General features: G+C 72.7%; 104 protein-coding genes and 1 pseudogene (2 of these 105 running past the window's edge). 56 read left to right on the top strand and 49 right to left on the bottom strand.

The annotated features are described in order from the left end of the window. Both ACSSS0_RS07755 and ACSSS0_RS07750 read right to left on the bottom strand, forming a co-directional pair. Positions 1-129, bottom strand: the 5' portion of a protein-coding gene (locus ACSSS0_RS07755) for a DsbA family oxidoreductase (protein ID WP_487230656.1). The gene continues 591 nt to the left of window position 1, outside the view; only the first 129 of its 720 coding nucleotides appear in the window; its start codon is at positions 127-129; its stop codon lies off the left edge, out of view. A gap of 85 nt (positions 130-214) precedes the next feature. Further along, the gene (locus tag ACSSS0_RS07750; protein WP_487230655.1) at positions 215-1,054 is read right to left on the bottom strand and encodes an alpha/beta fold hydrolase; all 840 of its coding nucleotides are present in this window, start codon (positions 1,052-1,054) and stop codon (positions 215-217) included. Positions 1,055-1,191: 137 nt separating this feature from the next. Here ACSSS0_RS07750 and ACSSS0_RS07745 point away from each other — a divergent pair, with 137 nt between their 5' ends. Together ACSSS0_RS07745 and ACSSS0_RS07740 are read left to right on the top strand one after the other, a co-directional pair. Next, positions 1,192-2,892, top strand: coding sequence for an alpha/beta hydrolase (locus ACSSS0_RS07745; protein ID WP_487230654.1), 1,701 nt, complete (start codon positions 1,192-1,194; stop codon positions 2,890-2,892). A gap of 32 nt (positions 2,893-2,924) precedes the next feature. Beyond that, the gene (locus ACSSS0_RS07740; protein WP_487230653.1) at positions 2,925-3,575 is read left to right on the top strand and encodes a hypothetical protein; all 651 of its coding nucleotides are present in this window, start codon (positions 2,925-2,927) and stop codon (positions 3,573-3,575) included. Here ACSSS0_RS07740 and ACSSS0_RS07735 read toward each other — a convergent pair. Genes ACSSS0_RS07735 through ACSSS0_RS07725 form a run of 3 tightly spaced genes read right to left on the bottom strand, consistent with a single transcriptional unit; the run spans position 3,542 to position 5,582 of the window. Further along, on the bottom strand, positions 3,542-4,396 hold the full coding sequence (locus tag ACSSS0_RS07735) for a DUF3626 domain-containing protein (RefSeq protein WP_487230652.1): 855 nt from the start codon (positions 4,394-4,396) through the stop codon (positions 3,542-3,544). The two genes, ACSSS0_RS07740 and ACSSS0_RS07735, sit on opposite strands and share 34 nt — an antisense overlap. A 3-nt stretch (positions 4,397-4,399) precedes the next feature. Further along, positions 4,400-4,708, bottom strand: coding sequence for a TFIIB-type zinc ribbon-containing protein (locus tag ACSSS0_RS07730; RefSeq protein ID WP_435984584.1), 309 nt, complete (start codon positions 4,706-4,708; stop codon positions 4,400-4,402). A 10-nt stretch (positions 4,709-4,718) separates the two neighbouring features. Further along, entirely contained in the window at positions 4,719-5,582 is an 864-nt protein-coding gene (locus ACSSS0_RS07725; RefSeq protein WP_487230651.1) for a phosphotransferase family protein, read from the bottom strand. Positions 5,583-5,617: 35 nt separating this feature from the next. On the opposite strand from ACSSS0_RS07725, the gene ACSSS0_RS07720 reads away from it, so the two are divergent. The 3 genes from ACSSS0_RS07720 (at position 5,618) to ACSSS0_RS07710 (ending at position 8,995) form a co-directional block, all read left to right on the top strand. Next, positions 5,618-6,358, top strand: a complete 741-nt coding sequence (locus ACSSS0_RS07720; protein WP_487230650.1) for a dienelactone hydrolase family protein — start codon at positions 5,618-5,620, stop codon at positions 6,356-6,358. 88 nt (positions 6,359-6,446) lie between these two features. After that, a complete protein-coding gene (locus ACSSS0_RS07715) occupies positions 6,447-8,147 on the top strand; it encodes an alkaline phosphatase D family protein (protein ID WP_487230649.1) in 1,701 nt (566 codons plus the stop codon). 11 nt (positions 8,148-8,158) lie between these two features. Continuing rightward, positions 8,159-8,995 carry a DUF4037 domain-containing protein gene (locus ACSSS0_RS07710; protein WP_487230648.1) on the top strand — a complete coding sequence of 279 codons (837 nt, stop codon included), beginning with the start codon at positions 8,159-8,161 and terminating at the stop codon, positions 8,993-8,995. Here ACSSS0_RS07710 and ACSSS0_RS07705 read toward each other — a convergent pair. Further along, entirely contained in the window at positions 8,992-10,155 is a 1,164-nt protein-coding gene (locus ACSSS0_RS07705; protein WP_487230647.1) for a potassium channel family protein, read from the bottom strand. The two genes, ACSSS0_RS07710 and ACSSS0_RS07705, sit on opposite strands and share 4 nt — an antisense overlap. Before the next feature lie 275 nt (positions 10,156-10,430). On the opposite strand from ACSSS0_RS07705, the gene dnaK reads away from it, so the two are divergent. The 7 genes from dnaK (at position 10,431) to ACSSS0_RS07670 (ending at position 19,108) form a co-directional block, all read left to right on the top strand. Further along, positions 10,431-12,344: a molecular chaperone DnaK gene (gene dnaK, locus ACSSS0_RS07700; protein WP_435984590.1), complete on the top strand. Its 1,914-nt coding sequence runs from the start codon at positions 10,431-10,433 to the stop codon at positions 12,342-12,344. Continuing rightward, positions 12,341-13,063 (top strand): nucleotide exchange factor GrpE, encoded by a 723-nt coding sequence (locus ACSSS0_RS07695; RefSeq protein WP_487230646.1) that lies wholly within the window; start codon positions 12,341-12,343, stop codon positions 13,061-13,063. Before dnaK ends, ACSSS0_RS07695 begins: the two co-directional genes overlap by 4 nt. Before the next feature lie 89 nt (positions 13,064-13,152). Then, the gene (locus ACSSS0_RS07690; RefSeq protein WP_435984592.1) at positions 13,153-14,172 is read left to right on the top strand and encodes a DnaJ C-terminal domain-containing protein; all 1,020 of its coding nucleotides are present in this window, start codon (positions 13,153-13,155) and stop codon (positions 14,170-14,172) included. A gap of 16 nt (positions 14,173-14,188) precedes the next feature. Further along, positions 14,189-14,644 (top strand): heat shock protein transcriptional repressor HspR, encoded by a 456-nt coding sequence (locus ACSSS0_RS07685; RefSeq protein WP_435987807.1) that lies wholly within the window; start codon positions 14,189-14,191, stop codon positions 14,642-14,644. Positions 14,645-14,761: 117 nt separating this feature from the next. Beyond that, positions 14,762-17,923, top strand: a complete 3,162-nt coding sequence (locus ACSSS0_RS07680; RefSeq protein WP_487230645.1) for an ATP-binding protein — start codon at positions 14,762-14,764, stop codon at positions 17,921-17,923. Positions 17,924-18,115: 192 nt separating this feature from the next. Next, entirely contained in the window at positions 18,116-18,841 is a 726-nt protein-coding gene (locus ACSSS0_RS07675; RefSeq protein ID WP_487230644.1) for an ANTAR domain-containing protein, read from the top strand. A 9-nt stretch (positions 18,842-18,850) separates the two neighbouring features. Further along, the gene (locus ACSSS0_RS07670) at positions 18,851-19,108 is read left to right on the top strand and encodes a hypothetical protein (protein WP_435984595.1); all 258 of its coding nucleotides are present in this window, start codon (positions 18,851-18,853) and stop codon (positions 19,106-19,108) included. A gap of 55 nt (positions 19,109-19,163) precedes the next feature. Here ACSSS0_RS07670 and ACSSS0_RS07665 read toward each other — a convergent pair whose 3' ends face one another. Then, on the bottom strand, positions 19,164-19,571 hold the full coding sequence (locus ACSSS0_RS07665; RefSeq protein WP_487230643.1) for a DivIVA domain-containing protein: 408 nt from the start codon (positions 19,569-19,571) through the stop codon (positions 19,164-19,166). 149 nt (positions 19,572-19,720) lie between these two features. Between ACSSS0_RS07665 and clpB the strand changes: the two genes are divergently transcribed. Further along, positions 19,721-22,282, top strand: coding sequence for an ATP-dependent chaperone ClpB (gene clpB, locus ACSSS0_RS07660; protein ID WP_487230642.1), 2,562 nt, complete (start codon positions 19,721-19,723; stop codon positions 22,280-22,282). Between the two features lie 23 nt (positions 22,283-22,305). Here the strand turns inward: clpB and ACSSS0_RS07655 are convergent, their stop codons facing one another. Together ACSSS0_RS07655 and ACSSS0_RS07650 are read right to left on the bottom strand one after the other, a co-directional pair. Further along, positions 22,306-22,902 carry an HAD family hydrolase gene (locus ACSSS0_RS07655; RefSeq protein WP_487230641.1) on the bottom strand — a complete coding sequence of 199 codons (597 nt, stop codon included), beginning with the start codon at positions 22,900-22,902 and terminating at the stop codon, positions 22,306-22,308. Further along, on the bottom strand, positions 22,899-23,540 hold the full coding sequence (locus ACSSS0_RS07650) for a hypothetical protein (protein ID WP_487230640.1): 642 nt from the start codon (positions 23,538-23,540) through the stop codon (positions 22,899-22,901). The genes ACSSS0_RS07655 and ACSSS0_RS07650 overlap by 4 nt, the downstream gene beginning before the upstream one ends. Before the next feature lie 120 nt (positions 23,541-23,660). Here ACSSS0_RS07650 and ACSSS0_RS07645 point away from each other — a divergent pair, with 120 nt between their 5' ends. Beyond that, positions 23,661-24,371 (top strand): LppX_LprAFG lipoprotein, encoded by a 711-nt coding sequence (locus ACSSS0_RS07645; RefSeq protein WP_487230639.1) that lies wholly within the window; start codon positions 23,661-23,663, stop codon positions 24,369-24,371. Positions 24,372-24,378: 7 nt separating this feature from the next. Beyond that, positions 24,379-26,130 carry an MFS transporter gene (locus tag ACSSS0_RS07640; RefSeq protein ID WP_487230638.1) on the top strand — a complete coding sequence of 584 codons (1,752 nt, stop codon included), beginning with the start codon at positions 24,379-24,381 and terminating at the stop codon, positions 26,128-26,130. 4 nt (positions 26,131-26,134) lie between these two features. On the opposite strand, the gene ACSSS0_RS07635 is transcribed toward ACSSS0_RS07640, so the two are convergent. Both ACSSS0_RS07635 and ACSSS0_RS07630 read right to left on the bottom strand, forming a co-directional pair. Beyond that, positions 26,135-27,025 carry an alpha/beta fold hydrolase gene (locus ACSSS0_RS07635; protein ID WP_487230637.1) on the bottom strand — a complete coding sequence of 297 codons (891 nt, stop codon included), beginning with the start codon at positions 27,023-27,025 and terminating at the stop codon, positions 26,135-26,137. Then, positions 27,022-27,831 (bottom strand): exodeoxyribonuclease III, encoded by an 810-nt coding sequence (locus ACSSS0_RS07630; RefSeq protein WP_487230636.1) that lies wholly within the window; start codon positions 27,829-27,831, stop codon positions 27,022-27,024. The genes ACSSS0_RS07635 and ACSSS0_RS07630 overlap by 4 nt, the downstream gene beginning before the upstream one ends. A 52-nt stretch (positions 27,832-27,883) precedes the next feature. On the opposite strand from ACSSS0_RS07630, the gene ACSSS0_RS07625 reads away from it, so the two are divergent. Beyond that, on the top strand, positions 27,884-28,657 hold the full coding sequence (locus ACSSS0_RS07625; protein WP_435984604.1) for an SDR family NAD(P)-dependent oxidoreductase: 774 nt from the start codon (positions 27,884-27,886) through the stop codon (positions 28,655-28,657). 9 nt (positions 28,658-28,666) lie between these two features. On the opposite strand, the gene ACSSS0_RS07620 is transcribed toward ACSSS0_RS07625, so the two are convergent. After that, on the bottom strand, positions 28,667-29,467 hold the full coding sequence (locus tag ACSSS0_RS07620) for a maleylpyruvate isomerase N-terminal domain-containing protein (RefSeq protein ID WP_487230635.1): 801 nt from the start codon (positions 29,465-29,467) through the stop codon (positions 28,667-28,669). Between the two features lie 94 nt (positions 29,468-29,561). Between ACSSS0_RS07620 and ACSSS0_RS07615 the strand changes: the two genes are divergently transcribed. Next, on the top strand, positions 29,562-30,110 hold the full coding sequence (locus ACSSS0_RS07615) for a YciI family protein (RefSeq protein WP_487230634.1): 549 nt from the start codon (positions 29,562-29,564) through the stop codon (positions 30,108-30,110). Positions 30,111-30,134: 24 nt separating this feature from the next. Beyond that, entirely contained in the window at positions 30,135-30,698 is a 564-nt protein-coding gene (gene pyrE / locus ACSSS0_RS07610; RefSeq protein WP_056772055.1) for an orotate phosphoribosyltransferase, read from the top strand. On the opposite strand, the gene ACSSS0_RS07605 is transcribed toward pyrE, so the two are convergent. Both ACSSS0_RS07605 and ACSSS0_RS07600 read right to left on the bottom strand, forming a co-directional pair. Beyond that, on the bottom strand, positions 30,662-31,342 hold the full coding sequence (locus tag ACSSS0_RS07605; protein ID WP_487230633.1) for a hypothetical protein: 681 nt from the start codon (positions 31,340-31,342) through the stop codon (positions 30,662-30,664). The genes pyrE and ACSSS0_RS07605 overlap by 37 nt on opposite strands. Then, a complete protein-coding gene (locus ACSSS0_RS07600; RefSeq protein ID WP_487230632.1) occupies positions 31,339-31,632 on the bottom strand; it encodes a DUF1905 domain-containing protein in 294 nt (97 codons plus the stop codon). The genes ACSSS0_RS07605 and ACSSS0_RS07600 overlap by 4 nt, the downstream gene beginning before the upstream one ends. Positions 31,633-31,774: 142 nt before the next feature. Here ACSSS0_RS07600 and ACSSS0_RS07595 point away from each other — a divergent pair, with 142 nt between their 5' ends. After that, positions 31,775-32,512: a LemA family protein gene (locus ACSSS0_RS07595; RefSeq protein ID WP_435984609.1), complete on the top strand. Its 738-nt coding sequence runs from the start codon at positions 31,775-31,777 to the stop codon at positions 32,510-32,512. Between the two features lie 15 nt (positions 32,513-32,527). Here ACSSS0_RS07595 and ACSSS0_RS07590 read toward each other — a convergent pair whose 3' ends face one another. From ACSSS0_RS07590 to ACSSS0_RS07575, 4 genes are all read right to left on the bottom strand, one after another. Continuing rightward, positions 32,528-33,478 carry a TIGR03086 family metal-binding protein gene (locus ACSSS0_RS07590; RefSeq protein WP_487230631.1) on the bottom strand — a complete coding sequence of 317 codons (951 nt, stop codon included), beginning with the start codon at positions 33,476-33,478 and terminating at the stop codon, positions 32,528-32,530. Between the two features lie 85 nt (positions 33,479-33,563). Beyond that, positions 33,564-34,289 carry a DedA family protein gene (locus ACSSS0_RS07585; RefSeq protein ID WP_435984611.1) on the bottom strand — a complete coding sequence of 242 codons (726 nt, stop codon included), beginning with the start codon at positions 34,287-34,289 and terminating at the stop codon, positions 33,564-33,566. A 258-nt stretch (positions 34,290-34,547) separates the two neighbouring features. After that, positions 34,548-35,174 (bottom strand): hypothetical protein, encoded by a 627-nt coding sequence (locus tag ACSSS0_RS07580; RefSeq protein ID WP_487230630.1) that lies wholly within the window; start codon positions 35,172-35,174, stop codon positions 34,548-34,550. Further along, complete coding sequence (locus tag ACSSS0_RS07575; protein WP_487230629.1) at positions 35,171-36,091, bottom strand: SPFH domain-containing protein; 921 nt, start codon at positions 36,089-36,091, stop codon at positions 35,171-35,173. The genes ACSSS0_RS07580 and ACSSS0_RS07575 overlap by 4 nt, the downstream gene beginning before the upstream one ends. Before the next feature lie 151 nt (positions 36,092-36,242). Here ACSSS0_RS07575 and ACSSS0_RS07570 point away from each other — a divergent pair, with 151 nt between their 5' ends. Beyond that, on the top strand, positions 36,243-36,965 hold the full coding sequence (locus tag ACSSS0_RS07570; RefSeq protein WP_487230628.1) for a TrmH family RNA methyltransferase: 723 nt from the start codon (positions 36,243-36,245) through the stop codon (positions 36,963-36,965). Between the two features lie 17 nt (positions 36,966-36,982). Here the strand turns inward: ACSSS0_RS07570 and ACSSS0_RS07565 are convergent, their stop codons facing one another. Next, positions 36,983-38,203 (bottom strand): citrate/2-methylcitrate synthase, encoded by a 1,221-nt coding sequence (locus tag ACSSS0_RS07565; protein WP_487230627.1) that lies wholly within the window; start codon positions 38,201-38,203, stop codon positions 36,983-36,985. 109 nt (positions 38,204-38,312) lie between these two features. On the opposite strand from ACSSS0_RS07565, the gene ACSSS0_RS07560 reads away from it, so the two are divergent. Both ACSSS0_RS07560 and ACSSS0_RS07555 read left to right on the top strand, forming a co-directional pair. After that, a complete protein-coding gene (locus ACSSS0_RS07560; protein WP_435984616.1) occupies positions 38,313-39,485 on the top strand; it encodes a citrate/2-methylcitrate synthase in 1,173 nt (390 codons plus the stop codon). A gap of 214 nt (positions 39,486-39,699) precedes the next feature. After that, on the top strand, positions 39,700-40,968 hold the full coding sequence (locus ACSSS0_RS07555) for an MFS transporter (protein ID WP_487230626.1): 1,269 nt from the start codon (positions 39,700-39,702) through the stop codon (positions 40,966-40,968). A 2-nt stretch (positions 40,969-40,970) separates the two neighbouring features. On the opposite strand, the gene ACSSS0_RS07550 is transcribed toward ACSSS0_RS07555, so the two are convergent. From ACSSS0_RS07550 to ACSSS0_RS07535, 4 genes are read right to left on the bottom strand one after another with little or no spacing between them, the layout of a single operon-like run. Next, positions 40,971-42,245: an ABC transporter permease gene (locus tag ACSSS0_RS07550; RefSeq protein WP_487230625.1), complete on the bottom strand. Its 1,275-nt coding sequence runs from the start codon at positions 42,243-42,245 to the stop codon at positions 40,971-40,973. Next, complete coding sequence (locus ACSSS0_RS07545) at positions 42,242-43,168, bottom strand: ABC transporter ATP-binding protein (RefSeq protein ID WP_435984619.1); 927 nt, start codon at positions 43,166-43,168, stop codon at positions 42,242-42,244. Before ACSSS0_RS07545 ends, ACSSS0_RS07550 begins: the two co-directional genes overlap by 4 nt. A 36-nt stretch (positions 43,169-43,204) precedes the next feature. Next, a complete protein-coding gene (locus ACSSS0_RS07540; RefSeq protein WP_487230624.1) occupies positions 43,205-43,909 on the bottom strand; it encodes a response regulator in 705 nt (234 codons plus the stop codon). Further along, entirely contained in the window at positions 43,906-45,294 is a 1,389-nt protein-coding gene (locus ACSSS0_RS07535; RefSeq protein WP_487230623.1) for a sensor histidine kinase, read from the bottom strand. The genes ACSSS0_RS07540 and ACSSS0_RS07535 overlap by 4 nt, the downstream gene beginning before the upstream one ends. A 77-nt stretch (positions 45,295-45,371) precedes the next feature. Between ACSSS0_RS07535 and ACSSS0_RS07530 the strand changes: the two genes are divergently transcribed. Next, a complete protein-coding gene (locus ACSSS0_RS07530; protein ID WP_487230622.1) occupies positions 45,372-46,499 on the top strand; it encodes a M24 family metallopeptidase in 1,128 nt (375 codons plus the stop codon). A gap of 118 nt (positions 46,500-46,617) precedes the next feature. Here the strand turns inward: ACSSS0_RS07530 and ACSSS0_RS07525 are convergent, their stop codons facing one another. Beyond that, positions 46,618-48,030, bottom strand: coding sequence for an NAD(P)/FAD-dependent oxidoreductase (locus ACSSS0_RS07525; protein ID WP_487230621.1), 1,413 nt, complete (start codon positions 48,028-48,030; stop codon positions 46,618-46,620). A gap of 29 nt (positions 48,031-48,059) precedes the next feature. Between ACSSS0_RS07525 and ACSSS0_RS07520 the strand changes: the two genes are divergently transcribed. The 8 genes from ACSSS0_RS07520 (at position 48,060) to lysS (ending at position 56,643) form a co-directional block, all read left to right on the top strand. Continuing rightward, positions 48,060-48,905, top strand: coding sequence for a GNAT family N-acetyltransferase (locus tag ACSSS0_RS07520; protein WP_487230620.1), 846 nt, complete (start codon positions 48,060-48,062; stop codon positions 48,903-48,905). Between the two features lie 21 nt (positions 48,906-48,926). Continuing rightward, on the top strand, positions 48,927-49,748 hold the full coding sequence (locus tag ACSSS0_RS07515; protein WP_487230619.1) for a hypothetical protein: 822 nt from the start codon (positions 48,927-48,929) through the stop codon (positions 49,746-49,748). A gap of 157 nt (positions 49,749-49,905) precedes the next feature. Further along, positions 49,906-50,934, top strand: a complete 1,029-nt coding sequence (gene fbaA / locus ACSSS0_RS07510; protein ID WP_487230618.1) for a class II fructose-bisphosphate aldolase — start codon at positions 49,906-49,908, stop codon at positions 50,932-50,934. Further along, complete coding sequence (locus tag ACSSS0_RS07505) at positions 50,931-51,338, top strand: DUF3151 domain-containing protein (RefSeq protein ID WP_487230617.1); 408 nt, start codon at positions 50,931-50,933, stop codon at positions 51,336-51,338. Before fbaA ends, ACSSS0_RS07505 begins: the two co-directional genes overlap by 4 nt. 25 nt (positions 51,339-51,363) lie before the next feature. Further along, a complete protein-coding gene (locus ACSSS0_RS07500; protein ID WP_487230616.1) occupies positions 51,364-52,167 on the top strand; it encodes a Cof-type HAD-IIB family hydrolase in 804 nt (267 codons plus the stop codon). A gap of 213 nt (positions 52,168-52,380) precedes the next feature. Next, the gene (locus ACSSS0_RS07495) at positions 52,381-53,292 is read left to right on the top strand and encodes an endonuclease domain-containing protein (protein WP_487230615.1); all 912 of its coding nucleotides are present in this window, start codon (positions 52,381-52,383) and stop codon (positions 53,290-53,292) included. Positions 53,293-53,485: 193 nt separating this feature from the next. Next, a complete protein-coding gene (locus tag ACSSS0_RS07490) occupies positions 53,486-54,796 on the top strand; it encodes an adenylosuccinate synthase (protein ID WP_435984630.1) in 1,311 nt (436 codons plus the stop codon). 59 nt (positions 54,797-54,855) lie between these two features. After that, positions 54,856-56,643, top strand: a complete 1,788-nt coding sequence (gene lysS / locus ACSSS0_RS07485) for a lysine--tRNA ligase (RefSeq protein ID WP_487230614.1) — start codon at positions 54,856-54,858, stop codon at positions 56,641-56,643. Between the two features lie 102 nt (positions 56,644-56,745). On the opposite strand, the gene ACSSS0_RS07480 is transcribed toward lysS, so the two are convergent. Continuing rightward, positions 56,746-58,320, bottom strand: a complete 1,575-nt coding sequence (locus ACSSS0_RS07480; protein ID WP_487230613.1) for a M4 family metallopeptidase — start codon at positions 58,318-58,320, stop codon at positions 56,746-56,748. Between the two features lie 628 nt (positions 58,321-58,948). Further along, the gene (locus tag ACSSS0_RS07475) at positions 58,949-61,198 is read right to left on the bottom strand and encodes a HelD family protein (RefSeq protein WP_487230612.1); all 2,250 of its coding nucleotides are present in this window, start codon (positions 61,196-61,198) and stop codon (positions 58,949-58,951) included. Positions 61,199-61,326: 128 nt separating this feature from the next. Here ACSSS0_RS07475 and ACSSS0_RS07470 point away from each other — a divergent pair, with 128 nt between their 5' ends. Genes ACSSS0_RS07470 through ACSSS0_RS07450 form a run of 5 tightly spaced genes read left to right on the top strand, consistent with a single transcriptional unit; the run spans position 61,327 to position 65,416 of the window. Next, complete coding sequence (locus tag ACSSS0_RS07470; RefSeq protein WP_487230611.1) at positions 61,327-61,965, top strand: GNAT family N-acetyltransferase; 639 nt, start codon at positions 61,327-61,329, stop codon at positions 61,963-61,965. A gap of 9 nt (positions 61,966-61,974) precedes the next feature. Beyond that, positions 61,975-63,252: a phosphoribosylamine--glycine ligase gene (purD, locus tag ACSSS0_RS07465; RefSeq protein WP_487230610.1), complete on the top strand. Its 1,278-nt coding sequence runs from the start codon at positions 61,975-61,977 to the stop codon at positions 63,250-63,252. A 36-nt stretch (positions 63,253-63,288) separates the two neighbouring features. Then, positions 63,289-63,924 carry an RNA polymerase sigma factor gene (locus tag ACSSS0_RS07460; RefSeq protein ID WP_487230609.1) on the top strand — a complete coding sequence of 212 codons (636 nt, stop codon included), beginning with the start codon at positions 63,289-63,291 and terminating at the stop codon, positions 63,922-63,924. A gap of 56 nt (positions 63,925-63,980) precedes the next feature. After that, entirely contained in the window at positions 63,981-64,886 is a 906-nt protein-coding gene (locus ACSSS0_RS07455) for a phosphoribosylaminoimidazolesuccinocarboxamide synthase (RefSeq protein WP_487231197.1), read from the top strand. A gap of 23 nt (positions 64,887-64,909) precedes the next feature. Next, positions 64,910-65,416 (top strand): GNAT family N-acetyltransferase, encoded by a 507-nt coding sequence (locus ACSSS0_RS07450; RefSeq protein WP_487230608.1) that lies wholly within the window; start codon positions 64,910-64,912, stop codon positions 65,414-65,416. Here ACSSS0_RS07450 and ACSSS0_RS07445 read toward each other — a convergent pair. Beyond that, positions 65,377-66,999 (bottom strand): HNH endonuclease, encoded by a 1,623-nt coding sequence (locus ACSSS0_RS07445; protein ID WP_487230607.1) that lies wholly within the window; start codon positions 66,997-66,999, stop codon positions 65,377-65,379. The genes ACSSS0_RS07450 and ACSSS0_RS07445 overlap by 40 nt on opposite strands. 39 nt (positions 67,000-67,038) lie before the next feature. On the opposite strand from ACSSS0_RS07445, the gene ACSSS0_RS07440 reads away from it, so the two are divergent. Continuing rightward, positions 67,039-67,995: an IS1595 family transposase gene (locus ACSSS0_RS07440; RefSeq protein WP_487230606.1), complete on the top strand. Its 957-nt coding sequence runs from the start codon at positions 67,039-67,041 to the stop codon at positions 67,993-67,995. Positions 67,996-68,090: 95 nt separating this feature from the next. Here the strand turns inward: ACSSS0_RS07440 and ACSSS0_RS07435 are convergent, their stop codons facing one another. Further along, positions 68,091-68,948, bottom strand: a complete 858-nt coding sequence (locus tag ACSSS0_RS07435; protein WP_487230605.1) for an aminoglycoside adenylyltransferase domain-containing protein — start codon at positions 68,946-68,948, stop codon at positions 68,091-68,093. Between the two features lie 128 nt (positions 68,949-69,076). Here ACSSS0_RS07435 and ACSSS0_RS07430 point away from each other — a divergent pair, with 128 nt between their 5' ends. The 4 genes and pseudogenes from ACSSS0_RS07430 (at position 69,077) to purL (ending at position 73,136) form a co-directional block, all read left to right on the top strand. Further along, positions 69,077-69,706 (top strand): LURP-one-related family protein, encoded by a 630-nt coding sequence (locus ACSSS0_RS07430; protein ID WP_487230604.1) that lies wholly within the window; start codon positions 69,077-69,079, stop codon positions 69,704-69,706. 93 nt (positions 69,707-69,799) lie between these two features. Next, a pseudogene (purS, locus tag ACSSS0_RS07425) lies at positions 69,800-70,048 on the top strand (phosphoribosylformylglycinamidine synthase subunit PurS); the annotation flags it as partial. Positions 70,049-70,143: 95 nt separating this feature from the next. Then, positions 70,144-70,839: a phosphoribosylformylglycinamidine synthase subunit PurQ gene (gene purQ / locus ACSSS0_RS07420; protein WP_487230603.1), complete on the top strand. Its 696-nt coding sequence runs from the start codon at positions 70,144-70,146 to the stop codon at positions 70,837-70,839. Next, a complete protein-coding gene (purL, locus tag ACSSS0_RS07415; RefSeq protein WP_435984643.1) occupies positions 70,836-73,136 on the top strand; it encodes a phosphoribosylformylglycinamidine synthase subunit PurL in 2,301 nt (766 codons plus the stop codon). Before purQ ends, purL begins: the two co-directional genes overlap by 4 nt. A gap of 17 nt (positions 73,137-73,153) precedes the next feature. Here the strand turns inward: purL and ACSSS0_RS07410 are convergent, their stop codons facing one another. Together ACSSS0_RS07410 and ACSSS0_RS07405 are read right to left on the bottom strand one after the other, a co-directional pair. After that, positions 73,154-73,972, bottom strand: a complete 819-nt coding sequence (locus tag ACSSS0_RS07410; protein ID WP_487230602.1) for a spermidine synthase — start codon at positions 73,970-73,972, stop codon at positions 73,154-73,156. After that, complete coding sequence (locus ACSSS0_RS07405) at positions 73,969-74,760, bottom strand: hypothetical protein (RefSeq protein ID WP_487230601.1); 792 nt, start codon at positions 74,758-74,760, stop codon at positions 73,969-73,971. The genes ACSSS0_RS07410 and ACSSS0_RS07405 overlap by 4 nt, the downstream gene beginning before the upstream one ends. Before the next feature lie 22 nt (positions 74,761-74,782). Between ACSSS0_RS07405 and ACSSS0_RS07400 the strand changes: the two genes are divergently transcribed. From ACSSS0_RS07400 to purM, 7 genes are all read left to right on the top strand, one after another. Next, positions 74,783-75,664: an LLM class flavin-dependent oxidoreductase gene (locus tag ACSSS0_RS07400; RefSeq protein ID WP_487230600.1), complete on the top strand. Its 882-nt coding sequence runs from the start codon at positions 74,783-74,785 to the stop codon at positions 75,662-75,664. A gap of 43 nt (positions 75,665-75,707) precedes the next feature. Beyond that, entirely contained in the window at positions 75,708-76,088 is a 381-nt protein-coding gene (locus ACSSS0_RS07395) for a sterol carrier family protein (RefSeq protein WP_487230599.1), read from the top strand. Next, positions 76,085-76,333, top strand: coding sequence for a hypothetical protein (locus ACSSS0_RS07390; RefSeq protein WP_487230598.1), 249 nt, complete (start codon positions 76,085-76,087; stop codon positions 76,331-76,333). Before ACSSS0_RS07395 ends, ACSSS0_RS07390 begins: the two co-directional genes overlap by 4 nt. Further along, positions 76,330-77,481 carry a CaiB/BaiF CoA transferase family protein gene (locus tag ACSSS0_RS07385; RefSeq protein ID WP_487230597.1) on the top strand — a complete coding sequence of 384 codons (1,152 nt, stop codon included), beginning with the start codon at positions 76,330-76,332 and terminating at the stop codon, positions 77,479-77,481. Before ACSSS0_RS07390 ends, ACSSS0_RS07385 begins: the two co-directional genes overlap by 4 nt. After that, on the top strand, positions 77,478-78,038 hold the full coding sequence (gene thpR, locus ACSSS0_RS07380) for an RNA 2',3'-cyclic phosphodiesterase (RefSeq protein WP_487230596.1): 561 nt from the start codon (positions 77,478-77,480) through the stop codon (positions 78,036-78,038). Before ACSSS0_RS07385 ends, thpR begins: the two co-directional genes overlap by 4 nt. A gap of 42 nt (positions 78,039-78,080) precedes the next feature. Then, positions 78,081-79,643, top strand: a complete 1,563-nt coding sequence (gene purF / locus ACSSS0_RS07375) for an amidophosphoribosyltransferase (protein ID WP_435984650.1) — start codon at positions 78,081-78,083, stop codon at positions 79,641-79,643. Between the two features lie 172 nt (positions 79,644-79,815). After that, positions 79,816-80,946, top strand: a complete 1,131-nt coding sequence (gene purM / locus ACSSS0_RS07370) for a phosphoribosylformylglycinamidine cyclo-ligase (protein ID WP_487230595.1) — start codon at positions 79,816-79,818, stop codon at positions 80,944-80,946. A 273-nt stretch (positions 80,947-81,219) separates the two neighbouring features. On the opposite strand, the gene ACSSS0_RS07365 is transcribed toward purM, so the two are convergent. Beyond that, on the bottom strand, positions 81,220-81,414 hold the full coding sequence (locus tag ACSSS0_RS07365; protein ID WP_020142456.1) for a DUF3073 domain-containing protein: 195 nt from the start codon (positions 81,412-81,414) through the stop codon (positions 81,220-81,222). A 442-nt stretch (positions 81,415-81,856) separates the two neighbouring features. Here ACSSS0_RS07365 and ACSSS0_RS07360 point away from each other — a divergent pair, with 442 nt between their 5' ends. Continuing rightward, positions 81,857-82,048 carry a BldC family transcriptional regulator gene (locus tag ACSSS0_RS07360; protein ID WP_045191048.1) on the top strand — a complete coding sequence of 64 codons (192 nt, stop codon included), beginning with the start codon at positions 81,857-81,859 and terminating at the stop codon, positions 82,046-82,048. 101 nt (positions 82,049-82,149) lie between these two features. Here the strand turns inward: ACSSS0_RS07360 and ACSSS0_RS07355 are convergent, their stop codons facing one another. Further along, positions 82,150-82,617 (bottom strand): hypothetical protein, encoded by a 468-nt coding sequence (locus tag ACSSS0_RS07355; protein WP_487230594.1) that lies wholly within the window; start codon positions 82,615-82,617, stop codon positions 82,150-82,152. Positions 82,618-82,754: 137 nt separating this feature from the next. Between ACSSS0_RS07355 and ACSSS0_RS07350 the strand changes: the two genes are divergently transcribed. Next, a complete protein-coding gene (locus tag ACSSS0_RS07350) occupies positions 82,755-83,192 on the top strand; it encodes a VOC family protein (RefSeq protein ID WP_435984653.1) in 438 nt (145 codons plus the stop codon). Between the two features lie 13 nt (positions 83,193-83,205). Here ACSSS0_RS07350 and ACSSS0_RS07345 read toward each other — a convergent pair whose 3' ends face one another. From ACSSS0_RS07345 to ACSSS0_RS07335, 3 genes are all read right to left on the bottom strand, one after another. Continuing rightward, complete coding sequence (locus tag ACSSS0_RS07345) at positions 83,206-84,162, bottom strand: IS481 family transposase (RefSeq protein ID WP_487228131.1); 957 nt, start codon at positions 84,160-84,162, stop codon at positions 83,206-83,208. 104 nt (positions 84,163-84,266) lie between these two features. After that, a complete protein-coding gene (locus tag ACSSS0_RS07340) occupies positions 84,267-84,923 on the bottom strand; it encodes a nucleotidyltransferase domain-containing protein (protein ID WP_487230593.1) in 657 nt (218 codons plus the stop codon). 27 nt (positions 84,924-84,950) lie between these two features. Continuing rightward, positions 84,951-86,585 (bottom strand): PucR family transcriptional regulator, encoded by a 1,635-nt coding sequence (locus tag ACSSS0_RS07335; protein WP_487230592.1) that lies wholly within the window; start codon positions 86,583-86,585, stop codon positions 84,951-84,953. A gap of 141 nt (positions 86,586-86,726) precedes the next feature. On the opposite strand from ACSSS0_RS07335, the gene ACSSS0_RS07330 reads away from it, so the two are divergent. Beyond that, on the top strand, positions 86,727-87,995 hold the full coding sequence (locus ACSSS0_RS07330; RefSeq protein ID WP_487230591.1) for an NAD(P)/FAD-dependent oxidoreductase: 1,269 nt from the start codon (positions 86,727-86,729) through the stop codon (positions 87,993-87,995). 180 nt (positions 87,996-88,175) lie between these two features. On the opposite strand, the gene ACSSS0_RS07325 is transcribed toward ACSSS0_RS07330, so the two are convergent. The 14 genes from ACSSS0_RS07325 to ACSSS0_RS07260 form a co-directional block, all read right to left on the bottom strand. Further along, the gene (locus tag ACSSS0_RS07325; protein ID WP_435984657.1) at positions 88,176-88,721 is read right to left on the bottom strand and encodes a DM13 domain-containing protein; all 546 of its coding nucleotides are present in this window, start codon (positions 88,719-88,721) and stop codon (positions 88,176-88,178) included. A gap of 76 nt (positions 88,722-88,797) precedes the next feature. Then, positions 88,798-90,567: an alpha-amylase family glycosyl hydrolase gene (locus tag ACSSS0_RS07320; RefSeq protein ID WP_435984658.1), complete on the bottom strand. Its 1,770-nt coding sequence runs from the start codon at positions 90,565-90,567 to the stop codon at positions 88,798-88,800. A 131-nt stretch (positions 90,568-90,698) separates the two neighbouring features. Beyond that, on the bottom strand, positions 90,699-93,959 hold the full coding sequence (locus tag ACSSS0_RS07315; RefSeq protein ID WP_487230590.1) for a glycoside hydrolase domain-containing protein: 3,261 nt from the start codon (positions 93,957-93,959) through the stop codon (positions 90,699-90,701). Positions 93,960-94,127: 168 nt separating this feature from the next. After that, positions 94,128-95,075: an N-acetylglucosamine kinase gene (locus ACSSS0_RS07310; RefSeq protein ID WP_487230589.1), complete on the bottom strand. Its 948-nt coding sequence runs from the start codon at positions 95,073-95,075 to the stop codon at positions 94,128-94,130. Between the two features lie 13 nt (positions 95,076-95,088). Then, a complete protein-coding gene (locus ACSSS0_RS07305; RefSeq protein WP_435984661.1) occupies positions 95,089-95,997 on the bottom strand; it encodes a carbohydrate ABC transporter permease in 909 nt (302 codons plus the stop codon). Next, on the bottom strand, positions 95,994-96,893 hold the full coding sequence (locus ACSSS0_RS07300) for a carbohydrate ABC transporter permease (RefSeq protein ID WP_435984662.1): 900 nt from the start codon (positions 96,891-96,893) through the stop codon (positions 95,994-95,996). The genes ACSSS0_RS07305 and ACSSS0_RS07300 overlap by 4 nt, the downstream gene beginning before the upstream one ends. 10 nt (positions 96,894-96,903) lie before the next feature. After that, positions 96,904-98,223 (bottom strand): ABC transporter substrate-binding protein, encoded by a 1,320-nt coding sequence (locus ACSSS0_RS07295; protein ID WP_435984663.1) that lies wholly within the window; start codon positions 98,221-98,223, stop codon positions 96,904-96,906. Between the two features lie 68 nt (positions 98,224-98,291). Then, positions 98,292-99,224: an N-acetylmuramic acid 6-phosphate etherase gene (locus ACSSS0_RS07290; protein ID WP_487230588.1), complete on the bottom strand. Its 933-nt coding sequence runs from the start codon at positions 99,222-99,224 to the stop codon at positions 98,292-98,294. Between the two features lie 96 nt (positions 99,225-99,320). Beyond that, positions 99,321-100,220 (bottom strand): MurR/RpiR family transcriptional regulator, encoded by a 900-nt coding sequence (locus tag ACSSS0_RS07285; protein ID WP_435984665.1) that lies wholly within the window; start codon positions 100,218-100,220, stop codon positions 99,321-99,323. 4 nt (positions 100,221-100,224) lie between these two features. After that, positions 100,225-101,967, bottom strand: a complete 1,743-nt coding sequence (locus ACSSS0_RS07280; RefSeq protein ID WP_487230587.1) for a serine hydrolase domain-containing protein — start codon at positions 101,965-101,967, stop codon at positions 100,225-100,227. A 46-nt stretch (positions 101,968-102,013) separates the two neighbouring features. Continuing rightward, positions 102,014-103,336, bottom strand: a complete 1,323-nt coding sequence (locus ACSSS0_RS07275; RefSeq protein WP_487230586.1) for an exo-beta-N-acetylmuramidase NamZ family protein — start codon at positions 103,334-103,336, stop codon at positions 102,014-102,016. Further along, entirely contained in the window at positions 103,333-104,253 is a 921-nt protein-coding gene (locus tag ACSSS0_RS07270; protein WP_487230585.1) for an endonuclease/exonuclease/phosphatase family protein, read from the bottom strand. Before ACSSS0_RS07270 ends, ACSSS0_RS07275 begins: the two co-directional genes overlap by 4 nt. Before the next feature lies 1 nt (position 104,254). Beyond that, positions 104,255-106,066: a glycoside hydrolase family 3 protein gene (locus ACSSS0_RS07265; RefSeq protein ID WP_435984669.1), complete on the bottom strand. Its 1,812-nt coding sequence runs from the start codon at positions 106,064-106,066 to the stop codon at positions 104,255-104,257. A gap of 128 nt (positions 106,067-106,194) precedes the next feature. Then, entirely contained in the window at positions 106,195-107,772 is a 1,578-nt protein-coding gene (locus ACSSS0_RS07260; protein ID WP_487230584.1) for an ATP-dependent DNA ligase, read from the bottom strand. A gap of 119 nt (positions 107,773-107,891) precedes the next feature. On the opposite strand from ACSSS0_RS07260, the gene ACSSS0_RS07255 reads away from it, so the two are divergent. The 5 genes from ACSSS0_RS07255 to ACSSS0_RS07235 all read left to right on the top strand — a co-directional run. After that, on the top strand, positions 107,892-108,902 hold the full coding sequence (locus tag ACSSS0_RS07255) for an alpha/beta hydrolase (RefSeq protein ID WP_487230583.1): 1,011 nt from the start codon (positions 107,892-107,894) through the stop codon (positions 108,900-108,902). Between the two features lie 120 nt (positions 108,903-109,022). After that, the gene (locus ACSSS0_RS07250) at positions 109,023-109,808 is read left to right on the top strand and encodes an SDR family NAD(P)-dependent oxidoreductase (RefSeq protein ID WP_487230582.1); all 786 of its coding nucleotides are present in this window, start codon (positions 109,023-109,025) and stop codon (positions 109,806-109,808) included. Further along, positions 109,805-110,575: a 3-oxoacyl-ACP reductase FabG gene (gene fabG, locus ACSSS0_RS07245; protein ID WP_435984673.1), complete on the top strand. Its 771-nt coding sequence runs from the start codon at positions 109,805-109,807 to the stop codon at positions 110,573-110,575. The genes ACSSS0_RS07250 and fabG overlap by 4 nt, the downstream gene beginning before the upstream one ends. Position 110,576: 1 nt before the next feature. Continuing rightward, a complete protein-coding gene (locus tag ACSSS0_RS07240) occupies positions 110,577-111,626 on the top strand; it encodes a phosphotransferase family protein (protein WP_487230581.1) in 1,050 nt (349 codons plus the stop codon). Between the two features lie 3 nt (positions 111,627-111,629). Beyond that, on the top strand, positions 111,630-112,395 hold the 5' portion of the coding sequence (locus tag ACSSS0_RS07235; protein ID WP_435984675.1) for an acyl-CoA dehydrogenase family protein. It continues 455 nt past the right edge of the window; only the first 766 of its 1,221 coding nucleotides appear in the window; the start codon lies at positions 111,630-111,632; its stop codon lies off the right edge, out of view.

Here is a 112,395-nt window from a genome sequence, read left to right as displayed (position 1 = left end):
GAGCTCGAAGCTGTGCCACGTCACCTCGACCTCGTCGGCGTGCTCGAACTGCGCGAGCGCGCCCTCGAGGCGGCGCTTGCCGAGGTAGCAGAACGGGCACACGATGTCGGACCAGATGTCGATCTTCACGGTCGTGCAACCTACCCGCGCTCGCCGGTGTTCCCCGCATCGGGCGAGGTGTCCGTCACCCTCCGGGTGAGGGGGCGTATGCCGTTCAGCCAGCTCGCGCGACCCGGTGCAGGATCGCCGCGGCGGACTCGGCGTCGCGGGTCTCGGGCAGCCAGTGCCCCGCGTCGAGCTCGACGAGCTCGTAGTCGCCCGTCACGTGCTCGCGGGTCAGCTGGGCCGCGGTCCGGCCGAGGAACGGGTCGCGCGAGCCCCAGACGTAGGTCGTCGGCACCTCGACGCGGTGCGCCCCGACGCCGGAGTGCCGGGCGGCGCGGTACCAGTTGACCGGCCCGGTGAGCGCGTCCGCGTGGGCCAGCCGGACGGCATACCTGCTCCGGTCGGCGGCCGGGAGGCCCGAGCGGGCCATGAGGCGGTCGAAACGGGCGGCGAGGGCCCGCTCGGGCAGGCGCGGGACCTGGAAGGCCGCCATGTACCAGGACTTGCGCTTCTGCTCGGTGCCGGTGCGCCAGGCACGCGACATGGCGGCGGGGTGCGGCGTCGACAGGACGGTCAGCGAGGCGATGCGCGTCGGGTGGTTGCCCGCGACGAGCCACGCGAGGGCGCCACCCCAGTCGTGGCCGACGAGGTGGACCCGCTCGCGCCCGGAGGCCTCGACGAGTCCGAGGACGTCGGCGACGAGCTCGTCGAGACGGTAGGCGTCCCGGTCGGGCGGGCAGGCCGTGGGGGAGTAGCCGCGCTGGTCCGGGGTCAGGGTGCGCAGGCCCGCCTCGTGCAGGCGGGCGGCCACGCGGTCCCAGCTCGTGCGGTCGGTCGGGAAGCCGTGGAGCAGCACGACGACGTCACCGTCCAGGGGCCCGGCGTCGGTCACGTCGAAGCGCAGCCCGTCGCGGCTGAAGGTCGTGATCCGGCTCTCGAGGTCGCGCATGGTCCCCATCGTGCCCCGGCGGGCCGACGAACGCCCGGGAGGGCGCCGCGAGGGTGCCTGGAGGGTGCCGGGTCAGGGTCGTCACCTAGGGGCGAAACCCGAGGCGGCGCGGCACCGGTGCGACCTACTGTGGAGCCATGCCCGACGTGTCCGACCAGCGCATCCACCCCGGCGCGGGCCGCGCCTGGTGGCACGTGTCGCGCACCGGGCTCTTCTTCGGTGCCGCCTACTTCCTCACGTCGATGGCCCCGAGCCTGCTGCCGCGCACGTGGTACTACCAGGGCCTCATCAGCGGGCTGTGCGCCGTCGCCGGCTACGCGCTGGGCGTGTTCGTCGCGTGGGTCGTCCGCCGCGTCGCCCGCCTCATCGACCTGCGCGTCACGGTGAGCGGCGAGGCCCGGCACTGGCTGCTCGTCGCCGCGCCGGTCTTCGGGGCCGTGGCGGTCCTCGGCCTGACCGTCGCCAACGTGCGCTCGCAGGCGCGCACGGCGGCGTTCGTCCAGCTCACGCCCCTCGACCCGCTCGACTGGGCCCTCGCGCTCGCGCTCGCGGCGGTCGTGGCCGTCCTCTTCCTCGCGGTGGCGCGGGGTCTGCGCGGGGCGACCCACCAGCTCGCCGAGGCGGCCGGCCACGTGCTGCCCAAGACGATCGCCACCGTCATCGCCGTCGTCGTCGTGGCCCTCGCGACGGCGTGGGTGACCGACAGCGTCCTCTTCCACCGTGGCATGCAGGCCTTCGCGGGCGTCGCGGCGCAGGTCAACACCGCGCCGACCGGTCGTGCCGCCCCGACGTCGCCGCTGCGGTCCGGCAGCCCGGCCTCGCTCGAGCCGTGGGACAGCCTCGGCTTCCAGGGCCAGATGTTCGTCACGAGCGCGCCGACGGCCGCGCAGATCTCCGCCGCGACCGACCGCGGCGCGATCGACCCGATCCGCGTCTACGCCGGGCGCACGCCGGACCGCTCGGTCGCCGACGTCGCCGACGCCGTCGTCGCGGAGCTGCAGCGCACCAAGGCCTTCAACCGTCGGGTGCTCGCGGTCTTCACGACGACGGGCACCGGCTGGGTCGACGACTGGTCGGCCCAGTCCGTCGAGTACCTCAGCAACGGCGACAGCGCGATCGCCGCGATGCAGTACTCCTACCTGCCCAGCGCGATGTCGATGATGACCGACCGCGACACCCCGCGCGAGGCGGGCAAGGCGCTCTTCGACAAGGTGTATGCCGTGTGGCGCACGCTACCGGCCGACGACCGTCCGCAGCTCGTCGTCGGCGGGGAGTCGCTCGGGTCCTACGGCGGTCAGGCGGCGTTCGCCGACGCCGACGACATGCTCGCGCGCGCCCAGGGCGGGGTCTGGGTGGGCACCCCCAGCTTCACCGACATCGCGGCCTCGCTGACGGCCCGGCGCAACGAGGGGTCGCCCGAGATCGTACCGGTCGTCGATGCGGGCCTGCACATCCGCTTCGCGGCGAGCGGCGACCAGCTGACCCACGACTACTACGGCCGCGACTACGGCACGTGGGACTTCCCGCGCTTCGTCTACGCCCAGCACGCGTCCGACCCCGTCGTCTGGTGGAACCCGGCCCTGCTCGGGGCCGAGCCGGACTGGCTGCGCGAGCCGCGGGGACGCGACGTCAACCCCGACGTCACGTGGATCCCCTTCGTGACGTTCTGGCAGCTGACCACCGACATGGCCGTCGGCCACGACCCGCCCGACGGCTACGGCCACCGCTACGGTCCCGAGCTCGTCCCGGCCTGGGGGTCGGTGCTCGGCGGGTCGCCCACCGACGACTACTCGCGGCTCGTCGCCGGCATCGAGGAGACCGTCAGCCGGGTCGAGTGAGCGGGCGGTTGCGGCTGACCTACGCTCGGGACGTGCCAGCGCAGCGTTTCCACGGGCAGATCGCCGGCGTCGGCTCCGCGTCCGGCGTCCGGGTCGTCGTGGGCTCGTGGCTGCGCACGCCGCTCGGGTCGTTCGGCGACGCCATGGTCGAGACGGCCGGCGGGCACCGGGTGCTCATCGCGCCGAGCCCGGAGGTCGCGGAATTCATCGGGGCGACGTACGTCTTCGACGAGGTGCGCCTCGAGCCGATCGCCGTGCGCGCCGACCGGGAGGGCTGGCAGGTCACCTCGCCGTCCCTGTCGCTCGACCTCACGGTCGGAGGGCGTATGCCGCTCGGCCGGCTCCTGCGGGCCGTGCCCTCGCGCGTCGCGGCCAGTCCCCGGTGGGCGAGGCTCGTCGACCCCGTCGCCCGCGCCGTCCTGCGCGGTGTCCGGACCCGCGGCACGGCGCTCGAGGGCCGGCAGGAGTTCTACGGCGCGACCGACCTCCACGCCGTGACGGCGATCGACGGTCGCTTTGACGGAGTGGCGCTGGGGTCGCTCGCGCCCGTCGACCCGCCCTGTCGGTTCGGCTTCTCGTCGACGCCTCGCCGCCCCTCGGTCACGACGGTCGTGACGACCGTCGTCACCGCCGACGGTGCGAGCACCCCTCAGGCAGAGACGGATCCGAACCGCGCGACGTAGTGCCAGACGCGCTTGAGGGCCTGCTCGTCGTGCCGTCCAGCGCGCGAGGCCGCACCGATGACCTGAGGCGTGACGACGCCGTCGACGGCGAGCGACTCACCGAGAGCGACGAACTCGGGGCCGCGGTAGCCGGGGTGGGCGCGGAGGGTCGCGACGTCGAGCCGGTAGCCCGGGTGCCACTCGACGGGCACGCCGAGCCCGAGCGCGTCGGCCTCGACGTCGGTGCCGCGATAGCCCGGGTCGAGCACGAGCGCCTCGACGTCACGGGCGAGGTCGACGACGCCGTGCACGTGCGCCTCGACGTAGTCGTCGAGGAGGTCGTGGTCGGCGGCCTCGGCACGCTCACCGAGCGCGAAAGCCGTTGCCGTGCCGAAGTGCTCGGGCTCGAAGACGCTGTCCGGGAAGCAGAACGTCGTCCGCTCGAGCGTGTGCGCCGCCAGCCGCACGTGCGCCGACCCGAAGCGGGGCGCCGCGCCGTACGGCCGACGGTGCAGGTCGACGGCGCCGTACTTCGGGCGCAGGGCCGGCTCGGTGTCGTCGTAGGCGCCGCCGAAGATCCGGCTCTCCCACCGCCACCGGTCACCGCCCGGGTGGGCCGTCAGCCCACCGTTGCTCGTGCCGGTCTCGAACTGGGAGCGGTAGACGCCGTCGCGGGCCATGACGGCGAGGATCGGCTCGCCGCGCACGAGCCGGTCCGGGTGGAAGTTCAGGGTGACGCGCAGCGTCGGGTCGAGCGCCGGCCCGGCCGAGAGCCCGCGCACGTGCGCGAGCGCCCGGCGGACGGCATACGGCTGCCCGTCCGGTTCGTCGGTCGGACCCACCGGTCAGCTCGAGAAGAAGAGGCCGGCCATGCCCTTCTTGCGGTAGTGCTTGCCGCCGCGGTTGCCCCAGCTCGGTCCGCCGTACTGCTGCGGCGGCGGCTGGGCGACGAAGCGGCTCTCGAGCTGGCTCAGGTGCTCGAACTCGCCGAAGTCGAGGAAGATCCCGCGGCACTGGTCGCACTGCTCGACGTGCACGCCGTTGCGGTCGTAGGTGCGCATCGCGCCGCGGCACTTCGGGCACACGAAGCCCTGCGGCTGGTAGGCGGCACCGGTCGAGTCCTGGTGCGGGAACGGGGGCGGTTGCTGGCTCATGACCCCATCCTCACATCCGGGCACACGCCTCCAACAGGGCGTCCGCTGGGTCTGTGCTGTGAGCCGGCTGGACGACGAGGGGGCGGACCGCAGCGACGAAGACCGCGCAGCGGGCGGGCAGGTCGACGTGCGGCCACGGGTCGCCGTCTCCCGGGACGGCGGTCCCGCCGGCCTCGCGGTAGGCCCCGAGGAAGCCTTCCCACGCGGCGTCCTCGAGTGCCCCGGCGGCCCAGAACCCGGCGGGCCGGCCCAGGTCCCAGGCCGGGTCGCCGGTCCCGAGGTCGTCGACGTCGAGCAGACGCAGTCCGTCCTCGGTGTGGGCCAGCTGGCCGAGGTGCCAGTCGCCGTGGACGACCTCGCGGCGCACGGTGGACGTCGCCACCTCGTCGAGCAGCCGGGCGCCGAGCCGCCCGAGCATCCGGGCCGCCGGGTGGTCCAGGCCGCGCACCCGGGTCAGGGCGCGAGCCACGCGGGCCGGACCTCCCTGTGCGGGAAGCTGCCCGACGGACGCGTGGTCCGTGCGGTGCAGCTCGGCGAGCAGCGCCCCGGCCGCGACCCACGGCAGGTCCGGGTCGCCCTCGGTGAGCACTTCGACGCGCGGCCACACCGTCGCGAGCCGGCCGTCCGGGGCCCGGCGCGGCAGGGCCTCGAGGGGCTGCACCCACACGGCGGGGCCGGCCCGGCGCGCGACGGCGCCGAGCCGCGCCCCGAGCTCGGCGGCATCCGTCCTCGGGTGGTGGAGCTTGACGACGACGTCCCCGACGACGGCCAGCTCGGCGCCCGACGGCGTGGTCCGGCGCACGACGTCCGCCGCCCGCTGGCCGACGCCGGCGGCGAGCCGGGTCAGCCAGGCGGTGGTCGGCTCGTCGGTCACCACCCGATTGTCGCCGCAGGGGGTAGGAATGGTGCATGGGCACGATGATCGACCTCCCCGAGCACGACCTCACCGCCTACCGCGCCGATCCGACCGGGACGCCACGCGGCGCTGTGGTCGTCATCCAGGAGATCTGGGGACTGGCCGACCACATCAAGGACGTCACCGACCGCGTCGCCGCGCAGGGCTACGTCGCCGTCGCGCCCGACCTGCTCGGCCACGTCGGGCTGACGCCGGAGGTGGGTGCACGGATCTTCGAGCTGATGTCCAGCGCCTCCGAGGAGGACCGGGTCGCGGCGCAGCCGCAGATGCGCGCGGCCACGACCCCGGCGCGGCAGCCGGAGTTCGCGGTGTGGGCGGTGCCGGCCCTGCGCGCCGTCGTCGACACGCTCGTCGACGAGCCGGGCGTCGACGGCCGGGTGGGCGTCGTCGGCTTCTGCTTCGGCGGGACGTATGCCTTCGCCCTCGCGGCTGCCGACCCGCGGCTGCGTGCGGCGGTCCCGTTCTACGGCACCTTCCCCGAGAACGCCGACCCCGCGACGATCGGGTGCCCCGTCCTCGCCCTCTACGGCGAGGACGACCACGGCATCACCGACGGTGTCCCCGAGCTCGAGTCGCGCATGCAGCAGGCCGGCGTCGACTTCTCGGCGAGGGTCTACCACGGCGTCGGGCACGCCTTCTTCAACGACACCTCGCCGTCGAGGTACAACGCCGACGTCGCCGCCGACGCGTGGGACCGGACGCTCGCCTTCTTCGCCGAGCACGTGTCGTCGTGACGTCGACGAGGCGTGTGCCGCGCCCCTGCACCGGGTTCTCACAGGCGTTTTCGTCCCCGGGTGCGCCCGGGTGGGGCAATGCTGGGGCATGACCGAATCCGACTCCGCCCACGACCCCGCCGGGTCGCTCGTCCTCGGCCCGATGCTGCGCTACATCGGCGAGACAGACGCGACCGTGTGGGTCGAGACGTCCGGTCCGGGGCTCGTCACGGTGCACGCAGACGGGCGTGACTGGATGGCACCGACCTTCACCGTCAAGGGCCACCACTACGCCCTCGTGGTCGTCGACGCGCTCGAGCCGGGCGGGTCCTGGGACTACGCCGTCAGCATCGACGACACCCCGGTCTGGCCGGAGCCCGACAGCGCCTTCCCGCCGCCGCGCATCCGCACCATCGACCGCGGCCGGCCGACCCGGCTGCTCTTCGGCTCGTGCCGCACCACCGTGCCGCACGACCGGGAGGGCCACCGCACCAACGGCGTCGACGCACTGCGCACCCTCGCTCTGGCGCTGGCCCGGGGCGAGGAGGAGTGGCCCGACCTCGTCGCCTTCCTCGGCGACCAGGTCTACGCCGACGAGACGTCCGAGGCGATGCGCGAGTTCATCGCCGCCCGCCGCGACATCACCGAGCCGCCCGGCGAGGAGATCAAGGACTACGAGGAGTACGCCCACCTCTACCGGCTCGCGTGGGGCGACGCGGCGAACCGCTGGCTGCTGTCGACGGTGCCGAGCTGCATGATCTTCGACGACCACGACATCCGCGACGACTGGAACACGTCGTGGACCTGGCACGAGGAGATCAACCGCACCCCGTGGTGGCACGAGAGGCTGATGGGCGGCCTCTCGTCGTACTGGGTCTACCAGCACATCGGCAACCTCTCGCCGTCCCAGCTCGCCGACGACGAGATCTACGCGCAGGTCCTCGCCGGCGCCGACGCCGCAGGGGAGGAGCTCGACCTGACCGAGCCCGTCTTCGACCTCGCCCGCCGCTCGGACCGCCACCCCGAGGTCTACCGCTGGAGCTTCCGGCGCGACCTCGGCGACGTCCGGCTCGTCGTCGTCGACTCCCGGGCCGCCCGGGTCCTCGAGCCGCAGCACCGGTCGATGCTCGACCCCGACGAGATGCGCTGGCTCGACGAGCAGCTGACCGGCGACGTCGAGCACCTGCTCATCGGCACGTCGCTGCCGTTCATGCTCCCGCCGGGCCTGCACGACCTCGAGGCCATCGACGAGGTGCTCGCCATGGGCACGCACGGGCGCCTCGTCGCCGAGGCCGCCGAGAAGGCACGGCAGTCCATCGACCTCGAGCACTGGGCCGCCTTCAACGACGGCTTCGTCGAGGTGTTCGACATGGTCATGGAGGTCGCGCGCGGAGAGCGCGGACCGGCACCGGCGAGCGTCGTCTTCCTCTCCGGCGACGTCCACAACTCCTACGTCGCGGAGGTCGTCGACGCGCGGACGCGTCACGGGGCGACGTCGAGGGTCGTCCAGGCCGTCTGCTCGCCGATCCGCAACCCGATGCCGCGGATGGTCCGGGTCATGATGTCGGCCTTCGCGCGGGGGCTCGTGCGGCCGATGCGGTTCGTCGCCGAGCACTCGAAACGCGTGCCGGACCCGGCCTACCCGTGGGCGGTCACCGACGGGCCGTGGTTCGACAACTGCCTCGCCGAGCTCACCGTCCAGGGTCGGGACCTCTCGATCGTCTGGCGCGGTGGCGAGGTCCGTGACGGCGACGACGCCCACCCCGTGCTGACCACGGTGTCGAGCGTGCGCCTCCCGGCGGCGGGCTGACGAGGCCGACCGTGGACGAGGTGGAGCGTCGGGTCGCGCTGGCGCGCAAGGCCGTCCGGGCGTACGCCGCGAACCCCAAGGTCGCGGCCGCGCTCATCGGCGGGTCCGTGGCCCGCGGCCTCGCGGACGCGTCGTCCGACATCGAGCTCGACGTCTACTGGTCCGCGCCGCCCACCGTGGCCGACCGCGAGGCGGCGATCGAGGGCGCCGGGCTGACCCGGGTCTACGCGGAGGAGGACGAGCACGAGTGGGCCGACGGCCTGCTCGTCGGCGGCGTCAAGACCGACGTCAGCGGCTTCGTCACGTCGACCATCGACACCTACCTCGACCGGGTGCTCGCGGGCGACACCGAGGCGGAGCTGCAGGTGCGCGTCACCGCCCTGCGCGACGGCATACCGCTCCACGGCCGCGAGGTCGTCGAAGCCTGGCGTGCGCGGTGCGACGACTACCCGGAGGCCCTGGCCGTGGCCCAGGTGCTCGAGGCGCTCGACCTGCGGCCCCGGGAGCGGCTCGAGATGCTCGCGGCCCGCGACGACGTCGTCCTGCTCCACCGCGACCTCGTCGACGGCGTGCAGGGGGTGCTCGACGCCCTCTTCGCGGTCAACCGGGTGTGGATGCCGCACCCCTTCCACAAGTGGCTCGACCGCGAGGCGACCCTGCTGGCCCACCGCCCCGAGCGCCTTGTCGAGCGCATCCGGGCGCTGCTCGTCGCGCCCCCGCACGACGCGGTGGCCACGCTGGTCGCCCTCGTCGAGGAGACGTACGACCTCGCGCACCAGCACGTGCCGGGGGCCGACGTCGCGCCGTTGCGCGCGGCCTTCGGGCTGCGACGGGTCGAGTACACCTAGGCGCGGCGCAGGCGGCTCGCGAGCCCCTGCGGCGCGTCGGGCACCGGGGGTGCGGCGGCGTCGGGCTCGAGGGCGCTCTCGTGGTCGAGCGGGCTCAGCGTGCCGAGGCTCTCGGCGACGACGACCGCGTGGTCGCCCCGGCGCAGGCGGAAGTCGGCCTTCGGGTTGGCGACGGTCACCCCGTTCCGCACGATCGCGAGCAGGGTCGCCTCGTGCTCGGCCCGCAGGCGGGCCGAGAGCTCGTCGGTGGAGAGGTCGGCGTAGTCGTCGGGGAGCGACACCCGGTAGAGCTCGGATCCCTCGCCGCCCGAGACGATGTCGGTGACGAGCCCGGCGAGGCCGGGGTAGAGCGCCGAGCGGGCGAGCAGCCGCGACGCGAGGCGGGAGGTCACGAGGATCTCGTCGGCACGCGCTCGCTCGAAGTGCTCGACGTGCTTGGGGTTGTTGACCTCGACGACGGTCCGCACGGACGGGGCGAGGGTCTCGATGGCGAGGACGGCGAGGATCGAGCGCATGTCGGCCTCGTTGCTGCCGTCGGCGGGGAAGACGATGGCCGCGGAGGCCTCCCGGATCCCCGCGCGCTCGAGGTCGTGGGCGTTGGTCACGTCGCCGCGCACGAAGTAGACGCCCATGCCGGCGGGGTTGTTCTCGCTGTCGTGGACGAGCACGATCTTCGCGGTGAACTCGTCGCCCTTGAGCTCCTCGATGAGCTCGCGTGCGGTGGAGTTCCAGCCGCACACGACGATGTGGTCCTCGTAGCCGGCGGCACCCATGCCCTGGCCCTCCTTCAGCAGGAAGTCGATGACGAAGCCGACGAGCGCGGCAGTGAGGGCGGCGACGATCGCGACCCCGAAGAAGGCGAGGAACCAGCCGATGACGAAGCCGGGCCCCGACGTCACGTAGCTCGAGTCGCCCGACCCGATGACCGTCGTCACGGCCCAGTAGAACGAGCCCACGAGGCCCTTGGCCGACCGCTTCTCCGCCTCGAAGACCGTGACGAGGAGCGCTGCGAGCAACACGAACCCGATGACCGCCCCGAGGAGGGACCGGAAGAAGTGCAGGTCGAGGCCCGCACCGATGCGTTGGACGTGGAAGCCGATGCGGCGCATGACGGGCAGCGCCAGCAGCGGCCGGAACGGCGTCAGGACGACGCGCTTCATCGCGACACGCACCGGACCCCCCGTCCGTCGCGCGAGACCCCCCACGGGACTCCCATCCCGACATGGTCCCGCTCCGGGGGCCTGCGTGGGGCGGATTCCGGTGAAGAGCCGGCCGTGGGCGGGAACAATCGCGCGACGCCCAGAGTTGAGTCGGGTGAACGCAAGATTTGCGAGTCCGGTTTTGACAATCACGTCGGAGCCGGAGCAGATTGAGCGAGGACCTGTTCCATCAGACCACCAGCTGCACACGATCTCTAGATCACAAGGAGTCACCCATGGCACGTGCCGTCGGAATCGACCTCGGTACCACCAACTCGGCCGTCTCCGTCCTCGAGGGCGGCGAGCCGAGCATCATCGCGAACGCCGAGGGCGGGCGGACGACCCCGTCCGTCGTCGCGTTCTCCAAGAACGGCGAGGTGCTCGTCGGCGAGGTCGCCAAGCGCCAGGCCGTCACGAACGTCGACCGCACGATCCGCTCGGTCAAGCGCCACATGGGCACCGACTGGAAGTCGCCCGAGATCGACGGCAAGACGTACACCGCCCAGGAGATCAGCGCGCGCATCCTGCAGAAGCTCAAGCGCGACGCCGAGTCCTACCTCGGTGAGACCGTCACCGACGCCGTCATCACCGTCCCCGCCTACTTCGACGACGCCGAGCGCCAGGCCACCAAGGAGGCCGGTGAGATCGCGGGCCTCAACGTCCTGCGCATCGTCAACGAGCCCACCGCCGCCGCGCTCGCCTACGGTCTCGACAAGGGCAAGGAGGACGAGCTCATCCTCGTCTTCGACCTCGGCGGCGGCACGTTCGACGTGTCCCTCCTCGAGGTCGGCAAGGACGCCGAGGACGGCTTCGCCACGATCCAGGTGCGCGCGACCAACGGTGACAACCACCTCGGTGGCGACGACTGGGACGACGTCGTCGTCCAGCACCTCATCACGCAGGTGAAGAACAAGACGGGTCAGGACCTGTCCAAGGACAAGATCGCGATGCAGCGCCTCCGCGACGAGGCCGAGCGCGCCAAGAAGGAGCTCTCCACCGCGACGAGCACCAACATCTCGGCGCAGTACATCTCGATGACGCCCGAGGGCCCGATCCACCTCGACGAGAACCTCACCCGCGCGCAGTTCGAGCAGATGACGAAGTCGCTCCTCGACCGCACCAAGGCGCCGTTCCACAAGGTCATCGAGGACGCCGGCATCAAGGTCGCCGACATCGACCACGTCGTGCTCGTCGGTGGCTCCACCCGCATGCCGGCCGTCACCGCGCTCGTCACCGAGCTGACCGGCGGCAAGGCCCCCAACAAGGGCGTCAACCCCGACGAGGTCGTCGCCATGGGCGCGAGCCTGCAGGCTGGTGTCCTCAAGGGCGAGCGCAAGGACGTCCTGCTCATCGACGTCACGCCGCTCTCGCTCGGCATCGAGACCAAGGGTGGCCTCTTCACCAAGCTCATCGAGCGCAACACCGCCATCCCGACGAAGCGCTCCGAGATCTTCAGCACCGCCGACGACAACCAGCCGTCGGTCCTCATCCAGGTCTTCCAGGGTGAGCGCGAGATCGCGCAGCACAACAAGTCGCTCGGCACCTTCGAGCTGACCGGCATCGCGCCGGCCCCGCGCGGGGTGCCGAAGATCGAGGTCACCTTCGACATCGACGCCAACGGCATCGTCAACGTCTCCGCCAAGGACCAGGGCACCGGCAAGGAGCAGAAGATGACGATCACCGGCGGCTCGGCCCTGTCGAAGGAGGAGATCGACAAGATGGTCAAGGACGCCGAGGCGCACGCCGACGAGGACCGCAAGCGTCGCGACGAGGCCGAGGCCCGCAACCAGGCCGAGCAGCTCGTCTTCTCGACCGAGTCCTTCCTCAAGGAGTCGGGCGACAAGGTCCCCGCCGACGTCAAGACGCCGGTCGAGGAGTCGCTCGCCGACCTCAAGGCCGCCATCGCCGAGGGCTCCGAGGCCACCGCCGACGACATCAAGGCCAAGGTCGAGGACCTCAACACGAAGTCCCAGGCCATGGGCCAGGCCGTGTACGCCACCGAGCAGGCCTCCGCGAACGCCGCGGGTGCTGCCGGGGCGCAGGACGGCGCTCCCGCCGACGACGCCACGGCGGGTGGGTCCGGCGCGTCCGACGACGACGTCGTCGACGCCGAGGTCGTGGACGACGACGAGGCCAAGGACGCCAAGTGACCGAGTCCCCGCACCACGGCACGTCCGGCGAGCAGCCCGACGTGACCGCGACGGGCGCGACGGGTGCCGGCGGCGACGCCGCCGGCACCCCGCCCCGTGGCGGTTCGGGCGACTCCGCCCACGGCGCGCGTCACCACAGCTACTACGAGGGCGGCGCGGGCGCGTCGTCCGAGCCCGGTGGTGAGGACGAGTTCGACCACACCGCGAACGACTCGGGCCAGACCGGCGAGTCCGGCGAGTCCGGCGAGTCCGGCGAGTCCTCGGAGACCGAGGGCGTGGCCCTCGCCGAGGAGGACACCATGGCCGCGACGCTGCTCGCCGACCTGCAGCGACTGCAGGCCGAGTACGTCAACTACAAGAAGCGCGTCGACCGCGACCGTGAGGTCATCCGCCACACCGCGGTCGGCAGCGTCGTCGAGTCCCTGCTCCCGGTCCTCGACGACATCCACATGGCCCGCCAGGCCGGCGACCTCGCCGGCGGTCCGTTCGCCGCGATCGCCGACAAGCTCGAGGCGACCCTCGGTCGCTTCGGCGTCGAGCGCGTCGGCGAGGCCGGCCAGGAGTTCGACCCCAACGTGCACGAGGCCCTCATGCACGTCGAGGCCGAGCTGCCCGAGGGCGCGACGGGCACGACCGTCGTCCAGGTGCTGCAGCCCGGCTACCGCATCGGTGACCGGCTCGTCCGTGCCGCGCGGGTCTCGGTTGCCGACCCCGCCTGAGACGTCCGCCGCCGGGCTGCGCACGCAGCCCGGCGGCATACCCGATGATGGGAGCAGCGTGAGAGTCACCGTGAACGAGGAGGTGCGCCATGGCTAGTCAGGACTGGTTCGAGAAGGACTTCTACGCGATCCTCGGCGTGCCCCAGGACGCCGACGCCGCGACGATCAAGAAGACGTACCGCAAGGTCGCGCGCACGATGCACCCCGACCACAACGTCGGCGACTCCAAGGCGGAGGAGCGCTTCAAGGAGGTCGGGGAGGCGTATGCCGTCCTGTCCGACCCCGAGAAGCGGCGAGAGTACGACGCGATCCGCGCGATGTCGCACGGCGGTGCCCGCTTCACCGCGGGGGGCGCGGGTGGCCAGGGTGCCGGCTTCGAGGACATCTTCTCCGCCTTCGGCGGGGCCGGTGGTCCCGGTGGCCAGCGCGTGCGCTTCGACACCGGCGGGGCCGGCGGCCAGCCCAACCTCGAGGACATCCTCGGGCAGATGTTCGGCGGCGGCGCCGCCGGCGCTCCCCGCGGTGGCTACGGCAGCTACGGCGCGACGGCAGGCCCGCGTCCGGGGGCCGACGTCCAGGCGAGCACGCACATCGGCTTCCGCGACGCCGTCGAGGGCTCGACGGTCTCGCTCAGCTCTCCCGACCTCGGCCGCATCAACGCCCGCATCCCCGCAGGCGTCAAGGACGGCCAGCGGATCCGCCTGCGTGGCAAGGGTCGTCAGGGCGACCCCGGCGCGCCGGCCGGTGACCTCATCCTCACCGTGGCCGTCGACAAGCACCCGGTCTACGGCCGCGACGGCGACAACCTCACCCTCGACCTGCCCGTGACGTTCGCGGAGGCCGCGCTCGGCGCGACCGTCGCGGTCCCGACGCTCGACGGCGGGTCGGTCAAGGTCAAGGTCGCGCCCGGCACCCCGAGCGGCCGCGTCCTGCGGCTCAAGGGTCGCGGCGTCAAGCGGGGCGACCACGTCGGCGACCTGCTGGCCCGCGTACAGGTCGTCGTGCCGCAGCGGCTGACCGACGAGGCCCGTGAGGCCGTCGAGAAGATGGCTGCCGCCGAGGACGGTCACGACCCCCGCGCCGACCTCTTCCAGCGCGCTCGCGCCTGACGGGACAGGGGTGACGATGATGGCCCGCAAGAGCGCCCGCCCCGGCGGGCACGACGACGACGCACCGGTCTTCGTCATCTCCGTCGCGGCCGAGCTGGCCGGCATGCACGCGCAGACGCTGAGGCAGTACGACCGGCTCGGCCTCGTCTCCCCGTCGCGCACGCGCGGGGGCGGACGGCGCTACAGCACGCGCGACGTCGAGCTGCTCCGGGAGGTGCAGCGCCTGTCGCAGGAGGGGGTCTCCCTCGCGGGCATCCAGCGCATCCTCGACCTCGAGAACCACGTGACGGCCCTCCGGTCGCGGGTCGAGGAGCTCACGGCCGAGCTGGCGGCGGCCCAGGCGGCCCTGTCGTCCGGCGCCCGGGTCTTCGCGGTCGGTCCGCGCGGCGAGGTGGTGGCGGTCCGACCGGGCCAGCGCCCGCCCAGGGCCCCGTCGTCCCAGGCGCTCGTCGTGTGGCGGCCCGAGCGCTAGCTTCTCGCCTAGGGGTGTCGCTGGCGTGTGTCAGACTGTGCACGCCTCAAGCAGATGGGGCGCGCCGTTGTGGAATGCCGCCGGAGGCAGCTTCTTGACCCCAGTCCCGGAGGTCGCGTGACCCCGCACCACCCCGAGGGCGTCCTTTCCGGCGCCCCCACGACGAACGCCACGGGCGTCGACGTGCCTTCGGCCCCGACCGGCATGCGCGACCTGTTCCTGCGCACCGACTGGTCGGCGACCTCACTGGGGCCGGTCGAGTCCTGGCCGGCCAACCTGCGCGTCCTCGTCGACGTCTGCCTGTCGTCGCGGTTCCCGATGCTCGTCTGCTGGGGCCCCGACCTGCTCATGCTCTACAACGACGGCTACCGCACGATGCTCGGCGACAGCAAGCACCCCGAGGCGTGGGCCCGACCGGTGCGTGACGTCTGGCCCGAGGTCTGGGACGTCATCGGACCGATGTTCGAGGGCGTCACCAGTGGCGGCCCGGCGACGTGGGTCGAGGACGAGCTGCTCGTCGTCGACCGCGCCGGCTACCTCGAGGAGGCCTACTTCACGTGGTCCTACGGCGCCATCCACGACGACTCCGGCTCGGTCGTCGGCGTGCTCAACGTCGCCACCGAGACCACCGCGAAGGTCGTGGCCGAACGCCGCGCCGACGTGGCGTCCCGGCTCTTCGCGTCGCTGGCCGGCGCTGAGGACGCGGAGGACGTACGCCGTCGCGCCCTCGAGGTGCTCCGCTCGGACGGTTTCGACCACCTCGCGAGCGACGTGCGCTGGTGCGTGGCGGGTGACCCCGCGCCCGGGACCGTCGACGACGAGGGCCGCACGGTGCACGTCGTGCCCGCCGTCGAGCCCGGGCTGCTCGAGCCCACGGCGCACCTGCTGCTCACCGAGAACCCCCGTCGCCCGTGGGACGCCCAGCTGCAGGTCTACGCCGAGCTGTGCGCCTCGCACGTCGCGATGGCCCTGAGCGGCATCCGCCGCCTCCAGGAGGAGCGTCACCGGTCCGAGGCGCTGGCCGAGCTCGACGTCGCGAAGTCCGACTTCTTCGCCAACGTCAGCCACGAGCTGCGCACGCCGCTGACGCTCATCGCCGGACCGGTGCAGGACGCCCTCGAGGCCGACGGCCTCGACCCCGAGCAGCGCCAGCGCTTCGAGCTGATCCGCCGCAACACTGACCGCCTCGCCGGCCTCGTCGACCGCATCCTCGACCTCACGAGGGTCGAGGCCGGTGCCGTCGAGCCGCACTGGGTCCCGGCCGACGTCGAGGAGCTCGTCACCGGCATCGGCGCGAACTTCCGCCCCGCCATCGAGCGCACCGGCCTCGAGTTCGAGGTGGTGTGCGACGACCTCGACCACGAGGCCTACATCGACGTCGACATGTTCGAGCGCATCGTGCTCAACCTGCTGTCGAACGCCCTGAAGTTCACCGCGCGCGGGCGCATCTCGCTCCACCTGGGCGGCACCGACACCGGGTTCGCCGTCTCCGTGACCGACACCGGCATCGGCATCGCCGAGAAGGACCTCGACCTCGTCTTCGACCGCTTCCGGCAGCTGGACCGCGGCGACGACCGACGCTCGCGCGAAGGGGCCGGCATCGGCCTGTCGCTCGTGCGCCAGCTCGTCGACCTGCTCGGCGGCCGGGTCGCGGTCCAGTCGCGGCAGGGACGTGGCAGCACCTTCACCGTGTCCTTCCCGTGGGGCCGACCCGCCGAGCGGGCCGCGCTGCGCCCCTCGATCACGCCGCGCTCGGCCGAGTCCTTCATCCACGAGGCGAGCAGCTGGGTCGTGCGTGACGCCGTCGCGGCCGAGATGCAGGCGTCAACCGCTGGCGCAGGTGAGGCACCGGCGCAGCTGCCCGGCCCCACGTCACCGGCCACGAGGCCCGACGCGGTGCGCCCGACGCTGCTCGTCGTCGAGGACAACCACGACATGCGCGACTACATCGCGCGCCACTGCGTCGTCGACTACGACGTCGTGTCGGTGCGCGACGGGATCGAGGCCCTCGAGCACCTCCGCGTCCGGCGCCCGTCGATCGTCCTCGCCGACGTCATGATGCCGCGCATGGACGGGCTGACGCTCGTGCGGGAGATCCGCGCCGACCCGAGCCTTCGTGACCTGCCGGTCGTCCTGCTCTCCGCGCGGGCCGGTGTCGAGGCCAGCACCACCGGGCTGCTCGAAGGTGCCGACGACTACGTCATCAAGCCGTTCCAGCCCCAGGAGCTGCGCGCGCGCCTCGCCGCCAACCTCGTGCGAGCCCGTTCGCGGTCACGCGACGCCGCGTGGCTCCGCGCCATCCTCGGTGCCATCCAGGAGCCGTTCGTCGTCGTCGACGGTGACGGTCTCGTCGTCCAGGTCAACGAGGTGTTCACGCGCACGTTCGGCTGGTCGCTCGCCGACGGCCCGCTCGTGCCGCCCTACCCGTGGTGGATCCCGGAGTCCGAGTCGCCCGGCGAGCGCAGCGCGCACCAGCGACGCATGGAGCTGCTCCGGTCCGGCCGTCCCGTCGAGGAGGACCGCTACCGCATCCTGAGGCGCGGTGGCGGTGAGGCCTGGGTCCACGTCCGGGCGGCGAGCGTGCCGGGCACGGCCGAGCACGACGGCTTCGTCATCGTCGTCGTCCGCGACGAGACGCGCGAGCGCGAGTCGCGCATGCGGCGCGAGCTGGCAGCCCGGATCGCCGTCGACCTCGCCACCGCGGAGGAGCTCGACCAGGTGCTCGCCACGGCCGTCACCGGCTTCACCGTCCTCTTCGACGGCACGGTGACCCTGCGCGTCTCGCCGACGAAGGGGGAGTCGGTCGTGCTGTCCCCGCGTGGTCGGGTGGACGTCGCCGACCTCGACCCGGGCATCCGGCGCGGGCTCGAGTCCTCGCCCCACCGCCACGACGTCCTCGTCGGCGACAAGCGCGAGGGCCTCCTGCTGCTCCCGACCGCGCAGGAGTCCGACTGCCGGGCCTGGGTGCAGTTCGACGAGCCGCGGCTCGTCTCGAGTGACGAGCTCATCGTCGGCGACCTGCTCGCGCAGTCGCTCGGGCAGGCCGTCGACCGGGTCGTCGCGCGGCAGGCCCGCGCCCAGAAGGAGCACCAGCTCGAGCAGGCCATCGAGAGCCACCGGCTCATCGGCCACGCCGTCGGCGTCCTCATCGAGCGCCACCGCATCACGGCGACGCAGAGCTTCGAGATGCTCCGGCAGGCCTCGCTCAACCGCAACGTCAAGCTCCGCGAGATCGCGGCGCGGGTCGTCGAGAGCGGGCAGGACCCCGACCAGGCCTGACCGCCGCTGTCGAGACGCGACCTCCGGGGCAAGGGGCCTCCGGAGGTCGTGTGCGTGTGGCCTTGTGCCGCCGGGGAATTGGCCTTTCCCAGCAATTGCCTCGTGTCGTGCTTTGTCCGGCGGCGTCGCGGGATGCAACACTGTCCTGCCTCCAAGTTCGCGGGCCTTCCCACGCATACCCTGGAGGCCCCCGTGACGGTCCTGCGTCCGGCGACGGCAGCGAACGACGACCGCGTGCCCGACGTGGCAGCTCGGATCACCGCCGCGGCGCGGCAGCTGGTCCGTGCGGAGGACCTCGAGGAGGCGCTCGCACTCGCTGCGTCCGCGCTCGGTCAGGCGCTCTGCGGCGAGGCCGTGATCCGGATGACCGCCACCCAGCACGACCTGCTCGCCAACGCGTCGGGTGTCGTTCCGCCGTCGGCGCTGCCCCCGGCCGTCCGCGAGGTCCTCTCCGGTCCCGTCGAGCTCGACAGAGAGACGGGGGAGACGGGGGAGACGAGGGAGACGGTGGGGCCGATGGAGCCCGGTGGCGCCGGGACCCGCGGCATCCTCATGGAGTCCTCGGGCATCCACGCCACGTGCCGGGTGTGGGCCGGCGTGGCGCAGGCGCCGGGTCCCGGTCCGGCCGAGCGGACCGTCGCCGAGCTGCTCCTGCACGCGCTGGCGCAGGCCGTGGACCGCATCGTCACGGTCGACCGCTTCCGCCAGAACGAGGCCAACCTCGAGCGCGCGGTCGAGAGCCACCGGCTCGTCGGCCAGGCCATGGGCATCCTCATCGAGCGGCACAGGATCGTGTCGGAGGAGGCCTTCGACGTGCTCCGGCGCGCGTCGCAGGACCACAACGTCAAGCTGCGCGAGGTCGCCCAGCGCGTCATCGAGACCGGCGCCGAGCCGGACGAGGTCGTCGGTCGGTCCTAGGCTGGGCAGGTGAGCCCGACGGACGACGCCCAGCACCTCATCGTGCTGCCGGAGCGTGACGTCGCCGAGGAGCTCGCCGAGGAGCTCGAGGCAGAGGGGCTGCCCGACGTCCGGGTCGTGCGTGAGGCGCTCGCGGGCGAGGACGACTCCGAGGCCCACGAGTGGGCGGTCTACGTCCGCACCCCTTCCGACCCCGCGTATGCCGTCCGCTTCCAGGCGCTCGCGGCGGCCCACGACGGCTGGTACGACCCCGACCCGCACGACTGAGCAGCGGTGATGGCCGCGCGCTCCAGGTGACGGTCGACAGTGACTCGTGGGCAGGTCAGCGACCGAGGAGGCGCGCGAGGAAGCCGCGCGGGGGCTCCGTGACGGCGGACGGGAGCGGAGCAGCCGGCCCTGACGCACCGCGGGTGCTCACGGCGGCGTTCGGGCTCACGCCGGAGTCGGCGCTCGTGTCGCCGGGCGGGGTGGTCGCCCCGCCGAGCGCGGTGGTGACCCGATCGAGGGCGGCGTCGACGTCGGCCATGTCGTAACCGCGCCGGGCGGTCGTCGTCGGGAACAGGCAGGCGCCCACCGCGGCGACGATCTCGTGGTCGGCGTCGCCCGACAGGAGCAGCTGGACGAGTCCGTCGATGAGGTCGTCGACAGCCCCCTCGTCGTAGCCCTGACGGAACTGGGTGGTGCGGAAGCGCGCGGTGCGCAGCTCGTCGGCGATGGCGGTGCGGTCCATCCCGCGACCTTAGGCGGGCCGCTCCACGCCGGCGCGGCGGCGCGCCCCGGCGGTATACGTCACCATCCCGTGACGCACGAAGTTGAGTGGAATAGACTCAAGTCAGCGCCGGTTGATCCCAGTGAACCGATCCCTCACCAGGAGTACGCATGGACCTACAGCTGACCAACAAGGCTCAGGAGGCCTTCGCCCAGGCCGCGACGACCGCGACGGGCAAGCACCACCCGAACATCGAGCCGGCACACCTGCTGCTCGCGTTGGCAGCCCAGAGCGGCACGACCACCCCGGCCCTGCTCACCGCCGGGGGCTCGAGCGTCGCTGCGGCGACCGCCGCTGCCGAGCGCGCCATGGCCGCCATGCCGCAGGTCACCGGCGGCGCCCAGCAGCCGCAGCTCTCGGCGACGGCCGGGCGCGTCGTCCAGCAGGCGCAGCAGTACATGACGGCGATGGGCGACTCCTACGTGTCCACCGACCACCTCCTCCTCGCCATCGCTCGCACGGGCCAGTTCGGCCTCGACGCCGATGCCATCGAGGCGGCCATCCCGGAGCTGCGCGGAGGGCGTCCCGTGACGTCCGACAACCCCGAGGGCACCTTCGAGGCGCTCGCGAAGTACGGCACGGACCTCACCGCCCGGGCGAGGGAGGGCAAGCTCGACCCCGTCATCGGCCGCGACGCCGAGATCCGCCGTGTCGTCCAGGTGCTCTCGCGCCGGACCAAGAACAACCCCGTCCTCATCGGCGAGCCCGGCGTCGGCAAGACCGCCGTCGTCGAGGGCCTCGCCCAGCGCATCGTCGAGGGCGACGTGCCCGAGAGCCTGCGCGACAAGACCCTCTACTCCCTCGACCTCGGCTCGATGATCGCCGGCGCGAAGTACCGCGGCGAGTTCGAGGAGCGGCTCAAGGCCGTCCTCGAGGAGATCAAGGGCAGCGACGGCCAGATCGTCACCTTCATCGACGAGATCCACACCGTCGTCGGCGCTGGCGCCGGCGGCGAGGGCGCCATGGACGCCGGCAACATGCTCAAGCCCATGCTCGCCCGCGGCGAGCTGCGCCTCGTCGGCGCGACGACCCTCGACGAGTACCGCAAGCACATCGAGAAGGACGCGGCGCTCGAGCGCCGCTTCCAGCAGGTCTTCGTCGGCGAGCCCTCCGTCGAGGACACCATCGCCATCCTCCGCGGCCTCAAGGAGCGCTACGAGGGACACCACAAGGTGACCATCGCCGACTCCGCCCTGGTCGCCGCGGCCAGCCTCTCCGACCGCTACATCAGCGGCCGCCAGCTGCCCGACAAGGCCATCGACCTCATCGACGAGGCCGCCTCCCGGCTGCGCATGGAGATCGACTCGAGCCCCGTCGAGATCGACGAGCTCCGGCGTGCCGTCGACCGCCTCAAGATGGAGGAGTTCGCCCTCGAGCAGGAGAGCGACGCGGCGAGCAAGGACCGCCTCGAGCGCCTGCGCAAGGACCTCGCCGACCGGTCCGAGGAGCTCGCCGCCCTCAACGCCCGGTGGGAGGCCGAGAAGTCCGGGCTCAACGCCGTCGGTGACCTCAAGGCCCGCATCGACGACCTGCGCACCCAGGCCGACCGGCTCCAGCGCGAGGGCGACCTCGGCGCCGCGTCCAAGATCCTCTACGGCGACATCCCGACCCTCGAGAAGGAGCTCGCGACCGCCCAGGAGCGCGAGGCCGCGGCCACGACCGGCGACGACGAGCCGATGGTCAAGGAGGAGGTCGGCGCCGACGACATCGCCGACGTCATCTCCGCCTGGACCGGCATCCCCGCCGGCCGGCTCATGGAGGGCGAGTCCGAGAAGCTGCTGCACATGGAGCAGCACATCGGTGCGCGCCTCATCGGCCAGACCGACGCGGTGCGAGCCGTCTCCGACGCGGTGCGCCGCACCCGGGCCGGGGTCTCCGACCCCGACCGGCCGACCGGCAGCTTCCTCTTCCTCGGCCCGACCGGCGTCGGCAAGACCGAGCTGGCCAAGAGCCTCGCAGACTTCCTCTTCGACGACGAGCGCGCCATGGTCCGCATCGACATGTCGGAGTACTCCGAGCGGCACTCCGTCGCGCGCCTCATCGGTGCGCCTCCCGGCTACGTCGGCTACGAGGAGGGTGGCCAGCTGACCGAGGCCGTCCGCCGCCGGCCCTACTCCGTCATCCTGCTCGACGAGGTCGAGAAGGCCCACCCCGAGACGTTCGACATCCTGCTCCAGGTCCTCGACGACGGCCGCCTCACCGACGGCCAGGGTCGCACCGTCGACTTCCGCAACGTCATCCTCGTGCTCACCTCCAACCTCGGGTCGCAGTTCCTCACCGACCCGACGCTGAGCCCCGAGGCGCGACGGGAGTCGGTCATGGGCGTCGTGCGCTCGTCGTTCAAGCCCGAGTTCCTCAACCGGCTCGACGAGGTCGTCGTCTTCGACGCCCTGAGCCGCGACGACCTCGCCCACATCGTCGACCTGCAGGTGCGAGCCTTCGCCGAGCGGCTCTCCGACCGGCGCATCACGCTCGAGATCACCGACGACGCGCGCCGGTGGCTCGCGGCGCGCGGCTACGACCCCGCCTACGGCGCCCGGCCGCTGCGTCGGCTCGTCCAGCGCGAGATCGGCGACCGGCTGGCCCGCGGCCTGCTCTCGGGCGAGGTGCGCGACGGCTCCACCGTCACGGTGGGCGTCGACGCCGACGGGGAGGCTCTCGTCCTCGTCTGACGGCCCGCACCGTCACACCCTGATCAGCGGGTGAAGAGCTCTGCGTCCCAGCCGAACTCGCGAGCGGCCGTCACGTTGTCGTCGCGGTCGTCGGTGAACCAGACCTCGTCGCGCGCCACCACGCGCCCGAGGTCGGCCTCGATGGCGCGGTGGGCGGCGGCATACGCGAGCGGGTCCGGCTTGGCGACGCCGAAGTCGGCGCTGTTGAGCAGACCGTCGAAGAGCCTGGTGATCCCGAGCAGCTCCATCTCCTGCGGCACGTAGTCGGTGCCGTTCGTGAAGACGTAGGTGCGGTGGCCGTCGGACCGGAGGGCCTCGAGGCGCTCGACGGTCTCGTCGATGACGGTGCCGCGGTGCTCGCGCCACCGCGCCATGTGCTCGCGCACCCGCGCCGGCTCGGGGACGACCTCCTCGAGCGCGGCGCAGATGGCGGCGTACCACTGGTCGAAGCTGCGTCGACCGGTGATGGTCGGCAGGAGCAGCTCGCTGCGGAACGCCGTGGCCGAGACGTGTCCGGCCGGCAGACCCAGCGCGGCCTCGATCGCGGGGTCGGCGTCGCCCGGGGCGAAGTCCCGGACGACGCCGTCGAGGTCGAAGACGTAGGCGGTGTGGTCCCTCACACCGTCGAGTCGCGCTGCTCGCGCTCGTCGGGGGAGGTGGTGTCGGCCGGGTCGACGTCGTCGCTGCGGTCGGCGCGACGGCTGGCCCGCGTCTCGGCCGGGCGCTCGACGCTGCCCGCCGAACCCGGCTCGTCGGCCCACGACGCGGTGCCCTCCTGGACGCTGCCCTCGGCGCGGCCGGTCACGACGTCGGCCACCGACGGGCCCTCACGCTCGCGCCACTCGGCCTCGCGGCGCGACAGCTCGGCCTCACGGGTGTCGAGCCCCTCGTGCCGGGCGGAGAGCTCGCTCTCGCGGCGGCGCAGGTCCTCGTCACGCAGCCCGGCCTCCTGGAAGCGGCGCTCGTGGTCGAGGCGCGCGGCCTCGGCGTTCTCCTCGACCTCGGTGATGTGTGCCGTCTCCTTGTCCTCGCGGCGCAGGCGGGCGCGGCGCCGGGCCGCGGCCGAGACCATGGCCCAGCCGAGCGCGAAGAGCAGGACCGCGGCGGCGCCGTAGACGACGAGCTCGAGCGGGGTCGCGTTGCGCGTGAAGCCGAAGGCCGTGACGGCGACCGTGCCGGACGCGGCGTGGGTCGCCAGGTAGGCGACGACACCGGCTCCGGCGCCGACCAGCAGCAGGATGACTCCGAGCAGGGCCATGGGTTCGTGCTCCTTCGTCTGGTGGCAGGGTGGTCCCGCCGTGATCGTCCCCGACCCTAGCCATACCCACATTCCCGTGGCGGACCGAGGCGACGGGCCTCCTCGGTTAGCCTGACCCCCATGCGCATCACGGGAAAGCTCGCCGCTGCTGCCCTCTCGGCGCTCTGCGTCGTCGGGGTGGCCTCCTGCTCGAGCGACCCGGAGGGGTCGACGCCGAGCGCGTCGCAGCTCTCGCCGGCGCAGGAGCTCGCGGCCGCCAAGGCCAAGGTCGACGCCGCGCCGTCGGTGCACCTCACGCTCGCGAGCAGCAACGTCCCGCAGGGTTCGAGCGGTGTCGTGTCGGCCGACGGCTGGGGCAAGCACCCGCCCGCGTTCAAGGGCACCTTCAAGGTGACGCTCAAGGGCATCCAGGCCGACGCCGAGATCACCTCGCTCGACGGTGAGGTCTACGCCAAGCTGCCCCTCATCCCGGGCACGAACAAGATCGACCCCAAGACCTTCGGCCTGCCCGACCCGGCCGTCCTCTTCTCCCCCGACAAGGGGCTGACGACTCTCCTCACCGCGACGACCTCCCCGGTCGCGGGCGAGAAGGTGCGACAGGGCTCCGAGGTGCTGACGACGATCACCGGCAGCGTGCCGGGCAAGGCCGTCACCGACCTCTTCCTCATCGGCGACCCCAACGGCACGTTCAAGGCGACCTACGGCCTGACCGACTCGCAGGAGCTGCGACAGGTCGTCATCACGGGGCCGTTCTACGGCGCCGGCACGACGTCGACGTACACCCTGACGCTCGACCAGTACGGCCAGCCCGTCACGATCACCAAGCCCTGACGCGCCGGTGACGACACCACCGCCACCGGGGCCCGCGGCCGCCACCCACCGCCTCGCGCTGCTCTCCGCGGCGTCGGCGGCGGTCGCGCTCGCCGCCGCCGACACGTACGTCGTCGTCCTGGCGCTCACCGACATGATGGCCGGCGTCGGCATCGGCATCGACGCCCTCCAGCGGGCGACGCCGATCATCTCCGGCTTCCTCCTCGGCTACATCGCGGTGCTGCCGCTCATCGGCCGGCTCTCCGACCTGCTCGACCGTCGCCGCATCCTCCTCGGCTGCCTCCTCGTCTTCGTCGTCGGCTCGGCCGTCACGGCGCTCGCCGTCGAGATGCCGGTGCTCGTCACCGGTCGGGTGCTCCAGGGCATCGGCGGCGGCGGCCTCGTCCCCGCGACCCTCGCCCTCGTCGCGGACCTCTGGCCGGCGCACCGCCGGGGCACGCCGCTCGGAGTCGTCGGCGCCGTGCAGGAGCTCGGCTCGGTGCTCGGCCCGGTCCTCGGCGCCGTCGTCCTGGCGTGGTCGGGATGGCGGGCGATCTTCTGGCTCAACGTCGCCGCCGCCCTCGTGCTGTATGCCGTCATCCACCTCCTCGGTGCCAGCCCGGTCGCGTCGGGGTCGGGTGACGTCGCCGCCGGGTCGCGCTCGCGGGCTCACCGCGTCCGGTCGGTCGTCACCGGCCTGGTGCTGCTCCTCGGCCTCGGTGTCACCGGACTCGCTCTCGCCGCCCCCGAGTCGCTCGTCACCGACGTCGCGCTCGGGGAGCCCTTCGTGCCCTTCGCCGGCAGCGCGCGCGTGCTGACGCCGATCGGGGTCGTGGGGCTCGGGCTGCTCGCCGTCGTCGCGGTGCTGACGGCTCCCCGGTGGTGGGCCGTGCTGCGCCGGGCCGACCTCGTCGGCGCCCTGCTCGTCGCGGTCGCGCTCGGCAGCCTCGTGCTGACCTTCGCGTCGTCCGACCCCGAGAAGGAGGTCGTCGGCCCGCTCGGCTACAGCCTGCTGCCCGTCGGCGCCGTCGCCCTCGTCGCGCTCGTGTGGTGGCACCGCCACGCCGCCGACCCGCTCATCCCGAGGGGGGTCGTCGGGGCCCGCGGCCTGCGCTCCCTCGTCGTCAGCCTCCTCGTCGGCGCGGCACTCGTCGCCGTCGTCGTCGACGTGCCGCTCCTCGCGCGTCTCACGGACAGCTACGACGAGACCGGCGCCGCGCTCGTCCTCGTCCGCTTCCTGCTCGCCGTCCCCGTCGGGGCCCTCCTCGGCGGGTGGTCGCTGCGCCGCCTCGGCGACGGTGCGGTGGCGGGGGTCGGGCTGCTCCTCGCCGGGGCCGGATTGCTCGTCATGTCGCGCTGGACGCTCGACTCGGTCGGCGACACGGTGCCGGCGACGGTCGTCCTCGTCGTCGTCGGTCTCGGCATGGGTCTCGCGCTCGCGCCGGTCAACAACGCAGCGCTCGCCGACTCACCGGCCGACGCCCACGGCGTGGCGAGCTCCCTCGTCGTCGTCGCCCGGATGGTCGGCATGGTCGTCGGTCTCGCGCTGCTCACGTCGATCGGGCTCAACCGCTACTTCGAGGCCGTGCGGCGGCTGCCGGACCAGCTCGACACCGACGCCCTCATCGGGGCCGGCGTCGTCCAGGTGCAGACGGTCTTCCTCGGCGGTGCGATCGCCGCCCTGCTCGGGTCCGCCGTGGCCTTCACGCTCGGCGTGGCGGGCCGGGGCACTGCAGCGGAGCGTGACGACGCCGACGAACCGCGCTTCGTCGCCCTCTGAGCACTCAGACGGGGACGGGCTGGGTGCTCAGCTCGGCGAGCAGCCCGCGCACCTCGTCGGCCACGACCTCGGTGGCCTCCCAGGGCAGCATGTGACCGGCCTTCGGCATCTCGACGAACGTCGCGTGCGGCAGGGCGACGCGCAGCGCGCGTGCCCGGGTCACGGGCATGAGCGGGTCGTGACGGCCGGCGACGATGGCGACCCGCACGCGCTCGAGGGCGGGGAAGCCCGCCCGCTGGTCGACGGTGAGCAGCGCGCCGTAGAACGCGGCGAAGGTCGTCAGCGTCGTCGAGGCCACCTGCTCGCAGGCCGTCTCGACGTCCGCGGGGTCGGCACCGTCGCCGAAGAGCGCCCGCACGAGAGCGCGGATCCGGGCGTTGCCGCCGGGCGGCAGGGGCAGGCCCTTGACGGCGAGGCGCATCACGGCGGCCTCTCCGGTGCGGTCGCCGAGCGAGACGTGGGACGACGCGGTCGCGACGAGGAGCGCCGCCCGCACGCGCGAGCCGAAGAGGTCGGGCCGCTGCCGGGCCAGCGCCATGACCGTCATGCCACCCATCGAGTGCCCCGCGAGCAGGACGGGGGAGGACGGCGGCACGACGGCGCGGAGCACGACGTCGAGGTCGCGTCCCGTGTGGTCGACCGACATCGAGGCCAGCTCGGCCCGGCGCAGGCCGATCGTCGAGCGCCCGTGCCCGCGCTGGTCCCACAGCACGACCCGGACCGGCTCGTCGGCGAGCTCCTCGACGACCGGGAGCCAGCTCTCGTGGTTGACGGCCCACCCGTGTGCCAGCACGAGGGTCGGCGCCTCGGGCGGCAGCCCGGGGTCGACGTGGGTGTGGACCGAGAGGATGGCGCCGTCGGGCGTGACGATGCCACGGCGGTCGTGGCGCCTCACGCGTCGGACCCCGACGCCTCGCCGACCTGGAAGACGACGGGGGCGTGGTCGGACGCGCCCTTGCCCTTGCGCTCCTCGCGGTCGATGGCGGCCCCGACGACGCGCTCGCCGAGGGCGGGGGAGCAGAGCGCGAAGTCGATCCGCATGCCCTGGCGCTTCTGGAAGCGCAGCTGCGTGTAGTCCCAGTACGTGAAGGTGCCGGGCGCGTCCGTGTGCGGGCGCACGACGTCGCTGAAGCCGGCGTCGACGACCCCCTGGAAGGCCGCTCGCTCACCGGGCGAGGTGTGCGTCTTGTCCTCGTAATAAGGGACGCTCCAGACGTCGGCGTCGGTCGGGGCGATGTTCCAGTCGCCGAGCAGGGCGATCTGCGCCTCGGGGTCCTCGGCGAGCCAGCCACGTCCGGCCGCCGCCAGTGCCTCGAGCCAGCTCAGCTTGTAGACGAGGTGGGGGTCGTCGAGCGGGCGGCCGTTGGGGACGTAGAGGGACCACACGCGTACGCCGTCGCACCGTGCGCTGATGGCGCGCGCCTCGGGCGCCGCCGGGTCGCTCCAGCCGGGCATCCCGTCGAACCCGACGCGCACGTCCTCGAGGCCGACGCGGGAGACGACGGCGACGCCGTTCCACTGGCTCAGGCCGTGGTGGGCCACCTCGTAGCCGAGGGCCTCGAAGCGCTCGAGCGGGAACTGGTCCGCGCGGGCCTTGGTCTCCTGGATCGCGAGCACGTCGACGTCGCTGCGCTCGAGCCAGGCGGTGACGCGGTCGACGCGGGATCGGATGGAGTTGACGTACCAGGTGGCGATGCGCACAGTCGGTCACCCTAGACCGCCCCGCCGACGGCTGGTGCCTAGGGTGAGCCACATGACTGCACCGCGCGCGACGCGACCCACGGCCCTCGTCACCGGCGCCAGCGCCGGGATCGGACACGAGTTCGCGCGCCAGCTCGCGGCCCGGCAGCACGACCTCGTCCTCGTCGCCCGCGACCGCGAGCGTCTCGACGCCGTCGCCGCCGAGCTGACGAGCACGTATGCCGTCACGGCCGAGGTGCTCGTCGCCGACCTCTCGGACCGGTCGGCCCTGCAGACGGTCGCCGACCGCGTGGCCGACCCGGAGCGTCCCGTCGACGTGCTCGTCAACAACGCCGGCTACGGCCAGCGCCGCAGCTTCCTGCGCAACGACGTCGCCGTCGAGGAGGCCGCCTTCGACGTGCTCACGCGGGCCGTGCTCGTCCTGTCGCACGCGGCCGGCGTCGCGATGCGCGAGCGCGGGCGGGGACGCATCGTCAACGTCTCGTCGGTGGCCGGCTTCATCGCCTCCGGGTCCTACTCGGCGGCCAAGGCATGGGTGACGACCTTCAGCGAGGGGCTCGCGAGCGAGCTGGCCGGGTCGGGCGTCACCGTGACGGCCCTCTGCCCCGGCTTCACCAACACCGAGTTCCAGCAGCGAGCCGGGATCGGCAAGCCCGGCCCCGAGTTCATGTGGCTCGACCCGACGCGACTCGTCTCCGACTGCCTCGACGACGTCGACAAGGGCCGGGTCGTCTCGGTGCCGGGTCTGCAGTACAAGGCGATCGTGGGTCTGCTGCACGTCGTGCCGCGCTCGGTCATCCGGCGGGCCCGCCTCGTCCGCCGCTGACCGTCGGCGCTACGCGGGCTCCCAGGCGATGAGCCGGTCGATGACCCGTCGGTCACCCTCGATCGTCACTGTCTCCAGCGGACGGCGGCCGTAGAAGGCGGCGAGGACGATCTCGCTCGCCGTGCCGGTGACGCGGGCATCGACCGTCTCGCGGGCCTCGTCCGCGGCCCCCGGACCGCCGGTCTCGGGCCGGCTGGCCGTGCGTGCGCCGTCGGCGGAGACCCGGAGCCGCCACGAGCGACCCTCGGTCGCCTCGTAGTCGACGACGGCGGGCTCGTGCGGCCACGGGCTCGTCGTGGCGCAGCAGGTGAGGAGGAACTCCTCGACGCCGTCGAGGGCCACCTCGTCGGGGAGGGGCTGGGGCACGCCGGCCGTGAGCTGGGCGTCGTAGGTGTGCACGGCGACCTCCTGGAGCTGGTGCCGGGCGACGGCGCCGCACGTCCGGGGCGACTGCGAGTCGCCCCACCACGTCCAGGCGCCGCGCTCGGGTCCTGCCTCGAGCAGCGCGTCGAGGAGCAGCCCGGTCGACGTCGCGAGCCAGGCGTCCAGGGCCTCGGGCTCCCGCGGCGCGGCCGCGTCCCCGTCCGTCGGCGGCCGGATGCGGGAGGTCGCGGCGGGGCCGGCGGCGACCGTGGCGGCCCAGGAGCGTCGCCCCTCGCCGACGTGGCGCGCCAGGTCGAGCAGCGTCCACTCGGGGCAGGTCGGCACCTGGAGGTCGAGGCTCGTCGCGCGCGACACCGCCGCGCGGAAGGCCGCCGACCGTTCGTCGATGAGGCGCAGCAGGTCGGGGAACTCGAGGGCGCTCGTCACGCCGGATGTCTATCACCGCTCAGCCGCCCTCGGACAGCGCATTTCGGTCTCACCGTCCGTTGCGCGGGCCCCGAGCCTCGGCGACGCTGGGCGCATGGAGTTCTTCTGCTACCACCGCGACCGCGCCGGGTCGACACCGCTGCGGAGCCGGATCGTGGAGCAGCACTGGTCCTACATGGACCGTTTCGCGGCGACGATGATCGCGCGCGGGCCGACCTTCACCAGCGACGGGACGCTGACCGGCAGCGTGCACGTCCTCGACCTGCCGGATCCCGCATCGGCCCGCGCCTTCGCCTTCGACGAGCCCGGCTACCAGGCCGGCGCCTACCGCGACGTGCTGCTGCGGCGGTGGCACAACGCGCTCGGGCGGACGATGTGGGACTTCGGTGACGGCCGACCGGGTCTGGACCGCTACCTCGTGATCGGTTTCACCCTGGAGCCTTTGGCCGACGCCGTCGAGCCACCACAGGGCGAGGCGCTCATCGCCAGCGGGCCGCTCCTGTCCGACGACGCCGCCTTCGTCCTCGGGATGGCCGTCCTGCTCGAGGCGCCCGACGCGGACCGGGCGCGCGAGGTCCTCTCGCCCGGCCGGTACGTCGGCATCGAGGTGCACCAGTGGGAGTTCGGGGGGCGGCCCGACTGACCCGGGGCCCTACGATGGAGCCTCGTGACCGTCACTGACACCGCCGCTGCCCGTGCCCGCCTGCTCGAGATCATCCGGGAGAAGGCGATTGTCCACGGTCGCGTCACCCTCAGCTCCGGCAAGGAGGCCGACTACTACGTCGACCTGCGCCGCATCTCCCTCGACGGGGAGGCCGCGCCTCTCGTCGGGATCGTCATGCGCGAGCTGACCAAGGACCTCACGTACGCCGCCGTCGGTGGCCTGACGCTCGGCGCCGACCCCGTCGCGACGTCGATGCTCCACGCGGCCGCGGCCGCCGGTGAGCGCCTCGACGCCTTCGTCGTGCGCAAGGCCGGCAAGGCGCACGGCCTCCAGCAGCGCATCGAGGGTCCGTCGATCACCGGGCGCCGGGTGCTCGTCGTCGAGGACACGACGACGACCGGTGCCTCGCCGCTCGCCGCCGTCGAGGCCGCCCGCGAGGACGGCGCCGAGGTCGTCGCCGTCGCCACCATCGCCGACCGCGCCACCGGGGCCGGCGACCGGATCACGGCCGAGGCCGGGGTGGAGTACCGCTACGCGTTCTCGCTCGAGGAGCTCGGGCTCGCCTGAGACCCGTCCGGGCCTCGCTCGACGCGCACCTCGAACCCCGCCCGCAGGGCCGCGACCGACGACGGGGGCGTGATCACCGTCGCGATGCCGGTGCGGGGGCGCTCGACGGGCGTGTCCGCATACGCGTTGCTCGGGAGCCACGGCAGCACGCCGCCGGCGGTGACGACGGCGGGACCGGACCCCAGCAGCACGTAGGTGCCGTCGGGGAGGTCACCCCAGGCGTACGCGTGCAGCCGGCGGGTGCGCCGCCGCGGGTCCCAGCGCTCGTCGTGCAGCAACCGGTCGAGTCCGGGGGCCGGCAGGTGGGTCGTGCGGTGGGCCGTCGCCACGAGGTCGCGGAACCGGCCGAAGTCGGCCCGACGGCACTCGGCGCACGGACGGTGCCCGGCCGCGAGGGCGAGGGCCTCGTCGAGGAAGAACAGCGGCGTGTAGTGGCCGGCGTCCCACTGCCGCACGCGGCGGTCGCGGAAGTCGAGCAGGCACGTGATCCACGCGCGTCCGACGTGGTGCCGGCGCACGTCACGGGTGCCGGCACCGTCGTGGAGGCGGCCCCGGTTGCCCATCAGCTCGCCGCGTCCGGGGGTGGCGACGACGTCGCCGAAGGGGTCGACCCGGTTGCGGGCCGGGGGACCGGGGCTGCTCACTCGAGCACCTCGAGGACGACGTCGGCGGGGTCTCCCTCGCCGAGCCCCTCGGCCCGGCGGACCGCCTTCTTGACGGGCAGCACGTAGGCGCCTCGGCTCGAGTCCGGGAAGACCGACGTCGTCCACGACGTGGCCCCGACCGTCGCCCGCACGCGCACCGAGCCGAAGCCGCGAGGCGGGCGAGGGACCTCGCGGATGCGCGCCGACGCGTCGGCGCCGACCGTCACGAAGAACCACCCCGTCTGCGCCTCCCAGCGCCACAGGTCGGCCGTGAACCGGAGCGTCGTCATGGGCCCACGCTAGGACCCCGCACCGACAGGAACCGGGGGAGCGGAGCCCGCGTCGCACCAGCGACCCGGTCCGCCCGCGTGCTGCCAGCACTAGGATCGGCTCGACCGGCCACCGACCCGCCGCCCTCTATCGGGAGTACCCATGATCATCGTCTGGATCCTGCTCGGCCTCGTCGTGCTCCTCGCCGTCGTCGGCGTCGTCATGTACAACGGCCTCATCGGCCTGCGCAACAAGGTCGAGGAGGGCTGGCGCCAGATCGACGTCGAGCTGAAGCGCCGCCACGACCTCATCCCCAACCTCGTCGAGACGGTCAAGGGCTACGCGTCGCACGAGCGCGGCACGCTCGAAGAGGTCATGCAGGCCCGGTCGGCCGCGATGTCCGGTGCATCGACCCCCGCCGCCGCGGCTCAGGCCGAGGGCCAGCTGAGCCAGGCGCTCGGCCGCCTGATGGCCGTCGCCGAGGCCTACCCCGACCTCAAGGCCAACCAGAACTTCCTCGCCCTCCAGCAGGAGCTGACGAGCACCGAGGACCGCATCGCGAGCTCGCGCCGCTACTACAACGCCCTCGTGCGCGAGCTCAACACCAAGGTCGAGTCGGTGCCGTCCAACATCGTCGCCAACATCGCCGGAGTGAAGCGCGCCGAGTACTTCGAGACCCCTGCCACCGAGGCCGTCGCCCCGAGCGTGTCCTTCGGGGGCGACGCCGTCGGTGGCTCCGGCGGCCCGGCCGTCTCGGCGTCCACGCAGCCCGGTGCCGTCGGCGGCTCGTCGACGCAGCCCGGTGGCGCGCCCGGCGCCCTGCCGCAGGCCCAGGCCCCCGGCGGGGCCCAGCCCGACCCGACGTCCGACTCGGCCGGCCCGGGCACGCCCGGCGCCTGACCGCGGGGGTGGGCGTCAGCCCTTGACGTAGGAGAGCTTCTCGCACACCTTGCCGTCGCGCAGGCGCACGACGTCGACGCCGCGGACGTGCCCGGGTGAGCCGTCGGGGGCGACCCAGGAGAAGCGCCAGCGCAGCACCCCTCGGTCGCCGGCGACGAAGGACTCCTCGGCCGAGAAGAGCGGGCTGCCCGTCTCGGTGAAGAGCGACTCCCACACCGAGCGCACGTCGGCCGCCCCCTCGTGCCGTATGCCGTCCGGCGCGGGCCCCGTGGCCTCGAAGACGCAGTCGTCGGTCATGAGCGACATGATCGCCTCGACGTCGCCGCGCCCGAACGCCGCGACGAACGCGGTGAAACCCGCGTGCGCCGGGCCCCACGCCGCATCCCGCCCGAAGCGCGCGAGGAGGTCGGCCTGCGGGTCGCCACCGGACGGCATACGCGGTCCGACGGCGCCGCCGGAGCGGTAGGCCTCCTCCATGCCGTCGAACCACGCCGCCACCTCGGCGACGAGGCCCGGGTCGAGCCTGCGGTCCCGACCGATCGCCACGGCGAGGTCCCAGCCGTGCACGAGGTGGTCGGCGACGAGCTGGCGGACGTACTCGTCCATCGACTCCTCGCCGTAGGACAGCTGCACGGTGCCGTGTGACGGGAGGGTCTCGTCGACGGTGCCGACGGCCTCGGTCGCGGCCGAGGTGGCGGCGCCCCGGGCATCCTCACCGAGGAGGTCGCCGTCGAGCCGGCTGCCGACGTCGGCGATCGTGCGGCCGCGCATGAGCGGGGACGTCCAGAGGTCCTCACCGGCGACGTGGTTGACGAGGTCGCGCACCGTCCACTCGCTGCACGGCGTCGGCAGGTCCCACTGGTCGTCGGCGACGGCGGCGACCTGCTGCGTCCACCAGTGCACGCTGCGGCGGTAGGCACCGCCGAGGTCGGACCCGGCCTGCGGGGTCTCGGTCGCTGCGTCCATGACGTCCTCCCATCGCCCCTGCAGCACCAGTGTGCTCCGGGCACGGGCGGCGCGTCAGGACATCACGCCAAGACGTGCGGGTAGGTCAGGAGGTGCGGTCGCTGCCCGTCGCGGCGTCGGCGATGTCGCCGGCGGCGTCGGCCGTCTCGGCCGCGATGGCCTTGGCCTGGCGGCGGTGCTTGACGAACTCGTAGGCCATCGGCACGACGGAGACGGCGACGATGAGCAGGACCGCGATCTCGAGCTTGTCGGTGAGCCACGGGAACGCCTGGCCGAGGAAGTATCCGAGGAGCGTCAGGCCGGCGGCCCAGAGCACGGCGCCGACCGCGCTCCACGTGAAGAAGCGGCGGCGGTCCATCCGGCTGACGCCGGCGACGACGGTGATGAAGGTGCGCACGATCGGCACGAAGCGGCCGATGACGAGGGCCTTGTTGCCGTGCTTGTCGAAGAAGGTCGTGGTCTCGTCGAAGTACTTCTTCTTGAGGATCCGGCCGTCGCGTTCGTAGAGCGGTGTGCCGATGGCCCGCCCGATCTCGTAGCCGACGACGTTGCCGAGGAAGGCCGCGGCGCACAGGATCACGATCGCCACGCCGAGGTTGACGTGCACCTGGCCGGTGGCGATGAACAGGCCCACGGCGAAGAGGAGGGAGTCGCCGGGCAGGATCGGGAAGAGCAGTCCGCACTCGATGAAGACGATGGCGACGGCGATCCAGAAGAAGGCGGCACCGTACTGCTCGAGCAGGTAGGTCGGATCCATCCACTTGGGGCCGAGGGCCGGGACGACGGCCGGCAGGGCGGCGAGTGCGTGCATGGGTGACAGGGTATGCCGTGTGCCCGGGAGCGGCTGAATCCGCGCTGTCAGCGCGCTGTCGGTCTCGAGCGGGTCTCGAAGGGATATCGATGGGACGACGTCCCTTCCGTCGGCGCCCGGGGCCGGTTCACGATGGACGCGGGAGCGAAGGAGGAGCGGCGGCACCTGCCGGAGACTCGGGGTCGTGGACGCCATGCGGACACGACGGCGCACGTGCCGTCCTCCTCCTGATCCCGTTCCGCGCCTGCGGGCGCGCGCTCAGGCGATGGGAAGGTCGGCGAGGTTCACGGCCGCCACCGCGACGGTCGCGATCGCGGCCACGACGAGGAGCATCCGTGCCGGTCGGTAGCGGAAGCTCGACAGGACGCCGGAGAAGAAGAGCGCGACGGCGAGCAGGATCGTGTTGATGACGTACTCGTGGGAGGTGTCTCCCGCCTGCAGGGCCTGCTTGCTCGACGCGTCGGCCTTCGCGGTGGCCGTTTGGTAGGGCCCGAGCTGGGCGTCCATGTAGCTCGTGTCGTCGATGAGCCTCGTCGGGGTGCCGCCGGCCCTGATCTCGGCCTCCCAGCGGTCGATGACCGGGAGCATCTCCTCGCGGATCAGGGTCGCGCGGTAGAACGCGACGAGCTCGGTGTTCTTCGCCTGCACCGCCTGCGCGTACTGCGCGATCATGCTGCTGTCGTAGCTGACCTTCTGGGTCGCGACACCGAAGAGCCGACTGGCCTCGACGCGCTGGTCGGTCGACGTGCTCGTCGCGGTGCTCTGCCTCCCGCTCCACTGGGCGGCCTGGTAGCCGCACCAGGCGGTCCCCACCGTGGCGAGGCCGAGGACGAGCACGGCGACCATCTCGACGAGACGGTCGACGAAGGAGCCCTCGCGGTTCATCGCGGCTCAGTGATCGGAGGCTGGTCGGCGGCGGCGGCGGCGGCGTCGGGCTGGGCGGTGGCGGGGTCCTCACGGACCGTGAGCCCCATCCTGCCGGGGCCGTAGCCAGGACGCCGTCGGCCCACCTGCACGCCGTCGGAGCGCTGCACGAGGTCGCGCCACAGGTCGGTCTCGCGGTAGCGCCAGGCGTCCTCGCGCGCGGTCGTGATCTCCTGCGCGAGCCGGCCGTCGTTCTGGGCCTGCGCGATCCGGGTGGCCGCCTCCGCCTCCTCGAGGGCGAGCTCGAAGCCGGCGCGCACGGTGGCCTGGATGACCTCGCCGGTGCGGCCGAGGTCGACCGGTCCGAGCACGAAGCCCGCGACGCGGATGCCGTGCTCCTCCAGGGCAGCGGTGACGGCCTCGGCGAGCCGGGTCTCGGTGTCGGACCGGGCGCGACCGAAGAGGCTCTCGACGGTGATGGCGGGGTCGCTGAGCGCCCGGCTGATCGCCCGGCCGCTCTCGTCCCGGACGAGGCCGTGGACGCCCTCGGGCCCGAACCTCTCGTGCACGGTGCGGAGCCGTTCGGGGATGATCGCGTAGCGCACCGTGTAGGCGACGTCGGCCAGGGCCCGGTCGCCGAGGGCGCAGCTGAGGCTGGGTCCGGTGCGGTCGAGCTGGGACGCCGCCGACGAGGCGTCCTCGCCGGCCCGGTAGGCCATCTCCACCGACGGGTACTCGACGACCATCGTCTTGCGCAGGAGCGGCACCCAGTGCCGGCCCGGCGTCAGGGCGTGGTCGGTCGCCCTCCCGTTCCGCAGCACGAGCCCCAGGGCGCCCGCCGGCACCTTGATCATCGAGGCCGTGACCACCATCCAGGCGAGGATCCCGAGCATCGGCACGAGCAGCACGATGAGGATGACGACGGCCGCGGTGCTCATGACGGTCGCCGGGTCGTCGTCGGGGTCGTGGGTCGCATCGCAGGTCTCCTGTCGCCACCTGGTCGGCCGAGGCGCCGTCGTCCGGCCGTGCGCCCGGTCGTTAGTCTTCCGGGCATCGGATGTGACACCAGAATGAACCGGAGGGGGACCCGTGGCATCGCCTGAAGGGGGTGAGACCGCGACCGAGCTCACGGAGCCGACCGAGCCTACGGAGCCGACCGAGCCGACCGAGCCGACCGAGCCGACCGAACCGACCGAACCGGGCGCTGTCGTCGGTGTCGGGCCGTGGGAGGGTCCGTGGCCCTCGGGCGAGCACTGGGACCCCGAGCTGCTCGAGCACGGCGACCGACGCAACGTCGTCGACGCCTACCGCTACTGGCGCCACGACGCGATCGTCGCCGACCTCGACGCCCGGCGCCACGACTTCCACGTCGCCGTCGAGAACTGGGGTCACGACTTCAACATCGGGTCGGTCATCCGCACGGCCAACGCCATGGGCGCCAAGGCGTTCCACATCGTCGGCAGGCGGCGGTGGAACCGGCGCGGCGCCATGGTCACCGACCGATACCAGCACGAGCAGCACCACCCGGACGCCACCTCGCTGGCCGTCTGGGCGCGGTCGGAGGGCCTCACCCTGCTCGGGGTCGACAACCTGCCGGGGTCGGTGCCCATCGAGACGTTCGACCTGCCGCGCCGGTGCGTCCTCGTCTTCGGCCAGGAGGGCCCCGGGCTGTCCGAGCCGATGCGTGCCGAGTGCGCCGCCGTGCTGCACATCGAGCAGTTCGGCTCGACGCGATCGATCAACGCCGGCGCGGCCGCGGCCATCGCGATGCACGCCTGGGTGCGACGGCACGTCTTCGACCAACGGGCGTAGCTCAGCCCTGCGGGTCCTCAGCCCTGCGGGTCGCGGCCGCGCCAGCGCAACGGCTCCTCGGCATACTCCTCGACGACGTGGGCGGCCACGCCGACCGACCTGGCCACCTGGAAGACCACCTCGCCCGACTCGGCCGGCAGGGCCAGGGCGTGGAGCACGGCGGCGCTCGCGAGGTCGATGTTGGGCAGCGCGCCCGTGCGCTCGGCGACGAGCCTCGCGAGCGCGTCGACGCGGCGGCGCAGGCGGGTCGTGCCGCGCCGTCTCCACAGGGCCTCGAGCACGACGTCGGCCCGAGGGTCGCCCTCGGGGTAGAGGAAGTGGCCGAAGCCGGCCACCCCGCCCCGATCGCGCAGCGACCGCGCCACGAGCACGGCGGGGTCGACGTCCTCGGCGAGGAGCGCGTGGGCGGCCACGGGGGCCGCGCCGTGGAGCGGTCCGGCCATCGCGGCATACGCGGCCGACAGGCAGTCGTGGAGCCCGGCGCGGGTCGAGGCGGCGACCCGCGCGGCGACGGTGGAGGCCGTGAGCCCGTGGTCGAGGAGTGCGACGAGGAGCACCCGCAGGACGGCGACGTCGCCGGACGCCGAGGGCGACCCGCCGAGCGCCGCCAGCACGAGCCCGGTGAGCCCGGTGAGCCCGGTGAGCCCGGTGAGCCCCGTGAGCCCTGCGGGCCTTTCGGGCTCGGAACGCGTGGGACCGGGGCCGGCGCCGGCCACGAGCGTCAGCGCACCCCGCAGCGTCGGGAGCGCTGCGGCCGGCACCCGCTCGGGGTCGGTGTCCGAGGCGAAGGGGTCGGCCGCCGCGAGCAGCTGGACGGCGACGGGCATCCGGCGTTCGAGGGGCAGGGCCGTCAGGTCGATGTCGGCCGTGCGCGGCACGACCGGGAGGGCCTGCGGCACCGACGTCCCCAGCACGACGGCGGCCGCCTCCTCGAGCGACGCCAGGGCGACGACCTCGGCCAGCGGGCGCCCGCGATAGAAGAGCTCGCCCTCGGCCTGCCGGCTCACGGCGGTGGCGATGCTCCGGAAGCGCAGCACCGGCTGGGGGCCGCCCGGTGGACGGGTCGCCGAGGCCATGGCGTCGATCTGCGCGCGGTCGAAGAGGCTCTCCTGCTGGCCCGGTCGGCGCTCGCTGCGCAGCAGTCCCCGGCTGACGTACGCGTAGAGGGTGGCGCGCTTGACGCCGAGTCGCTGGGCGGCCTCGGACGTCGTGATCCACGTGCCTGGTGCGGTCGTCACGTCGCCTCCGGGTGCCTGGGGTTGATCGCGTCAACCGTTGACGCGATCAACATTGACGATGTTGATCAACATCGCTGACAGTGACGAGTGAACCTGAAAGGAGGACCCCATGTCCACCACTCCCACCGGATTCATCACCGTCCCGAAGGGTCTCGCCAAGGTCGTCGTCACCGACACCGAGCTCGGCGACGTCCGCGGCGACGAGGGCTTTTTCCACTACCGGCAGTACTCCGCCGTCGACCTCGCCGAGCAGGTCGGCTTCGAGCAGGCCTGGCACCTGCTCGAGCGCGGCCACCTGCCTGACGACGCCGAGCTGGCGGCCTTCACCGCCGAGGTGGGCCGACTGCGCGTCATGCCGCAGGGCCTCGCCGACCTGCTCCCCGCCATCTGCGCGACGACCACCGACTCGCTCCAGGTGCTGCGCACGGCGCTGTCCGCGTGGGGCGGCGTCGCGGGCCTGCGTCCGCTCTACGACTGCGGCGAGGACGAGAAGGCCGCAGCGGCCCTGGCGGCCGTCGCCGTCACCCCGACGATCCTCGCCGCCGCGCACCGTCTCCACCACGGGCTCGAGCCCGTGCCGGCCGACCCGACGCTCGGCCACGCCGAGGACTACCTCCGCATGGTGACCGGGCAGCTGCCCTCGGCACGTGATGCCCGCGCCGTCGAGCAGTACCTCGTCGCGACGATGGACCACGGCTTCAACGCCTCGACCTTCACCGCGCGGGTCATCGCGAGCACCGGCGCCGACCTCGCGGCCTGCCTCGTCGGCGCCATCGGCTCGTTCTCCGGCCCGAAGCACGGCGGTGCCCCGAGCCGCGCGCTCGAGGCCCTCGACGAGATCGGCACCCTGGACCGGGCCGACGGCTGGGTGCGTGACCGGATCGGGTCCGGCGACCGGATCATGGGTTTCGGACACGCGGTCTACCGCACGCGTGACCCGCGCTCGGAGATGCTCAAGCAGATCGCCCGCGGCTGGGACGACCCGCTCGTCGACCTCGCGGTCGGTGTCGAGGACGCCATCGAGCACGCGCTCGCCGAGCTCAAGCCGGGGCGCGAGCTCCACGCGAACGTCGAGTTCTACGCCGGCGTCGTCATGAAGCTCGCCGGCCTGGACCCGTCGATGTTCACGCCGACCTTCTGCGTCGCCCGCGTCGTCGGCTGGACCGCGAACGTGCTCGAGCAGAGCCGCGACCCGAAGATCATCCGCCCGGCCGCGCGCTACGTCGGTCCGCCGCCGCCCCAGCCCGTGCCCACGGGCACGCGCACCCCGCAGCCGGCCTGACGGGGGAGGGCATCGAGCAGGCCCCGACGCATCCGGTTGCCGGGGCCTGCTCGGCGCGACCGGGGGAGCATCCGGTCGCTGGTGGTCGCCCGGAGCCCTCCGAACGTCACGTTCACGGTAGGCCAGAACCGACCCTCTCAGGTCGACGTTCGGGTCAGGACTCGACAAGGTGGTGTCAAGGAAAGGTCGGCATCGCGTAAGGAGGGCTCGCCGGGTGGGTGCGACATCGGGGGAAACGTCCGGCAATGCGGCATTCGTCCGTTTCTGGGTCGCCGATGCCGTCTCCAACCTCGGCACCTTCGTGTCGGCGCTCGCCCTCCAGCTGCTCCTCATCGAGACCCTGCACGCCGACCAGACCGACCTCGGGGTCGTGCGGGCGGCGACGTGGCTGCCCTACCTCCTCTTCGGCATGCTCGCCGGCGTCGTCGTCGACCGGGTCCGGCGCCGGCCGCTGCTCGTCGCGGCCGACCTGCTGTGCGCCCTGCTCATCGGCGCGATCGGCGTCCTCGCGCTGACCGGACACCTGACGGTGCCCCTCGTCGCCGTCCTCGTCTTCGGCGCCGGGTCGGCGTCGATGTTCTTCAGCGCGGCCCACCTGTCGTTCCTGCCGACGATCGTGCCGGAGACCCGTCTCTCCTCGGCCAACGCCCGACTGGCGCAGACGTACGCCGCGACGCAGTCGCTCGGGCCACTCGTCGGCGGCGCGCTCGTGCGGCTGCTCTCCGCGCCCGTCGCGGTGCTCGTCGACGCCGTGTCGTATGCCGTGTCGGCCCTCGTGCTGATGACCGTCCGCGCCCCGGAGCGGGCTCCCGAGCGCACGGCTGAGCGGCACGTGTGGCGCGAGCTGCGCGAGGGTGCGGCCTGGGTCTACCGGCACGCCGTGCTGCGCCCGTACGCCATCTCGCTCCACCTGTGGTTCTTCGCCAACGCCATGGTGACGACCGTCCTCGTCTACTTCGCGACGACGGAGCTGCACCTCGACCCGCTCGCCATCGGGCTCGTCCTCGCCGCCACGGGCGTCACCGGCGTCCTCGGTGCGGGCCTGTCCCCGCGACTCGGCCTGCGCTTCGGCACCGGACGGGTCATCACGACGACCGAGTGGCTGAGCCCGGCGGCATACGCCCTCCTGCTGCTCGCCCGACCCGGGCCGTATGCCGTCGTGTGGCCCCTCGTCGCCAACGCGCTCTTCGGGCTGGCGATGGGGCTGCGGGACCCGCTCGACATGAGCTACCGCAACCTCGTGACGCCCGACCGGTTGCGGGGGCGGATGAACGCGACGATCCGGTCGCTCAACTGGGGCTCGATCGCGGTCGCGGCGCCCCTCGGCGGCCTCGTCGCCGCCACGTGGGGCAACCGGGTCGCCATCGCGATCGGCGTGGTGGGGCTCGCGGCCGCGGCCCTGCTCCTCTGGTGCTCGCCGTACCGTCACGTGACGTCGCCGGGTGAGCGCCGGCGGCAGGGCCGCGCCGTCGGCACCTCCTGAGGTCAGTCCGCCGTGCGCAGGGCCTGCTTCCACGACAGCCGGCCGCGGGTCTGCATGAGCGAGCGGCGGTAGATCTTCTCGCCGATGACGACCGTCACGGCGGAGAAGGCGGCCATGACCAGCAGGGACACGACCGGCTCCCACCAGGCGGCGTCGCCCGCGATGATGCGACCCGGCATCGCCACGACCGACACGATCGGCACGTAGGAGGCGACCGTGAGGGCCGTGCCGCTCAGGGCGAAGCTCGCGAAGTAGACGAGCATGAGCAGCGTCGTCATCGGTGAGGTCGTCGACTGGAGGTCCTCGGTGCGCGAGGCGAGCGCTCCTGCGACGGCGAAGAGGCAGGCCAGGGCGAAGAAGCCGACCGCGAAGAAGAGGATGAACCACACGACCGCGGTCGACAGGGACGGCAGCAGCGACGACCACTCGGTGAACGAGACCGCCACGAGCCCGACGCCGGCGAAGAGCACCACCTGGCCCATCGCGATGACGGAGTTGCCGACGACCTTGCCGGCGAGCAGGGCGCGCAGCGGGATCGCCGTCGCGATGATCTCGACGAGGCGGGACTGCTTCTCCTCGACGACGCTCGCGGCGATCTGCTGACCGAACATCAGGGCGCTCATGAGGAAGAGCAGCGCGAAGGCGAAGGTGGCGGCCTGCACGAAGCCCTGGTTCGTCGTCTGCCCGTCGAAGCGGTCGCCCGTCAACGTCGCGCCGCGCTCGAGCGCCTCGACGGTCGTGCCGGCGGCGGCCGCGTTGCGGTCGAGCGCGGCGTCGCGGACCGCTCCCTCGAGAGGGGCCCGCAACGACAGCGACACGTCGTCGCCGGAGGTCAGCGTCCAGCCGGACGACGTCTCGTGCAGCCACGCGTCGATGTCGCCGCCGTCGACGGCAGCGCGCGCCGCGCCCTCGCCGGGGACGGTCGTCGGGGTGATGACGACGGTGTCGCTCGTCGCCCGCGCGGCCGTGGCCGCCTGCTCGACGAGGCGCGTCCCCTCGGGGGACGAGACCGCGACGGTGTAGGTCGTCGTCTTGCCCGCCTGCCACGCGGAGAAGGCTGCGAAGCCCGCGATGAACACGAGCGTGAAGAGCGTCGAGAAGAGGAACGTGCGGTTCGTGACGCGGACGACGATCTCGCGCACGGCCACGATGAGCCACGGACGTCCGCTCCCGGTGCCGCGCTCGTCGGCGAGCTCGGCGAGCTCGGCGAGCTCGGAGGGCTCGCCGGTGCCGTCGCCGGCGGTGTCAGGGTCCGGACGGCGCTGGAGGGTGGTCATGCCGTCACCTCGCGGTAGATCTGGGCCAGGGTGGGTCGCTGCGGCGAGAACTCGTGCACCTCGCCGCGTCTCAGGGCCTCCTCGAGGAGGGTCCGTTCGGCGCCGTGCTCGACGATCTCGAGCAGGGCCGTGTGTCCCTCGACGTCGACGGCGTGCACGCCCCCGACGCCGCGCACCCACCCGGCGTCGCCCGACAGGACGAGACGGTGCCGCGAGACGGAGGTCGCGCGCAGCTCGTCCGGCGAGCCCGACGCGACGACCCGACCCTTGGCGAGCACGACGAGGCGCTCGCAGAGCCGCTCGACGAGGTCGAGCTGGTGGGAGGAGAAGAGGACCGGCACGCCCCGCGCGGTGTGCTCGCGCAGCAGGTCGGCCATGTTGTCGACCGCGGCGGGGTCGAGGCCGCTGAACGGCTCGTCGAGCACGAGCGCCCGGGGGCGGCCCATGAGCGCGGCGATGATCTGCACCCGCTGCTGGTTGCCGAGGGAGAGCTTCTCGACGTGGTCCTTGGCGCGCTCGGAGAGTCCGAGGCGCTCGAGGTGGGTCGTGACCGAGGCCTTGGCCGCCGAGGCGCTCAGGCCTCGGAGCCGTCCGAGGTAGACGAGCTGGTCGAGCACCGCCTGCTTGGGGTAGAGGCCACGCTCCTCGGGCATGTAGCCGAACTGCCGCCGGTCGAGGGCCGTGATGGGACGTCCGTCCCAGAGCACGTCGCCGCCACTCGGCGACAGGACCCCCATGACCATGCGCATCGTCGTCGTCTTGCCGGCGCCGTTGCCGCCGACGAAGCCGGTCAGACGCCCGGCGCCGACCGTGAAGCTGATGTCGTCGACGGCGCGGATCTCGCCGAAGGTGCGGGTCAGGTGCCGCACCTCGATGTCGGCCGTGGCGCGTGGTCTGGTGAGGCGGTCCCCGTGTTGGCTCATGCCACCCACGCTAGGCCGCGCCCGTCCGTCGGGGGATCACCCGTCCGGTTGATCCTCGGGGTCCCCCGGGAGGATGAGCCCGGCCTCGTACGCCAGCACGACCGCCTGCACCCGGTCGCGCAGGTGCAGCTTGGCGAAGACGTTGGACAGGTGCGTCTTGACCGTCGCCTCGCCGACGAAGAGCCGGCCGGCGATCTCGGCGTTGGACAGCCCGCGGCCCACGAGACCGAGCACCTCCAGCTCGCGCGGTGTCAGGTCGTCGAGCCGTGCGTCCCGATCGACCGGCCGTGGTCCGGCGCCGGCGCCGGTGACCGGGCCGCTCGTCATCTGCTCGATGACGCGCCGGGTCACCTCGGGGGCGAGCAGGGCGTGGCCACCCGAGACGGCGCGCACCGCCTCGATGAGGTGGTCGGCGTCTGCGTTCTTGAGCAGGAAGCCGCTCGCCCCGGCGGCGAGGCCGGCGAAGACGTAGTCGTCCCGGTCGAAGGTCGTGAGGATGACGACCCGGGCCAGGTCGTCGGCGACGATGCGCCGGGTCGCCTCGATGCCGTCCATGACCGGCATCTGCACGTCCATGAGCACGACGTCCGGTCGCAGCTCGCGGGTGAGCCGCACGGCCTCGGCGCCGTCGCTCGCCTGGCCGACGACCTCGAGGTCGTCCTCCACCGAGAGGATGAGCGAGAAGCCCGACCGCACGAGCATCTGGTCGTCGACGAGCAGCACGCGGACCGGCGCGCTCACGACGCCTCCTCGGGCAGCGGCATCCGCACGCGCACCCGGTAGCCGCCGGTCACCCGGGGCCCGATCTCGCTCACGCCACCGTGCGTCGCGAGGCGCTCGCGGACGCCGAGGAGGCCGAGGCCGGTCCCCGACGTGCCCGACCGTGGCCGCCCGCCGTCGAGCACCTCGACCTCGGCGTAGCCGTGCGCGAACCCGTGCTCGGGTCGTCGGTCGACGCGGACGAAGACCGTCGCGGAGGAGGCCGTCGAGTGCCGGCGCACGTTGGCGAGCGCCTCCTGCGCGGTGCGGTAGAGCGAGAGCCCCAGCGGTGCCGGCACGGTCGCGGCCGCTCCGGGCGCGTCCTCGACGACGTGGTACTCGACCGCGAGGCCGTGGGTCGAGGCCTCCCGGGCGAGGGTCGTCACGTCGGCGAGCCCGGGCTCGGGCGCGCGGCTGCGGCTCGCGGGTCCCGTGCCGTTCGAGGCCACGTCCTGGTCGTCGGCGCGCAGGGTGCCGAGCAGCCCGCGCATCTGGGACACCGCGTCGCGCGAGGACGTCTCGACCGAGCGGAGGGCTCCCTCGGCGGCGTCCGTGTCGCGACGCAGCACGCGGCGGGCCGCGGCAGCCTGGATCCCGATGACCGAGACGTGGTGGGCCACGACGTCGTGCAGCTCGCGCGCGATCCGCAGCCGCTCCTCGACGACGGCCTGCCGCTGCAGGCTCGTGGCCTGGGCGTCGATGGTGCGCGCCTGGGCGGCGAGCCGGTCGCGCTGGAGGGCGGCGCGCCACGCGGCCTGACCGCCGATGATGGCGCCGCCGAAGTAGAAGACGTTGATGAGCAGCGTGTAGACGACGTAGGCGCCGGCCGGGCTGAAGAGGCCCTGGTGGACGAGGGGTTCGTCGCCGCGGCTCATCGCCTCCTCGACCCCGCTGCCCACCGCGAGCTGCCAGGCGAGCCAGCCGAACATGAGCAGCACGACGCTGGCGACGACACCGAGCATCGCCTGGCGGTCGCGCGCCCAGGCGACGCCGGTGAAGAGGGCGAGGAAGTAGACGACCTGCATCGGCATGGACACCGCGACGGCCGGCATGAGCAGGCCGAAGACGAAGAGGTGGAGCGACAGGCCGGCCGCGACGAGCAGCGGCCACCGGTGGCGCCAGACGAGGGGGAGCGTGCCGAGGGCCACCGCGACGTGCGGCCAGACCCACGAGTCCTGCTGGGCGCCGAGGGAGTCGATGCTGCGCAGCAGCTCGACGCCGAGGGAGCCCGCGACGAGGAAGCCGAGGGCGACCCAGAGGTCGGCCCGTCGCCGGCGCGGCGAGTCGTCGGGCACCCGCTCCCAGTCGCTGTCGGCGCCGAAGTACGCCCTCACCCGCGCCACGAGGGCAGTCCACCGGCCGTCCATGGGGCCAGCCTAGGCAGGCCGCCCGCGGTCCCGGCTCCCCCTCGAGGCGGAGTCCTCAGCGGCGATAGGTTCTCCGCATGGGTGTCTCCTCCTCCGTCCTCGACGTCACGACGATGCACTCCCGGCTCGACCGGCTCCGGCGGCACGCGGCCGACGCGGGCGTCGCGGCGACCGTCGTGTCGCCCGGCTCCGACCTGCGCTACCTCACCGGCATCGCCGGGTCGTCCTTCGAGCGGCTCACGGCGCTCGTCGTGCCGAGCGATGCCGCCGTCGCCCCCGTCTTCGTCTCTCCCGCGCTCGAGTACGCCGGTCTCGGCCACGTCCCCCTCGGCGAGCTCGGTGTCGAGGTGCGCACCTGGGTCGACGGCGAGGACCCCTATGCCCTGGCGCTCGGCGGGGTGCCGACCGGTCGCGTCGCGGTGTCCGACATGACGCCGGCGCTGCACCTGCTGCGGCTGCGTGACGCGGGAGCCGCCGACCAGCAGCTCGCCGGGCCGGTCCTGCGCGAGCTGCGGATGCGCAAGGACGCGGCCGAGCTCGCCGAGCTGCGCGCCGCCGGTGCCGCCATCGACCGGGTCCACGCCCGGGTCGGGGAGTGGCTCCGGGCCGGCCGCACCGAGGCCGACGTCGCTGCCGACATCGCCGCCGCGATCGTCGAGGAGGGCCACGCCACAGCCGAGTTCGTCATCGTCGGGTCGGGGCCGAACGGCGCGAGCCCGCACCACTCCGTCAGCGACCGTGTCATCGAGGTCGGCGACGTCGTCGTCGTCGACATCGGCGGCCCGCTGCCGTCGGGGTACGGCTCCGACAGCACGCGCACGTATGCCGTCGGGTCACCCCGCGAGCCCGACGTGGCCTCGGCCTACGCCGCGTTGCAGGCGGCGCAGCAGGCGTCCGTCGAGTCCGTGCGGCCCGGCGTCACCTGCGAGGCCATCGACCGGGCGGCGCGGGACGTACTGGCCGAGGCGGGCCTCGCCGAGCACTTCATCCACCGCACCGGCCACGGCATCGGGCTCGACGGCCACGAGGAGCCCTACATCGTCGCGGGCAACGACCTGCCCGTCGAGCCGGGCATGACGTTCAGCATCGAGCCCGGCGTCTACCTCGCCGGCCGCTGGGGCGCGCGCATCGAGGACATCGTCGCCGTGACCCACGACGGTGTCGAGCGCTACAACACCCGCCCGACCGAGCTCGTCGTCCTCTGACGCGAGACGCATGTGACGACGCGGCCACTCGACCGTCGAGTGGCCCCGTCGTCCCACGGGACGACCCCGCCCACCCGTCGAGTGGCCCCGTCGTCCCAGGGGGCGACGATCCACCGCCTCAGGAGTCGAAGCCGACACCCATCCGGTCGAGGGCGCGCAGCCACAGGTTGCGTCGCCCGGTGCGGTCCTCGGCGGCGAGCGACGAGCGCGTGGCCCGCACGGCGGCATACCGGATCGGCTCGGGAGGGAAGGGGATCGGCTTGCGGCGCACCATCCCGAGCCGCGTGAGCTCGGTGTCCTTGCCGTCGACGAGGTCGAGGGCGACGGCCGCGCCGAAGCGGGTCGACGCGACGCCGAGCCCGGTGTAGCCGACGGCATACGCCATCCTCCCGCCGAGGGCGGTGCCGAAGACCGGCGTGAAGCGTGACGTCGTGTCGATGACGCCGGCCCAGCGGTGCGTGAAGTGGATGCCCTCGAGCTGTGGGAAGAGGTCGAGGAAGTGGTCGGCGAGCAGGCCGTGGGAGGCGTCGGACTGCTCGAGCGCCGGGTCGATGCGCCCGGGGAAGTGGTAGTTCGCGTCGTAGCCGCCGAAGAGCACGCGGTCGTCGAGCGTCCTTCGGTAGTAGTGGAACTGGTTGCCGGCGTCGGTGAGCCCCTCGCGTCCCTTCCAGCCGACGGCGTCGAGCTGGGCGGGGGTCAGGGGCTCGGTCATGAGGACGTGGTCGTAGACGGGCAGCACCCACGCGCTGAAGCGCTTGAGGACGCCCTGCGACGCGTTCGTGCCGATGACCACGCGCCGCGCGTGGATCGATCCGCCGTCGAGCGTCACTCTCACGCCGTCGCCCTCAGCGTCGAATCCCGTTGCGCGCGTGTGCTCGTGGAGCCGGACGCCGAGCGACTCGGCCGCGCGGGCCAGGCCCCAGACGAGGCGCGCGGGGTCGACGAGCGCGACCTCCGGGTCGTACATCCCGGCGAGGTAGCTCGGCGAGTCGACGCGTGACCGCGCCTGCTCGGCGTCGAGCAGCTCCACCGGCACGCCGTGGGCGCGGTGCAGCTCGTAGGACTCACGGACGGAGGGCACCTGGTGCTCGGTCAGCGCCAGCGTCAGCTCGCCCGGGACGTGGTGGTCGGCGTCGATGCCGTATGCCGTCAGCGACCTCTCGATGCCCGCGACGTTCTCGGCCGCGAGGCGGTCGAGGGTCTCCATCTCGTCGGGCCAGCAGCCGACGCCCTGGGCGAGACCGTGCGTCAGCGACGGAGCCATGAACCCGCCGTTGCGCCCGGAGGCGCCGTCGGCCAGGCGCCCGGCCTCGACGACGACGACATCGCGCGCCGGGTCGGCCTCCTTGGCCTGGATCGCGGCCCACAGCCCGGTGAACCCGCCGCCCACGACGAGGAGGTCGGTGCGGGGCGCCGCGCCCGTGAGGCGCGCCCGCGGGTCGGGCCGCTCGGGACGGTCGGTCCAGAACGGGACGGGCCGGGCGTCGGCGAGGGCCGCGGCGGCTCGGGGCGAGAGCGGGGAAACAGGCATGACGAGACGGATCAGACCATGCTTGGCTGGTGCCTGTGAACCCCCGTTCGTTCCAGAGCGATACCGAGCCGGCGCCGGAGACCGTCGCCGAGCTGCTGTTGCGGGTCTTCCACGACCAGACGCGCGCGCCCGTCCCGCTCGGGACGGCCGAGCGCCCCCTCGAGCTCGACGGCCCCGTGCGCAAGCACTACGACCTCGACCCGGCCGGTCACTTCGCGATGGTCGAGAGCCCGGACGGTCTCGGTGAGGACCCCGAGGGCCTCGTCGCCCGGGTCCGCGACTTCTTCGCCGAGCGGGGCCAGAGGGTCGAGTGGAAGACGTACGAGTACGACGAGCCGAGTGACCTCGGTGCGCGCCTCGAGGCCGCCGGTTTCGTCCGCGAGGACGACGAGGCGCTCATCCTCGGCGAGGCGGCCCCGCTCGCCGCACAGGACCTCGCACTGCCCGACGGCGTCGTCGTCCGTGCCGCCGACTCCTTCGAGGACTTCGCACGGATGCGCACCATGTCCGAGACCGTCTGGGGCGAGGATCATGCCTGGGTGACGGAGTCGCTCTATCCCGAGTGGGTGGCCCGGCCCGAGTCGATGGACGTCGTCGTCGTCGAGGAGTCCCGGGAGGGTCCGGTCCTCTGCGCGGCCCGGGGGGAGTACGACGAGAGCAGCTTCACCGGCCTGTGGGGCGGCTCGACCCTGCCCGAGTGGCGCGGCCGTGGCCTCTACCGCGCGACGCTGCTCCACCGGGCCCGCCTCGGCCTCGACCGCGACAAGGAGTACGTCCGCGTCGACGCCTCGCCCGACTCGGAGCCGATCCTGCGCCGGCTCGGCCTGCACCGCGTCGCGACGACGACCCCGTACGTCTTCGACCCTGCCCGCTGACCCGCCTGTCACACTCCAGACGTGACGACGGGGATGCGGCGGGAGGCGGTGACGTGGCCGTCTCGGCTGCGTGCCGTCCTCGTCGCGGTGGCACTGGCGACCACGGTGGCCACGGCGCTCGCGGCCTGCACGTCGGAGGAGGGCCGTCCGGGTGGCGGAGGTGCCACGGCGACCGCGCCGGCGGTCAGGGGCTCGGACCCGCCCGCCGCCCAGCCCGATCCGGGGATGACCTTCATCGAGGCGGCGCCGCGCTGCACGACGAGGCGTCCGCTCACCGGCCCGGGGCGGGTGCCCCTCGACGCCGTCTTCCCCGGCGCCGAGTCGAGCGCGCTGTCCGACCCGAAGGAGACCGTGCCGGGTCCCGACGCCGCCGACCGGACCCGGTGCCCCGGCGAGCTGCCGGCCGCGCCGCGCTGCGAGGTGCTCGTGCCGTGGACCGGCCTGCTCCCCGACGCGTTCGTCCCGGCCAGCGGGGCGCGGCGCCTCGTCGAGGGCTACCTCCTGACGATGCCGAAGCAGGCGGGCAACCAGGCCCCGCCCGAGAGCTCGGCCGGCACGAAGGTCGTCACCTTCAGCCTCGTCGACCTCGTCGCGGGCGACCCGGCAGGGCTCGTCGACTACCTCGACGTCGCCTTCGCTGCGTGCGCGAAGGCGCGGCCGAGCACCGTCGCCGGTGTCCGCGCCCTCGTCGGGACGGTGCGGTCGGAGTACGGCGCGGGGACGGCCGAGGTCGTCCTCCTGCGCCGCGGCACCCACCTCGTGTGGGCCAGCCTCGACGGGAGCGGCTGGAAGCAGGGGGAGCAGCAGCGGGCGGTGGCGGCGCTCGTCGCGCGCCTCCTGTGAGCAGGCACTGGGCAGGCACTGGGCGGGCACTGAGCGCGCACTGAGCGGGCACTGAGCGGGCGCTCACCGGTGGGTGGGCACCCGTGGGCACGCGCCGGCATACGTGGCAGGATTCACGGCGGATCGTGAACCCGCTCACCAGACAGCAGGAGTAGCAATGCCCATCGCCACCCCCGAGGTGTATGCCGACATGCTCGACCGCGCGAAGGCCGGCTCCTTCGCGTACCCCGCCATCAACGTCTCGAGCTCGCAGACGCTGAACGCCGCGCTCAAGGGCTTCGCCGACGCCGGGTCCGACGGCATCATCCAGGTCTCGACGGGTGGGGCCGACTACCTCTCCGGCCCGAGCATCAAGAACATGGTCAGCGGCTCGCTCGCCTTCGCGGCGTACGCCCACGAGGTGGCCAAGAACTACCCCGTCAACATCGCGCTGCACACCGACCACTGCCCCAAGGACAAGCTCGACACCTTCGTGCGGCCGCTCCTCGCGGCGAGCGCCGAGCGCGTCCAGGCCGGCGGCACGCCGTGGTTCCAGTCGCACATGTGGGACGGCTCGGCCGTGCCGCTCGACGAGAACCTGTCGATCGCCCAGGAGCTGCTCGCCCTCGCCAAGGCCGCCAACGTCATCCTCGAGATCGAGGTCGGCGTCGTCGGTGGCGAGGAGGACGGCGTCGAGGGTGCCATCGACGACAAGCTCTACTCGACCCCCGAGGACGCCATCGCGACCATCAAGGCCCTCGGCTCCGGCGAGAACGGCCGCTACCTCACGGCCCTGACCTTCGGCAACGTCCACGGCGTCTACAAGCCCGGCAACGTCAAGCTGCGCCCCGAGATCCTCCTGCAGGCGCAGCACGCCGCTGCCCAGGAGCTCGGCCTCTCCGACGACGCGCGCCCCTTCGACCTCGTCTTCCACGGCGGCTCGGGCTCGCTGCCCGAGGAGATCTCGGCCGCCGTCGACAACGGCGTCATCAAGATGAACGTCGACACCGACACGCAGTACGCCTTCACGCGCGCGATCGCCGGCTGGATGATCGGCAACTACGACGGCGTGCTCAAGATCGACGGCGAGGTCGGCAACAAGAAGCTGTACGACCCCCGCGCCTGGGGCAAGGCGGCCGAGGAGGCCATGGCCAAGCGCGTGGTCGAGGCGTGCGACGCGCTGCGCTCGGCGGGCAGGCACCAGTGAGCGACAACCTGCTCGGCATCCCCGAGACCCGCCTGGCCGTCGACCCGGCCGCCGAGAAGATCGAGTCCGGGGTCGACCCGGTCCAGGTGGCCGCGACCTACCCGTCGAGCTCGCTCGCGTGGGCCGTCCTCGCCGAGGACGCGCTCGCCGACGGTGACCGCGACGTCGAGGCGTACGCGTACGCCCGCACCGGCTACCACCGCGCGCTCGACTCGCTGCGCAAGTCCGGCTGGCGCGGCCAGGGTCCGGTGCCGTGGTCGCACGAGCCCAACCGTGGCTTCCTGCGCGCGCTCGCGGCCCTCGCCCGGGCGGCCCGCGCCATCGGCGAGAGCGACGAGGAGGCCCGCTGCACGCAGTTCCTGCGCGACAGCTCGGCCGAGGCGGCGCGCGAGCTCGGTCTCTGACCAGCCGGCTCGGCCCGCTCACCGCATGACGCTCTTCTGCTCCGACGTCGACGGCACGCTCCTCGACCACCGACGCACGCTGTCCTCCCGCACCGTCGCCGCCATCCGGGCGGTGCGGGAGGCCGGGCACACCTTCGTGCTCTGCAGCTCACGCATGCCGGCGTCCCTCGAGGGGCTCGAGCGGCTCTGCGGGGTCGAGCCGACCCCGCTCATCGCGTACAACGGCGGGCTCGTGCTGCGGGCCGACCGCTCGGTCGTCACCGACGTGCCGATCGCGCACGAGGACGCTCGGGCCGTGTATGCCGTGTGCGAGCGTCTCGCGCTCCACGCGAGCTTCTTCGCCGGGGACGACTGGTACGCCTGGGGCCCCGACGAGTGGACCGAGCGCGAGGCGACGATCACCGCCGTCGACCCGAGCCACGAGTCGGCCCACCACTACGTGTCGGGCGGGCACGTCGACGCGCAGCCGCCGCACAAGGTCATGGCGATGGGTGACCCGGCGCTCGTCGACGAGCTGGAGGCGGCGCTCGCCGGCCGGGCGGGCCTCGTGACCTACCGGTCCAAGGCGACCTATCTCGAGATCGCCAACGCCGCCTGCTCCAAGGGCGACGGGCTGCGCGCCCTCGCCGACGAGCTCGGGGTCGACGTCGCCGACACGGTCTTCTTCGGCGACAACCACAACGACGTCTCGGCCTTCGCCGTGGCCGGCACCGCCGTCGCGGTCGCCAACGCCGTCGATCCGGCCCTCGACGCGGCCACGGTCGTCACGGGCCACCACCGCGAGGACGGTGTGGCCGCCTACCTCGAGGACTGGCTGGCGGCCCGCTGACGCCTGACCGGCTCCCCACCCACGTCGGGTCCGGTCCGCGTCCGGTCCGTTCGGTGGCGCTCGGTCCGTCGGTACGTCGTGGACCACGCACGCACGGACCGCGCGCACACGAGGAGACGCGGCGTGTCCACACCCCCGCCCCGGGAAGGCGCGGCATCCACAGCTGTGGGACGGGGCACGGCCCCTCGGTGCGCGCCGCAGCAGGGTCGACTCATGGACCTCGCCCTCATCGCCCACCACGACGTGTTCCCGGCTGCCCGCGCAATGGCGCTGGGCCTGACCCGTGCCGACCTGCGCCGGCTGCTCCGTGACCGGAGGATCGTCCGGCTGCACCGCGGCTGGTACGCCACTCGCCAACCGCGCGACGCCGCCGATTTGCACCGCTTGCGCGTCGAGGCGCTGCTCGCCGAGTACGACGGGCGCGCCGTCGCGACCGATGCGTCGGCCCTGCTTCGTCTCGGGATCGCGACGTGGCGACCGGACCTGAAGCGAGTCCACCTCGCGCTGACCGATCCCGACCTCAACCGGCACCGCAAGAGCGACCTCGTCGTCCACCCGCACCGACCGGCCGCACCGTTGCTCGCGGCACGGCCTGCGGCCGGGACGGTGCATCCCGCGGTCGCCATCGCCTCTGCCGGACTGAAGGACCAGCGGTCCTTCCTCGTCCCCGCCGACGACGCGCTCCGGCGAGGCCTGGTCACCCCAGCCGAGCTCGACGCCGCCGTCGACTCGCTCGGGCGTCGGCACGGTGCCGCCGGCGTGCGGGCAGCGCGGGACTGGTGCGACCCCCGACACGAGTCGCCGGGGGAGACCTTGCTGGCCCACCTCCTGCGGCTGGCCGGGTACGACCTCGAACCGCAGTTCGTCGTGCCGGACACCGGCAGGTGGACGCGAGGCGGTCAGGGCTACCGCGCCGACCTGCGCCTCCGCGGGACCCGCGTGCTCGTCGAGTTCGACGGGCGGGTGAAGTACGAGGACCGGCAGGCGCTCTGGGAGGAGAAGCTGCGCGAGGACCGGATCCGCTCGCTCGGCTGGGTCGTCGTGCGGGTGACCATGGCCGACCTGCGCGACCCGGCCGCCGTCCGGGCGCGCATCGACGCCGCCCTGGCGCTCGTCGCTGCGTGACCGGAGGGTCGGATGGGATGCGTTCGAGGCCTTCGGTACGCGGTGGGACCCGTACCGGAGGACACAGCGCTGACCAGGTGGTCGGGCGGGGACGAGGACGAACGGGCGCCGACGCGGGCGGACGGCGTCCGGGGCACGGGTCTCGAACCGATAACCTTGCGGTTGGCTTGGACCACAACCGGAAGGCAGACCGATGCCGGCAATCGTGCTCGTCGGAGCGCAGTGGGGTGACGAGGGCAAGGGCAAGGCGACCGACCTGCTGGGCAGCAGCGTCGACTACGTCGTCAAGTTCAACGGCGGCAACAACGCCGGCCACACCGTCGTCATCGAGAAGGACGGCAAGCGCGAGAAGTACGCGCTGCACCTGCTGCCCTCGGGCATCCTCAGCCCCAACTGCGTGCCGGTCATCGGCAACGGCGTCGTCATCGACCTCGGCGTCCTCTTCGAGGAGCTCGACGGTCTCGAGGCGCGCGGCGTCGACACGAGCAAGCTGCTCGTCAGCGCCAACGCCCACGTCATCCCGAGCTACAACCGCACCATCGACAAGGTGACCGAGCGCTTCCTAGGCAAGCGCCGCATCGGCACGACCGGGCGCGGCATCGGCCCGACCTACGCCGACAAGATGAACCGCGTGGGCATCCGCATCCAGGACCTCTACGACGAGGGCATCCTGCGCCAGAAGGTCGAGGCGGCCCTCGAGCTGAAGAACCAGGTGCTCGCGAAGATCTACAACACCCGCGCCTCCGCCGTCGACGACGTCGTCGAGGAGCTGTTGGCGTATGCCGCCCGGCTCGCTCCCATGGTCGCCGACACGAGCCTCGTGCTGGGTCAGGCGCTCGACCGGGGCGACACGGTGCTCTTCGAGGCCGGGCAGGCGACCCTGCTCGACGTCGACCACGGCACCTACCCCTACGTGACGTCGAGCAACGCCGTCTCTGCCGGCGCGTGCACCGGCTCCGGCGTGCCGCCCACGCGCATCGACTCGGTCATCGCGATCCTCAAGGCCTACACGACCCGCGTCGGCGAGGGCCCCTTCCCGACCGAGCTGCACGACGACAACGGTGAGTTCCTCCGCAAGACGGGCGCCGAGTACGGCACGACCACCGGCCGCCCGCGCCGCTGTGGCTGGATGGACACCGTCGTCGGCCGCTACGCGACCCGCATCAACGGCGTCACCGACTTCGTCATCACCAAGCTCGACGTCCTCACCGGCCTCGAGAAGGTCCCCGTCTGCGTCGCCTACGACGTGGGCGGCGTGCGTCACGACGAGATGCCGGTCAACCAGACCGACTTCCACCACGCGACGCCGATCTACGAGGAGCTCGACGGCTGGTGGGAGGACATCACCGGCTGCCGCTCGTTCGAGGACCTCCCGGCCAACGCCCAGGCCTACGTGCTGCGCGTCGAGGAGCTCATCGGCGCCCGCGTCTCGGCCATCGGCGTCGGCCCGGGTCGTGACGAGATCATCGAGCGCTTCCCGCTCAAGCCGGCCGTCGCGGGCTGACGCGCTCGCGCGGTCGCACGCACACGGCATACGAAAGCATCTGCAACTGAAGGAAACCCATGACTGAAGAGGTCACCCCGCTCGACTGGGTCACGCGACTGGCCGACGAGGTCGTCGCCGAGGCCCAGGAGCGCAACCGCGGCGAGACGATCGTCTGCGCGTCGGGCATCAGTCCCTCCGGCCCGATCCACCTCGGCAACTTCCGCGAGCTCATCACGCCGCACCTCGTCGCCGACGAGATCAAGCGCCGCGGCATCGACTGCGAGCACATCCTCAGCTGGGACGACTTCGACCGCTTCCGCCGCGTGCCGAAGAACCTTGCGGGAGTGGACGACTCGTGGGAGCAGTACATCGGTATGCCGCTGACCGCGGTGCCCGCGCCGGCGGGGTCGCCGCACGCGAGCTGGGCCGACCACTTCAAGGCGCCGCTCATCGAGGCCATGGAGGCCACGGGCATCGAGGTGCGCCAGATCAGCCAGACCGAGCAGTACCGCGCCGGCGTCTACCGCGACCAGGTGCTGCTCGCGATGCGCGAGCGCTTCGCCATCGACAAGGTGCTCGACCAGTACCGCACGCTCGAGGCCGTCGAGGCCGCCCGCCAGAAGTCCTCCGGCAAGGGCAAGGGCGGCCAGCAGGGCGGCGGTGGCAAGGCGGCCAAGCTCACCGAGGAGCAGGCCGCGGCCGCCACCGAGGCCGAGCGCGGCTCCGGCGCGGCGTCCGAGGACGACGGCAGCGAGGGCAAGGCGGGCTACTACCCGTTCAAGCCCTTCTGCAGCTCGTGCGGCACCGACTTCACGACCGTCACGGCCTACGACGACGACAGCCACGAGCTGACCTACGACTGCACGAGGTGCGGGCACAGCGAGACCGTGGACCTCGACACCTTCACGAACGGCAAGCTCGTGTGGAAGGTAGACTGGCCGATGCGCTGGGGGCACGAGCACGTGCTCTTCGAGCCGTCGGGCGTCGACCACCAGAGCCCTGGCAGCAGCTTCGTCGTCGGCAAGGACCTCGCGCCGATCTTCGGCTGGGAGCGGCCGGTCGGCCCGATGTACGCCTTCGTCGGCATCGCGGGCATGGCCAAGATGAGCTCGAGCAAGGGCGGTGTGCCCATCCCGACCGACGCGCTCGAGGTCATGGAGGCGCCGGTGCTGCGCTGGCTCTATGCTCGCCGCCGTCCCAACCAGAGCTTCGACGTCGCCTTCGGTCCGGAGCTCCAGCGCCTCTACGACGAGTGGGACGCCTTGGGTCGCAAGGTCGCCGACGGTTCGGCCCAGGCCGGCGACCTCGCGGCGCACCTGCGCGCCACGTCGACGGCGGCGGGTCCGCTGCCCACGACGCCGCGCCCGATGCCGTTCCGCACCATCGCGTCCGTCATCGACGTGACGCAGGGTGACGAGGAGCAGGCGGTCCGGATCCTCAGCGAGCTCGATCCCGACAACCCGGTCGGGTCGACCGACGACCTGCGCCCCCGGCTCGACTGCGCCGAGCGCTGGATGCTCGGCTACGTGCCGGCGGAGGACCGCACCGTCGTGCGCACCGAGCCGGACGCCGAGCTGCTCGGGAGCCTCGACGAGCAGCAGCGGGAGTCACTGCGCCTGCTCGCCGACGGCCTCGACGAGCACTGGTCGCTCGACGGCCTGACGCACCTCGTCTACGGCATCCCGAAGATCCAGCGCGGCATCGACCCGGATGCGAAGGTGAAGGACCCTGAGCTGTCGGCGGCCCAGCGCGCCTTCTTCGTCCTCGTCTACCGGCTGCTCGTCGGCAAGGACACCGGCCCGCGTCTGCCGACGCTGCTGCTCGCCGTCGGCGCCGACCGGGTCCGCACCCTCGTCGGTCACTGACCCCCCGCCTCTGAACCGTCGAAAGGCCACAAACCGGGGTGCAGGGCACCTGTCGGTCCGAGATCGGACCCCGGTTCGTGCCCTTTCGACGTCGCGGGTGGGTCAGTTGACGTTCACGGCGGACCAGGCCGCGGCGGTCGCGGTGTACTGCGTGCTCCCGGCACCGTAGAGGTCGGTCGCGGCCGACAGCATGCCTGCGCGGGCACCGGCGTAGTTCGTCGACGAGGTCCAGTACGTCGTCAGGGCGCGGTACCAGATGGCAGCGGCCGCGTCGCGACCGATGCCGGTCACCGTGGAACCGTTGCACGTCGGGCTGTTGTAGCTGACGCCGTTGATCGTCTTCGCGCCGCTGCCCTCGGACAGCAGGTAGAAGAGGTGGTTGCCGACGCCCGAGGAGTAGTGGACGTCGAGGGTGCCGACGCTCTTGCTCCAGCAGTTGGCCGACGCGCCGTCCTTGCTCGGCTGGTCCATGTAGCGCAGCGGCTTGGCGGAGCCGAGGGCGAAGCGCTCGCCGATGAGGTAGTCGCCGGGGTCGCCGGTGGTCGCGGCCTTGAACTCGACCATCGTGCCCATGACGTCCGACGTCGACTCGTTGAGGCCACCGGACTCGCGACGGTAGGCGAGGGCGGCCGTGGCCGACGTGACGCCGTGAGTCATCTCGTGGCCGGCCACGTCGAGGGAGACGAGCGGGCCGTAGCTGGTGCCGTCACCGTCGCCGTAGCGCATGCAGAAGCACGTGTCGCTCCACGAGGCGTTGACCCAGTTGGTGCCCACGTGCACGATGCTGCGCGCGCCCTTGCCGTCGTTCTTGATGCCGTTGCGGCCGAAGGTGTTCTTGTAGAAGTCCCACGTCGCGCCGACGCCGAAGTCCGCGTCGACGGCGGCCGTCTGGCGGTTGGTGTTGGAGCCGGTGCCCCACGTGTTGTCGGCGTCGGTGAAGAGCGCGCCGGTGGTCGAGGACGTCGAGCCGTTGTTGCCGTCCTCGGTCCGGGCGCCACCGCGCGTCGCGTCGATCATCTGGTAGCTGCCGCCCGAGAGGGTGGTCTGGACCGTCACGGTGCCGAGGTAGAGGCTGTTGCCCGTGCCGGCGTCGTTGATCTCCGTCGCCCAGTGGTCGACGACGGAGCCGGACCGCGCGTCGACGAAGACGACGGTGCCGGCGGGCTCCCCGTGGGCGCCGACGCCGTCGACCTGGGTCTTCCACACGAGGCGGGCCGGCCCGCTCATCGCGTAGACGGCGAGCGTGGGCTTGCTGCTGCTGACCGTGAAGTCGACCGTGCGGGCCGCCGTGGCAGCTGCCGTGGCCGGGGCGACGGTCGGGGTCGTGGATGCGACACGGACGGACGTGGACGCGGCGTTGACGCCCTTCCACGAGCCGGCCTTGTCGGTGTGGACGACGAGGTCGCCACCGACGACGGGAAGGCCCTTGAACGTGCGGTCGAAGCGGACGTGCGTCGTGCCGTCCTTGTCGGTGGCGACGCTGCGGGTCGTGAGGCCCTGGTCCTGGTCGAGACCGAAGGCGGCCCCGTGGGACTTCGCCGCGGCGACGGCCCGGTCGAGGCCGGCCCCCGAGGCTGACTGGGTGGCTGCCTGCGCACCGCTCGTGGCGATGGTGGCGAGGGCGGTGGCGGCGATCGCTGCGGTGGCGACCGACGTCGTGATGAAGCTCTTCTTCAAGGCGTACTCCTGGCTACCGAGGTGCCCCCGAGGGCGGTCGGATGACCGTTCCGCAACATTTGTCGGTCGGGGCTCGCGGCGCCAGACGCCGGGGTCATTGTTTGCCGGTGCTTGAACAAGAAATGAGCTTGTCCAAGGCTGGCTCCCAGACTTCTCTCAGGAACGGGGCCGGGCGTCAGAAAGCCCGGCCCGTTCCGGCAGGACGCGTCGCGCGTACCAGGGCCCGGACATGGGAGCGGGCGAGGGGCGAGATGCAGGGGGGTTGCATCTCGTCCCTCGCCCGGTGCGTCGTCCACATTGGGGGGCGGGACTTCGCCGACCGTCAAGGGCCTCAGGGGGGAGGAGGCGGCGGGGAGGGTAGGTTCGCACGCCTTGACGTTGAAGCAATCATCTCTCCGCGTCGGGGTTCAGTCGACAGTTCGTGTAATCCTTGAACAAGTCTTTACCTAAACGGAAACAGGCCCGAACGACCCTTCCTGCGCCCGGGCGAGGCCGCAGGTCCACATTGCGCGACAGGGCGTCGGGCGGACGGCGAAGTCTGCGCCGAACCGCCCGGAAATCGGGACGAACCGATCTCTCCGGTTCGTCCCGGATGTCGGACCTCGAGGAGGCCCGGACCGCACCAGCGTCAGGACAGGATCGTCATCCGGTGCGCCGCGCGGGTCAGGGCGACGTAGAGCACGCGGATGCCGCCGGGTGACTCGCGAGTGATCTCGTCGGGGTCGACGACGACGGTGGCGTCGTACTCGAGGCCCTTCGTCGACATCGGGTCGATGACCTGGACCCGTCCCTCACCGAGCTCGGCCACCGGCTCGAGCACCGCGGCGTGCGCGGCCGGGGTGATGACCGCGATGGCTCCCTCGACCTGCCCGAGCAGCGACTCGACGGCGGCCCGGACCGAGACGAGCGCGTCCGGGCCGAGGGCACCGTCCACCGGGTCGATCCCCGTCTCGCGCACGGCCTGCGGGATGTCGGCGTCGGGCACCTCGCGGCGTACGACCTCGGCGGCGTAGTCGAAGATCTCGCGGGCGTTGCGGTAGTTCGTGTCCATGTGGAACTGCTGTCGCGCCTGCGACCCGAAGGCCTCCTCGCGCGCGGCAGCGGCCTCGGCCGGGTCGGGCCACGACGCCTGGGCGGCGTCGCCGACGACGGTCCACGACGCATACCGACCGCGACGGCCGATCATCCGCCACTGCATGGGCGAGAGGTCCTGGGCCTCGTCGACGAGGACGTGGGCGTACTCGTCCGGCTTGCCGATGCGGCCGGCGAGGAGCTTGTCGCGCGGGTCGGTGAGCACCCGCGGCGCGCCGGTGTCGCGCGCCGCGCTGACGACCGGCTGCACCTCGGTGACGCCGTACTGGCTGAGGTCCTCGAGCTCCTCGATCTCGTAGAAGCCGCGCTCCTCCTTGGGCGCCTCCTGCACCGGGCCGACGCGGGCGGCGATGTCGTCGACGAGCGCGACGTCGGCCACCGACCACGTGCCGGTCTCGAGCGCGAGGCGGAACGAGGCGGCCAGCGGCTCGATCTCGTCGTCGCGCAGGGTGCCTCGGGCGTGACGGCGCACGAGCTCGGGGTCGCCGAGCCAGAGCAGCACCTCGCGGGGGTCGACCTGCGGCCACCAGACCTGCATGAACGCCTCGACGTCGAGGTGGTCCTCCCACTTGTCGAGGAACTCCTCCTTGGCCTCCCGGTCGCCCGTGATGCCGAGGGAGGCCCAGGCGGCCTCGCCGAGGGCGTCCTGGGCGGCGGCCGTGCCCGTGTTGCGCTGGTGCTGGCGCAGGACCTGGGAGCGCACGCGGTCGAGCTCGCGCACCTCGAGGCGGACCGGGCGGCCGGCGACCATGGCGCGGAACTCGGTCGGCGTCCCCGGCACGCGGCCGCGGGCGGCGGCGCCGAGCAGCGTGCGGATGCGGGTCGAGCCCTTGGTGCGCGCGACGGCGGGCGGGTCGAACCGCTCGGTGTGCACGACGTCGAGGACGTCGCCGAGGGCGCGCAGGATGACGCTGTCCTCGCCGAGCGAGGGCAGCACGCGCTCGATGTACGCGGTGTAGGCCCCCGAGGGGCCGACGACGAGGATGCCGCCGGACTCGAACCGGCGCCGGTCGGAGTAGAGCAGGTAGGCGGCGCGGTGCAGCGCGACCACCGTCTTGCCGGTGCCCGGCCCGCCGGTGATCTCGGTGATCCCGCGGGCGCTGGCGCGGATCGCCTCGTCCTGGTGGGCCTGGATCGTGGCGACGATGTCGCGCATCCGCTCGCCGCGGCTGCGGGTCAGGGCGGCCATGAGCGCGCCGTCGCCGACGATGACGAGGCCGTCGGGGGCCTCGGGGACCATGAGGTCGTCCTCGATGCCGATGACGACGGTGCCGCGGCTGCGCAGGACGCGACGGCGCAGGACGCCCATCGGCTGCGTCGGGGTCGCCCGGTAGAAGGCGGAGGCCGCGGGCGCGCGCCAGTCGATGACGAGCGGCTCGTAGTCGTCGTCGCGGACGCCGAGGCGGCCGATGTAGCGGATCTCGCGGTCCCCACCCGAGCTGCCGTCCGCCGGGCGGTGGCCGTTGCCGTTGGAGTCGACCGCTGCGGCTCGGAGCATCGCGTGGTCGATGTCGAGGCGGCCGAAGACGAGGCCCTCGTACTGCGTGTCGAGAGCCGTGCGCCGCTTGGCCGCGTGGAACATCAGGGCGTCACGCTCGAAGAGCGCCGCTCCCTCGGCGTCGCCGACCTCGACCTGGCGACCGAAGTGGCTGCGAGCCAGACCCTCGGCCTGGACGCTGTCGGCGCGCACACCGGCCTTCTCCAGCTCCTCGTGGACGCGGTCGACGTGGGCCTGCTCGACGGCGATCTCGCGCGCGAGCTCGTCGGGGATGCTCTTGGTCGACACCGGCGAGGCGCCCCGAGATCCGGGCGCGCTGGTCCGCTGGGACGATGCGTTCGAAGTGCTCACTGACATCCAAGGACTCTGAGGGACGCGCCGGGTGGCGCGGGAACCATCAAGTCTACTGTCAGTTCATGCCCACCGAGGTCTGTGTCCCGCCAACCGGCGCGCCGCTCGTCGGCCGCTTCGTCCGCCTCGACGTGACGACCCTCGACGACGCCCCCGGACTGTTCGCCGTCTACTCCGACCCACGCTGCTACGAGCAGGGCTTCGCGATGATGCGACCGCACACCTCGGTGGCCGACACGGAGGCGCTCGTGGCGGCGGCGGTCGCGGCCCGCGGGGCCGACGGGAGGGGGCGGACGGCATACACGGTCAGGCTCGTCGCCGACGGCGACCTCGGCCCGGCGGGCACCGTCGTCGGGTCCAGCTCGCTCGGCGACGTCGACACCGAGCGCGAGCACGTGCACCTCGGGTGGACGATGTACGGCTCGCGCTGGTGGGGCACGCAGGTCAACCCGGAGGCGAAGTTCCTCCTCCTCGCGCACGCCTTCGAGACGTGCGGCTTCGGGCGGGTGAAGATCCAGACCGACGTCGTCAACGCGCGCTCGCGGGCCGCGATCCTCAAGCTCGGTGCGACCTTCGAGGGGATCACCCGCCGCGACGAGAGGCGGGCCGACGGGACGTGGCGCGACACGGCCGTCCACTCGATCCTCGGCGACGAGTGGCCCACCGTGCGGGCACGGCTGATGGCGCGGCTCGACGCCCCCTAGGCTGGCGCCGTGAAGGTTCTCGTCCTCGGCTCCGGCGCCCGTGAACACGCTCTCGTCAAGGCCGTCGCGGCCGACCCCGAGGTCGACGCGGTCATCGCCGCGCCGGGCAACCCGGGCATCGACGCGACCGCGCTGTGCGTCCCCGTCGACATCCTCGACGGTGCCGCGGTGGCCGCCGTGGCCCGCGAGCACGACGTGGACCTCGTCGTCGTGGGCCCCGAGGCCCCGCTCGTCGCAGGCGTCGCCGACGTATGCCGTGCGGCCGGGTTCGCCGTCTTCGGGCCCTCCGCGGAGGCAGCCCGTCTCGAGGGCAGCAAGTCCTTCGCCAAGGAGGTCATGGCCGCGGCCGACGTGCCGACCGCCCTCGCCCACGTCTGCACGACGATGGACGAGGTCGAGGCCGCGCTCGACGCGCTCGGTGCCCCGCACGTCGTCAAGGACGACGGTCTGGCCGCCGGCAAGGGTGTCGTCGTCACCGACTCGCGCGAGGCGGCCGTCGAGCACGCCCGCGCCTGCCTCGCCAAGCCCGACGGTCGCCTCGTCGTCGAGGAGTTCCTCGACGGGCCCGAGGTGTCGGTCTTCTGCATCAGCGACGGCGAGACGGTCGTGGCGCTCGCTCCCGCCCAGGACTTCAAGCGCGTCGGTGACGACGACGCCGGGCCCAACACCGGTGGCATGGGCGCCTACTCGCCGCTCGACTGGGCGCCCGAGGGGCTCGCCGACGACATCGTGCGACGCGTGGCCCAGCCCACCGTCGACGAGATGCGCCGTCGGGGCGCGCCCTTCGTCGGGGTGCTCTACGTCGGCCTGGCCCTGACGTCCCGCGGACCACGGGTCATCGAGTTCAACGCGCGCTTCGGGGACCCCGACGGCCAGGCCTCGCTCGCCCGCCTCGAGACGCCCTACGCGCAGCTGCTCCTCGCGGCGGCGACCGGCGGGCTCGGCGAGTTCGGGCGGCTGCGCTGGTCCGCCGACCACGCGGTCGTCGTCGTCATCGCCTCCTCGGGCTATCCGGCGTCGCCCCGGACCGGAGACCCCATCACCGGACTCGACGCGGCGGCCGAGGTGCCCGGCACCGTCGTCCTCCACGCCGGCACGGCGCTCGACGGGTCGGGTGCGCTCGTCTCGGCCGGCGGGCGCGTGCTCGACGTCGTCGCCGTGGGGCCGACCCTCGCCAGGGCGAGGCAGTCGGCCTATGCCGCCGTGGCCGTCATCGAGCTCGACGGGTCGCACCACCGCACCGACATCGCGCTCCGTGCCGAGCGCGGCGACATCACGGTCGGCTGAGGCGAACCCTTCGGCCCGAGCCGGACTCTCCATGGCATGAGCACCATGACCGCGAGCCGAGGAGGGCCGATGACCGGTGTCGGCGCGACGGCGGACGACCGCGTGCTGTGGTCGAGGCTGGCCGCGGCCGACGACGCGGCGCTGACCGAGCTGTACCGGCGGCACTGCGACGCCGTCTACAACTTCGCGTTCCGGCGCACGGCGTCCTGGGCGGCTGCGGAAGACGTCGTGCAGGCGACCTTCACCGCTGTCTGGCGACGGGCGCGAGCGGGTGCCGTGGACCCGCTGCGGGCCGAGACCGCCCGCGCCGTGCTGCTCGTCATGGCCGGGCAGGAGTGCGCCAACGTGGCGCGCTCGGCCCGGCGGCAGCGGCTGCTGCACGGGCGCATCGAGGCGGACGCCGGCGGCGCCGTCTCGCCCGACCACGCCGCCTCGACCGCGGCGCGGATCGACGACGAGCAGCGGATGAGTGAGGTGCGCCGGGCTCTGGAGCTCATCCCGGACGTGCAGCGCGAGGCGATCGAGCTCGTCGTCTGGTCGCACTGCTCCCTGGCCGAGGCGGCGACCGCACTCGGCGTCGCGGAGGGGACCGTGAAGTCCCGTCTCCACCGGGCTCGTCAGAGCCTGTCCACCGTGATCGAGATCGATGCCCTCAAGGAGGCACTGTCGTGAACCTGCCCGTTCCCCCCGAGCGCACCCTGCCCGACGAGCTGGGCAGGTGGCAGGCTGTGCGCGTGACCGACCTACCGACTGACCTGCCCGGCTACGAGCACATCTACTCCGGGAAGGTACGTGACCTCTACGCGCCGGTCGGTGACGACGGCCAGGTGGTCGATGACCAGCTGCTCCTCGTCGCCTCGAACCGGCTCTCGGCCTACGACTGGATGATGTCGCCCGAGATCCCCGACAAGGGCGCCGTGCTGACCCGGCTGTCGCTGTGGTGGTTCGACCAGCTCGCCGACCTCGTGCCGAACCACGTCATCTCGACCGACGTGCCCGACGCCGTCGCCGGGCGGGCGGTCCTCGTGCGCCGGCTCGACATGCTCAAGGTCGAGGCCATCGCCCGGGCGTACCTCACGGGTGGCGGCCTCGAGGAGTACCGCGAGAAGGGCGCCGTGTCCGGTGTCGCGCTCCCCGAAGGGCTCGTCGACGGCTCGAAGCTGCCCGAGCCCGTCTTCACCCCGACGACCAAGGCGCCGGTCGGAGAGCACGACCTGCCGATGTCGCCCGACGAGGTCGAGGCCGAGCTCGGGGCCGAGGTCGCGGCCGAGGTGTCACGCCTGACGCGCGCGATCCTGGCCCGCGGCAACGAGATCGCCGCCGAGCGCGGCATCCTCATCGCCGACACGAAGGTCGAGTTCGGCCTGTCGTCCGACGGCACGGGCGGGCTCGTCCTCGCCGACGAGGTGCTGACCCCGGACTCGTCGCGCTTCTGGCCGGCTGACCTGTGGGAGCCCGGACACCCGCAGCCGTCCTACGACAAGCAGTTCGTCCGTGACTGGCTGACCTCGCCCGAGTCTGGCTGGGACCGCAAGGCGGGCGGTCCTCCGCCCGAGCTGCCCCAGCACGTCGTCGAGCAGACGCGGGCGAAGTACGTCGAGGCCTACGAGCGCCTCACGGGGGAGACCTTCTGACCCGCGACGGCAGCAGCGAGACGGTGGGACGCCTGCGCGCGGCGACGGTGTCCGACCTCGACCGTCTGCTCTCGCTCTGGGCGCTCGTCCACGACGGGGGTGCAGGCGATGGCGACCAGGATGGCGCCTGGCGACGTCACGCGCACGACTGGTTCGTACGCGTCGTCGATGACGGTGCGGTGGCTCGAATCCCGGTGGTCGACCTGGACGGCGTCGTCGTCGCGACGGCGATCGGCACGCTCGAGATCGGCGTCCCCAACCCGCACTGCCCGCGCGGCCGCGCCGTGCGGCTCGCCAACGTCATCACGGTGCCGGAGCACCGCGGGCGCGGGTTCGGGACCCTTCTCGTCGGCGACGTGGTCGAGTGGGCACGCTCGATCGACGCCGATCGCGTGGACCTGTCCGCCACTCCCGACCGGGGCTCGTGTCTACGAACGTGCCGGCTTCATCGGGACGAGCGCGCCGAGGATGAAGCTCGTGCTCCAGCACGTCAGCCGGTGAGCTCGACCTCGACGTCGGTGCGCCGGTAGAGCTCGAGCCGGATGACCTCGGCCGACCCGTCGGGCGGCTGTCCGGCGGATCGTGGCCGTGCAGCCGGGGGTGGCGGCATCGGGAGCACCGGGGGAGCGGCCGAGACGTAGCGGTGCCCGGTCGGCGTCGTGGTCCGCACCGTGTGGGGGTGAGTGCTCGTCGGGCCGAGCCCGTCGTGGAGGACCACGGAGGTCCAGCCGGGCTCCTCCTTGACGACGTTGCAGCGCACGCACAGGCCCTGGCCGTTGGCCGCGCTCGTCGGACCGCCGTCGGCGTGCGGATCGACGTGGTCGGCGTGCGCGATCGGTGCGTCGCACCAGGGCGTGCGGCACGTGCCGTCACGCGCGACGACGAAACGGCGAAGGGCTGCCGGGAAGAGGCGCCGGGCGCTGTCCATCGCCACGAGCGTGCCGCTGCCCGGATGCGTGAAGAGCCGCCGCACCCACACCTTCACCCCCACGTCGCAGGGAGGGTCGCCCGGCTTGTCGCGGGTGAGCAGCTCGCGCGCCCAGCCGGCTGGGACAGGGCCGTAGCCAGGCACGTGCGCTGGCACGTCGTCTCCCGCGAGCAGCGCCCGGTCGGTCATGACGACCTGGACCTCGACCGGGACGTCATCGGCCACGGCCTGTCCGGTGACGAGCTCGACGAGCGTGTCGGCCATCAACTGGCCCTTGCCGCGGTCGTCGCCGGCTGCCTTGCCGGACAGGGCGGCCCGCGTCAGGGCGGCGTGCACCGCGACGGCCTGCGCCACCGGGAGAAGGGCGGACACCAGCGCCAGGGCGTCAGGGACGGGTCGGATCGTGACCCGGCGCTCGCTCTCGGCGACCCGGCACCGCTCGACCGCAGCCGCGGCGCCGAGGCGGTCGGCGCACGCGCGGACACGGCGCTCGAGCTCGCGGTCTCCCCAGGAACCGACACCACCCGGAGCGGTGGGGTCGGTGAGGTCGAGATGATCCCCGATCACCTCGGTGTCGACCTGACTCCTGAGCTCGGGGTCGAGGTGGCTGGTGCAGCGCACGACGATCTCGGCGCGGCGCTCGTTGAGGATGCCGGCGGCCAGCGCAGCCAGGGTGTGGTGGAGGTGCTGCACCAGGGCGAGCGACGCGCTCGCGAGTCGTGCACCCCGGGACGGTGACTCCCGTCGCGCGAGGCCGACCTGCGCCGACACCCCGGTGCGCGACAGCGTCGTCCGACGGTCGGACCGCGACGGGCGACGGCCCCGGCCCGGCGTCTCGGCCGGCACCGGATCGAGCTCGAGGCCGCGCGCCCGGTCGCGGGCTGCCACCCAGCCGTCGAAGTCGCCGGCGTCGGAGCACGCCTGAGCCTGCGCCCGGAGGCGCCTCGCGGCCCGCGCCTGGGACTCGACGAAGTGAGCCGTCAGCCTGGCCTGGGCGGCGGCGCACGCAGCCTTGGCACGCTCGAGGGCGTCGATGGCCGAGATGAGATCGGCGTCGTCGAGACCAGCGCCGTCGAGGCAGACCACCTCGGCGATGAGCTCGAGCCCGACAGCTGCCGGCGAGGCAGCGGGAGCTGGGGGCGGACCGACGTCCACCCCTCCCGCAGGCTCCTCGTCATCGAACATGTGTTCTGCATATCTGCTTGGGTGAAGTAGGATCTGTGGATGACCGCGAATCCGGTTCGGGGTGTGGATTATCCGTCGACGTATCAGCAGCTGCTGGAGTGGTTCCCGGACAACGAGTCGTGCCTGGACTACCTGGCCGGGCTGCGGTGGCCGGACGGGTTCGTGTGCCCCAAGTGTGAGCAGCGCGAGTTCTGGCGCACGGGTGCCGGGTTGTGGATGTGCCGGGCCTGCGGGCGGCGGACGTCGGTGACCGCAGGGACGATCTTCGACCGGACGCGGACGCCGTTCTCGACCTGGTTCGCGGCGATCTGGTTCCTGACCTCGCAGAAGAACGGGATGTCCGCGCTGGGGCTGCAACGGGTCCTCGGGTTCGGCTCGTACGAGACGGCGTGGGCGTGGATGCACAAGCTGCGCCGGGCCATGGTCCGGCCTGAACGCGACAAGCTCTCCGGCATCGTGGAGCTCGACGAGACGATGATCGGTGGCGCCACTCGTAACAGCGGTGGGGGCTACGGCGACAAGGTCGCGGTCATGATTGCCATAGAGCGCAACGAGACTCATCGTCTGGGCCGGGTGCGGCTCGCCGTCGCCGACCACCCCGGAACAGCCCAGCTCGTCGACTTCGCCACCACCGTCATCGAGCCCGGCTCCACGATCCGCACCGACGGCGCCCGCACCCTGCGCCGGCTCGCCGACCTCGGCTACACCCACGAGTTCACCCTCGGCTACTCCGCCCCCGACAAGGCCAGCGTGCTGCCCGGCGTACACCTGGTCGCATCGCTGCTCAAGCGCTGGCTCATCGGCACCCTGCACTTCCGCGTCGAGGAAGCGCACCTGCCCTACTACCTCGACGAGTACACCTTCCGGTTCAACCGCCGCAACGCCAAGTCACGCGGCCTCCTTTTCTATCGCCTGCTCGAGCAAGCCGTCGACACAACCCCGCATCCGCTGAAGGACCTCCTCAAGCCAGAAACCGGCATACCGGACTTCACCTAAGCAGATATGCAGTACATGTGTTCTATTCTAGATGCGGCTCGCCATTCAGGCAATGGTTCTCCACAACGAATCAGGCTGTCCCTCAGTGCTTTTCATCAGGCGGTCCGGTTGTCGGCGCCGTCTGTGAGGATGGAGTGGCTGGTCCTGACGACGAAGTCGCTCACCTGCGCGAACCGGCCTTCCGCGCCGTCCGAGCCACCGGCGTACCACCAGTCCCGTGCCCACTCGACGAGGTCGGCATCATCAGGCCGCACGGCCACGAAGCGGTCTGCGGCGGCGCGTTTCGACAGCTGCTCGCCCTCGACGACCGCACACCATGCCCGACAGATCGAGAGCACGGAGTACGACTGTGCGCCAATGGTCCTCATGTCCTCGACCCACGTTGGCCAGTCCCGGACGTGGTCGACCAGCGCATCGTGCGCGACCTCCTCTGACACGACCGGGAGCACCTCGGAGGCCTCCGGACCCGCGAGCCGTCGACCGGTCCGGCGAACCGTGGACCACGTGACGATCCGGTGCGACGTCGCCGGCAGGAGGTGCAGCTCCTCGCCGGGGCTGATCCGCATGATCGAGTCGGGGCGTCCGGCCTCGGACGTCGCCGGCGGCCCGGACGCGTACGACGTCACCGTGGAGCGCGCGACCGTCTCGACCTCGACCCGGCCTCGCCAGCCCGGGTGTCGCTCCTCGAGCGCCGCGTGCACCGGGGCGACGGCGGCCAGCATCTCGTCGCCGGGTGGCCGCGCGACGACGGCGAGCACGTCGAGGTCGCTGCGCGCCGGTGAGAAGTCGCCCACCACGAGCGAGCCGTGGGCGTAGAGCCCCAGCAGGTCGCTGCCGAGCGCGGCGGACAGTCCCGCCGAGAGGTCGCGCAGCACGTCCCACGGCGCGCTCGCACCGACGCCCGACCGGCTGGGGTCGGCGGGGGAGGGGGTGGGTGACGCGTCGTCGGGCACGCTGCCACCCTGCCAGCCGGGACGGCCGCCGTCGTATGCGTTTCCGCGCCTGACGTGCGCCGGGCCGCCTTCCCGGCCCGGCGGCATACGCACGCAGTCGCGCGGTGCCGCTGTGGGACGCTGGGCGCATGACCGAGCCCGTCGCCGACGCCCACTCCGACGCCCCGACCGAGCGCTACCTGCTGCGCCAGAAGCTGACCATGATGGTCAACCGCTACGAGATCGTCCGGCAGGACGAGTCCGGCAGGGAGCTCGGTCTGCTGTGCTTCGCCGAGCAGAAGCGGATGGCCGCCAAGGAGCAGGTCACCTTCTACACCGACTCGGCCAAGACCCACCCGCTCTTCGGTTTCGCGGCGCGCAAGCGCATCGACCTCGGCTCCGGCTACGACGTCACCGACAGCCAGGGACAGCCGATCGGCTGGTTCAAGAAGCAGTTCAAAGCCTCGCTCGTGAGCTCGACGTGGACCCTCGGGCTGCCCGACGGGAGGGAGTTCGTCGGCCGGGAGCGCAACCCCAAGGTCGCCGTCGCCCGCCGGCTCTGGGAGATCGTCCCCGTCATCGGCGAGATCCCGGTGCCGTTCCTCTTCCACTTCGACTTCGCTGCCGAGGACGGGTCGGTCGCGCTCAGCTCGACGAAGAAGGCGGGCGTCAAGGACGTCTACCACGTGAGCCTCCCGGCGCTCCCCGACGGCAAGCCCATCGACTGGCGCGTCGGCATGGCGATGGCTGTCGCGCTCGACGCCCTGCAGTCCCGCTGAGACGCTGTCCGGAGGCCCTCGTGCCGCCCGATAGACTCAGGCCGTCCCTCGGGACGCCTCCATCCCCCACCAGCGCAGGGAGAAGCACCACTGATGGGAAGCATCGTCGTCGACGTCATGCTCAAGCCTGAGATCCTCGACCCCCAGGGACAGGCCGTCAACGGCGCCCTGCCGCGGCTCGGGTTCAACGGTTTCACCGATGTCCGTCAGGGCAAGCGCTTCGTGCTCACCGTCGACGGTGACGTCACGGACGAGCACCTCGCAGCGGCCCGCGAGGCCGCCGAGACGCTCCTGTCCAACCCCGTCATCGAGGACGTCGTCGCCGTGCACGTCCTCGACGAGAGCGCGGCGGACGAGCCCGGCGAGCCCGGCGAGCCCGGCGAGGACGCCGACGGCGAGCCCGAGGGCGAGTCGGACGACGCGGAGGACGGCGAGCAGTGAGGATCGGGGTCGTCACGTTCCCCGGCTCGCTCGACGACCGTGACGCGGCACGTGCCGTCCGGGAGTGCGGCGGCGAGGCCGTCCCGCTCTGGCACGGCGACGCAGACCTGTTGGGCGTCGACGCGGTCATCCTGCCCGGCGGCTTCTCCTACGGCGACTACCTCCGGTGCGGCGCCATCGCCCGCTTCGCGCCGGTCATGGAGGCCCTCGTGCCCGCGGCCCGGGGCGGCCTGCCAGTCCTCGGCATCTGCAACGGCTTCCAGGTGCTCACCGAGAGCCACCTGCTCCCCGGCGCGCTGATCCGCAACGACCACCGCAAGTTCAACTGCGTCGACCAGCGGCTCGTCGTCGAGAACGCCTCCACCGCCTGGACCTCCGACTTCGAGGCCGGCCAGGAGATCGAGATCGTCCTCAAGAACGGCGAGGGCGGCTTCGTCGCCGACGAGAAGACGCTCGACATGCTCGAGGGCGAGGGGCGGGTCGTCTTCCGCTACGTCCCCGACGCCGAGGGGCGCAACCCCAACGGCTCCTACCGCCACATCGCCGGCATCACCAACGAGCGCGGCAACGTCGTCGGCCTCATGCCGCACCCGGAGCACGCGGTCGAGGAGGGCTACGGCCCGAGCCTCGACGGTCGCGGCTTCTTCACCTCGATCATCAAGCAGACCCTCGAGAGCGCAGCCACCGCATGAGCGACACCCAGACCGCGCCCCTCCTCGACACCGTCGAGCACGCCGCGGCCACGCCCGACGTCGAACAGCCGTGGGCCGAGCTCGGCCTCAAGGTCGACGAGTACGCCAACATCCGCGAGATCATCGGGCGCCGTCCGACGATCGCCGAGCTGGCGATGTACTCCGTCATGTGGAGCGAGCACTGCTCCTACAAGTCGAGCAAGATCCACTTCTCCCTCTGGGGCGAGAACACCACCGACGAGATGCGCGAGAAGCTCCTCGTCGGCATCGGCGAGAACGCCGGCGTCGTCGACATCGGCGACGGCTGGGCGGTCACCTTCAAGGTCGAGTCGCACAACCACCCGTCCTACGTCGAGCCCTACCAGGGCGCCGCGACCGGTGTCGGCGGCATCATCCGCGACATCATGTCGATGGGCGCCCGCCCGATCGCCGTCATGGACCCGCTCCGCTTCGGCAACCTCCACCACCCCGACACCCAGCGCGTCCTGCCCGGCGTCGTCGCGGGCGTCGGTGGCTACGGCAACTGCATCGGACTGCCCAACATCGGCGGCGAGGTCGTCTTCGACGACTGTTACCAGGGCAACCCGCTCGTCAACGCCCTCTGCGTCGGCGCCATGCGGATCGAGGACATCCACCTGGCCAGGGCGTCCGGTCCCGGCAACAAGGTCATCCTCTTCGGCGCCAAGACCGGCGGCGACGGCATCGGCGGCGTCTCGGTGCTCGCGTCCGAGACCTTCGACGAGGGTGGCCCGACCAAGCGCCCCGCCGTCCAGGTCGGCGACCCCTTCGCCGAGAAGGTGCTCATCGAGTGCTGCCTCGACCTCTACGCGGCCGGCGTCGTCGACGGCATCCAGGACCTCGGCGGTGCTGGGCTCTCCTGTGCCACCAGCGAGCTCGCCTCCAACGGTGACGGGGGCATGCAGGTCGAGCTCTCGCTCGTCCCGCTGCGCGACGCGAGCCTGCAGCCGCAGGAGATCCTCATGTCGGAGTCGCAGGAGCGCATGATGGCCATCGTCGAGCCGAAGCACCTCGACGAGTTCATGGCGATCACCGAGAAGTGGGACGTCGAGGCCACCGTCATCGGTGAGGTCACCGACGGCGACCACCTCGTCATCACCTGGCACGGTGAGACCATCGTCGACGTGCCGCCGCGCTCGGTCGCCCACGAGGGCCCGACGTACAACCGCCCGCTGGCCCGGCCGGCATACCTCGACGGCCTCAACGCCGCGGGCACCTCCGAGCTGGCCAAGCCGCAGACGGGCGAGGAGATCCGGGCGCAGCTGCTGACGCTGCTCGGCTCGCCCAACCTCTGCGACAAGTCGTGGATCACCGACCAGTACGACCGCTACGTCCTCGGCAACACGGCGCTCGCGCAGCCCGACGACTCGGGCGTCGTGCGCGTCGACGAGGAGACGGGTCGCGGCGTCGCCGTGTCGACCGACTGCAACGGGCGCTTCGCCAAGCTCGACCCGTACACCGGTGCCCAGCTCGCGCTCGCCGAGGCCTACCGCAACGTCGCCACGGCCGGGGCCGCCCCGCTCGCCGTCACCGACTGCCTCAACTTCGGCTCACCGGAGGACCCGGGCGTCATGTGGCAGTTCCGCGAGTCCATCCGCGGCATCGCCGAGGGCTGCCGCTTCCTCGGGATCCCCGTCACGGGCGGCAACGTGTCGTTCTACAACCAGACCGGCGACGTCGCCATCCACCCGACCCCCGTCATCGGCGTGCTCGGCGTCATGGAGGACGTCTCCAAGCGTTCCGGCTCGGGCTTCCGCAGCGACGACGCGCACGTCTACCTCCTCGGCACGACGCGTGACGAGCTCGACGGCTCCGAGTGGGCGCACGTCATCCACAAGCACCTCGGTGGTCTCCCGCCGAAGGTCGACCTCGCGGCCGAGCAGGCGCTCGGCCGGGTCCTCGTCGAGGCGGCGCGCACGGGTGTCGTCGAGGCGGCGCACGACCTCTCCGAGGGTGGGCTCGCCATCGCGCTCGCCGAGGCGTGCATGCGCCACGGTGTCGGCGTGACAGTCGACGGTCTCGACCAGGTCGGCGCCGACGCCGAGGGCAACCCGCTCGATGCCTTCACCGCGCTCTTCTCCGAGTCGAGCGCCCGCGCCCTCGTGGCGGTGCCCGCCGGCCACGCAGCCGAGTTCGAGGCGATGCTCGGCGACGTGCCGCACGCGCGCATCGGCGTGACGGGGGGCCGCGACCTCGACGTCGTCGGCCACTTCTCCGTCTCGGTCGCCGAGCTCACCTCGGCTCACGAGTTCACCCTGCCGGCGGTCTTCGGCGCCTGAGACCCCGCCTCAGCAGCTCATCGCGCCCGCCACTTCCCGGCCTCGGGAGGTGGCGGGCTCTGCATTCCGTTCTCGTCGAAGGGTTTCGCGCCGGCGAGCAGCCGGGTCAGGGCGGGACCTTCGCGCAGGCCCGTCGGGAGGTTCGCGCGGGCGACGTCGCGACGCAGCGCCTCCACCGGCAACGGCGACGGACTGGCGACGAGCACCGAGTTGCCGAACCGTCGGCCCTTGAGCACCTCGTGCGTGGCGACGAGGGCTAGGTGCGGCAGAGGGGTGGCCATCGTCGCGACCACCCTGGTGACCCAACGCATCCCGGGCTCGTCGGCGAGGTTCCACAGGGCGATGCCGGCCGGCTTGAGCACCCGCGCCACCTCGTGGGCGTATGCCGTCCCGACGAGCTCCGCGGGCACGCGGCCTCCCGCGTAGGCGTCCGTCACGACGACGTCGGCGGAGTCGTCCCGGAGGGCTCGCACACCGGTCAGGCCGTCGACCGGGCGCACGCGGATGCGGTGGCGCCGGGGGAGCGGGACCTCGCGGCGGACGAGCTCGGTGAGGGCCTCGTCCGGCTCGAGGACGATCTGCGGCGACCCCGGACGGGTCGCCTCGACCCACCGCGGCAGCGTCAGGCCGGCGCCCCCGACGTGCGTGACCCCGAGGGGGCCCGGCGGCAGCGCGTCGATGGCGAGCGCGAGGTGCTGGACGTACTCGAAGACGAGCACCGTCGGGTCGTCCGGCTGGACGTGGGACTGCGGCGAGCCGTCCATGTGCACCGTGACGCCGCCGCGCTCGTCCCACTCGAGCGAGACGTGCTGCGCCGCAGACGATCCCGCGCTCACGCGAGGTCCAGGACGAGCGTGCGCTCCTCGCCGTGGCGGGTGAAGCCGATGCGGCGCAGGATCGGCGAGGACGTGTCGACGACCCCGTGCGTCAGGGCGAGCGTCGCGCCGGCAGCGCGAGCGGCGGCCAGCCGGGCGTGGAGGACGCCGCGGTAGGCGCCACGACCCCGCACGGTGCGGTGCGTCCCGCCGCCCCAGAGACGGCATGCGTCGTCGGCGAGCGTGTAGCCGCCCGTGCCCGCGGGACGCCCGTCGACGTAGGCCACCCACCGTCCGCCCGAGCCGTCGACGAGACCGCGCTCGACCTCGGCCAGCGACGAGGCGACCTGCTCGTCCGTCGGCTCCTCGCCGCCGAAGGCGTCGTTGCCGACGACGATCGCGTCGCGCACCGTCTCCGCATCGGTCACCCGACGGACCTCGACGTCGGCAGGCACGGCGAGGTCGGGCACGCCACCCGCGAGCGGCAGGGCGAGCACGTCCATCCGGTCCACGACCGTCGCCCCGCGGCGGACGAGCTCGGGCTCGAGGTCGTCGGGCCGGGTGAACTCCGACAGCCGCCACCAGAGGCGGTCGCGGCCGAGCCCCCTTGCGACGTCGGCGATCTCGTCGGCGAGCTCGACGGCGTCCCGGTCGGAGCCGAAGACGCGCGCCGAGGTCGGCGTGAGGAAGTAGTCGGGGTAGGCGACGACGAGGTACTCGTCGTTCCGGATGTGCGGCGCCCCGTCCGGCACCCAGGCCCACTCGTTCGAGGCGGCGAGCACGGCCTCCGCGTCCCAGTTCGTCGTCACCCCGACAGGCTACGGTCGTCCCATGCGATTCGGTCTGGCGATCCTGCCCGAGCACCCGTGGTCCGAGGCCGAGGCGATGTGGCGCGCGGCCGAGCAGATGGGCTTCGACCACGCCTGGACCTTCGACCACGTGACCTGGGGCGGCCTGCCCGAGTCGCCGTGGTTCGCGGCGGTGCCGACCCTCGCAGCAGCGGCCGCCGTCACCGAGCGCATCGGCCTCGGCACGTTCGTGTCGTCGCCCAACAACCACCACCCGGTGCAGTTCATGCGCGAGGTGCTGGCCCTCGACGACATCTCCGGCGGCCGGTTCCTCCTCGGCATCGGGACGGGCGGCGACCTCGACTCGCGCGTCATGGGCGAGGACCTCGCGCTGCGTGACCGCGTCGCCCGCTTCAACGAGTTCACCGGCCTGCTCGACCGCCTGCTGAGCGACGACCACGTCACCGCCGACGGCCGTTTCTACGCCGCCCGCGACGTGCGCACCCTTCCCGGGCCGGTCCGCGGCGGCGACGCGGGCAACCGGGTGCCGCTCGTCATCGCGGCCAACGGGCCCAGGTCGATCGGCCTGGCCGTCGAGCGCGGTGACGGCTGGATGACCTACGGCGGCAACGCCGACACCGACGACGAGTGGTGGGACCTCGTGGCCGGCCACAGCCGACGGGTCGACGCCGCGCTCGAGGCCGCGGGCCGTGACTCCGCCGACCTCACCCGCTACCTCAACCTCGACTCCGCGCCGACGTTCTCGCTGAGCAGCGCCGCGACGTTCGAGGATGCCGTCGGGCGCGCCGCGGCGCTCGGCTTCACCGACGTCATCACCCACTGGCCGCGCACCACCGAGCCCTTCCACACCACCCGCGAGGTCCTCGACGAGGTCGTCGCCGACGTCATCCCCCGCCTGCGCTGAGGGGGTCGGTCGGCCGTCGGCGGGCGCCGATAACCTCAGGGGTATGCCGCCACGCCGCCGTACCCCTGTCGCCGAGGGCCACGCCGCCCTCGTCGCCTGCCGTGAGGCCGGGTGGGAGGTTGACCGGCGCACGACCGCGACGGCGGTCCGCTACACGCTCGAGGAGCTCGCGACCATCGCGCCCGGCCGCACCGTCGAGGTGCGCGTCCCCCCGCACGGCGCGGTGCAGTGCATCGAGGGCCCGGTCCACACCCGCGGCACGCCGCCCAACGTCATCGAGACCGATGCCGCGACGTGGCTGCGACTCGCCGTCGGCGACCTGACCTGGGAGTCGGCCGTCGACGGGGCGCGGGTCCGGGCCAGCGGGCAGCGGGCCCACCTCGACGGCCTCCTGCCGCTCACCTCGCTTAGGCTGGACTCGTGACCCAGCCCTCGCCGACCTCCCGCCCCGAGCGTCCCCGCATCCCCAACTTCAAGCGCTTCCTCATCACGGGCGCCGTCCTGGGTTTCATCGTGGGTGCCGTCATCTCGATCATGGGTGACGAGGTGCAGGGCTACACGACGACCACCGGTGCGCTCTACATCGGCGCCCTCGGCGCCTTCATCGGCACCGGCCTCGCCGGCATCCTCGGCATCCTCCTCGACCGGTCCGGTCGCGACCAGTCGTGACCCGGCCGGCCGGCCCGCTCGCCGGCATCCGCGTCGTCGAGCTCGCCGGCATCGGTCCGGCGCCCTTCGCGGCGATGCTGCTCGCCGACCTCGGCGCCGACGTCATCCGCATCGACCGGCCCGGTGAGGCCTCGCTCCCGGTCCCGCTGGCGCCCGAGTCCGACCTGCTGCGTCGCGGCCGTCCCTCCGTCGCGCTCGACCTCAAGCACCCCGACGGGCTCGCGACCACCCTCGCCCTCGTCGAGCAGGCCGACGTGCTCGTCGAGGGCTACCGCCCGGGTGTCGCGGAACGCCTCGGCCTCGGACCCGCCGACTGCCTCGCGCGCAACCCGCGCCTCGTCTACGGCCGGATGACCGGCTGGGGCCAGGACGGCCCGCTCGCCCACGCCGCCGGTCACGACATCGGCTACGTCGCCATCACCGGCGCCCTGCACGCCATCGGCCGCGCCGGCGGACCTCCGCAGGTGCCCGTCAACCTCGTCGGCGACTTCGGGGGCGGTGCCCTCTACCTCGTCGTCGGCGTCCTCGCCGCCCTGCTCGAGGCCCGCACGAGCGGCCGTGGCCAGGTCGTCGACGCCGCGATCGTCGACGGCACCGCCCACCTCTCCTCGCTCGTCATGGGCCTCGTGGGCGCCGGACTGTGGTCCGACCGCCGCGGCACCAACCTGCTCGACACCGGCGCACCCTTCTACGACGTCTACGAGACGAGCGACGGCGGCTGGCTCGCGGTCGGCCCCCTCGAGCCCGCGTTCTACGCAGAGCTGCTCCGGCTGCTCGACCTCACCGAGACCGCCCCCGACCGTCTCGACCCCGGCCAGTGGCCCGCGCTGCGCGCCCTCCTCGCCGACACCTTCCGCACCCGGACCCGCGACGCCTGGGTCTCGCTCCTCGAGGGCACCGACGCCTGCGTCGAGCCGGTCCTCAGCTATGCCGAGGCGCCGGGTCATCCGCACCTCGCCGCGCGCGGCACGTACGTCGAGCACCACGGCGTCGTCCAACCCGCCCCGGCGCCCCGCTTCTCCCGCACCGCTGCCGCGCTCGGCACCCCTCCGTCCACGCCCGGCGCCGACACCCGCGCCGCCCTCGCCGCGTGGGGCATCGACGACGTCGAGGCCCTCATCGCCTCGGGCGCTGCGTCGGCGCCATGAGGCTCTTCGTCGCCGTCGTCCCGCCGGACGACGTGCTCGACGACCTCGAGGAGCACGTCGAGCCGCGCCGCGACGCCGGTCCCGAGATCCGCTGGACCGACCGCCACCAGTGGCACGTCACGCTCGCCTTCCTCGGCGCCGTCCCGGAGGCGCGCCTCGACGACCTCACCGACGCGCTCGCCCGCTCCGCCGCCCGGCGCGACCCTCACGTCCTGCGCCTCGCCGGAGCCGGCGCCTTCCCGAACCCGTATGCCGCCCGCGTGCTCTGGGCGGGGGTCGACGAGCTGCGCGGTGACCTCGGGGCAGTGGCGGGCGGCATACGCCGTGCGTCGACGTCGGCGGGGGCGACGCCCGACGGCACGCGCTTCCACCCCCACCTGACGCTCGGCCGCTTCCACCGTCCCACCGAGGCGACCCGCTGGATCCGCGCGCTCGACGCGTGGGTGGGGCCGGCCTGGCGGGTCGACCACCTGGCGCTCGTCGAGTCGCACCTCGGTGAGGGTCGGGGGCGGCGGCCGCGCTACGAGGTGCTCGCGGAGCTGCCGCTGCGGTCGTGAACCGCGGACGAGTCGCCCACTCGCGTGTGCGACACTGGCGCTGTGGCACGTGGCGACGGTCGTTTGAACCATGACCTCATCCCCGGCGAGAAAGGCCCGCAGGACGCCTGCGGGGTCTTCGGCGTCTGGGCTCCCGGAGAGGACGTCGCGAAGCTGACGTACTTCGGGCTCTATGCGTTGCAGCACCGCGGTCAGGAGTCGGCCGGCATCGCGACCGGTGACGGCGAGAAGATCCTCGTCTACAAGGACATGGGCCTCGTGTCGCAGGTCTTCGACGAGACCGCGCTCAGCTCGCTCCGCGGCCACATCGCCATCGGCCACACGCGCTACTCCACGACCGGCGGCTCGACGTGGGAGAACGCCCAGCCGACGCTCGGCGGCACCGGCCACAGCACGCTGGCCCTGGCCCACAACGGCAACCTCATCAACACGGTCGAGCTCAAGGCCCTCGTCGACGAGCACTTCGGCGGCACCCGCATCACCGGCGAGCTCGCCCGCGGCAACACGTCCGACACCGCCCTCGTGACGACGCTGCTCGCAGCCGACGAGGACCGCACCCCCGAGCAGGCCGCCCTCGAGCTGCTGCCCAAGCTCAAGGGCGCCTTCTCCTTCGTCTTCATGGACGAGACGACGTTGTATGCCGCCCGCGACCCGTGGGGCGTGCGTCCCCTCGCGCTCGGCCGCCTCGAGCGGGGCTGGGTGGTCGCGTCCGAGACCGCGGCGCTGCAGACGATCGGCGCGGCCGTCATCCGCGAGGTCGAGCCCGGCGAGCTCATCGTCATCGACGAGGACGGCCTGCGCTCGCACAAGTTCGCCGAGCCCCAGCCCAAGGGCTGCGTCTTCGAGTACGTCTACCTCGCCCGTCCAGACGCCGTCATCCGTGGCCGGGTCGTGCACGAGGCCCGCGTCGAGATGGGTCGCGTCCTCGCGCGCGAGCACCCCGTCGACGCCGACCTCGTCATCGGGGTCCCCGAGTCGGGCGTGCCTGCGGCTGTTGGCTACTCGCAGGAGTCGGGCATCCCGTTCGGCCAGGGCTTCGTCAAGAACGCCTACGTCGGCCGCACCTTCATCCAGCCGTCGCAGACGCTGCGTCAGCTCGGCATCCGGCTCAAGCTCAACCCGCTCGAGCACACGATCCGCGGCAAGCGCCTCGTCGTCGTCGACGACTCGATCGTGCGCGGCAACACCCAGCGCGCGCAGATCCGCATGCTCCGCGAGTCGGGCGCGGCCGAGGTGCACGTGCGCATCAGCTCGCCGCCGGTGCAGTGGCCGTGCTTCTACGGCATCGACTTCGCGACGCGCGCCGAGCTCATCGCGACCGGCCTCGGTGTCGAGGAGATCCGCGCCTCGATCGGGGCCGACTCGCTCGGCTACATCTCCGAGGAGGGCATGATCGGGGCGACGAACCAGCCCGCCGACGAGCTGTGCTCCGCGTGCTTCACCGGCAAGTACCCCATCGAGCTGCCCGAGGACGGCCGCATCGGCAAGCACGTCCTCGAGACGCTGCCGCTGACGGTGCGCACCGGCCACGACCGCTCGGTCGACGTCGACGGCGTGACCCTCGGGATCGGTCTCGGCGGCGAGAACGCCCTCCAGCACCCCTGACCGGACGGGGCAGCGCGCATCCACTGCCCTCCCAGGGGTCGACTGCCCGCTGGCGGCGCGAGTGCCACGGCATGCCGGTGCCCTCGTGGGCTCGGCGAGCAGTCGTCGAGCCGGAGGGCAGCGGTCTGGACGGCGGTGAGGGCGTCCCCCGGGCGCCGGTAGGCTGGGGCCCGTGAGCGATGCCCCCATCACCTATGCCTCGGCCGGAGTCGACGTCGAGGCGGGTGACAAGGCCGTCGAGCTGATGAAGGCATCGGTGCGGCGTGCCACCAGGCCGGAGGTCGTCGGCGGCCTCGGCGGGTTCGCCGGCATGTTCGACGCGAGCGCCATCGCCCGGATGACCCGGCCGATCCTCGCCACGAGCACCGACGGCGTCGGCACCAAGGTCGCCATCGCACAGGCCCTCGACGTGCACGACACGATCGGCTTCGACCTCGTCGGCATGGTCGTCGACGACATCGTCGTGTGCGGCGCCGAGCCGCTCTTCATGACCGACTACATCGCGACCGGCAAGGTCGTGCCCGAGCGCATCGCCGCGATCGTCGGCGGCATCGCCCGCGCGTGCGAGGAGGCGGGGGTCGCCCTCGTCGGCGGCGAGACCGCCGAGCACCCGGGCCTGCTCGAGCCCGACGAGTACGACGTCGCCGGCGCGGCCACCGGCGTCGTGGAGTATGCCGCCGTGCTGGGTCCCCAGCGCGTCGCCGACGGTGACGTCGTGATCGCGCTCGCGAGCAGTGGCCTGCACAGCAACGGCTACAGCCTCGTGCGCCGCGTCGTCGCGAGCGCCGGCTGGCAGCTGGACCGGCACGTCGACGACTTCGGCCGCACCCTCGGCGAGGAGCTGCTCGAGCCGACCCGCATCTACACCAAGCCGCTCCTCGAGCTCATCGCCGCCGACGGCGTCGACGTGCACGCCCTGAGCCACGTCACCGGCGGCGGCCTGGCCGCGAACCTCGCCCGCGTGCTCCCGACCGGCACCTTCGCCCGCGTCGACCGCTCGACGTGGACGCCCCCGGCGGTCTTCCGCACGGTCCAGGACCTCGGCCGCGTGCCGCAGGCCGACGTCGAGCGCACCCTCAACCAGGGCATCGGCTTCGTCGCCGTGCTCCCCGAGGCCCAGGCGGAGCGGGCCATCGAGCTGAGCGAGGCCCGCGGCATCCGTGCGTGGCGGCTCGGCGAGGTCGCCACCGAGGAGCGGGCGCACGCCGACGGCCTCGTCGCGGACGACGCCGAGATCGTGCGCGGGGCCAAGGGTGTCGACGGTGGCGCCGTGCAGGTCGTCGGGCAGCACCCGACCGCCTGAGCCCCGCCGGTCACCTCGGGGGGCACCCCGGGGGCGCCACGGGGGCCCTACGGTGGCGCCGCAGGGTGGGCCGGGCCGAGGAGAGCCGGCGACGCGGCATACCCGGGTGTGACGAAGCCCGCAGCACCCCGGAGGGTGTGCGGGCATCGATGCGTCACTCCGACGCGACCCGGCACGGGTGCCGACGCGCCGAGTGCCTCGAGGCAGCACCGATCGCGCGCCGGGTGCGAACACCCGACGCACGAGGTGCAGACGGAAGAGGGAAGGGAGGGCTCAGCGCCCGCCCGAGGCCCACTTCCCGTATTCGTCGTACTCGTCGTCGTCGACGGATCGTGGCTGGTTGGACACGTCGCGTTGCGACGGCCCGTGCAGCTCACGCTCCAGCGCGCTCAAGTCCGTGTCAGGTGTGTAGTACTTGAGCTGCCGTGCGACCTTGGTCTGCTTGGCTTTGGCTCGGCCGCGCCCCATGGCGTGACCCCCTCGTGCGTCGTGCCGGGACGGCATCGCTCCTCGGAGAACCGGGTGGCTCTTCGATGTCCGCGTAGCGGCCCCGGGAATGTGTGTGTTCTCGTGGTGCTAACGCTACATGAGTGAGGCAAATCCCGCGCCCGCCGCACCCCTTGAGCGGCGGCGCGTCGCGGCCCGTCGGTCCGGGTCGGGCCGGCGAGGGTGGTTCGGGGTTCGCTCCGGGGTCGCTCGAGGACCAGTCGGGGGTCGTCAGGGGTCGGCGGTACGCTTGCCGCCGTCTGCCTCTCCGTATACACCTTGTGTCTCGGAAGCGGGACGATTTGACTCTTTTCAGTGTTTAACCGCCATTAGGCTGGCCGAGACTTTACCCTTGCTTTACTGAGCCCCGATTGGGGCGCATGCGTGTCGCTGCACCTAGCGACAGGGTGGTGGGGATATGACAATGACGACTCAGGATCGACACGAGACCGAGAAGCTGCTGACTCCTGCCGAGGTTGCGGCCCTGTTCCGAGTGGACCCGAAGACGGTCACCCGGTGGGCCAAGGCAGGAAAGCTGACTTCGATCCGGACCCTTGGTGGGCACCGGAGGTATCGCGAGTCAGAGGTGCGCGACCTTCTGGGTGGCGGACACTGATCTCGACGGAAAGTTGGGGGTAGACCGGTCAGATCGTCGGGGGAGGGACACCACACGGTGTCCCTCCCCCGACTGCTACCCGGTCGTCGTGGTGCGTGTGCTCAGGCCCGCCCGTGGGGGAGCGGGTTGACGGTGCACACGAAGTACCTCACGACGCCGCCGTCGACCAGGGCGCCGGCGGCGATGGCGCCTTGCACCTCGTCGGTGGCGTCGAGCACGCCGTTGCCGTCGTGGTCGCCGGCCGCCAGCGCCGCGGCGTACGTGCCGGTGAGCGAGACGGCGTGCACCTGCCAGCGCCCGCCGTTGTAGCCGGGGTCGCCGGGGGCAGCCGTCGCGACGCTGCGCTGCACCGCGCCGAAGCTGTAGATCGTGTCCCACGACTGCGCGGGAGCGCCCGTGCCGCTGAGGTCGGTCGGCGTCGCGACCGTCCGGTAGAGCTGGTGGTCGACGTAGAACGCCGGCCCCGAGACGCCGCCCGCCTGGGCAGACGTGCCCGCGACGAGGGCTGGTAGTGCGACCGCCGCGACGCAGAGGGACCGGACGGTCCTGCGAGTCAGCTTGTGAGACATGGCTTTCCACCTTTCGTCCGGTCACCCTGACCGGCTCACCACCGAGTCAAGCCCGATGCGGCCGTGGGCTCCATGACGTGGGGGTTATCCGGTCCTTACGGCTCGGCGACGTCGGTGGGCCGCCCTATCGTGGCGGGATGACGCACCCACCCGAGATCACCGCCATCACCCTCGGCGTCCACGACGTCGAGCGCTCCCGCGCCTTCTACGTCGACGGGCTCGGCTTCCGCTCGGTGCTCCACCTGCCGGACATCACCTTCGTCCAGGGCGCCCCCGGCGTGCTCCTCGCCCTGTGGGACGTCACGCAGATGCCGAGCGAGTACGGCGACGTCGCGCACGGCTCGTCCGCGCCACCCGTGTCGCTGGGCCACAACGTCACCGAGGTCGGGCAGGTCGAGGCGTTGTATGCCGCCGCGCTGGCTGCCGGTGCGACCTCCGTCTCCGCCCCGACCGAGCGCGAGTGGGGCGGGGTCAGCGCGTGCGTGGCCGACCCGGACGGCTTCCGGTGGGACCTCGTGCACAACCCGAACTTCCGGGTCGACGCCGACGGCACCGTCCACCTGGGCGAGGCCTAGATGTACCCGGCCATCAGGTTGGTTGCAGTCGGCTGACTGGAGGGTGACCTCGTAGGGCGCTGTGGCGGCGTTCAGTGTTGTAGTGCTCGAGCCATGGCGCAAGAGCGGCGACGCGTTCGGCGTTGCTGGCGTAGGCCGTGCGGTAGGCCCACTCGGTGGCCAGGGTGCGGTTGAGTCTTTCGACCTTGCCGTTCTGCCACGGGCAATGCGGCTTGATGAACTTCTGGGTGATGCCGTGCTCGGCACACACGGCTCGTAGCGAGTACCGGTAGGCCCACGCGTTGTCGGTCATCAGCCGCTCGATCCGGGGGATGCCGTGATCAGCGAAGGCAGCGATCGCGCGTTGCAGGAACTGCGCGCAGGTCACGCCCTTCTCGTCGGGCAGGACCTCGCTGTACGCCAGGCGGGAATAGTCATCGACGAGCGAGTGGACGTAGTCGTAGCCCGGGCCGTTGACCCGGTCACGGGCGATGCCGCGACCGTGCACGCGCCAGCCACCGCCGTCAGGGATGCGGCCGATCTTCTTGACGTCCATGTGCACCAACTCACCGGGCCGTTCGCGTTCGTAGCGCACGGCGGTCTGCTTCGAAGACCGGATCACCTCACCCGTGATCGGGTCACAGTCGCGCAGGTAGGGCACCCGGTGTCGGCGCAGGATCCTTGACACCGTCCGGGCCGGCACCCCGACCTTCGGGGCGATCACGTCCGGGCCGTCCCGATGCGTGGCGCGGGCAGCCAAGACCTTCTGCTCGAGCTCCTCGCTGGTCCTGGTGGGCATGTGGTGAGGCCGTGACGAGCGCGTGATCAGACCGGCTTCGCCTTCAGCGGCGTACCGATCGATCCACGTCTTCACACACTTGCGCGAGATGCCCATCGCGGCCGCGATGTGGGCCTGGGGCCAGCCGGCCTGGTGGCGTTGGACGATCAGGCGCCGACCATGGACGGTCAGCCGGGCACTACCGTGGGACACGAGAACCTCCGGGTTGGAGTGGGCCTTAGACAAGCCACATCCCATTCGGAGGTTCTCGTTCGTTCAAGCAGGCTCGCTGCTACCAACGTCATGGCCGGGTACACCTAGAGCGCCTCGAGGCGGGCCCGCCACGGGTGGCCGGCCGGCTGGGCGTCGACGACCCGTCGGAGCACCGCGACCTGGGCGGCGTCGAACAGGGGGAGTGCGGCCTCGAGGTCGGCGTCGTCCTTGGGTCGGGGCGAGGCGGCCTTGTGGGCGAGGACGAGCTCGGGGCGCAGGTAGCGCACGCCGTCGCGCTCCCAGGTGGCCTCGTCCAGCGACAGCACGAGCGACGGGTCGCGCTTGAACTGCCACCGGCCGTCGACGTCCGGGTTGAGCAGGATCTCGCCGCGCCACGGGGCGAGCGCGTGCTCGCGGACCCAGATCTGGCCGGAGTCCTCGGGCACGTCCCGTCCCGGTGGCAGGTGGAGCAGACCCGAGCCGCCGGCCGACCACAGGTGCCAGTCCGGCTCGAGGTGGGCCTGGATCGCGCCGACGTCGCGACGGAGCACCGAGAGGTCGATGTCCTCGTGGTCGCGGGCGACGCAGGTGAACGCCTCGACGGCCCACCCGCCGGCCACCCACCACGGCACGCCGAGCCCGGCGAGCAGGTCCCGGACCTCGAAGGGGGTCCACGAGTGCTGGGGACCGTAGATGCGCTGGAACTCCTCGGGTGCGAGCCACCGCTGCCCGCCGGTCGTCACTGCGTCCTGCTCGCCCACGGCGCCACGCTAGCGCCGGACGCCGCCTCAGTGGCCGAGCGCGCGCAGCTGGAGGCGCAGGGCGAGACGCGTCTCGGGGTCGTGGAGGTCGAGCTCGACGACACCTGAGAGGCGCTGCATCCGGTAGCGGAGCGTGTTGGGGTGCACGTGGACGCGCGCCGCGGCCGCCCGCGGGTCGCCCGGGTGGTCGAGCCACGCCGCGACCGTCTCGAGGTATGCCGTGTGGTGGGCCTCGTCGTGCTCGCGCAGGGCGGCGACCGGGCCGAGGAGCTCCTCGGTCCAGATGCCGCCGAGCGCGCGGGCGTTGGTGACGGCGGCCCAGGCGTCCTCGACCGTCGTCGTGGTGCCGGTGACGCGGCCGACGTCGCGCAGGCGCTGCACCTCGGTGGCCTCGCGTCGCGACCGGTCGAGGTCGACGGTGCGGGTGACCCGCCCGCCGGCGCTCGCCGTGGCCGTCGGCGTGACGCCGGCGACCTCCTCGACGACGCCGAGCAGCCACTCCCACGTGCCCGGGGAGGCGTCGCCCGGCACGTCGCGCACGAGCGTCAGCGCGACGCCGTCGAAGATCGCGAGGAGCGGCTGGCGCCACGACCGGCGCCGGGCGGCCGACTCCCACACGTCGAGCTCGTGCTCGGTGTCGCGGGGAGCGCCCTCACCGGTCGGGTCGGTGCGGGCACGATGCGCCCCGGCGAGCACGACGACCCGCCACGGTGCCGCCGGCAGCCAGCCCTCGGCCTCGAGCGTGTCGCCGCTCAGCACGGCGCGAAGCCGGTCGGCCGAGACCCGTCGGGCGAGGTCCGCCTGCGAGCGCAGGCGCAGCAGATGGAGGGCCACGACCGACGCCGTCTGAGCCAGCGACCCCATGACCTGCTCGGGCGGCTCCTCGTCGACGACGGCCCAGATCGAGCCCAGCCACTCGGTGCCGGCCCGCACCGGGACGACGACGCGAGCCCGCAGGCCGCGGCCGGCCGGGACGAAGAAGGGCTCGTCGGAGCGCGCGAGGCGGCGGAACACCCCGCGCCCGCGCAGGTTGGCGATGACCTCGTCGGGCACGCGCCGGCCGACGATGGTCGAGACGCGCGCCGGGTCGGCGACGTCCTGCGTGGAGGAGTAGGCGAGCACCCGGGACTGGGTGTCCTCGATGGTGATGGGGGCCGCGACGAGGGCCGCACACGCGTCGGCGAGGGCGAAGAGCTCGTCGAGCACCGGTCCCTCCGCGCGCACGGCGGGCCCGCTCGCTGCCCGGTCGAGGACCCCACGCAGCAGCCACACGACGTGTGCCCACGACGCGTGGTCGGCCAGCTCTACGAGGCTGACGCCGAAGCGGGCGGCCGCGGCGCGGACCTGCTGGTCGCGGGCGGCGGCCCGGCGCAGCACGACGGCGCCGCAGTCGACCTCGGCCGCCCCCTCGAGCAGCGCGGCCGCCTCGGCGGGGCGCTCGACCCCGACGCCGAGGAGCAGGTCGCCGGCCTGGCCGAAGACGCCCGAGCCCGGCTCGGCGAGGGTCACGTCGTCGACCGGGGGGCCGCCGACGTCGACGACCACCGTGAGCAGGCCGCCGCCGAGCGTGCCGACGAGCTGCGCGATGGGCAGGCCGACCGGGGTCGTCGACGAGGTGCGGGTCGCGGACCGTCGGGTCGCGCGGGACGGTGCGGACGGCATACGACCATCATGACGCGCTTTGGTGCCCACAGCACAACGTGGGGCGCGAACGCTGGCACGCCAGCACCACATGAGGCCCCTCGACTGGCGCGACCATGGATGCAAGGCACCACCCGAGCACCAGACCCAGGAGTCGATCGCATGGCCGCTGTGACCCCCGCCGGTACCCCCGTCCCCGAGCGCGTCGCCGTCGTCGGCGCCGGCATGGTCGGTCTCGCCACCGCCTGGTTCCTCCAGGAGCGTGACGTCGAGGTCACCGTCATCGACCGCGACGGCGTCGCCGCCGGCGCGTCCTGGGGCAACGCGGGCTGGCTGACGCCCGGCATCGCGACGCCGCTGCCCGAGCCCGCCGTGCTCAAGTACGGCCTGCGCGCCGTGCTCAGCCCGAGCTCGCCGGTCTACGTGCCGCCGAGCGCGCGACCGGACTTCCTCCGCTTCGTCACCGGTTTCACCCGCCACAGCACGATGACGGCCTGGAAGAAGGCCATGGGCGCCCTCGTGCCCGTCAACGACCTGTCGCTGCAGAGCTTCGACCTGCTCAAGGCGGGCGGGGTGGACGCCGACACCTACGAGGCGAAGTCGTTCACGGCCGCCTACCGCACGGCCGAGGAGCGTCAGACGCTGCTCGAGGAGATCGAGCACATCCACGCCTCGGGCGGCGACATCACCTTCGACGTGCTCAGCGGCGACGAGGCCCGCGCCATCGAGCCGGCGCTGTCCGACGAGATCGGCGCCGCGATCGTCCTCCACGGTCAGCGGTTCATCAACCCCGGCGCCTACGTCGCCGCCCTCGCCGACTCGGTCACCGCCCGCGGCGGCAAGATCGTGACCGGCACCGCCGTCCAGCGCATCACCGACACCCCGACCGGCGTGCTCGTCACGAACGACTTCGGCCAGGCCGAGCACTACGACGCCGCCGTCGTCGCCACCGGCGCCTGGCTCGGCAAGCTCGCGCGGGAGTTCGGCGTCAAGCGCGTCGTCCAGGCCGGCCGCGGCTACTCCTTCAGCGTCGCCGTCGACGACCTGCCCAACGGCCCGGTCTACTTCCCGGCCGCGCGCGTCGCCTGCACGCCCGTCGGGGACCGCCTCCGCGTCGCCGGCATGATGGAGTTCCGCCAGCCCGAGGCCGCGCTCGACCCGCGCCGCATCAAGGCCATCGTCGAGTCGGCCCGCCCGCTGCTCCAGGGTGCCGACCTCGACCACCGCCAGGACGAGTGGGTGGGCTCCCGGCCGTGCACCATCGACGGTCTGCCGCTCATCGGCGCCTCGCGCAACCCCAAGGTCTTCGTCGCCGGCGGTCACGGCATGTGGGGCATCACGCTCGGCCCCGTCACGGGCCGCCTGCTCGCCGAGCAGATGGTCACCGGCCGCGCGCCCGAGCAGCTCGCGCCCTTCGACCCGCTCCGCTGAGCGCGAGCCGGCAGCACACACGGCAGCACACACGGACAAGGCCCACCTGACGAACCTCGTCAGGTGGGCCTCCGTGCGCGTCCCCCCGCGCCGCGGCGGCGCGTCTGCACGCGTCCGCCGAAGACGGCTGCCGCCGGACCCCTCAGTGCGGCGGCAGCCGTCAACCGTGCTTCGGAGACGTCATGCGGTCCGGATTGGTGCAGATCCGAACGCGACGTCGAAACGGTCGCACCAGATGACGACCGAGGTCAGGCCGGACAGGTCCGTGCCCGGCGGGACGGCGTAGTTCTGGTTGCCGTCCGTGGCCTTGAGGTCCCCGAGCGGGACGAACCGGCCGTCGTCGTAGCGGTGCCAGTCGTCGCCTCCGGCCGGCTGGTCGGTCAGCCACACGACGACGTCCGGCCCGTCGCTCGTCGAGAAGCCCTCGAGCCGCAGCACGCTCGTGCCGTCGGCCAGCTCGAGCACGCGGGCGGTGCCTGACGTGGCGTGCTCCCCGTCGACGAACCGCCCCTGGCCGACGACGCGCGCCGCGGACGCCGAGGGCGTATGCGGTGTGGTCGGGCTCGTGCCCCCGGCCGTGGCCGTCGCGGTCGCGACGGCCACGGGGAGCGGCTCGTCGACGACGCTGCGGGTGAGCAGCCGCCACGGCTGGAAGAGGGCGAGCCCGACGACGAGCGCGAGCGAGGCGGTGACGACGGAGGCGGCGATCCAGACGCGTCGGTTCATGGATCCAGTGCACCGGACCCGCCCAGCTCGACGCCATGACGAGACCCTTACGAAGCAGTGACGAGCGGCCCGGGACTCAGGCGGGCGTGAGGACGACGAGGGTGTAGGCGCCCACCGACACGGTGCCGCTCGCAGGCTGGTCGTCGAGCGGCTCGTCCACCGCGTCGACGTCGTGGGTGTCGTGACCCGCGAAGAGGGCGCTGTAGGTGGCCGCGTCGGAGTTGAAGCGGACCACCCACGGCCCGGCTGACGGCATACCCGTCGTGATGTCGCGCGCCTCGGCGCTCGCGTTGACGACGACCACGGCGACGTCGTCGCCTGCGCGACGTGCCCACGCCAGGGCCTTGGCCTCGTCGTCGAGGTGGAGCACCTCGAAGCCCTCGCCGCGCAGGCCGCGCGAGACGCCGTCGACGTCGCGCCGCAGGTGGACGAGGTCGCGGCCGAGACGCACGATGTCGCGGAACTGCTCGGCCCGCTCCCAGTCGAGCGGCACGTCGTCACGGAACCACTCGTCCTCGAGGAACTCCTGGCCCTGGAAGAGCATCGGGATGCCCGGCGTCGTCAGGGCGATGGCGAAGCCGAGGGTCGCGCGCTTCTGCGCCGCCCAGCCGCTCGGGTCGCCGCCGTCGACCTCGTGGGGGACCCGGAGCTTGCCGTTGGCCACCTCGTCGTGGCTCTCGGTGTAGACGATGCGCCGGAACGGCTCGTCGTCGCCGCGCAGCGCGTCGGCGAGCTCGGTCATCGAACGGTCGGCGTCGTCGACGGCCGTCAGCAGCCGCCGGACCGGGTGGACGAAGCTCGTGTCCCACTGGGCGTGGAAGCCCGCGCCACCCTCGTCGGGCGAGGTGATCGCCGGGTCGGACTGGAGGTCCTCGGCGATGAGGATCTTGTCGGGGTGCCGCTCGCGGATCGTCGTCGTGATCGAGCGCATGAGGTCCCAGCCCTCGGGCAGGTCGCCGGTGCCGAGACCGTCGATGGTGCGCACGTAGAGGGTCGCGTCGAACCGGAGCCCGTCGAGGTGGAACTCCTCGAGCCACATGAGGGCGTTGTCGTGGAGGTAGGCGCGCACCTCCTCGCGGCCGTAGTCGGGTCGGGTGTCACCCCACGGGGTCGAGGAGCGCTCGTCGTTGTAGAAGTAGATGCCGCCCTTGCCGTCCTCGCTCCAGCCGTCGAACTGCCACAGGGCAAGGTCGCTCGGGCCGTAGTGGTTGATGACGACGTCGAGGATGACCGCGATGCCGTGCCGGTGGGACTCCTTGACGAAGGCCTTGAGCGCGTCGGCGCCGCCGTAGTTGCTCTCGACGGCGAAGGGGTTGGACGGGTTGTAGCCCCACGAGTAGTCGCCCGCGAACTCGGCGACCGGCATGAGCTCGATGGCGTTGATGCCGAGCTCGGCGAGGTAGCCGAGCTTGCCGGCGAGCCCGCCGAGGTCACCGGCGTCGCCCTCGGTGGCGACGAACGAGCCGATGTGGGTCTCGTAGATGACGAGCTCGTCGTGCGGCGGGCAGCCGAACGTGTCGCCCGCCCAGTCGAAGGCGTCGCGGTCGTAGACGACGGCGTTGCCCGACGAGTTCGTGACGACGCGGGCGCGGGGGTCGATGCGCATGAGGCGCTGGTCGCCGTTGGTGATGACGAACTGGTACTCGTCGCCGGGCCGAACGCCCTCGACGTCGGCGTACCAGTGCCCGTTGTCCTCGGAGACCATCGCGTGTCCGTCGCCCGACCAGTCGGTGAAGCTGCCGGTGACCGCGACGGCGTCGGCGTTCGGGGCCCAGACGCGGAAGGCCGTCCCGCCGTCGTGGGGCATCGACCCGAGTCCGGGGCGGTGGGCGTCGTGCTCGGACATGCAGGCTCCAGTCGGGTCGTGAGGGGGCAGCCCGAGCGTAGACCTGGCTGCTGGGACCGACCGGTGACGTACCCGCTCGGCCCGCTCGGGTCGTTCGGGTCGTTCGGGTCGTTCGGGTCGTTCGGGCCTCGTCAGCGCAGGTAGCCGGTGACGTCCGCGACGACGTGGACCGTGCCCTGGGAGTGGTTGACGATCGTCAGGGTGCCGGCGCTGGTGAGGCGGCCGACGAGGAGGTTGGCGACGGTCTGGCCGGCGGCGAAGTTGGCGGTGGAGCTGCCGGTGGTGGCGGTGGAGTCGGCGCTGAGGAAGCCGGGCTTCTGGGGCGCGGTGGCGGTGAGGTTGACCGCGGCGGCGGTGGCTCCGGCGGGGACGGGTGACCCGGTGACGCCGGCGACCTTGATGGTGAGCGAGGCGCCGGCGGCGATCGCCGTGCGGACCGGGTTGCTCGTCGTGCCGACACGGGTGTCGAGCAGCCGGGCGGGGGCGGTCGTGGCCCACTGGTTCGACGTGCTGGCGGTCGTGACGTAGCCGGTGACGTCGGCGACGACGTGGACGGTGCCCTGGGAGTGGTTGACGATCGTCAGGGTGCCGGCGCTGGTGAGGCGGCCGACGAGGAGGTTGGCGACGGTCTGGCCGGCGGCGAAGTTGGCGGTGGAGCTGCCGGTGGTGGCGGTGGAGTCGGCGCTGAGGAAGCCGGGCTTCTGGGGTGCGGTGGCGGTGAGGTTGACCGCGGCGGCGGTGGCTCCGGCGGGGACGGGTGACCCGGTGACGCCGGCGACCTTGATGGTGAGCGAGGCGCCGGCGGCGATCGCGGTGCGGACCGGGTTGCTCGTCGTGCCGGCGCGGGTGTCGAGCAGCCGGGTCGGCGTGGTGCTCGTCCACCGCTGGCTCGTGCCGCTCGTGGTGAGGTAGCCGGTGACGTCGGCGACGACGTGGACCGTGCCCTGGGAGTGGTTGACGATCGTCAGGGTGCCGGCGCTGGTGAGGCGGCCGACGAGGAGGTTGGCGACGGTCTGGCCGGCGGCGAAGTTGGCGGTGGAGCTGCCGGTGGTGGCGGTGGAGTCGGCGCTGAGGAAGCCGGGCTTCTGGGGTGCGGTGGCGGTGAGGTTGACCGCGGCGGCGGTGGCTCCGGCGGGGACGGGTGACCCGGTGACGCCGGCGACCTTGATGGTGAGCGAGGCGCCGGCGGCGATCGCCGTGCGGACCGGGTTGCTCGTCGTGCCGACACGGGTGTCGAGCAGCCGGGTCGGAGTCACGGGGACGAGGTGTGAGAAGGACGACGGCCGGACCGCGGTCGAGGGCGTCGACGCCGGACCGGCCCCCACGACGTTCGTCGCCGTCACCGTGAAGGTGTAGGCCGTCTCGTTGCGCAGCCCCGTGAGGGTGGCCGACGTCGCCGATCCGGACACCGTCGCGCTCGCACCCGCGGGAGAGGAGGTCACGGTGTAGCCCGTCACCGGGCTGCCGTTGGGCGTGGCCGCCTTCCAGCGCACGGTCGCCCGGCCGTTGTCGGGGACCGCCGACACCGACGTCGGGGCCGACGGCGCCGTGGCCACGAGGGCGAACCGCATCGCGTCGACGCCGACCTGGGCCGTCGTGGGGCTCGGACCGCTGTCGGCGGCATGGACCCGCACCGACGTGCCGGAGCGGGCGAGGTAGGTGCCGAGCGGGGCCCAGGTGGCCGACGCCGTGGACTGGTCGACCACGGTGGTCGCGGACCCGCGCGCGTCGCTGACGGCATACGACACCTTCGCGTCGGCGCGGGTGGCCGGGACGTAGGCGCTCACGGCGTAGAGGCCGGCGGCGAGGGCCGGGGACCACGTCGCGCCGTTCTCCTCCGTGCTGCCGTTGGCGTAGGTGGAGTAGGCACGTCCCTGCACTCCCTGACCCTGGTTGGGCTTCCAGTAGTACATGTTGCCCGTGAAGAGGAACGACGGGCTGCCGGGGCCGATGGTGCCGCTGCCGTAGCTGATCGGCACCGGGGCGCCCGTGACGCGGCCGCCGACCCAGTTGGCGTCGATGTCGATCCTGACCCCGCCCCAGGTCTCGCTGCCGGTGGCGTACTGGTGCAGGCGCTGGCCGCCGGCCCAGTAGCTGTCACGGAACTCGGGGTAGCTCGTCGAGTCGGACAGCGTCTGCAGGCCGTTCCAGTTGGCGAACCACACGTTGTCCGGCGCGGTGAACCCCGTCGTGCCGACCGCCCTGGACAGGTCGACCATGAGTGAGCTGCTGCTGCCGTAGGCGCCGGACGTGTAGCCCCGGGCGTGCAGCTCCTGCGTCCACGCCGTCAGGAACGACAGGACCGTGGCCGTGCAGCCTGCGACGTTCGGGTCGTAGGCCTCCATGTCGTAGTAGACCGGCGTGCCGGCACCGAGGCCGAAGAACGCCGCCCGTCCGGCCGCGTCGGCAGCCGCGGCCCTGCCCTGCGCGGCGGCCTGCGCCGGGTCGATCGTGGCGAGGCCGGTCTGGTTGACGCAGGGTGCCTGCGGCCCGACGTAGATCGGGATGAGTCCCCAGCCCATCGCGCTGACCTGGCTCACCCAGCTCGCGGAGAGGTTGCCGTCGCCGCAGGCCCGCATCGAGCCGCCGACGTAGATGCCGACGGCGCGGTAGGGCGAGGCCAGCCAGGCCTGCATCGTCGCGACGCTCGGGGCGGCGCAGGCGTCGAACCCCATCCCGGTGAAGGTCTGCGGCGCGGACGCCACGGCGGTCGAGGACGTGCCGCTGGAGGAGCGGGGAGCCGGGGCGGACGACGAGGTGTCCGCGGTCGCGCCCGGAGCCGTCCGGGCGCTCGCCGTCGGGCTCGTCGGGCCCGCCGGCTTCGTGGGGCTCGTGGTCGCCGTCGCGAGGATGTCGTCGACCGTCGACTCGTGGGCTCCCCAGGTGGCGTCGACCTGGACGTCCTGCGCCGTGAACCGCGCCGACGTGGTGCCGGCGACACGGTCGGTCCCGGTGTGCGCCCGGAGCGTGCCGAGCACCGTCGTCCTCGAGGTCGTCGCCGTGCTCGAGCGGTCGGAGCCCGGGTGCAGCCAGATCGTCTCGGCGCGCCCGACGAGGTGCGCGGGGCAGTCCTGCTGGCTGCCCGGGCGGCCCAGGTAGACGGCCCTGACGTCGAGACGGACGCAGCGGGTGGGCTGGGCGTCGAGGTCGACCACGGCCCAGTCGGACGGCACGGAGAGGCGGACGCCGCGGTAGTCGACGGACCGCGTGCCGGTGGCGACGGCGGGCGTGGCGGGCGGGGCGGGCGAGGCCTGCGCGGGGGTGGCCGGCGTCGCCGCGGTGGGCGTCGGTGTCGTGGGCGTGAGGGCGGCGGCCGTCGTGCTCGATGCTCCGCCGAGGACCAGTGCGGCAGCGCCGAGGAGTGCCGTGAGTCGGCGTGATGGACCGGGCATGTCAGAACCTCTCGAGCGTCACGGCGGGCCGCACCGCGTGTGGATCCCTGTGGACGCGCGGCACAAAGGGGGTGAATCGGCCCACCCGGTCGGAGGCTACCGGCTCACCCCATCCCACGAGCCCCTTTGGCCTCGCCCGTTCCCGCCGAGGCACCCCGGGGCGTTCCGTCACGCCACGAGCAGGTATGCCGGGTGCTCGGGGAGCGCTCCGGTGTCGAGCAGGTGCCGGGCCAGGTGCAGGGCGCCGTCGAGCGCGCCGCCCCGGGCGGGCAAGCGGCGCCTCCCCGCGTCGGAGAGGCGGGCGTCGAGGGCGTCGGTGACGGCACGCGACGCGAGCAGGCCGCCGGTGGCCGTGAGCACCGGGTCGGTCAGGCCCTCCGCTGCGCGCAGGAGCGAGTCGGCGAGGTCGGTGCCGGAGCGGGCGGAGAGGGCGTGCGCCACGGGGTCGACGGCGGCCAGGGCCGTGACGAGCGGGGCGACGGTGGCGAGGCGCTCGGGGGCGTCGGGGCTCGTCATGACGAGTCGCGGCCAGGCCTCCGGGGAGCCGAGCAGGTCGGTGGCCGCCGCCAGCAGGGCAGGCGACCCGTCGGGGAGCCCGTCGTGGGCGCGCAGGGCCGCGCGCAGTCCCGCCATGCCGAGGGTCGCCGCCGACCCGGCGTCGCCGAGCACGTGGCCCCAGCCGTCGACGCGGCGCCACTGCCGGTCGAAGTCGGTGCCGAACGCGACCGCCCCCGTGCCTGCCGCGACGACGGCGCCCGGGCCGATGCGGCCGGTCGCGCCGACGAGGTTGGCGACGGCGTCGCTGACGACGACGGTGCGATCGGCGCCGAGACCCTCGGCGACGGTGCGCAGCACCTCGGACCGGTCGGCGAGGAAGAGCAGGCCGCGCATCGACCAGACGACGACCGCGGGCCTCGGCAGCCCGGTGGCGCCGGTGGTCGCCAGGAGGGAGCGGGCGTCGGACACGAGCGCGGCGACGTCGATGCCGCCCGACCCGACGCGCACCCCCGGTGCGGTGAGCACGGGACCGGGCGAGACGGCATACGACTGCAGGCGAAGGCCCGACCCGCCGACGTCGACGGCCACGACCGTCGGCGTCGTGGTCGGCTCGCTCACGCGAGCGAGCCGATCACTTCGCCATGCCGGCGGTCAAGCCCGCGACGATCTGCTTCGTGGCGACGAGGAAGAGCACGATGAGCGGGACCGTCGTGATGACGAGGCCGGCGAAGACGGCCGAGTAGTTCGTCGCGTTCTCACCGAAGAAGTTCGTGAGCCCGACGGGGAGGGTGTACTTGTCCTCGCTGCGCAGCAGCACGAGCGGGAAGAGGAAGTCGTTCCAGATCGGCACGAACCGGAAGACGGCCACGGTCGCCAGGGCCGGGCGCACGAGCGGGACCATGATCCGCCAGAACGTCTGCCAGCTGCTCGCGCCGTCGAGCGCCGCAGCCTCCTCGAGCTCCTCCGGCAGCTGCCGGAAGAACGTCGTGAGGACGAAGATCGAGAACGGGACGCCCGACGCGGCGTACATGAGCATGAGCCCGAGCCGGGAGTCGATGAGCCCGAGGCCGTCGAAGAGGTAGAAGATCGGCAGGATCGCGAGGTGGATCGGGAGCATGAGGCCCGAGAGGAAGAGCGCCTCGAGCCAGCGGAAGATCCGCGAGCGACCACGCGCGAGGGCGTAGGCCGCCATCGTCGCGACGGCCGTCGAGATCGCGACCGCGCCGACCGTGACGAGGAGCGAGTTGCCGAAGTACGTCGCGAAGTTGCCGGTCGTCCACGCCTCGACGTAGCTCGTCGTCGTCGGGGGCGAGGGCAGGCCGAGCGGGTCGGTGATGAGGTCGGCGTTGGTGCGGAAGCTGTTGCTCACCATGAGCAGCAGCGGCACGAGCGCCAGCGCGGCATACCCCCACAGGAGCACGCTCGCGCCCGCGCCGCCCACGGGACGGTTGACCCGCGGTGGGCGCCGACGGCTGCCCCGGTCGGGGCGAGCCGCAGCCTGCTCCTGCGGCGCCTCGGTGGTGACGACGGCCGTGGTCATGCGGTGATCCTCCGCTCGTGACGGCGCAGCACGGCCGTGGCGGCGTAGGCGCCGCCGAAGATGATGAGGAAGAGCAGCGTCGCCAGTGCCGACGAGCTGCCGATGGCGTCGGTCGCACCCGAGTCGAACGCCGTGCGGTAGAAGAGCAGCGATACGAAGTCCGTTGCGCCCGCTGGGTTTCCGGTCGACCCACCGAAGGCGTACGGGAGCGCGAAGGCCTCCATCGCGAAGATGAACGTCAGGACCGACACCGTGCCGATGGCGGGCACGAGCAGCGGCAGGGTGATCTTGAAGAAGGCCTGTCGGTTGCTCGCGCCGTCGACGCGGGCCGCCTCGCTCAGCTCCTCCGGGATGCCGCCCAGGGCCGCCCCGTAGAGCAGCACCGGGAAGCCGATCCACTGCCACACGCTGACGAGGATGACGACCCAGATCGCCGTCTTCGGGTCACCGAGCCACGGCAGGGCCCACGACTCGAGGCCGATCTTGGTCAGCAGCGTGTTGACGGGGCCGAAGGTCGGGGACAGCAGCAGCGTCCAGAGGTAGCCGATGACGATCGGGCTCACGAGGTAGGGCATCGCGTAGAGCGTCTGCAGCATCCGGCGGCTGCGCGGGCGCGTGTAGAGCAGGTAGGCGATCGTGAGCCCGAACGTGTTCTGGATGAGCATCGTGCCGAGGAAGAAGAGCACGTTGTGCAGCAGCGCCCGCGGGAGATCGGTCGTGAACGGTGCCTTGGTGAAGAGCGTCACGAAGTTCTCGAGCCCCGCGAACGCTCCGCGGGTCGTGCCCTGCCACTGGAAGAAGGCGTACGAGAACGCCGTCACCATCGGGTAGAGCACGAACACCGCGAAGAGCGCGAGCGCCGGAGCGACGAAGACCAGGCCGGTGCGGCGCCTCATGCAGCAACCGTCACGCGCTCGGCTTGAACCAGGTCTTGACGCCGGTCTCGAGGTCCTGGCTCACCGCGGCGGCGTCCTTGGAGCCGAGCAGCATCTCCTGCAGGCCCTTGCCGAGCAGGTCGGTGCCCGTGGGCGCGCCGTAGCGGAAGTCGGTGAGCAGCAGGTAGGGCGAGCCGGAGTTCGTGTAGTTCTCGCTCATCTGCTTGAGCAGCGGGTCGGTCGGCTCGACGCCCGGCACGGCCGAGATCTGCTTGATGTCGTCGGTGACCATCTGGCCGAACTCCTTCGTGGTCATCCACTTCACGAGCTCCGTGGCCTCGGTCGGGTGCTTCGACCTGGCCGACACGGCGAAGTTGCCATCGGCCCATCCTGCCGTCGTCGCGGCCGAACCGCTCGGCGACCCCGGGGCCGGCGGCACCTGGAAGATCCCGATCTTCATGGCCGGGTTGGCCTTCTGGAAGACGGACAGGTCGAAGCTGCCGCCGGGGATCATCGCGGCCTTCTCGGCCGAGAAGAGCGTCTGGGCGTCGGTCTGGGCCACCCCGGTGGCGTTCTTGGGCATGTACTTCTCGAGGTCGCCGACGACCTGCACCGATCCCACCCAGTCAGGGTCGGTGAAGGACTTCTTGCCCGAGAGCACCTCGCCCTGGAAGGCCTTGCCGCCGAAGCGCGGGGCCGCGAGGACCTCGTGGACGATCGGGAGCGTCCAGTCGTCCTTGGCGCCGATGGCGATCGGCGTGACGCCGGCGGCCATGAGCTTGTCGTTGGCGGCGATGAACTCGGCCCACGTCGTGGGTGCCGCGATGCCGTTCTTCTCGAAGAGGCCCTGGTTGTAGAACATCTGGACGGTCTGGCGGGCGAGCGGCACGGAGTAGGTCTTGCCGTCCTCCTTGCCCTTGGCGCTCGCGACGACGTTCTCGTCCCAGCCGGCGAGGTCGACCTTGCCGTCGAGCGGCAGGAGGGACTTGCTCGCGACGGTGCCCTGCAGCTGGCCGTAGGAGCGCACCTGGGGCACGTCGGGGCCGCTCGAGCCGGCGAGACCGGTCGCGAGGATCTTGTTGTACTCGGTCGCCTTGAACGCCTTGAAGTCGACGGTGACGTTCGGGTGGGCCTTCTCGTAGGCGTCGAAGATCTTGTTGTACGCGGCCTCGTCCTCCACGCGCCACGACCACACCGTCAGGGTGACCTTGCCGTCGTCTCCCGTGCTCGAGGAGCTCGAGGAGGACGGCGAGCAGGCGGTCACGACGAGCGCTCCGGAGAGCGCGGCGATCGTGAGGACCGTGCGGCGTGCGCGCCGCGACGAGCCGGGGAGGCGTGAGGCGAACGTCATGGTGGTGCTCCTGTCGGGTTCTGCTGGGTGCCTGGGGGTCGGCACGTGTGGGTGGGAGGGTGGTGGGTTCAGCGTTCTGGGGCGGGCGCGGCCGGCTGGCCGCCGAGGGACGTCAGCGCGTGCGCCACCGACCCCTCGTGGGCGGCGATGGCGTCGCGGGCCGTGCCGGCGTCGACGCCCGCGAGCATCGAGAGCAGCGCGGGCTTGAGCTCGCCGTCCGCCTCGTCGAGGGCGCGCCGGGCCTGCTCGCCGTCGGCGCCGGTGGCCTCCTGGAGGATGCGCACGACGCGGCCGCGGAGCTTGGCGTTCGTCGCGACGACGTCGACCATGAGGTTGCTCCACGTGCGACCGAGCCGGATCATCACGGCGGTCGAGAACGAGTTGAGCACGAGCTTCTGGGCGGTGCCGGCCTTGAGCCGGGTCGAGCCGGTCAGGGCCTCGGGCCCGGTGCGCACGGCGAGCAGGACGTCGGCGTGCTCGGCGAGCTCGGCGTGCGGGTTGGCGGTGACGAGCGCCGTGACGGCACCGAGCTCGCGAGCCCGCGCGAGAGCGCCGGCCACGAACGGCGTGCGCCCCGAGGCCGTGAGGCCGATGGCGATGTCGCCGGGGCGCAGGGCCTCGGCCTCGTCACGACCGAGGTCGACGTCGTCCTCGACGTTCTCGACGGCCCGGAGGAGGGCGTCGGGGCCGCCCGCGTGGTGGGCGACGACGAGCCCGGCAGGGGCGTTGAAGGTGGGGCGCAGCTCGGCGGCGTCGAGCACGGCGAGGCGTCCGGACGTGCCGGCGCCGAAGTAGTGGACGGCCCCGCCCGCGCGGAGCGACTCGACGGCGCGGTCGACGAGGCGGGCCAGCTCGGGCAGGACCTCGCCCACGGCACCGGCCACCGTCGCGTCCTCGGCGTTGAGTGCCCGCAGGATGTCGAGGGAGGTGTGCGTGTCGATGGACGTCGTCCCCGGATGGCGCTCCTCGGTGGGGGCGTCCACGGTCACCTCGCTGCTCACCCGTGCGAGGTTAGTTTCCTACGCCGCCAGCGTCAATGCCGTAAATGAGTAACATTCGCGTCACGACGGTCGGGGTCGGGCCGCCGGGGGCTCGCGTCAGTCCGTGACGTGGTGGCCGGCGACGGCCTCACGGGTGTCGGCGACGGCCTTGCGGGCCTTGCGGAGGTTGCGCTGTGCGACGGCGATGTAGAGGCAGTCGACGACCGTGAGGGCCGCGATGCGGCTCGCCGTGGCGCCCGAGCGCAGGCTCGTCTCGCGGGCGGCCGTCGTCAGGAGGATGTCGACGCCGGAGGCGAGCCGGGACAGCGGGAAGTTCGTGATCGCGACGGTGCGCGCCCCCGTGGAGCGTGCCGCCGCCAGCGCCTCGATGGTCTCGGTCGTCGTACCGGAGTGCGAGATGCCGACCGCGATGTCGCCGGGGCCGAGCAGCGTCGCGCTCGTCAGGGCGATGTGGGGGTCGTTCCACGCGAAGGCCACGATGCCGATGCGGTGCAGCTTCTGCTGGAGGTCGGTGCCGACGATGGAGCTCGCGCCGATGCCGTAGATGTCGACGCGACCGGCCCGGGCGATGCCCGCCGCCGCAGACGCGAGGGCGTCGCGGTCGAGCTGCTGGGCCGTCTCCTCGACGGCGCTCGCGTCGGTGAAGGCGACCTTGGCGATGATGTCGTCGATCGTGTCGCTCGCGCTGATGTCGGTGCCGCTGCGGCTCATCGTGCGCGGCTGGGCCGACTCCTCGGCGAGCGCGAGCCGCAGCTGCGGGTAGCCGGGGAGCCCCAGGCGGCGGCAGAAGCGCAGCACCGTCGTCTCGGACGTGCGTGCGGCCGTGGCCAGCTCGCTGATGGTCAGTCCGGCAGCGCGGCGCGCGTCGGCGAGGACGATGTCGGCGACACGGTCCTCGGCCGGCGACAGCGAGGGCTTGATCCCCCGCAGGCGGATGAGCAGCGATGCGCTCGCGGCACCTGCGGGGGACGAGGCCCCGTCCTCGGTCCTGGGCATGTGCCTACGCTACGGCGTCGCGGCCGGCGAGCCGCCAACCATCCGCCGTGAAGGCGCCGGGTGTCTTCTCGCCGTCGAGCAGGACGCCGCCGGGTCCCTGGACGACGACGTCGTCGACGGCCACGCCCCGACCGAGGTAGCCCCCGTCGGTCGTGTGCCGCCAGCGCAGCTGCTGCGACCCCGCCGGCAGGTCGGCCCGGACCTGGACCCACCGACGCGTGCCCGCCCCGGAGATGACGCCGTCGGCGGTCTCGGTCTGGCCGCGGTCGACGACGTCGAACGGCAGGGCCGTCCACGTCGCTCCGCCGTCGGTGGAGCGCTCGAGGTGGAGCAGGTCGGTCTCCTCGGTGTCGAGGAAGAGGTCGAAGCCGAGGCGGGCGCCGCCAGGACCGACCGGGAGGGTGGGTGTCGTCAGGGTCGTGGTCGTCGCGTTGTCGGAACCGGTGAACCAGGCCGTGTCGCCGTGGCGCGGTCGGATGCCCATCGACGCGGCGAGGCCGTGCGCCCACTCGCGGCGGGCGAGGTTGACCGATCCCCAGCTGCGCGACGGGTGCACGCGGTTCGTGAGCAGGATCGCGAAGGAGCGCGACGTGAAGTCGATGACGATCGACGTGCCGGTGTAGCCGGTGTGGCCCGCCGTGCGGGGCCCGGAGAGGGCGTCCATGTACCAGCGCTGGTCCAGCTCGAAGCCGAGGCCGTGCGAGTCGCCCGGGAAGGCGCCGTTGAAGTTCGTGATGAGGGCCTCGACGCTCTTGCGGCTGAGGATGCGCTCACCGCGGTACGTGCCGCCGTTGAGCAGGGCCTGCGACAGGATCGCGAGGTCGTCCACGGTGGAGAAGACGCCGGCGTGCCCGGCGACCCCGCCCAGCGACCAGGCGTTCTCGTCGTGCACCTCGCCGCGGACCATGCCGCGCGGCGGGGCCGTCTGGTACTCCGTCGCGGCCGTCCGGGCCTTGTCGGTCGGGTTGTAGCCGGTGTCCTTCATGCCGAGCGGCGCGGTGATCCGGTCGTGCACGACGGTGTCGAGCGGCTCGCCCCGCAGCTTCTCGACCATGACGCCGAGGGTGATGAGGTTGAGGTCGCTGTAGAGGTAGGTCGTGCCGGGCGCGTTGGTCAGCGGCTGGTCCATGACGGCCTTGATGCGCGAGGCCTTGTCGGGCCACTTGCTCCACAGCGGCAGCCATGACGTGAAGCCGGACGTGTGCGTCAGCAGCTGGCGCACCGTCACCGCCCCCTTGCCGGCGGCGGCGAACTCGGGGAGATAGGTCGCGACGGGGCTCTCGAGGGAGACCCGCCCCTCCTCGATGAGCTGCACGACGGCGATCGAGGTGAAGAGCTTCGAGACCGAGGCGAGGTCGAAGATCGTGTCGGTCCGCATCGGCTCCCACTGGTCGCGCGGCAGCTCGGTCGTCGCGTCGGCGTAGCGCAGGGCCCAGCCGCTCGCGTCGCGCTCGACGATGCGACCCTCGTGGCCCATGATCCCGACCGCGCCCGCGAAGAGCGGGTGACCCGTCGCGTCGACCTGCTCGTGGGTGTGGATCTGGGCCACCGACTCGGCGATCGGCGCCGGGTCGAGCCCGAGCGACGCGGGGCTCGCGTCGGACAGGACGGTGTTGGGCGGGGCGAAGCCGCGGTCCGGCTTGCTGAAGTCGTCGGCCGTCGCGGAGCCCACGGGGCCGACGGTCACGAGGCTGCCCGCGAGGGCGAGGCTGCCGAGGGCAGCGGGGACGAGGGTGCGCAGGCGCATGTCACTCCTAGATCGTGCAACAGGTCGTCAGGCGTCGGGGAAGGGGTCAGTGCGAGGGGCCGCGGTAGAGGAGGTACTGCTGGCGCCGGGCGTCGAAGGCCGCGAGCTCGTCGCGCCACGCCCCGACGACCTCGTCGGCCGAGGCGCCGGCCGAGATCTGGGTGCGCAGCCGCTGCGACCCGGTCAGCTTGTCGATCCAGTAGGGCCGCGCCGGGTCGTAGGAGTCGTAGCGCCAGGCGAAGTCGCTGTAGAGCGCCTTGGCCGCGACGAGCATCTCGACGCTCGACCGGATCGGGTCGAAGGTCGACGGGTCGGTGACGTGCAGCTGGACACCGCCGCAGACGAGACCGGTGTGCTTGCTGAACGTCGGGGAGAAGTAGGCCTCGCGGAAGCCCACGCCCGGAAGGTCCAGAGCCGCAAGGCGTTCGGCCCACCTGTAGTCGACGTAGGGCGCCCCGATGAGCTCGAACGGCCGCGTCGTGCCGCGGCCCTCGGAGAGGTTGGTCCCCTCGAACATCCCCGTGCCGGGGTAGACGAGCGCGGTGTCGGGAGTCGGCATGTTGGGACTCGGCATGACCCACGGGAGCCCGGTGACGGCATACGGCACGTCCCTGCGCCAGCCCTTGACCTCGATGACGGACAGCTCGGCGAGCCGTCCACCGGCGTCGGCCGTGAGGAACTCGCCGTCGAAGTAGCGCGCGAGCTCGCCGACCGTCATGCCGTGGGCCTGGACGATCTCCTTGGCGCCGACACCGGAGGTCCACGGCGTCGTCATCATCGGCCCCCTCGCCGTGCCGCCGATGGGGTTCGGGCGGTCGAGCACGACGAAGCGGGCGCCGACGGCGACGGCCGCGCGCATGGCCGTGTACATCGTCCAGATGTAGGTGTAGAAGCGCGATCCGACGTCCTGGATGTCGAAGACGACGGTCTCGACGCCGGCCGTGCGGAAGAGGGTCGTCATCTTCGCGGCGTTGGCGCCGTAGGCGTCGTAGACCATGAGCCCGGTGCGCGGGTCGGTGTGGTTGCCCTCGGAGTCGCCGGCCTGCGCGGTGCCGCGGAAGCCGTGCTCGGGCCCGAAGACGCCGACGATGTCGACGGCGCCGGACTCGTGCATCTCGTCGACGATGGTGCGCAGGTTGGTGAGGATGCCGGTCGGGTTGGTGATGATCCCGACCTTCTGCCCCGAGAGTGCCGACCAGCTCGAGGCGGCGGCGCTCTGAGCGCCGGTCGTGACGGGGTTGTTGGGGTAGCTGCTCGCGTATGCCGTCGGGCCGGCTTGGGCGGCAACGGATCCCGCCGCGGTGGCGGGGATGGCGACGGCGCCGAGCGCGCCGGCGGTGAGCAGCTGCCTGCGGTTGAGGTTGGTCATCTGGATGTCTCCGATCCTTGGTCGAGCAGGACGGTCGCGGCGACGGCACGGTGGTCGCTCGCGCCGGCGAGGGCGGGGTCGTGGGCGGTGCTGGCGTGCACGACCTCGATGCCGGGGGAGACGGCGACGAGGTCGATGCGCTTGGTGGGGTCGAGTGCGGGGTAGGTGAGGCCCGGCTCGCCGTCGCGGGTCGGGGCCACGGCCCAGGCGTCGCGCAGCCGGGTCCACAGGCCGGCCAGCTCCGGGGCGCTCGCGTCGGCGTTGAGGTCACCGAGGAGCACCTGGTCGGCGCCGGGCGGGTCCTCGTCGAGGATCGCGACCGTGTCGGCGACCTGGAGACGCCGGACGGTCGGGTCACCGCGGTAGTCGAGGTGCGTGACGTAGACGTGGGTGCGCGCCCCGCCGATCTGGACGGTCGCCTCGAGGAAGCCGGGACCCGGTGCCGGGACGGGGTTCGGGTCCTGGGTCGAGAGCCGCGTCAGGTCGTGGTTCTCCACGGCGACGATCGGGTGCCGCGAGAGCAGGGCGACGCCGAACTCCCGACGCGGTGCACCGGGGGTCAGCGGGTCGAGGCCGTAGATCGGGGCGAAGGCGGTGCGCATCCCGAGCCGGCGCCCGAGCTCGGCGACGGTGTCGTCGAAGTGGCTGCGCTCGCCCCAGTGGACGTCGGCCTCCTCGAGGCCCACGACGTCGGCGTCGAGGGCCCGGATCGCGGCAGCGGTGCGATCGAGGTCGTAGACGTCGTCGCTGCCCGCGCCCGCGTGGATGTTGTACGTCGCGACGACGGCGCGGACCGGCGGCGGTGCCGAGCCGGTCGCGACCGCCGGCCCGTCGGCGCCCGCACCGCCTGAGGTGCTTGCGGTGGCCGCGGCGACGACGAGAGCCGTCGCCGCGACCACCCGGTGCAGGGCGCCCATCTCAGTAGGTCAGCCCGTGCCCGAACGGGTAGAGCACCGTGGCGGGGTCGCCCGCCACGGGGATGTCGACGGGCAGCGAGGCCGTCGGCGCCACGTCGCCGACGATGACGCGCGCAGCCGCCTCGATCGCGACGGGGCTGTAGGAGTACGTCGCGACGTAGGTCGGGGCGCTCGGGAAGTACGCGATGTCGTAGGGGTCGCGCACGGCGACGACGACGACGGTCTTCCCGGTCTCGAGCAGGGTCTTGACGAGCTTCTGCTGACCGCCGCGAGTGTCGGTGACGCTCGTGTCCCACGCCTTCATCGTCGTGACGACGACGACGTCCTTGTCGGCGGCCGCCGCGACGGCGGATGCCACCGCGGTGTCGGTGGGCGACGTGCCGGTCTGGACGGTCTGGACCGTCGCGCCCTTGGCCGTCAGGGCGGCCGCGAGGGTGGCGGTCGTCGAGACGCCGTAGCCGGTGACGAGGACCTTCTTGCCGCTCGGGGCGATCGGCAGGGCCTTGGCGTCGTTCTTGACGAGCGTCGTCGTGCGGTCGGTGACCGCGGCGGCCGACGCGAGGTGGGCAGGGGTGCCGACGACCGAGGCGACGGCAGCCGGGTCGGCGTACGGCCGGGCCACGATGCCGCGGCGGTACTTGAGACCCAGCACGCGGCGCACCTTGGCGTCGAGCTCGTTGCCCGGGATGCGGCCGCTGCGGACGGCCGCGATGACGGCGGCGTACGCGTCGTCCATGGCGGGGGTCATGAGCAGCTGGTCGACGCCGGCGAGCAGGGCGCGGACGGCCACCTCGGCGTCGCCGTAGAGGTCGCGGACGCCCTGCATGGCGAGGGAGTCGGTGACGATGACGCCCTCGTAGCCGAGCTCCTCGCGCAGGACGCCGGTCATGATCGGCTTGCTCAGCGTGGCCGGGTTGCCCGAGTCGTCGAGCGCCGGGAACGACAGGTGGGCCGTCATGATCATGTCGATCTGCTCGTTGATCGCCGCCTTGAAGGGCGGGGCGTCGATGGCCTCCCACTGCTCGCGCGTGTGGGTGATGATCGGGAACGCCACGTGGCTGTCGGTCGCCGTGTCGCCGTGGCCGGGGAAGTGCTTGGCCGACGAGGCGACGCCGCCGTCGCGCTGGTAGCCGGCCACCTGGGCGGCCGCCAGCTCGGCGGCGAGATCGGCCCGCGACGAGAAGGACCGCGTGCCGATGACGGGGTTGAGCGGGTTGACGTTGACGTCGCAGTCGGGCGCGAAGTTCGTGTTGACGCCCATCGCGAGCAGCTCGCGGCCGGTGATGGCGGCGGCCGTGCGCGCGTCGGGGGCGCTGCGGCCGGCGCCGAGGGCCATCGAGCCGGGGAACTGGGTGGCCGGCGGTCCGATGCGCGTGACGACGCCCTGCTCCTGGTCGGTCGCGATCTGGAGCGGGACGCGCACCTTGCTCGGCTGCGTCAGGGCCGCCTTCTGCAGGCCGTTGGAGAGGCCGACGATCTGGTCGGGGTTCTGCACGCTGTCGGTCCACGCGAAGTAGATGACGCCGCCGAGGTGGTACTTCTGCACGACCTCGGCCGGGCTCGCGACGCCGTAGAGCGGGAGGTTTCGGCTGTCGGGCGTCGTCGCGTCCTTGCCGTAGACGTTCTGGATGAAGAGCTGACCGACCTTCTCCTCCAAGGACATCCGGGCGATCGTCGAGGTCACCCACCCCATCTCGCCGGCGGTCGCCGCGGGGGATGCGTTGGTCGCGGCGCGGGCGCTACCGGCCGCGGCACCGGCTGCCGCGGCGGCGAGGCCACCGGCGATCACCGAGCGACGTGAGAGTTCGGACATGGACATGGTGCCTCCAGGGATGTGAAGAATTCACGCAATATGCCGTCTGGCCGGAACTTACCTACGTACTGTGGCGTAGGCAACAGATAGCGGCGTGCCATCTCACGACGCGCCGACGCGGGGCGCGATCACCAGCCGGCGAGCGACCTCACGGTCTGCACGGTGTCGATCTCGGAGACCGGCTTGTCGTCGCGGTAGCGCAGCACCCGCGCGAAGCGCAGCGCCATGCCGCCGGGGTAGCGCGACGACCGCTGCACGCCGTCGAAGGCGATCTCGACGACCTGCTCGTGGCGCAGCGGGACGACCCCCCACTGCTGGCCCGACCGGTCCGCCCCGACGTCGGCCGGGTCGAGCGCCAGCTCGCTGAAGCGCTCGGTCTGCCACGCGAGCATCTCGTCGGTCATCCCCTTGAAGGTCTTGCCGAGCATGACGAGCTCACCGGTGTCGGCGTCGCGGGCGCCGAGGTGGATGTTGGACAGCCACCCCTGGCGCCGGCCGCTGCCCCACTCGACGGCGAGGACGATGAGGTCGAGGGTGTGCCGCGGCTTGACCTTGACCCAGCCGGGACCGCGGCGGCCGGCGGCATACGGCAGCGCGGGGTCCTTGACGACGACGCCCTCGTGGCCGGCGGCGACGAGGTCGGCGAAGAACTGCTGCGCGCGCTGGGGGTCGTCGGTGCGCTCGCGCGGCACCCGCCACGCCGGCGGCACCGTCGCGGCGAGGCGCTGCCAGCGCACGTGCGCCGGCTCGTCGAGCAGGTCCTCGCCGTCGAGATGGAGCAGGTCGAAGAAGAACGGCGTCAGCGGCACCTCCTCGCGCAGCCGGTCGACGTCGGCCGAGCTCGCCGTGCGGGCGCCCGTGACCTGGAAGGGCTGCGGCCGGCCGCCGTCACCGAGGGCGATGACCTCGCCGTCGAGCACGAGCGTCTCGACGTCGAGCGTCGCGAGCGCCTCGGTGATCTCGGGCATCCGGTCGGTGACCTCGTCGAGGGTGCGGGTGAAGAGGCGCACGCTGCCGGGGCTCGTGCGGTTGTCGACGTGCGCCTGGAGGCGTATGCCGTCCAGCTTGGTCTCGACGACCACCTCGCCTCCCAGCGTGTCGAGGGCCGCGGCGACGTCGGGGGCCGAGCCGGCGAGCATCGGTCGCAGCGGGCGTCCGACCTCGAGCGTCAGGGCCGCGAGGGCGTCGGTGCCGCCGGTGAGGGCGGCGCGCGCGACCGGCCCCGCGAAGCCGGCGAGCATGACGGCGCGTCGCACCGCGGCGTCGGGCACCTCGGCCGCCTTGGCGATCGCCTGGAGCACGACCCCGTCGCCCGCGCCCTGCCGGGTCTCGCCCGTGATGAGGCCGCGCAGCCACACCTGCTCGTCGGCGGTGGCGCGTGAGAAGAGGTCGCGCACGGCGGCGCTGCGGGCCGCGCCCGAGCCCGAGCCGCCGATGGCGGCGATCGTCGTGGCCGCGGCGTCGACCTCCTCGACCGTCAGGGTCGAGGCCTCCGCCGCGCCGGGCAGGCCCTGCAGCCCCCGCCAGCTGACGCCGATGCGGCGTTGCGGGAGGGCACCCGACAGGTGGGCCGTCACGACCTCGACGACGTCGGGTCCGTCCTGCGCCGCACGCTGCAGGCAGGCCGCCAGCGCCTCGACCTTGGCCGTGCGCGACGACGTGGCGGCGACGGTGTGCGAGGTGGCGACGACGTCGGAGAGCTGCATGTCCCGATCCTGCCCCGCCCCGCCGACACCCACCACCTCCACCGTCGAGAGGCCACGATCTGGCGGTGGTCAGCGCTCGAGTGGCCGACGTCCGCGGTCGACCGGACTAGATTCGCCGCATGGGTGGCATCGTCGACCGGACCCGCGGTCTCGCGCGCAGGCTCGCGCTGGGCACGGCGACCGCCGCCGGCGCGCTGGTCGTGACCGCCCGGACGACCCCCTGGCCCTCGGCGCTGCTCCTCCGGGCCGTCTTCGACCGCGGGGCGGCGCGGGCGAGCGCGGCCCTGGAGAAGCACGTCCCGGGCGACCTCGTCGAGGTCGTCGACGAGGCGTACGACATCGCGTCCCCCGACGGGCGGCTCGACGTCTTCCGGCCGCCCCGCGACGAGCCCCTGCCCGCCGTCGTCTGGGTGCACGGCGGCGCCTTCGTGTCGGGCTCGAAGGGCGACGTCGCCAACTACCTCCGCGTGCTCGCCGGTCGCGGGTTCACGACGGTCGGGGTCGACTACTCGATCGCCCCGGGCTCGCGCTATCCCACGCCTGTCAGGCAGGTGGCGGCCGCGCTCGCCCACCTCGTCGACCACGCCGACCGGCTCGGCGTGGATCCGGCGCGCATCGTCCTCGCCGGCGACTCGGCCGGTGCCCAGATCGCCTCCCAGGTCGGCCTGCTCGTCAGCGACGCGGCCTACGCGAGCGACGTCGGCATCGACGTCGACGTGCCGCCGGAGTCCCTCAGGGGCCTCGTGCTCTTCTGCGGCGCCTACGACTTCACGCTCGCGCAGGGGTCGACCCGGCTGGGCAGCTGGCTCGTCGACACGGCCATCTGGTCCTACCTCGGCTCGAGCCGTCGCCACGACGAGCGCACGACCCGGCAGGGCTCGGTCCCGGTCCACGTCACGCCGTCGTTCCCTCCGGCCTTCGTCTCCGCCGGCAACGGCGACCCCCTCCTCCCGCACACGCTCGCGCTCGTCGAGGCGCTGCAGCGGCACGGGGTCGACCACGACGCCCTGCTCTTCGCCGACGACCACGAGCCGCGGCTCGGGCACGAGTTCCAGTTCGACCTCGACACCGCTGACGGACGTGAGGCGCTCGACCGGGCCGTCGCGTTCATCGAGCGCGTCGTCGGCTGACCCCAGCCCACCTGCGGGTCGTTCGTGGCCTCTCGACGGGTGGGAAGGGTGGGGGTCACTTGACGTGGGGGGTCCTTGTCGTCAAGGTAAGCAAGCGCTTAGTCCATCGCGAGGAGCAGCATGCCCGACACCGCCGTCGTCACCGGAGCAGCCCGGGGGATCGGCCGCGCCATCGCCACCCGCCTCGCCCGCGAGGGCTGGCAGGTCGTCGTCGCGGACCTCGACGCGGCCGAGCTCGCGACGGCCGCCGAGGAGATCGGCGCCGTCGCCGTCCCGGGCGACACGTCGACCGACGCCGGCGTGCGGCACCTCGTCGACACGGCATACGGCCGCTTCGGGCAGGTGGACGTCTTCTTCGCCAACGCGGGGATCGGCACGCTCGCCGGTCTCGACGCGTCCGACGACGAGTGGACCCGCACTCTCGAGACCAACGTCCTCGCCCACGTGCGCGCCGCCCGGCATCTCGTGCCGCGCTGGCTCGACGCCGGTGGCGGCCGTCTCGTCGTCACCGCATCGGCCGCCGGGCTGCTGACGATGCTCGGCGACGCCCCCTACTCCGTGAGCAAGCACGGCGCCGTCGCGTTCGCCGAGTGGCTGAGCGCGACGTACCGCCACCGCGGGATCGTCGTGCAGGCGATCTGCCCCCAGGGCGTGCAGACCCGGATGCTCGACGGCTCTGGCCCGCTCAAGGACCTGCTCACCCTCGACGCGACGCTCACCGCCGACGAGGTCGCCGACGCGTCGTTCCGGGCGCTCGCGGGCGACGAGTTCTACGTGCTCCCGCACCCCGAGGTGGGCGGCTACTACGCGCAGCGCGCCGCGCATCCCGACGCCTGGCTCGCCGGCATGAACCGGCTCCAGCAGAAGCTCGACCACCAGACCGCCGACCAGCAGGAGAACGCATGACCGACCAGCCGAACACCTCCCAGCGCACCGCCGTCGTCACCGGGGCCGCGCGCGGCATCGGCGCCGCCGTGGCCAAGCGCCTCGCCTCCGACGGGTTTGCCGTCGCCGTCCTCGACCTCGACGAGTCCGCTTGTGCTGCAGTGGTGTCCGAGATCGAGGCTGCCGGCGGCAAGGGCCTCGCCGTCGGTGTCGACGTGTCCGACGAGGCGGGCGTCCAGGCGGCCGTCGACCGTGTCGCCTCCGAGCTCGGCGCCCCGACGGTGCTCGTCAACAACGCGGGCATCATCCGCGACAACATGCTCTTCAAGATGAGCGCCGACGACTGGGACGCCGTGATGAACGTCCACCTGCGTGGCTCGTTCCTCATGACGCGCGCGACGCAGAAGCACATGATCGACGCGAAGTTCGGCCGCATCGTCAACCTCAGCTCGACCTCTGCGCTCGGCAACCGCGGGCAGGCCAACTACTCCGCGGCCAAGGCCGGGCTGCAGGGCTTCACGAAGACCCTCGCCATCGAGCTCGGCAAGTTCGGGGTCACGGCCAACGCCATCGCCCCGGGCTTCATCGCCACCGACATGACGCGGCAGACGGCCGAGCGCATGGGCATCACCTTCGAGCAGTTCCTCGAGGGCGCCGCCAAGGAGATCCCGGTGGCCCGCGTCGGACAGCCCGAGGACATCGCCGCCACGACGTCCTTCCTCGTGCGCGACGAGGCCGGCTTCGTCTCCGGCCAGGTCATCTACGTCGCCGGCGGGCCGAAGGACTGACGTGACGGACGCCCGCGACGCCCCTGCCCCCGACGGCGACCCGCCGGGCCTGCCGCTCGACCGCCTCCGGGGCTTCCTCGACGACGCGGCCCCCGGCCTGCTCGACGGTCCGCTCAACGGAAGGGTCGTCGCGGGCGGCAAGTCCAACCTCACCTACGAGGTGGGCGACGGGACCCGCACCGTCATCGTGCGGCGGCCGCCCCTCGGCCACGTGCTCGCCACCGCGCACGACATGGTGCGCGAGCACCGCGTCATCACCGCCCTGCGCGACACCGCCGTGCCCGTCCCCGCCACGTATGCCGTGTGCGACGACCCCGACGTCATCGGGTCGCCGTTCTACGTCATGGAGCGCGTCGCGGGCACGCCCTACCGCTTCGAGGCGCAGCTCCAGCCGCTCGGCGCCGAGCGGGTGCGCGCGATCAGCGAGCGGATGGTCGACACCCTCGTCGCCCTGCACGCCGTCGACCCCGCGTCCGTGGGGCTCTCCGACTTCGGCCGTCCCGACGGCTTCCTCGAGCGGCAGGTGCGGCGCTGGAAGCAGCAGCTCGACGCCTCCCGCAGCCGCGAGCTGCCGGGCATCGATGAGCTCCATGAGCGCCTCGCGGGCTCCGTTCCCGCGCAAGGCGATCCGACGATCGTCCACGGGGACTTCCGCCTCGACAACCTCCTCGTCACCGGTGACGACGAAGTGTCGGCCGTGCTCGACTGGGAGATGGCCACGCTCGGCGACCCGCTCACCGACGTGGCGCTGCTCGAGGCCTACCAGACCCTCCCGCTCATGATGGACAGCGTCGCCGTCTCCGACGTCTCGCGGACGCCCGGCTGGATCAGCGGGCCCGAGCTGCGCCAGCGGTATGCCGCCGCGAGCGGTCGCGACCTCGGGCACCTCTCGTTCCACCTCGGGCTCGCCTACTTCAAGCTCGCGGTCATCCTCGAGGGCATCCACTACCGCTACAACCAGGGCCAGACGGTCGGGAGCGGCTTCGCCAGCATCGGCGAGGCCACCGTCCCGCTCGTCACGGCCGGCCTCGCCGCCGTCAAGGAGAGCTGAACCATGGACTTCGGATTCGACGCCCGCACCGAGGAGCTGCGCCAGGAGCTGCTCGGCCTCATGGACGAGCGCATCGTGCCGTCGCTGCCGGTCTTCGACGAGCAGGTCTCGGCGCTGCCCGACCGTTGGGCGTGGAGCACCGCCCCGGTCCTCCAGGACCTCCGGCGGGAGGCGCGCGACCTCGGTCTGTGGAACGTGTTCCTCCCCGGCGAGCACGGCGCCGGCCTGACGAACCTCCAGTACGCCCCGCTGGCCGAGATCACCGGTCGCTGCATCCGTCTGGCCCCCGCGGTCCTCAACTGCGCCGCGCCCGACACCGGCAACATGGAGGTGCTCGCCCAGTTCGGCAACGCCGAGCAGCAGGAGCGCTGGCTGAAACCCTTGCTGCGCGGCGAGATCCGCTCGGCGTTCGCGATGACCGAGCCCGACGTCGCGAGCAGCGACGCCACCAACATCGGCACGAGCATCCGGCGCGACGGCGACGACTACGTCATCAACGGCCGCAAGTGGTGGATCACCGGGGCGATGAACCCCGAGTGCGAGGTCCTCATCGTCATGGGCAAGACCGACCCCGAGGCCGACCGGCACCGCCAGCAGTCGATGGTCCTCGTCCCCCGCGACGCCCCCGGCGTGGAGGTCGTGCGCGGCATGGAGGTCTTCGGCTACGACGACCACGACCACGGGGGTCACGCCGAGCTGCGCTTCACGGACGTCCGCGTGCCGGCGGGCAACCTCATCGGCGAGGAGGGCACCGGCTTCGCCATCGCGC

This window comes from Terrabacter sp. R4-6, assembly GCF_057529065.1.
Note: the sequence above shows the minus strand (reverse complement) of the source record. Positions and strands in the feature narration are given on the sequence as shown.

Coding starts and splice junctions, on each gene's coding strand:
- ACSSS0_RS07750 (WP_487230655.1), bottom strand. CDS start 1,054: ATGCGCGACCTCGAGAGCCGGATCACGACCTTCAGCCGCGACGGGCTG.
- ACSSS0_RS07745 (WP_487230654.1), top strand. CDS start 1,192: ATGCCCGACGTGTCCGACCAGCGCATCCACCCCGGCGCGGGCCGCGCC.
- ACSSS0_RS07730 (WP_435984584.1), bottom strand. CDS start 4,708: ATGAGCCAGCAACCGCCCCCGTTCCCGCACCAGGACTCGACCGGTGCC.
- ACSSS0_RS07720 (WP_487230650.1), top strand. CDS start 5,618: ATGGGCACGATGATCGACCTCCCCGAGCACGACCTCACCGCCTACCGC.
- ACSSS0_RS07715 (WP_487230649.1), top strand. CDS start 6,447: ATGACCGAATCCGACTCCGCCCACGACCCCGCCGGGTCGCTCGTCCTC.
- ACSSS0_RS07705 (WP_487230647.1), bottom strand. CDS start 10,155: ATGAAGCGCGTCGTCCTGACGCCGTTCCGGCCGCTGCTGGCGCTGCCC.
- dnaK (WP_435984590.1), top strand. CDS start 10,431: ATGGCACGTGCCGTCGGAATCGACCTCGGTACCACCAACTCGGCCGTC.
- ACSSS0_RS07690 (WP_435984592.1), top strand. CDS start 13,153: ATGGCTAGTCAGGACTGGTTCGAGAAGGACTTCTACGCGATCCTCGGC.
- ACSSS0_RS07685 (WP_435987807.1), top strand. CDS start 14,189: ATGATGGCCCGCAAGAGCGCCCGCCCCGGCGGGCACGACGACGACGCA.
- ACSSS0_RS07665 (WP_487230643.1), bottom strand. CDS start 19,571: ATGGACCGCACCGCCATCGCCGACGAGCTGCGCACCGCGCGCTTCCGC.
- clpB (WP_487230642.1), top strand. CDS start 19,721: ATGGACCTACAGCTGACCAACAAGGCTCAGGAGGCCTTCGCCCAGGCC.
- ACSSS0_RS07650 (WP_487230640.1), bottom strand. CDS start 23,540: ATGGCCCTGCTCGGAGTCATCCTGCTGCTGGTCGGCGCCGGAGCCGGT.
- ACSSS0_RS07645 (WP_487230639.1), top strand. CDS start 23,661: ATGCGCATCACGGGAAAGCTCGCCGCTGCTGCCCTCTCGGCGCTCTGC.
- ACSSS0_RS07625 (WP_435984604.1), top strand. CDS start 27,884: ATGACTGCACCGCGCGCGACGCGACCCACGGCCCTCGTCACCGGCGCC.
- ACSSS0_RS07615 (WP_487230634.1), top strand. CDS start 29,562: ATGGAGTTCTTCTGCTACCACCGCGACCGCGCCGGGTCGACACCGCTG.
- ACSSS0_RS07600 (WP_487230632.1), bottom strand. CDS start 31,632: ATGACGACGCTCCGGTTCACGGCCGACCTGTGGCGCTGGGAGGCGCAG.
- ACSSS0_RS07595 (WP_435984609.1), top strand. CDS start 31,775: ATGATCATCGTCTGGATCCTGCTCGGCCTCGTCGTGCTCCTCGCCGTC.
- ACSSS0_RS07590 (WP_487230631.1), bottom strand. CDS start 33,478: ATGGACGCAGCGACCGAGACCCCGCAGGCCGGGTCCGACCTCGGCGGT.
- ACSSS0_RS07585 (WP_435984611.1), bottom strand. CDS start 34,289: ATGCACGCACTCGCCGCCCTGCCGGCCGTCGTCCCGGCCCTCGGCCCC.
- ACSSS0_RS07580 (WP_487230630.1), bottom strand. CDS start 35,174: ATGAACCGCGAGGGCTCCTTCGTCGACCGTCTCGTCGAGATGGTCGCC.
- ACSSS0_RS07575 (WP_487230629.1), bottom strand. CDS start 36,091: ATGAGCACCGCGGCCGTCGTCATCCTCATCGTGCTGCTCGTGCCGATG.
- ACSSS0_RS07560 (WP_435984616.1), top strand. CDS start 38,313: ATGTCCACCACTCCCACCGGATTCATCACCGTCCCGAAGGGTCTCGCC.
- ACSSS0_RS07550 (WP_487230625.1), bottom strand. CDS start 42,245: ATGACCACCCTCCAGCGCCGTCCGGACCCTGACACCGCCGGCGACGGC.
- ACSSS0_RS07545 (WP_435984619.1), bottom strand. CDS start 43,168: ATGAGCCAACACGGGGACCGCCTCACCAGACCACGCGCCACGGCCGAC.
- ACSSS0_RS07535 (WP_487230623.1), bottom strand. CDS start 45,294: ATGGACGGCCGGTGGACTGCCCTCGTGGCGCGGGTGAGGGCGTACTTC.
- ACSSS0_RS07530 (WP_487230622.1), top strand. CDS start 45,372: ATGGGTGTCTCCTCCTCCGTCCTCGACGTCACGACGATGCACTCCCGG.
- ACSSS0_RS07525 (WP_487230621.1), bottom strand. CDS start 48,030: ATGCCTGTTTCCCCGCTCTCGCCCCGAGCCGCCGCGGCCCTCGCCGAC.
- fbaA (WP_487230618.1), top strand. CDS start 49,906: ATGCCCATCGCCACCCCCGAGGTGTATGCCGACATGCTCGACCGCGCG.
- ACSSS0_RS07500 (WP_487230616.1), top strand. CDS start 51,364: ATGACGCTCTTCTGCTCCGACGTCGACGGCACGCTCCTCGACCACCGA.
- ACSSS0_RS07495 (WP_487230615.1), top strand. CDS start 52,381: ATGGACCTCGCCCTCATCGCCCACCACGACGTGTTCCCGGCTGCCCGC.
- ACSSS0_RS07490 (WP_435984630.1), top strand. CDS start 53,486: ATGCCGGCAATCGTGCTCGTCGGAGCGCAGTGGGGTGACGAGGGCAAG.
- lysS (WP_487230614.1), top strand. CDS start 54,856: ATGACTGAAGAGGTCACCCCGCTCGACTGGGTCACGCGACTGGCCGAC.
- ACSSS0_RS07470 (WP_487230611.1), top strand. CDS start 61,327: ATGCCCACCGAGGTCTGTGTCCCGCCAACCGGCGCGCCGCTCGTCGGC.
- ACSSS0_RS07460 (WP_487230609.1), top strand. CDS start 63,289: ATGAGCACCATGACCGCGAGCCGAGGAGGGCCGATGACCGGTGTCGGC.
- ACSSS0_RS07445 (WP_487230607.1), bottom strand. CDS start 66,999: ATGTTCGATGACGAGGAGCCTGCGGGAGGGGTGGACGTCGGTCCGCCC.
- ACSSS0_RS07440 (WP_487230606.1), top strand. CDS start 67,039: ATGACCGCGAATCCGGTTCGGGGTGTGGATTATCCGTCGACGTATCAG.
- ACSSS0_RS07430 (WP_487230604.1), top strand. CDS start 69,077: ATGACCGAGCCCGTCGCCGACGCCCACTCCGACGCCCCGACCGAGCGC.
- purL (WP_435984643.1), top strand. CDS start 70,836: ATGAGCGACACCCAGACCGCGCCCCTCCTCGACACCGTCGAGCACGCC.
- ACSSS0_RS07400 (WP_487230600.1), top strand. CDS start 74,783: ATGCGATTCGGTCTGGCGATCCTGCCCGAGCACCCGTGGTCCGAGGCC.
- ACSSS0_RS07395 (WP_487230599.1), top strand. CDS start 75,708: ATGCCGCCACGCCGCCGTACCCCTGTCGCCGAGGGCCACGCCGCCCTC.
- thpR (WP_487230596.1), top strand. CDS start 77,478: ATGAGGCTCTTCGTCGCCGTCGTCCCGCCGGACGACGTGCTCGACGAC.
- ACSSS0_RS07365 (WP_020142456.1), bottom strand. CDS start 81,414: ATGGGGCGCGGCCGAGCCAAAGCCAAGCAGACCAAGGTCGCACGGCAG.
- ACSSS0_RS07360 (WP_045191048.1), top strand. CDS start 81,857: ATGACGACTCAGGATCGACACGAGACCGAGAAGCTGCTGACTCCTGCC.
- ACSSS0_RS07355 (WP_487230594.1), bottom strand. CDS start 82,617: ATGTCTCACAAGCTGACTCGCAGGACCGTCCGGTCCCTCTGCGTCGCG.
- ACSSS0_RS07350 (WP_435984653.1), top strand. CDS start 82,755: ATGACGCACCCACCCGAGATCACCGCCATCACCCTCGGCGTCCACGAC.
- ACSSS0_RS07335 (WP_487230592.1), bottom strand. CDS start 86,585: ATGCCGTCCGCACCGTCCCGCGCGACCCGACGGTCCGCGACCCGCACC.
- ACSSS0_RS07330 (WP_487230591.1), top strand. CDS start 86,727: ATGGCCGCTGTGACCCCCGCCGGTACCCCCGTCCCCGAGCGCGTCGCC.
- ACSSS0_RS07325 (WP_435984657.1), bottom strand. CDS start 88,721: ATGAACCGACGCGTCTGGATCGCCGCCTCCGTCGTCACCGCCTCGCTC.
- ACSSS0_RS07320 (WP_435984658.1), bottom strand. CDS start 90,567: ATGTCCGAGCACGACGCCCACCGCCCCGGACTCGGGTCGATGCCCCAC.
- ACSSS0_RS07315 (WP_487230590.1), bottom strand. CDS start 93,959: ATGCCCGGTCCATCACGCCGACTCACGGCACTCCTCGGCGCTGCCGCA.
- ACSSS0_RS07305 (WP_435984661.1), bottom strand. CDS start 95,997: ATGACCACGGCCGTCGTCACCACCGAGGCGCCGCAGGAGCAGGCTGCG.
- ACSSS0_RS07300 (WP_435984662.1), bottom strand. CDS start 96,893: ATGAGGCGCCGCACCGGCCTGGTCTTCGTCGCTCCGGCGCTCGCGCTC.
- ACSSS0_RS07295 (WP_435984663.1), bottom strand. CDS start 98,223: ATGACGTTCGCCTCACGCCTCCCCGGCTCGTCGCGGCGCGCACGCCGC.
- ACSSS0_RS07285 (WP_435984665.1), bottom strand. CDS start 100,220: ATGCCCAGGACCGAGGACGGGGCCTCGTCCCCCGCAGGTGCCGCGAGC.
- ACSSS0_RS07280 (WP_487230587.1), bottom strand. CDS start 101,967: ATGCGCCTGCGCACCCTCGTCCCCGCTGCCCTCGGCAGCCTCGCCCTC.
- ACSSS0_RS07275 (WP_487230586.1), bottom strand. CDS start 103,336: ATGACCAACCTCAACCGCAGGCAGCTGCTCACCGCCGGCGCGCTCGGC.
- ACSSS0_RS07270 (WP_487230585.1), bottom strand. CDS start 104,253: ATGGGCGCCCTGCACCGGGTGGTCGCGGCGACGGCTCTCGTCGTCGCC.
- ACSSS0_RS07265 (WP_435984669.1), bottom strand. CDS start 106,066: ATGTCCGAACTCTCACGTCGCTCGGTGATCGCCGGTGGCCTCGCCGCC.
- ACSSS0_RS07260 (WP_487230584.1), bottom strand. CDS start 107,772: ATGCAGCTCTCCGACGTCGTCGCCACCTCGCACACCGTCGCCGCCACG.
- ACSSS0_RS07255 (WP_487230583.1), top strand. CDS start 107,892: ATGGGTGGCATCGTCGACCGGACCCGCGGTCTCGCGCGCAGGCTCGCG.
- ACSSS0_RS07250 (WP_487230582.1), top strand. CDS start 109,023: ATGCCCGACACCGCCGTCGTCACCGGAGCAGCCCGGGGGATCGGCCGC.
- fabG (WP_435984673.1), top strand. CDS start 109,805: ATGACCGACCAGCCGAACACCTCCCAGCGCACCGCCGTCGTCACCGGG.